We start from the raw sequence: 110,828 nt of genomic DNA, 5'->3' as shown, positions 1-110,828 counted from the left end.
CGGCGATGCGGCCGAGGATGTCGGGATACTGGACGACCACGCACGACGTGTCGTCGTCGATCTTCGCGATCAGCCGGTCGAGGTCCATTTCGGGCACCAGCCGCGGGTCGGTCGTGTCGAGCACGTCGCCGGTGAACTTGGCCATCGTGTTCGACACCGACACGTAATGCGGGTGCAGCCCCGCCGACAGGATCGCCTTGCCGCGCTTGGTGATGCGACGCGCCATCACGATCGCTTCCCAGCACGCGGTCGAGCCGTCGTACATCGACGCATTGGCGACGTCGGTGCCGAGCAGCCGCGCGACCTGCGTCTGGAACTCGAACAGCATCTGCAGCGTGCCCTGCGCAATCTCGGGCTGATACGGCGTGTAGGCGGTCAGGAACTCGCCGCGCTGGATCAGGTGATCGACGCTGGCAGGCACGTGATGCTTGTACGCGCCGCAGCCGAGGAAGAACGGCGCTTCGCCCGCGGTGAGGTTCTTCTTGGCGAGCGCCGACATGTGGCGTTCGACCGCCATTTCTGAGGCGTGCATCGGCAGGTCGCGGACGGGGCCGTCGAGGCGCGCGGCCTCGGGCACGTCGACGAACAGGTCGTCGATCGTCGCGGCACCGATGACGGCGAGCATCGCCTCGCGGTCGGGCTGGGTCAGGGGAAGGTAGCGCATGGAACTCTCCTTGCCCCTCCCCTTCAGGGGAGGGGTTGGGGGTGGGGCGTTTCCACAGGCGGCGCGTTTGGCGCACTGCCCCACCCCAACCCCTCCCCTGAAGGGGAGGGGCTTTGACGAATTAAAGCCCTTCGACGAACGCCGCGTAGGCAGCTTCGTCCATCAGGCTGTCGAGCTCGCTCGGATCGCTGAGCGTCAGCTTGAAGAACCAGCCGGCAGCTTCGGCGTCCGAATTCACCAGGCTCGAATCGTCGGCGAGCGCGGCGTTGCCCTCGATGACAATGCCCGACACCGGCGAATAGACGTCCGACGCGGCCTTGACCGATTCGACGACCGCGGCATCGGCGCCCTTGGTCAGCTGCTTGCCGGCCTCGGGAACCTCGACGAACACGACGTCGCCAAGCTGGCTCTGCGCGTACTCGCTGATGCCGACCGTGCCGACGTCACCGTCGACATCGACCCACTCATGATCCTGCGTAAAATAACGGCTCATATCACTTGGCTCCTGCGCGGACGTAGCGGTGGGGAATGAAGGGCATTGCGGTGACGGTCGCGCTGTGGACCTTGCCGCGCTGTGCGATCTCGATGCGGGTGCCCGGCGTCGCCAGCGCGAGCGGCACATAGGCCATCGCGATCGGCTTCCCGAGCGTCGGCGCGAAGCCCCCGCTGGTGAGGCGGCCGATCGTCGCGCCGGTGTCGTCGATCACCTCGGACCCTTCGCGCGCGGGCTGGCGGCCCTCGACGATCAGGCCGACGCGCTTGGTGGCGGTGCCATTCTCGCGCTGCGAGAGGATACGCTGGGCGCCGGGGAAGTCGGCGGCCTCACGGCGGCGCTTCGACAGCGCAAAGCCGAGATCGGCCATCACTGGCGTGGTTTCGGGATCGAGATCGTGGCCGTAGAGCGGCAAACCGGCTTCGAGACGCAGCGAATCGCGTGCGCCAAGGCCGATCGGCTTGATCTCGGGCAGTGCGAGCAGCGCGTCGGCGAACGCGACGGCATGCTCGGCGGGGAGCGAGATCTCGACGCCGTCCTCGCCGGTGTAGCCCGATCGGCTGATCCAGAGCGGCACGTCGTTCCAGTGGAACGCGCCCGCGGTCATGAACACGAGGCCGTCGATCCCGGGGACGATCCGCGCGACCGCGTCAACCGCCTTGGGGCCCTGCACCGCGAGCAGCGCCTGATCCTCGAGGATGTTGATCGTGACGTCGTCGGGCAGATGCTCGATCAGATAGCTGACATCGTCATATTTGGTCGCGCCGTTGACGACGACGTAGAAGCTGCCGCTCGCGGTCGGCGACGGGTGGAGCGGGTCGTACGCCTCGGGCTCGACGTCCTGCGCCGAGAAGGGCGAGGGCTGATCGTCGGGCAGGCGCGTCGCCATCAGGTCGTCGAGGATGCCGCCATCCTGCGCGAGCAGCAGCGAATAGCGCATCTTGCCCTCGCCAAGCCCAGCGATGTCGCCCGGCAGCACGGTTTCGAGCGCGCTCGCGACGCCTTCGCCCGAGAAGACGAGCTGGCCCATGTGGCTGACGTCGAACAGGCCGGCCGACTCGCGCGTCCAGGCGTGTTCGGCCATGATGCCGTCATACTGGATCGGCATCTGATAGCCGGCGAATTCGACCATCCGTGCGCCGTTCGCACGGTGCCACGCGTCGAGCGGCAATGGCAGCACCTCGGGCTCGACGTAATCGTCGGCCTCGTCGATGATGCTCGCATAGTCTCGAATGTCGGCGTCGCTCATGTCGGTCTCCGTCGAAGGGGCGCGCGGCACCCTGTGGTGCTGCGATCCGACCCCCTCTGTCACGGAACCTGAGAGCTTTCACCGCCTGATTGGCGGCTTACCCCTTCGGTGGCCCTCGGCACGGAGCCAGGACGCTTTCCAGAGTGTCGATCAGCCCCGCGCGGTCTCTGGTGCCTGAGAGATTCCGGGGTGGTTGCTCCTTCGGCGGCCCCCTGCCCCTTTCAGGGCCGATCCTAAAAGGACCAGGAAACGCTCTCCCGCGCGGTGCCATGCCGGTTGCCCGGCATCGACGCGTCAAGCTGTGCCGCGCCGCACAATCTTAGTCAATCGGGCTTGGTCGATCGGGCCCCTGCGAGACGTGAAATTCGTGACTGACGTCAAGTTGCGACCCGAAGGACGCCCGTACCCGTCGTCATCCCCGCGGAGGCGGGGACCCATATCCTATACCGTCAACGCTCCGTCATCGGCGGTCGCCAATATGGATCCCCGCCTGCGCGGGGATGACATGGAAGGTTGTCACCCCATCACCGGATGCCCGCCCCGGTTTAAGAAGGCGACTCAGCGGGTCGCGTTGTACTTCAGCTGCTCGGCGGTCAGCTGGAACCCGACCAGCGTCTCGAAGCTGGCGCGCAGCACCGCCTGCCGCACCTCGGGCGTGCTCAGCGGATCGACCGCCGCATCCTCGTCACCGGCCTTGCGCTTGCGCGTCAGCTTCTCGCGCACGTCCGCCGACAGCGTCGCCGCAGCGCGCGTGATCGTTGCCGTACCCTGCGCATTCGCCTCCGCCCGCAGCTGGCCTGCATCGAAGTGCAGCGTCACACGGCCGACGCGCTTGGCCACGACCGCGCTGCCGCCGCGCACCACGGTCACGAAATAGGGCAGCACGACGTCGCGCGCCGCATCGGCCCGCGCGCGTCGCGCCTGGACGGTGAACGTCACATTCGTCAGGATCGGGTCGTTCGCGTCGACGCAGGTCGAGCGGACATTGGTCATCAGCGCGGTGACGTCGATCGCCGACTGGTCGCGGCTGGTGACGGGGTCGAACACGGTGATGTCGCCGGTCGCGGCGGGCACCGCGACGGTCGGGCACGCTGTGCGGATCGCGGAGATGCCGCCGGTCGCGTCGATCTCTCCCTTGGAAGCGCAACCGCCCAGGGCGAGCGCGAGGATCGAAACGGCAAGGATGGGGGCTTTCACGGGGACGCGTACCTTCTCGAACGAGCGAAAGGGCCTGCGCAACCGCACCGGCCCCTGTCACCGCGCACCATAGGAACCGGCTTTCGTCCAGGCAAGCAATCGCGTAGAGCCCGACGACTATGAGCATCCCCCCAGAGCCCATCGCAACCCCCGCAACCTCGCTCGCTGAGCCGGCCGTGCGCGGCGACAAACCCGCGCTCGAACTGCTGATCGCGGCGCCGCGCGGCTTCTGCGCCGGCGTCGACCGCGCGATCCGCATTGTCGAGCTGGCGATCGAGAAGCACGGCGCGCCGGTCTATGTCCGCCACGAGATCGTCCACAACAAGTTCGTCGTCGACACGCTGAAGGCGCAGGGCGCGGTGTTCGTCGAGGATCTGAGCGAGGTGCCCGACGATGCACCGGTGGTGTTCTCCGCGCACGGCGTCCCCAAGTCGGTGCCGCTCGACGCACAGGCACGCGGGCTCGAATATCTCGATGCGACCTGCCCGCTGGTCTCGAAGGTCCATCGCCAGGCCGAGCGGCTGGTCGCGCAGGGGCGGCACATCGTGTTCATCGGCCATGCCGGCCATCCCGAGGTTATCGGCACCTTCGGCCAGGTGCCCGAGGGCGCGATGTCGCTGATCGAAACGGTCGAGGATGCGGAAGTCTTCGCGCCGGTCGACCCCGCCAATCTCGCCTTCCTGACGCAGACCACGCTGTCGGTCGACGACACCGCGGCGGTCGTCGCGACGCTGCAGCGACGCTTCCCCGAGATGCTGCCGCCGCGTGGCGAGGACATCTGCTACGCGACCTCGAACCGCCAGGCCGCGGTCAAGGCGATCGCGCATGGGTGTGACGCGATGCTGGTGATCGGCGCGCCCAATTCGTCCAATTCGGTGCGGCTGGTCGAGGTCGCGCAGCGCGAAGGCACGCCGGCGATGCTGATCCAGCGCGCCAGCGAGCTCGACTGGGATTTCCTTGCCGGAGTCGGCACGCTCGGCATCACCGCAGGCGCGTCCGCGCCCGAGCTGCTGGTCCGCGAACTCGTCACGCGCCTCGCCGAGCGGTTCGAGGTGTCCGAGCGAGAGGTCGAGACGACGCGCGAGACGATCGCCTTCAAGCTGCCCCGCGGGCTCGAAGCCGCCGCCTAGCATGGCGGTCTATACGCAGGTCTCGGCCGAGGCGCTCGGAACGTTCCTCGCGCGGTACGACCAGGGTGCGCTGGTCTCCGCCAAGGGGATCGCCGAGGGGGTGCAGAACAGCAACTACCTCGTCGAGACCACCGCGGACCGGTTCATCCTGACGCTGTACGAGGAATGGACGTCGACCGACGACCTGCCCTTCTTCCTCGCGATGCTCGATCATCTGGCGGCGGCGGGCAATCCGGTGCCGCGCGCGCTGCCCGATCGCGACGGTACCGCGATCCAGCAGCTCGCCGGGCGCTCGGCCTGTCTGATCGAGTTCCTGACCGGCGTGTCGGTGTCGCACCCGACACCCGCGCAGGCACGGGCGGCCGGCACGGCGATGGGCCAGCTCCATGCCGGGCTGGCGGACTTCGCACCGACCCGCGCCAACCCGCTGGGCGCCGACACCTGGCGCCCGCTGCTCGAGCGGTGCGGTGCGGGGATCGACACGATCGCGCCCGGGCTGTTTGCACGGATCGAGGCGGCACTGGCGCGGGTGCTGGCCCAGTGGCCGCGCGACCTGCCGGTGGCGGCGATCCATACGGACCTGTTCCCCGACAATGTCCTGATGCTCGGCGACCGCGTGACCGGGGTGATCGACTTCTATTTCGCCTGCACCGACATCCGCGCCTATGACCTGGCGGTGATGCACAGCGCCTGGGCATTCGACGCGACCGGCGAGCGTTACGATCCCGCGATCGGCGCGGCGCTGATCGCGGGCTATGAAAGCCGGTTCGCGCTGTCCGAGGCGGAGCGCGCCGCACTGCCGATCCTCGCGCAGGGCGCCTGCCTGCGCTTCCTGCTGACGCGCGCCTGGGACTGGGTCAACACGCCGGCCGATGCGCTGGTGACGCGCAAGGATCCGCTCGCCTATTGGCGGCGGCTCGAAGCCTATCTCAAGGACGACCTGTTCACATGACCGACGACGCTGCCGCGACAATGATGACCAAGGTCGAGATCTATACCGATGGTGCCTGCAAGGGGAATCCGGGACCGGGCGGCTGGGGCGCGGTGATCCGGATGGGCGCGCACGAGAAGGAATTGTCGGGCGGCGAGCCGCAGACGACCAACAACCGGATGGAGATGACTGCGGCAATCGAGGCGCTCAACATCCTTACCCGGCCCTGCGCGGTCACGCTGTACACCGACAGCAAATATGTGATGGATGGCCTGACCAAATGGGTGAAGGGCTGGCAGCGCAACGGCTGGAGGACCGCAGACAAGAAGCCGGTGAAGAATGCCGAGCTGTGGCACGCGCTGCTCGCCGCGGTCGCGCGGCACAAGATCGAGTGGCAATGGGTCAAGGGCCATGCCGGCCACCCCGAGAACGAACGCGCCGACACGCTGGCCAGCAACGCCGCGATCGCGGCGATGACGCCCGGCCGCCGCTAGGCTGACACGAAGCGGCGGGGCGAATAGCGGTGCGGATCGATCCCCGCCACCGCAGGATCAGGCGACGTCCCGAGCAGCAAAGCGGCCGCAAGACGCGCCGCCGCCGGTGCGGTCTGGATGCCGAAGCCGCCCTGCCCCGCGCACCAGAAGAAGCCGGGTTCGCTCGGGCCGAAACCATAGACTGGCAGTCGGTCGGGCGCGAAGGTCCGCAGGCCGGCCCAGCGCCGCTCGACGTGCGTGACACGCCAGTCGACCGCCTGTTCGAGCCGGTCGATCGCGATCGCGACGTCGATCTCCTCGGGCGCGGCATCGCAGGGGTCGGTCGGCGTCTCGTCATGCGGGCTCAGCCAGAGCCGCGCGCCGGGTTCGGGCTTAAAATAGAAGCCGCCCGAAATGTCGGCAACATGCGGCATGCCCGCCGCGGCTGCGGGATCGGTACGCAACTGGACCATCGTCCGCCGGTAGGGCTGAAGTCCGATTGGTGCCACGCCCGCGCATCGCGCGACGCTATCGGCCCAGGCCCCCGCCGCATTGACCAGCACGGCGGCGCGAAACGTCCCCGCGGGCGTATCGATGCTCCACTGCCCCGAGTCGCGCCGGGCGGCCTGCAGTGCGGCGCCGGTGACGAGATCCGCGCCGTCCCGCCGCGCGGTCGCCAGGTCGAGCGCGTGCAGTCCGGCGACGTCGATATAGGCGCAGCTCGGCTCGTGCACGCCGAGCGTCCAGTCGGGGCGCAGCCCGGGGAGGAACGCCGCGGGATCGACCCGGTCGAGCTGCACATCGCTGTCGGCGAACTCGGCGAGGAACCGGTCGATCGCCGGCGCGTCCTGCGTACGGCCGATATGGAGCGAACCCAGCGGCTGAAGATGCCCGCCGGCCCTGAGCACCGGGCCCGACGCGGTCGTCAGCGGCTGGATGTCGGGGCCACCATAGGTTTCCGACCAGAAGGCCGCGGACCGCCCCGTCGCGTGGTAGCCCGGCATGTCCTCCGCCTCGAGCAGCAGCACGCGCGCATGCGGCGCGAGCATCGCGGCGAGGCTGACGCCGGCCATTCCCGCGCCGACGATCGCGACGTCGTAGACTTTCATCGGCGCGGCACCGTGTCGTCGAGAAACGCGTCGAGAGCGGCGAGCGCACGGTCACGTACGGCATCCGATTCGCGCAGGATCTCATGCGCCGATTCAGGACCGAACCGCACCAGCCGCGCGTCGCGCAGCCGCTCGACGATCCGGACCGCCGCATGCGGATCGACCAGCTTGTCGGCATCCGCGAGCAGCATCAGTACCGGCGTCGCGATCGTCTCGACGCGCGGATCGCAGGCGAGCGCGGCGGACCCGGCAAATGCTTCGGACAGCCAGGTCCAGCTCGGCGGACCGAGCTGCAGGTCGGGCTGCGCCTCGTGCCACCAGCGTTCGTCGTGATAGCGGTCGGCGTCGTGGGTGAGCAGACGCTGGCGCGAAGCGACGGGGCCGGGCCGCTCGTTCTGGCGCCAGGCCGCGCGGATCGGCGCACGCCGCGCCATGTAGCGCGCGATCCGGCCGCTCAGCCGCGCGCCGAGCGGTGAACGCAGTCCCAGCATCGGTGCGACAAGGATCGCCGCCGCCGGGTCGATCGTCCCCGCCGTCAGCGCGCGCATCACCATCAGCCCCCCCATCGAATGGCCAAGGATCGCCGTCGGGATGCCGCCATCGCCTTCGCCGCGCCATTGATGCCAGAAGCCGGCGAGATCGGCATCGTAGGTCGCGAAGTCGTCGACATGGCCGACATAGGGGTCGGGGGACAGCCGCCCCGACCCGCCCTGCCCGCGCCAGTCGAGCGAGGTCACTGACCAGCCGACGCTGCGCAGATGCGCGATCGTCTCGAGATATTTCTCGAAACTGTCGCCGCGACCGGCCTGGAAGAGAAAGCGTCCGCGCGCGTTCGGTGCCGGCCAGTCGAACCGCCTCAGGCTCCAGCCGTCGGGCGCGACCCAGCGACTGACGCGGGCATCGCCGGGAATCGCGCGCCGACTCGCGGCTGGCACGATCGGTGCGACGGTGGTGCGGGCATGCGGACGGGCCGGACCGGAGGCGGGCCCGGAGGTCGGATCAGAATCAAACATCGGCGACACAGTTACTTTTTCGAAAGCCATACCCGCTAAATGTAGTGCATGGGGTCGACGTTTACTCTTCCAATTCTACTTTTTCTGCTCGCCGGGCTGCTTGTCCTCGCTGCGATCGAGGACGCACGGACGCGGGAGATCGCCAATGCGAAGACGGCCGCAATCGTGCTGCTCGCGCCTTTGTGGTGGTGGGCCAACGGCCTGTCACCCTGGCCCGACATGGCGATCCAGATCGGGATCGCCGCGACGGTCTTCGCGCTGTTCTGCATCGCGTTTCATTTCGGGCTGATGGGCGGCGGCGACGTCAAGCTGATCGTCGCGCTGTCGCTGTGGCTGCCGTTCGGCGCGTTCATGGCGATGCTGATGGTGATGTCGATCGCGGGCGGCGTGCTGACCGCGGGGATGCTGATCGCAAGGAAGCTGGCCATGCGGCGCGCCGATTCGGGCGTCGAAAACGCCGCGATCGAGGTGCCCTACGGCATCGCGATCGCCTTTGCAGGGCTCGTCGCGGTTCAAGAACCACTCCTTAACTCCCTGCGGTAGATACTTAATGTTCGATCAATCACACGGCGCCCGAAAGGCACGATGAGTCATGGATAGTCGCAAGCTCATATTGCTGGTCGGTGCGTTGATCGTGGCCGCGGCCACGGCCTTCTTCGCCCGCACGCTGATCGCGGGCAGCGCAGCCCCGCAGGCGACCGCGGTGGCGATGCAGCCCGCCGTGATCGACGGCCCGGAAGTGCTGGTCGCGACCCGCGCGCTCCCGGTCGGCACGATCCTCGACGCGACCGCATTGAAGTTCCAGCCCTGGCCCAAGGAGCTGGTCGACAACGCCTATTACCTGAAGGACAAGACCGACCTGAAGGCGCTGCAGGGCACCGTGGTGCGCAACATGATCACCGCGGGTCAGCCGGTGACGCAGGGCGCGCTGGTCAAGCCCGGCGACCGCGGCTTCCTCGCGGCCGCGCTCGGGCCCGGCATGCGCGCGGTGACCGTCCCCGTCTCGGAACAGGCGTCGGTCGCGGGCTTCGTGTTCCCGGGCGATCGGATCGATCTGGTACTGACCCAGGCGGTGGCGGGCGGCGGCGACGGCGATCCGCTGAAGGTATCGGAGACGATCATGCGCAATGTGCGCGTGCTCGCGACCGACCAGCGCACCGACAACAAGGTCGGCGACGACGGCAAGACCGTCGTCAGCACCTTCTCGACCGTCACGGTCGAGACGACGCCCAAGATGGCCGAGGAGATCGCGGTCGCGCAGACGGTGGGCACGCTGTCGCTGTCGCTGCGTTCGATCGCGGACAATGCGGGCGAGCTCGAGGACGCGATCGCGTCGGGCAGCGTGAGCGTGCCCGCGGGGTCGGATCCCAGGACGGAGCGCGCGATGCTGCTGCGTCTCGCGAGCCAGCCCTCGTCGGGAGCGAGCAGCTACGTCACCGGCGCGGACGTGTCGCGCTACCAGCGCAGCACCGTGCCGGGCAAGGCGGTCGCGTCCGGCGGTCCGGGCGGCTCGGCACAGATGATGATGCCGGCTGGCGTACCCGGCGGCGCGCCGGCGGGAGCCCCTTCGGGCGCGATCGCGTCGGGCCCGGTCGTCCGGGTCGCCCGCGGCAACAGCATGACCATCGTTCCGGTGGGGGGGAAGTAAGATGCGTACGAGCATGACAGGGATGCGGGCGTCGCTCGGCTGGTCGTTCGCCGCGGTGCTCGCCGCGGCAGGCACCGCGCCCTCCGCGCCGGCCATCGCGCAGGCGCAGGTCTCGGCCGCTCGCGCCGGGCTGGTTCAGGTCAATACCGGGCGTGGCCGGCTGGTGACGCTGTCGCGGCCGATGAGCGACCTCTTCGTCGCCGACGACACGATCGCCGACGTCCAGGTCCGCTCGCCGACCCAGCTCTACATCTTCGGCAAGAAGACCGGCGAGACGACGATCTCGGCGACGGCCAAGGGCGGCGCGATCGTCTACAGCTCGACCGTCCGAGTCGGCAACAATCTCGATTCGATCCAGCAGATGCTCGGGCTGGCGATGCCCGAGGCGCAGGTTGTCGCGACGCCGATGAACGGGCTGGTCCTGCTCACCGGCACGGTCGCCGCGCCCGAGGACGCAGCGGAGGCCGAACGGCTGGTCCAGGCCTTCGTCGGCGATGCGACCAAGGTCCTGTCGCGGCTCAAGACCGCGACGCCGCTGCAGGTCAATCTGCAGGTTCGCGTCGCCGAGGTTTCGCGCAGCTTCGTCAAGACGATCGGCGTCAACCTGACCAGCCGCGGATCGGGCAATTTCCTGTTCAACATCGCGCAGGGGCGGCAAGGCACGATCACCACGGTCCCCGGAGTCGTCGGGGTGCCCGGCACGGCGATCGACGCGAACGGCGCGCTGCCCGGCAACACGCTGTTCGGCTTCCCTGCCAAATCCACCACCGGCTCCACGATCGGGATGGCCGGGCGCCTGCTCGGGCTCGATCTGCTCGCGGCGATCGATTTGGGCGAGCAGACCGGACAGGTCTCCACGCTCGCCAACCCGAACCTCACCGCGCTGTCGGGCGAGACCGGGACGTTCCTCGCGGGCGGCGAAGTGCCGATCCCGATCGCGCAGGCGCTGGGCACGGTGTCGGTCGAGTATAAGCAATATGGCGTCAGCTTGGCCTACACCCCGACCGTGCTCTCTGACGGCCGCATCTCGCTTCGCGTCCGCCCCGAAGTGTCGCAGCTCGATTACTCCAATGCGGTCACGCTGAACGGCACGCGGGTGCCGGGGCTGACGACGCGGCGGACCGAGACGACGGTCGAGCTCGGCTCGGGCCAGAGCATGATGATCAGCGGGCTGCTGTCGAACAACCACAACAACACCTATGACAAGACGCCGGGGCTCGCGAGCCTGCCGATCATCGGTGCGCTGTTCCGGTCGAACAGCTTCCAGCGCAACGAGACCGAGCTGGTGGTGATCATCACCCCCTATCTGGTCAAGCCGGTCAACAACCCGGCGGACATCGCGCTGCCCACCGACGGCTACAAGGCACCGACCGATGCCGGTAGGGTCCTGCTCGGCGATCTCGGCGGCGGAACGACGGGCGGGCGCCGACCGGTGCCGAGCGTCGCGCCGATGGGCTATGCCAACCCCGCGATCGGCGCTGCCGCGCCGATCGGCCCGGTGCCGACCCGCGACCCGCAGCAGCCGGCCATCCAGACGGGCACCAAGCCGAAGACGAACAAGGGCGCCGCACCGATGCCCGGCTTCTCCAACTGATCCCGCGCCGCGCCATGTTTCAAGGACTTCGCACGATGACGAAACACCCGATCCTGCTGCTATCGCTCGGATCCGCGCTGCTGCTCGGCGGCTGTATGGGAACCGAGAATCGCGGTCTCGAATCGGTCCACCAGCCGGTCGTGAGCCGCGCCAATTATGCGCTCGACCTTGGCACCGCCGGCGGCACGCTGGCGCAGGGTGAGGCGCGGCGGCTGGCGGGCTGGATGACGACGATGCGGGTCGGCTATGGCGACCGCGTCGCGATCGACGATCCTGCAGGCGAAGCACCGATGGCGCGCGCCGAGATCGCCGACGTCGTCGCGGGCTATGGCCTGTTGCTGTCCCCCGACACCCCGGTCACGCAGGCGCCGGTCAGCCCCGGCGCGATCCGGATCGTCGTCACGCGGATGCGCGCCGACGTCCCCGGCTGCCCCGACTGGTCGCGCGACGCGAGCATCGACATCGCCAGCCATACGTCGTCCAACTATGGGTGCGCGATGAACCGCAACCTCGCGGCGATGGTCGCGCGGCCCGAGGATCTCGTCCGCGGCTCCGGCGACGCCGAGACCTATGACCCGGCCTCCTCGTTCAAGGCGATCGATGTGTATCGCCGCGCGGTGCCGACCGGCGCAAACAACGCGCTGCGGTCCGAAACCGCAGGGGGCAAGTGATGAACGCACCGTGGAAGCCGGCAGGCATCGCGCACCGCGAACCCTTTGCCGCCTATGTCTGCGATGAACCGACCGCCGAGGCACTGCGCCCGATCGCGGCCGAGCTCGGCTGGTCGGTCGACAAGGTCAGCAAGGGCGGCCTGCGCAACGCGATCCAGTCGCTGTCGGTGTCCGCCAGCCCTCAGATCCTGTTCGTCGACCTCGCCGAATCGGGCGATCCGCTCAACGACATCAATGCTCTGGCCGAAGTGTGCGAGCCCGGCACGGTGGTGATCGCGGCGGGTCAGGTGAACGATGTCCGGCTCTACCGCGATCTCGTCGCCAGCGGGATCCAGGACTATCTGCTCAAGCCGCTGCATCCCGACATGCTGCGCGAGGCGTTCGGTCATGCGCAGGCGATGCTCAGCGCGCCCAAGCATGTCGAACACGCCCCGGCGCGTCCGCAATGCTCGATCGCGATCATCGGCACGCGCGGCGGCGTCGGCGCATCGACGATCGCGACGTCGGTCGCCTGGCTGATCGCGGAGAAGGAACAGCGCGCGACCGCGCTGCTCGATCTCGACGTGCATTTCGGCACCGGCGCGCTGTCGCTCGATCTCGAGCCGGGCCGCGGACTGACCGATGCGATCGAGAATCCGAGCCGGATCGACGGGCTGTTCATCGAGCGCGCGATGGTCAAGGCGTCGGAAAAGCTGTCGGTGCTGAGCGCGGAGGCGCCGATCAACGCGCCGCTGATGACTGACGGCGCCGCCTTCTACCAGCTGCAGGAGGAGATGTGCGCGGCGTTCGACTGCACCATCGTCGACCTGCCGCGCGGTATGCTGGTCCAGCATCCGCATTTGATCAGCGAGGTCCACCTCGCGGTGCTCGTCACCGACCTGACGCTGGCGGCGGCGCGCGACACGATCCGCCTGCTGTCGTGGATGAAGTCCAACGCCCCGAAGACGCGGGTACTCGTGCTCGCCAACCGGATGCATGCCGGCGGCCAGCTCGAGATCAGCCGCAAGGATTTCGAGGGCTCGATCGAGCGCCGGATCGATCATGTCGTGGTGTTCGACCAGAAACTCGCGGCGCAGGCCGCCAAGCTCGGCAAGCCGATCGTCGAGGCCGGCAAGACGTCGAAGACGATCGCGCCGATCGTCGCGCTCGTCACCGAACTGATGGTCGCGGTCGATGCCACCGGTACGGAGGCTGCGAGCGCCAAGACGCCCCGCCGGTCGGGCGGCGTCTCGCTGCTCGGCAAGTTCAGCGACCTGAAGGGGCTGATGGCCAAGCGGGCGACCAAGTCGTGACGCCGCGCGGGTCGCGGATGCGCGCCGATCGGGCGCAGAGGGCCTAGGCGGCGATGGACATGCTTCCCGTCATCATGGTCGCGCTGGGCGGCTGCACCGTGCTCGGCCTGCTGGTGTTCGCCTTTGCCGGTCCCTCCACCGGGCGCGCCCAGACACGCCGGGTCGCGTCGCTGCGTCTGCGCCACGGCGATGGCGTTGCCATGCCCGAGGCGCAGATGCGGCGGATCGCGATGGCGGGCGACACGCGGATGGATCTGGCGGTCGGGCGGTTCCTGCCCAACCGTGCCGAGCTTGCCAAGCGGCTGGCGATGACCGGCAAGGACTGGACCGTCGGACAATATGGCATGGCGACCGCGGGGCTGACGCTGGTCGTCGCGTTCCTGATGCTGGTGCGTGGCATGCCGATCTTCCTCGCGCTGTTCGTCGGCCTGTTCGTCGGCATCGGCATCCCGCATCTGGTGGTCGGCAAGGTCCTCAAGCGCCGGGTGGCCAAGTTTACGCAGAAGTTTCCCGACGCGATCGAGTTGCTGGTACGCGGCTTGCGCTCCGGTCTGCCGATCAGCGAGACGATCGGCGTCGTCGGCGCCGAGGTCGATGGTCCGGTCGGCGAGGAATTCCGATCGGTCAGCGACAAGATGAAGATTGGCCGGACGATGGACGTCGCGCTCCAGGAAACCGCGGACCGGCTCGGCACGCCCGAATTCCAGTTCTTCGTCATCACCATCGCGATCCAGCGCGAGACCGGCGGCAATCTGGCCGAGACGCTCGCCAATCTCGCCCACGTATTGCGGATGCGCGCGCAGATGAAGCTGAAGATCAAGGCGATGTCGTCCGAATCCAAGGCGTCGGCCTATATCATCGGCGCGCTGCCGTTCATCGTGTTCGGGCTGATCTGGTTCATCAACGGGACGTACATGCAGAAGTTCTTCATCGACGAACGGCTGATGGTGATCGGCATGGGCGGGCTGTGCTGGATGGCGATCGGGTCGTTCATCATGTCCAAGATGATCAGCTTCGAGATTTAGGAGCAGGATGATGGGTGAGACCGCCGGACCTATGCTGCTCGGATTCGACGTCCTTTGGGTCGCGACGATCCTGTCGGGAGTCGCCGCCTTCGCGGTGATGGTGGCGATTTATGCCGCCACCACGGTCAGCGATCCGATGGCAAAGCGGGTCAAGGCGCTCAACGATCGTCGTGAACAGCTTAAAGCGGGCATCACCGCCTCGACCAAGCGCCGTGCCAAGCTCGTGCAGCGCCATGATGCCGCGGACCGTATGCGCGGCTGGCTGTCGTCGATGAAGGTCCTGCAGGACAGCCAGGTCAAGGCGGTGCAGATCAAGCTGGCACAGGCCGGGATCCGGTCGAAGGAATGGGCGCCCGCGGTGATCTTCGGCCGGCTCGTCCTGCCGATCGTGATCGGCGGCGCGATGGTCATCTGGGTCTATGGCACGGACGGCTTCGCGACATGGAGCCCGCTCAAGAAATACGGTCTCGTCGCGGTCAGCTTCATCCTCAGCTACAAGGCCCCCGACCTGTATCTCGACAACAAGATCACCAAGCGCACCGATGCGATCCGCAAGGGCCTGCCCGACGCGCTCGACCTGCTGGTGATCTGTGCGGAGGCGGGGCTGACGATCGATGCGGCGTTCCACCGCGTCGCGCGCGAACTCGGCCGCGCCTATCCCGAACTGGGCGAGGAATTCACGCTGACCGCGATCGAACTGGGCTTCCTGACCGACCGGCGCAGCGCGTTCGAGAATCTCGCCGGCCGGGTCAAGCTCGACGCGGTGAAGGGCGTCGTCACGACGATGGTCCAGACCGAGAAATACGGCACGCCGCTCGCCTCCGCGCTGCGCGTGCTGTCGAACGAATTTCGCAACGAACGGATGATGCGCGCCGAGGAAAAGGCCGCGCGGCTGCCGGCGATCATGACCGTGCCGCTGATCCTGTTCATCCTGCCCGTGCTGTTCGTCGTCATCCTCGGGCCGGCGGCCTGTTCGATCTCGGATGCGTTGCTCAAGAGCTGAGGCAACCCCAGCCGCAGCGGTTCGTTGAGCCCCCGTAACAGGAGGGTTTTCACGATGCCGTTGTTTTCCACACCGACGCAGTTCGCCGCACTGGGGCTGGTCCTGATCGCGGGCTGGCTGCTGGGCCTCGCCAGCCATCCCGGCGGCAAGAAGTGGAAGGCGCGCTATCTTGCCGAGCGCGATGCGCATGGCGCGACCCGCAAGGAGACTGACCTGCGCGCGAGTGCCGCCGAACAGCGTGCGGTCGAGGCCGAGCATGAGAATGCGCGATTGGTAAAGGCGGCAGCCGCAGCGCGAGTGGCGGCCCCCGTGGCAGCGCCCGTCGCACGGACGACGGCGGCGCCCGTCTCGCGGGACCGGGATGTGGCCTATTCGGACGGCTATGCAACGGGCCGACCGGGCTATGCGAGCGACGGCACCAAGCGCGGCTGGTTCGACTTCAACCAGCGTCGGTGAGGATTCGGGGGGCGCCGTCCCCCCAAAACTTTGTTCTCCCGCGAAGGCGGGAGCCCAGTCTGGATCCCCGCCTTCGCGGGGAAACACTCTTTTGCACTACCCTGGCGGAGGCCGGGGCCCAGATGAGAATGCTAGGTAACTGCGGACGGGTCCTAGTTACTCCGGACATTCCACCTGGGTCCCGGCCTCCGCCGGGGTGGTTATTCATTCCTTGTTGAGCGCCGCCTGCGCCGCAGCGAGCCGCGCGATCGGCACGCGGTACGGGCTTGCCGAGACGTAATCGAGCCCGACCTTCTCGCAGAACGCGATGCTGGCCGGATCACCGCCATGCTCGCCGCAGATGCCGAGCTTGATGCCCGAGCGCGTCTTGCGACCACGCTCGGCGGCGATCTCGATCAGCTCACCCACGCCCTCGACGTCGATGCTGACGAACGGGTCCTTCGCGTAGATGCCCTGCTCGACATAGGCACCGAGGAACCGGGCCGCGTCGTCGCGGCTGACGCCCAGCGTCGTCTGCGTCAGGTCGTTGGTGCCGAACGAGAAGAACTCACCGACTTCCGCGATCTCCCCTGCCCGCAGCGCGGCGCGGGGCAGCTCGATCATCGTGCCGACCAGATATTCGATCGTCCGGCCCTTGTCGGCGAACACGGCCTGCGCCGCCTTGTCGACGACCGCCTTCATCAGCTCCAGCTCGCGGCGGGTCGCCACCAGCGGGATCATGACCTCGGGGATCGGGGCCGCGCCGGACTTCTCCGCGACGTCGACCGCCGCCTCGAAGATCGCGCGCGCCTGCATCTCGTAGATCTCGGGATAGGTCACGCCGAGACGGCAGCCGCGATGGCCGAGCATCGGGTTGAACTCGTGCAACTCCGCCGCGCGACGCTTGAGCGTGTCGACGTCGATCCCCGCCGCGGTCGCAACTTCGGCGAATTCGGACTCCTCGTGCGGCAGGAATTCGTGGAGCGGCGGATCGAGCAGGCGGATCGTCACCGGCAGCCCGGCCATCACCTCGAGGATCTCGGTGAAGTCCTTGCGCTGTTCTGGAAGCAGCTTCTCGAGCGCGGCGCGGCGGCCCTTCTCGTCGCTCGCCAGGATCATCTGGCGGACGTTGGTGATGCGGCTGCTCTCGAAGAACATGTGCTCGGTGCGGCACAGCCCGACGCCTTCCGCGCCGAACTCGCGCGCGACCCGGCAATCCTCGGGCGTCTCGGCATTGGCGCGGACCTTGAGGCGACGAACCTCGTCCGCCCAGGTCATCAGCGTGCCGAAATCACCCGACAGCTCGGGCTGCACGGTCGCGACCGCGCCGATCATCACCTCGCCGGTGCTGCCGTCGATCGTGAGCAGGTCGCCCTCCTTCACCTCGCGGCCGCCGCAGCGCATGATCTTCGCCTTGGTGTCGATCGACAGCGTCCCCGCGCCCGAGACGCACGGGCGCCCCATGCCGCGTGCGACGACCGCCGCATGGCTGGTCATCCCGCCGCGTGCGGTCAGGATACCGCGCGCCGCGTGCATACCATGAATGTCGTCGGGCGAGGTTTCGGTCCGGACGAGGATCACCGCGACGCCGTCGGCGGCCTTCTTCTCCGCCGCATCCGCATCAAACACCACCGCGCCCGAGGCCGCGCCCGGCGAGGCGGGAAGCCCCTTGGTCAGCACGTCGCGCTTGGCATTGGGATCGAGCGTCGGGTGGAGCAGCTGGTCGAGCGCCATCGGCTCGACGCGCAGGATCGCCTCCTCGCGCGTGATCAGCCCCTCATTCGCCATGTCGACCGCGATCTTGAGCGCAGCCTTGGCGGTGCGCTTGCCCGCGCGCGTCTGGAGCATCCAGAGCTTGGTCTTCTCGACCGTGAACTCGATGTCCTGCATGTCGCGGTAATGGTTTTCGAGCGTGTCGAACACGCCCGCGAGCTGGCCGTACACCTCGGGCATCGCCTCTTCCATCGAGGCGGCCTTGGCGCCGGCGTCCTCGCGCGCGACCTTGGTCAGATATTGCGGGGTGCGGATGCCCGCGACGACGTCCTCGCCCTGCGCATTGATCAGGAACTCGCCGTAATAGGCGCGGTCGCCCTTCGACGGATCGCGCGTGAACGCGACGCCGGTCGCCGACGTGTCGCCCATGTTGCCGAACACCATCGCCTGGATGTTGACCGCAGTGCCCCAGCTGGCGGGAATGTCGTTGAGCCGGCGATAGACCTTCGCCCGTTCCGACTGCCACGAGCCGAACACCGCACCGACCGCGCCCCAGAGCTGGTCGTGGACGTCCTGCGGGAAGGGCTTGCCCCAGAGCTTGTCGACGAGGCCCTTATATTCGGTGACCAGCGCGCGCAGGTCGTCCGCGCTCAGCTCGGTGTCGAGCGTGAAGCCCTGATCTTCCTTGGCGATCTCGAGCGCTTCCTCGAACGCGCCGTGATCGAGCTCGAGGACGACGTCGGCGTACATCTGGATGAAGCGGCGATAGCTGTCCCACGCAAAGCGCGCGTCCTCGGCCTTGGCGGCAAGGCCCTCGACCGTCTCGTCGTTGAGCCCGAGGTTGAGGACGGTGTCCATCATCCCCGGCATCGACGCGCGGGCACCCGAGCGGACCGAAACGAGCAGCGGGTCGGCGGCGTCGCCGAACACCTTGCCGGTCACGCCCTCGATATGCGCGAGGCCGGTGGCGACCTCGTCACGCAGGCCCTGCGGGAACTGGCCGCCCTCGTCATAATAGACCGCGCAGAAATCGGTCGAGATCGTGAAGCCCGGCGGCACCGGCAGGCCGATCGACGCCATCTCGGCGAGGTTCGCGCCCTTGCCGCCGAGCAGGTTCTTGTCGCCCTTGCCGCCGTCCGAAACACCGCCGCCGAAACGGTACACATATTGGGTCATCGCAGGTCCTCTAGGTGTTGTTGCGCGCAAGGCGGCAGAGATTGTCTTTGCAAGCGGGGCGGTCAGCCCTCGATCTTCGAAAAGTCCGCGACGTTGTGCACTGCGGCGCGAATACGCTCAAGTAGCGCGAGACGGGCGGAGCGCTTGGCGGGATCAGGGTCGTTGACGATAACGCTATCAAAGAACGCATCGATCGGCGCCCGCAGCGACGCGAGCGCGGCCATCGCCGCGGCGAAGTCTTCGGCCGCGATTGCTGCAGTTGCGCGGGGTTCCGAGGAGTCGAGCGCGGACTGGAGCGCGGCCTCTGCGGGTTCGGGCGCATACTGCTCCCTCTCCCCTACGCGGAGAGGGGAAGTAGAAGGGGCTTCCTTCTTCAGAATATTGGCCGCGCGCTTGTAGCCGGCGAGCAGGTTCTTCCCATCCTCGGTCGATATAAAATTCGCGAGCGCTTTGGCCCGCGCTTCGACCCGATCAATGCGGTCGTCGCTTCCAGTGCTCCAACCGGTGGAAGCTTGGACGTAATCATAGCGGATGCCGGCTTCGCGCAGCTGAACGCCGAGGCGATCATGCAGAAAGTCGGAGAGTACTATACCGAGCGCAGCGTTCTCTTCCCCAGACCAGGCGCGAGCTGCCGCGTCGATCTTGAATTTGAGATTGGCCGTTTGAATGGTCCGCAAGACACCCAGAGCGGCCCTTCGCAAAGCGAACGGGTCTTTTGAGCCAGTTGGAAATAGCTTCACGGCAAAGAACGAGAATAGCGTATCCAGCTTGTCCGCCAGCGACACCGCTACCGTCACCGGGTCAGTCGGGACATCATCGCCCTGCCCGACCGGCTTGTAATGGTCGCGGATCGCGGCAGCGACGGCGGGGTGCTCGCCTTGGGCTGCGGCGTAGTAGCCGCCCATCAGGCCCTGCAATTCGGGAAACTCGCCGACCATGCCGGTGACGAGATCCGCCTTGGCGAGACGCGCGGCGCGCTCGGCGAGGGTAGCGAGTTCCGCCCGCGCCTCGGGCACTTCTTCTGTTCCCCGGCGGAGGCCGGGGTCCAGGTGGGAAGGCTGTTGTGACGACGCGACGGCCTCAGCCAAGGCGCCGTTCTCAACTGGGCCCCGGCCTTCGCCGGGGAACGAAGAGGTAGCGGAGGACGAACTCGTACCCCCGACGATACCCTCTTCGACCAGCCAGCGTGCGAGCTTGGCGATGCGGTCGACCTTGTCCGCCACCGTGCCGAGCTTTTCGTGGAAGACGATCTTCTCGAGCTTCCCCGCCTGCTCTTCGAGCGGCACCTTCAGGTCGGTGTCGTAGAAGAATTTCGCATCCGACAGACGCGCGGCGAGGACCTTGCGGTTGCCCTCGACGATCTTCGCGCCGCCGTCGTGCGCGGCAATGTTAGCGGTACAGACGAACGCGTTCGCCAGAGTCCCGTCGGCGCTGCGGCAGACGAAATATTTCTGGTTCACGCGCGCGGTGAGCTGGATCACCTCGGGCGGTACGTCGAGAAACGTCGGATCGAACCGGCCGAGCAGCGGGATCGGCCATTCGGTGAGCCCGGCATTCTCGGCGACGAGGCCCTCGTCCTCGATCAGTTCGAGCCCGGCCTGCATCGCAGCCTCGCGCGCATGATCGCGGATCAGCGTCGCGCGCTCGTCCTGGTCGACGATGACGTGGCACGCGCGCAGCTTCTCGACATAGTCGTGCGCGCCGCCGATCGTGATCTGGTACGGGTGGTGGAAGCGGTGGCCGAGTGTCGCAGCGCCGCTTACGATGCCGGCGATCTCGAACGGAACGATCGTCTCGCCGAGCAGCGCGACGATACCTTGCAAAGGGCGAACCCAGCGCAGCGATTCGGTGCTGGCAGAGGCATCGCCCCAGCGCATCGACTTGGGCCAGGGAAACGCGCGGACGATTGCGGGGATCGCCTCGGCAAGCACGTCCGCGGTGGCGCGGCCGGGCTTTTCGGTGACCGCGAAGAACGTGCCGCCGCGATCGACCAGTTGCTCGCGCGCGAGACCGGTCTTGCGCAGGAACCCTTCGAGCGCCTGCGCGGGCGCCGACGTCTTTGGCCCCTTCACCTCTTCGGACACCGCGGCAGTCTCGATCGGCAGATCGCGCGCGATCAACGCCAGCCGGCGCGGCGTCGCGTAGGTGACGATAGCGCTGGTGGCGATCCCGGCCTTGGCGAGTTCTGCGGTGAACAGCTTGGCAAGGTCTTCACGCGCCTTGGCCTGCATGCGGGCGGGAATTTCTTCGGAGCGGAGCTCCAGGAGGAAGTCGGTCATTCGGGCTCACCGGTCGGAGCAAAAACACTCTGCGCTCTCTGCGCCTCTGCGCGATATTCTGTTCGCGCAGAGGCGCAAAGGACGCGGAGAGAAGAAGAGATGCAGCCTGCGGCGCTGCGGGGGTGCATCACGCCGCCCATCCGTGCTTGTCCATCCAGGCGGCGCAGGCGCCTTTCGCCAAGTCGCGGACGCGGCCCATATAGGCCTGGCGTTCGGCGACCGAGATCACCCCGCGCGCCTGCAGCAGGTTGAAGATGTGGCTGGCCTTGATCGCCTGCTCATAGGCCGGGATCGGCAGCTTTGCGGCGAGCGAGTTCTCGCATTCGGCGACGTGCTTGCGGAACTGGTCGAACAGCGAGTCCGTGTCGGCGACCTCGAAGTTCCACTTCGACATCTCCTGCTCGTTCTCCAGGAACACCTCGCCATAGGTGACGCCTGCATCGTTGAACGCGAGGTCGTAGACGCTGTCCTTGTCCTGGATATACATCGCCAGCCGCTCAAGCCCGTAGGTCAACTCGCCCGCGACGGGCTTCATGTCGAAGCCGCCCATCTGCTGGAAATAGGTGAACTGAGTCACCTCCATGCCGTCGCACCAGACCTCCCAGCCGAGCCCCCAGGCACCGAGCGTCGGGCTTTCCCAATCGTCCTCGACAAAACGGATGTCGTGCTTGAGCATGTCGATGCCGATCGCAGCGAGCGAGCCGAGATAGAGTTCCTGAAGGTTCGCAGGGCTCGGCTTCAGGATCACCTGATACTGGTAATAATGCTGGAGCCGGTTCGGATTTTCGCCATAGCGGCCATCGGTGGGGCGGCGGCAGGGCTGGACGAACGCGGCGTTCCACGGTTTCGGCCCGAGCGCGCGGAGCGTCGTCGCGGTGTGGAAGGTGCCCGCACCCATTTCCATGTCATAGGGCTGCAGAATCAGGCACCCGTGATCGCTCCAATAGTCATGGAGCGTGAGGATCATGCGCTGGAAGCTAAGAGGCTTTTTCAGGGGCTGGGTCACGCGCGGGCTTTGGCGGATGGGGGTGCGCGAGGCAAGTGGTGCGTTGCGATCGCGCATCCTACATGGGGCCGACCAACGATGAGGATGCCCTCCCCTTGAAGCTGTTTTCCCGACTCGCGTCGCTCCGATCCGCCCCGCTGCGCTCGACGCTGTCCGCCATCGCGATGGCGTTCGCGCTGCCCGCCTGCGCGCAGGTCGCGCCCAAACCCGCGCAGGCCGCCAACGATGCCGATCCCGCCTTGTGGGTGGTGAAGGACAAGGACACGACGATCTACCTGTTCGGGACGATCCATGTGCTGAAACCCGGCATGACATGGTTCGACGAGGCGGTGAAGACCGCGTTCGACCGCTCGCAGCAGGTCGTGCTCGAGCTGGTGATGCCCGATCCCGCCAAGATGCAGACCCTGGTCATGGCGACCGGCGTGACGAAGGACGGGCCGACGTTGACCGAACAGCTGCCCGCGGACAAGCGCGCCGCCTATGCCAAGGCGGTGACCGATCTCGGGCTGCCGGCGAACGCGTTCGACCGGTTCCGCCCGTGGCTGGCGGCGACCAACCTGTCGATCGCACCGCTGTCAAAGCTTGGCTATGACGCCGCGAATGGACCCGAGCAGGTCATCACTGCCGCGGCCAAGGCGGCGGGCAAGCCGGTGACGGGGCTGGAGACGGCGGAGCAGCAGCTGGGCTATTTCGGCGGGCTGTCGCAACAGGCCCAGCTGCAGTTCCTCGGCAGCACGATCGACGAACTGCCCAAGCTCGAGACGACGATGGCGACGATGGTCGACGAATGGGCGAAGGGCGATCCCGAGGCGCTCGCCAAGGAGATGAACGAGAGCCTGAAGGATTCGCCCGAGGTGGCGAAGGTCCTGCTGGTCGATCGCAATGCACGCTGGGCGGACTGGGTCGCGAACCGGATGAAATCGCCGGGGACGGTGTTCGTCGCGGTCGGCGCCGGGCATCTTGCGGGGCAGGACAGCGTTCAGGCGCAACTGGCGAAGCTCGGCGTGAAGGCGGAGCGGGTGCAGTATTGAGCGACTTACCCTCCCCCCCCCCGGGGGGAGAGGGAGGGAGGAGCCGTAGGCGACGGAAGGGTGAGGGCACGCGTTTGTGGCAGACCGTGCCCTCACCCTCCCACACGCAAGTGCGTGCGGGCCCCTCCCTCTCCCCCGAAGGGAGAGGGGAAATATTGCGTTTGCGCTCTTCTTCCGCTATGCGCCCGCGCTTCCGGTCCATGGTCATCCCTGGAGGCGTGGGCGGGAAGAACAACAAACGAGTTTCGGAGAATATTGATGAGCGACCAGTTGACGCTCGCAGCCGAGACGCGTGACCGGGTTGGCAAGGGAGCCTCCCGGGCGCTGCGTCGTGATGGCCGCGTGCCTGCCGTGATCTACGGCCTGAACAAGGAACCCACCTCGGTTCACCTCGAGGAAAAGGCGCTGATGAAGGCGCTGATGACCGGCCACTTCATGAATTCGGTCGTGATGGTCAACGGCGTGCGCACGCTGCCGAAGGACGTTGCGTTCCACCCGGTCACGGATCGCCCGATCCATGTCGATTTCCTGCGCATCGGCGAGCATTCGACCGTCACGGTCGCCGTGCCGATCGTGTTCACCGACGAGGACGACGCACCGGGCATCAAGCGCGGCAAGGGCGTGCTCAACATCACGCGCCATGAGGTCGAGCTGGTCGTCGACGCATCGGACATCCCGAGCGAGATCACGATTTCGCTCGCCGGCATGGAAATCGGCGATTCGATCCACATCAGCGACGTGACGCTGCCCAAGGGCGCGACGCCCGCGATCGACGACCGCGACTTCGCGATCGCCACGATCGTGCCGCCGACCGTCCCGACCGTCGAGGACGAAGAGCTCGAGGCTGAAGTCGCCGAGGCGCAAGCTGCCGAGGCTGCTTCGGACGAAGAGCCCGTGGTCGAGCCTAACGACGATCACAATGACGACGACAAGATCACGCCGCAGAAGAAGGACTAATCTCCTTCGTCTTCGGACGATCTGGCGGGCGGGAAAGCTAGGGCTTTCCCGCCCGTTTCGTTTTGCAAGCCATTCCGCCCACCCAAAAAAGCCGTCATCCCCGCGCAGGCGGGGATCCAGACCCTCGGACCTTCCTATGGAATCGAGAGGTTTGCCACTATGGGTTTCCGCCTCCGCGGGAATGACGGTTTGGGGCGCGGGCAACGATCGTTTTTGGAGAATTACACGTGCAGATCTGGGCGGGACTCGGCAATCCGGGGGCGCAATATGCGATGCACCGGCACAATGTCGGGTTCATGGTCGCCGACGCGATCGCCGCGGTGCACGGCTTCGGCGCGGTCAAGAAGCAGTTCCAGGGCTGGACGCAGGAAGGCCGGATCGGATCGGAAAAGATCCTGCTGCTGAAACCCGCGACCTTCATGAACGAGAGCGGCCGCGCGATCGGCGAGGCGCTGCGCTTCTACAAGCTGGACGTCGACGCATTGACGGTGTTCCACGACGAGCTCGACATCGCGCCCTTCCGCGTGAAGGTGAAGACCGGCGGTGGGACCGCGGGGCATAACGGGCTGCGCTCGACCGACCAGCATCTGGGCCCCGATTTCCGCCGCGTACGGCTCGGCATCGGGCACCCGGGGCACAAGGACCGGGTCACCGGCTATGTGCTCGGCAATTACGCCAAGACCGAGATCGAGCCGCTGTCCGACATGCTCGGCGCGATCGCCGCGGAGGCGGCGTGGCTGGCGGCGGGCGACGACGTCCGCTTCATGAATGATGTCGCTGTGAGGATGCAACCATGACCACCCGCTCGCTGTTCGCCACGCGGTTCTACGAGGCCGATCTCGGCGATGACGATCTGGTCGAGGAGCTGGAGGACGCCTCGCTCGAACTGTCCAAGGCCGATCGCGCGGGCGTCGCCTGGTCGAAGGCGCATGGCTATCGCGGGTACACGTCCTACGCCTCGCTCAACGACCTGCCGCTGCGCGACCCGCGTTTCGCCGATCTGGTGCGGCTGCTCAACAAGCATGTCGCCGCGTTCGCCAGGGATTGCGCGTTCGATCTGGGCGGGCGAAAGCTGAAGCTCGACAGCCTGTGGGTGAACGTCCTGAAGCCGGGCGGCGCGCATTCTGGGCATATCCACCCGCACAGCGTCGTGTCGGGGACGATGTACGTGACGATTCCGGAAGGGGCCGGCGCGCTGAAGCTGGAGGATCCGCGGCTGCCGATGATGATGGCCGCGCCGACCCGGCTCGACGACGCGCCGGAGGACCTGCGGACGTTCGTCTATGCGGTGCCGAAGCCGGGCAGCGTGTTTCTCTGGGAGAGCTGGCTGCGGCATGAGGTCGTGCCGAATGCTGCGAAGGGCGAGCGGATCAGCATCAGTTTCAATTATCGGTGGTGAGGCAGGGGACGGGTGACCGTTTGAAACGACCGTTCCCCGGCGAAGGCCGGGGCCCAGTTAGGAAAGGTCGCTAACGAAGGACTGGCCTCATTACATCGGCCTTCCCACCTGGACCCCGGCCTTCGCCGGGGAGGTGTGTTTGAGGGGGCGGCGCGAACTCACGTGCCCCCCCTCACCCATCAGGCCGTCTTCATCGACGCCATGTCGATGACGAAGCGATACTTCACGTCGCTCTTGACCATGCGGTCATAGGCCGGCTCGATCTCGTCCATCTTGATCATCTCGATGTCCGACACCAGACCATGCTCGTTGCAGAAATCTAGCATTTCCTGAGTCTCCGCGATCCCGCCGATCAGCGAGCCTGCCAGCTGGCGACGGCGGAAGATCAGGTTGCCGACCGAGGGCGACGGATGCGGCTCGGCGGGCACGCCGACCAGAGTCATCGTGCCGTCACGCTTGAGCAGCTCGAGGAACGGGTCGAGATTGTGCGGCGCAGCAACGGTGTTGAGGATGAAGTCGAAGCTGTTCGCATGCTCCGCCATCGCATCGGCGTCCTTCGACACGATCAGGTCCTTCGCGCCGAGACGCTTGGCATCCTCGCGCTTGTTCGGCGAGGTCGAGAAGACATAGACCTCGGCGCCCATCGCGTTGGCGATCTTGACGCCCATGTGACCGAGACCGCCGAGACCGACGATGCCGACCTTCTGGCCGGGGGCGACCTTCCAGTGCTTCAGCGGCGAATAGGTCGTGATCCCGGCGCAGAGCAGCGGCGCGACCGCGGCGAGATCGGCCTCGGGATGCGAGACCTTGAGCACGAAGCCCTCGTCGACGACGATATGGTCCGAATAGCCGCCGAACGTGTGGCCGCCGAGCACGGGGTCGGGGCCGTTATACGTGCCGACGAACCCGGTCGTCTCGCAATATTGCTCCTCGCCGTCGGTGCAGGACGGGCACTGGCCGCAGCTGTCGACCATGCAGCCGACGCCGGCGATGTCGCCGACCTTGAACTCGGTGACGTCGTCACCGACTGCAGTGACGCGGCCGACGATCTCATGGCCCGGAACGCAAGGATACAACGTGCCTTCCCACTCTCCCTTGGCGGTGTGGAGGTCCGAATGGCAGACGCCGCAGAACGCGATGTCGATCGCGACGTCGGTCTTGCCCGGCGCGCGGCGTTCGAAGCTGAACGGTGCGAGCGGCGTCTCGGGCGACTGGGCGGCGTAGCCCTTGGCGGTGGTGGTCATGCTATTCCTAAATCTGACTGGCAGAGCGCGATATACGCACGGGACTCGCAATATCTACCGAGCGGTACGATAATTTTGCTGCATTGCGGCAATCGTTTAGGTCGATCAGTAGAATGTTGAAATCAGCGACCACCCCGGCGAAGGCCGGGGCCCAGTTGGAAAGGTCGCAGTAGCGGCGTGCCGACCTTCATGAGCAACGTCCCCCACCTGGGCCCCGGCCTTCGCCGGGGTGGGAGAGATAAGGGGAGTCGCGCCCGGTCGTGTGCGTAGGCGTCCTTGCTGGCGTTCCTCCTCGCCCTGCCCTAAAGCGCCCGCACAATCTTATACCAAGGGCATATCATGGGTTTTCGCTGCGGCATCGTGGGGCTGCCGAACGTCGGCAAGTCCACCCTCTTCAACGCGCTGACCGAGACGGCCGCGGCGCAGGCGGCGAACTATCCGTTCTGCACCATCGAGCCGAACGTCGGCAATGTCGGCGTGCCCGACAAGCGGCTCGACGCGCTGGCGAAGATCGCCGGCTCGCAGAAGATCATCGAGACGCAGCTCGGCTTCGTCGACATCGCCGGCCTCGTGCGCGGCGCGTCGAAGGGCGAAGGGCTCGGCAACCAGTTCCTCGGCAACATCCGTGAGGTCGACGCGATCGTCCATGTGCTGCGCTGTTTCGAGAATGGCGACGTGACTCATGTCGACAACAAAGTCGATCCGATCGCCGATGCCGAGACGGTCGAGACCGAGCTGATGCTCAGCGATCTCGAAAGCCTCGAGAAGCGCGTCCCCAACCTCGCCAAGAAGGGCATGCAGGGCGACAAGGAAGCCAAGATCGGCGCCGCCGTACTCGGCCAGGCGCTCGAGCTGCTCCGCGAAGGCAAGCCCGCGCGGCTGACGGTACCCAAGGACGAGGACGAGGCGCGCGTGTTCGCACAGGCGCAGCTGCTGACCGCCAAGCCCGTCCTGTACGTCTGTAACGTCGACGAGGGTGATGCCGCGAACGGCAATGCGCTGTCGGCGCGCGTATTCGAGAAGGCCGCGGCCGAGGGCGCCGAGGCAGTCGTCGTATCGGCAGCGATCGAGGCGGAAATCGCGACGATGCCGGTCGAGGATCGCGGCGAGTTCCTGGGCGAGCTGGGGCTGGAAGAGACCGGCCTCGCTCGCGTCATCACCGCAGGCTACAAGCTGCTCCACCTGCTGACCTTCTTCACGGTCGGCCCGAAAGAGGCACGCGCCTGGACCGTCCATGCGGGCGCGACCGCGCCGCAGGCGGCGGGCGAGATCCACGGCGATTTCGAAAAGGGCTTCATCCGCGCCGAGACGATCGCGTTCGACGACTTTATCGCGCTGGGCGGGGAATCGAAGGCGCGCGAAGCGGGCAAGCTGCGCGCCGAGGGCAAGGCCTATGTCGTCCATGACGGCGACGTGATGCACTTCCTGCACAGCTGATCCCAACAATGTTGCGCCCCCTGCGTGTGTAGTCACGCGCCGGGGGCGGGCGTAGCGAGCAGAACAGACGGCATGAGACACGCGACGTTTTCAGCTCTGGCACTCGCGCTCGGGGGTTGTGCCTATCCGGCCACGCCCCCTGCCCTGGCGCCGGTAACCCAGGCTGCCCCCGCGACCGCCACCGCCGCTCCTCAGGGCCCGCAGCCGCTGGCGGTACAGGCACCGGTGACGATCCTCGTGTCGATCGATGGCTTCCGCCCCGACTATCTCGACCGGGGCGTCACGCCGAACCTGAACCAGTTGCGCGCCGGCGGCGTCTTTGCGGCGATGCGACCCTCCTTCCCGAGCGTCACCTTCCCCAATCACTGGACCCTGGTGACCGGGCTCAGACCCGATCGCAGCGGCATCATCGGCAACACGATGGAGGATCCCGCGCGGCCCGGTGAGAAATTCACCATGGCGAGCGACGATCCCTTCTGGTGGAGCCAAAGCTCGCCGATCTGGGTCGACGCCGAGAAGGCGGGAATCCGGACCGCGACGATGTTCTGGCCGGGCGCCAATGTCGCGGTCGGCGGCACGCTGAAACCCAACAGCCACGGCGCGATCGACGGCGGTACCCGGCCGCAGGATTGGCAGCAGTTCAACCAGCAGATCAGCGCCACGCAACGCGTCAACGCGGTGCTCGACTGGATTCGGCGACCGGCCACGATCCGGCCGAAGCTGGTGACACTGTACTTCGATACCGTCGACATGGCCGCACACGACAATGGCCCCGACTCCCCCCTGACAACACAGGCAGCCGCCGAGGTGGATGACAGCATCGGCAGCCTCGTCGCCGGGCTCGCGACGCTTGGCCAGCCGGCTAATCTGGTCATCGTGTCGGATCACGGCATGGCGGCGACCAGCAGCACGCGTGTCGTCGCGATGGACCGGATCGTGGCGCCGGCCGACTATCGCCTCGTCGAGACGGGCGCCTATGCGACGCTGTTCGCGGTGCCCGGGCATGAGGACGCGCTCGAGGCCAGACTGCTTCGGAAGCACGACCACCTGCAATGCTGGCGCAAGGCGGAGATCCCGGCACGCTTCCATTATGGCCGCAATCCGCGCGTTCCGAGCTATCTGTGCCTCGCCGACGTCGGCTGGCGCGTCGATCGGACGACGCCCACCAAGGTCTCGGCCGGCGGCTCGCACGGCTATGACAATGCCGCCCCCGAAATGCGCGCGCTGTTCATCGCGAACGGTCCTGCGTTCATCGGTGGCAAGACCATCGCGAGCTTCGACAATGTCGCGGTCGAGCCACTGCTCCGCGACCTGATCGGGCTGCCCGCGGAACCGGGGCTGGACGGCAACGACGCGCCCTTCCAAAAGGTGCTGCGACGATAGGAGGAGCAGCGGGCGTGCAGTATTTCGAAGATATCGCAGTCGGGGCGACCGCGGCGTTCGGCCACTATCCGGTGACGCGCGACGAGGTGATCGCCTTTGCCGAGAAGTACGACCCGCAGCCCTTTCATCTGTCCGACGAGGCCGCGGCGAAGACGCATTTCGGTCGGCTGTCGGCAAGCGGCTGGCATAGCTGCGCGATGACGATGGCGATGCTGGTGGAGCACATCCGTGAGCACCGTCAGGCGAGTCTCGGATCGCCCGGGATCGATGAACTCAAATGGCTGAAGCCCGTCTATCCGGGGGACACGCTGCGCTGCGTGACCGAGGTGCTCGGCAAACGGGTTTCCGCCAGCCGCCCCGAAATGGGGATCGTGAAAAGCCAGATGCAGGTGTTCAATCAGGACGATGTCATGGTGATGACGTTCGTGTCGAACGCGCTGATGCAGACGCGCCCGGCCGGCGCGCCTGCCTCCTGACCCGTCACTTCGGGACGGGGACGTTCATATAGGCGCCGCCCCGGCCGCCGCCGCCGCCGCCACGACCGCGGAACCCGCCTCCATTGCCGCGCTCCTGACGATATTCACGCCGGTCCTGACGTGCCTCGCCGCGATAGCTCTGCCGCGCTTCACGTCGTTCGCCGCGATATTGCTCGCGCGTAATCTGACCGTCGCGCAGCTGGTTTCGGTCATCGCGCCGACCCTGACGGAAGTCACGGTTCGCGCCACGCCGGTCCTGGCGATAATCGCGCGCGGCGGGGCTGTTGCCACGGGCGAAATTGCCCCAGTTGCCGGCACCGCGGTAATTGCCGCGACGCCCCTGCCAGTAGCGCTGCTGCGCACCGTTCCAGCGGTGCGGACGACGGTTGCGATCATAGACGTATCCGCCGGTACCCGGATAATAATAGTCGCCATACCAGCCATAATAGGAGCCGAGCCCGACGCCGGCATAACCGGCCCCGTATCCGCCGCCATAGCCGTCATAATAGCCGTTGCCATAGCCGCCGCCATAATAGGGATCGCTCGCATAGCCGATCCCGCCGCCGCCATAGCCATACCCATCGGTGCAACCGGCCACGCCGAGGCCGACACCAATGGCGAGACTGACCAGTCCTGGTCGCTTGAAAAACATCGAAAATCTCCCGTACCTGGAGAGCGGACCCAACGCGCCGCCATTGGTCGCACAACAATACCGACCTACCGCAGGTTCCATGAACGACGGCTGACGCGCGCCGGGACTGCAGGTTGGGCATGGGTTGCATGGCCCCGGACACGGGCACGGGCAGCCAGCGGCTCGCCAAACGCGAAACGGCGGACCGGGTTGCCCCGATCCGCCGTTGTTCACGCCATGATGCCGCGATGGCCGCGGCGCGGGATCAATGCTTCACGTCGCGCCAGACGTTCTGATAGGCGCCCCAGGCAAGGCCGCAGAAGACGAGGATGAAGAGGATCGACGCGACGCCGACGGCGTGCCGCGACTCCAAGTTCGGCTCTGCCGTCCAGGTCAGGAAGGCCGAGACGTCTGCCGACATCTGTTCCTTCGTCGCCTTGGTCCCGTCCGCATAGGCCACCTGATCGTCCGCGGTGATCGGCGGTGGCATCGCGATGTTGAGGTTCGCGAAATACGGGTTGTAGTAGAGACCCTCGGGCGTCTTGATGTCCGGGAACTGCTTGAGCAACGCCGCGGGCTGATCGGTGTAGCCCGTCAGCAGCGAGTGGACATAGGCGGTGCCCTCCTCGCGCGCCTTGGTGATCAGCGAGAGATCGGGTGGCAGCGCGTTGTTGTTGGCGGCGCGGGCAGCGACCTCGTTGGCGAACGGCGACGGGAAGCGATCCGACGGGATGTTCTTGCGGGTCGCGGCTTCGCCGGTCTCCGGATTGATCGTCGGCTGCTCGATTACCCACTGATTGGCGATCGCCTTAACCTCGGGCTCCGAATAGCCGATCTTCTGGAGATCGCGGAACGACACCAGCCGCAGCGAGTGGCAGGCCGAGCAGACTTCCTTGTAGACCTGGAACCCGCGCTGGAGCTGACGGCGGTCGAACTTGCCGAAGACGCCGTTCGAGGCGAGCTCGAGCTCCTTGGGATGCTTGTGCGCGACGCTCTCGGCAGACGGCGCGACGGGGTCGGTGATGACGCCCGACACGCTGCCGAAGAGCGCGATGCCGAGCACCAGCACAAAGGCGGCGCCGACCAGGGATGCGATGAGACGAACCATATATGTATCCTCTAGTCCGTATCAGTGCGCGGGCTTGGGGGAGAGCGCGGTGTGCGCCGGGCTCGTCCCGCCACGCTTGGCCAGCACTGCCTCGGTGATCGAATTGGGCAGCGGCCGGGGCCGTTCGGACCGCGAGATCAGCGGCAGGATGATCAGGAAATGCGCGAAATAATAGGCCGCGCAGATCTGGCTGAGGATCACATAGGTCGCCGTCGCCGGTGCACCGCCGCAATAGCCCAGGATCAGGATGTCGGCGACCAGCACCCAGAACGCGATCCGCGCCTTGGGCCGGTAGTTCATCGAGCGGACCGGCGAATTATCGAGCCACGGCAGGAAGAACAGCAGCAGGATCGAGCCGAACATCGCCAGCACGCCCCACAGCTTTGCGGGCAGGATGAAGTCCGCGGTGAAGGCGCGCAGGATCGCGTAGAACGGCCAGAAATACCATTCGGGGACGATGTGCGCGGGCGTCGAGAGCGGGTTCGCCGGGATGTAATTGTCCGGATGGCCGAGATAGTTCGGGAAGAAGAACAGCAGGCCGGCGAACACCAGCAGGAAGATGCCAAGCCCGAAGCCGTCCTTCGCGGTGTAATAGGGGTGGAACGGCACGGTATCCTGCTTGCCCTTCACGTCGACGCCGGTCGGGTTGTTCGACCCCGGGATGTGCAGCGCCCAGATGTGCAGGATGATGACGCCCGCAATCACGAACGGCAGCAGATAGTGCAACGAGAAGAAGCGGTTGAGCGCGGCGTTGTCCGGCGCGAATCCGCCGAGCAGCCAGATGCGGATGGTGTCGCCGACGAGCGGGATCGCCGAGAAGAACCCGGTGATGACCTGCGCGCCCCAGAAGCTCATCTGCCCCCAGGGGAGGACATAGCCCATGAATGCGGTCGCCATCATCAGCAGGAAGATCGTCACGCCGAGCAGCCAGACCATCTCGCGCGGCGCCTTGTACGAGCCGTAATAGAGCCCGCGGAAGATGTGCGTGTAGACGACGATGAAGAACATCGACGCGCCGTTGGCGTGCGCATAGCGCAGGAACCAGCCCGCATTGACGTCGCGCATGATGTGTTCGACCGAGTCGAACGCGACCGTGCCGTTGGCGGCGTAATGCATCGCCAGCGTGATGCCGGTGATGATCTGGATCGCCAGCGCGGCACCGGCAAGGACGCCGAAATTCCAGAAATAATTGAGGTTGCGCGGGACCGGGTAACCGGCGCCGACCGCGTTGTAGACGAGCCGGGGAACGGGGAGCCGTTCATCCAGCCACCGCATCAGCGGCAGCTTCGGTTCGTATTGCTTGGCCCAGGGAAAGCTCATGGTTGTTTCCTCAGCCTACCGTTACGACGGTGTCGGAGTTGAAGGCATAGTCCGGCACCTGAAGATTGGTCGGTGCGGGGCCCTTGCGGATGCGCGCGGCGGTGTCGTAGGCCGAACCGTGGCACGGGCAGAAATAGCCGCCGAATGGCCCCTTGTTCTCCCCCTCGCCGGCGCCGAGCGGAACGCAGCCGAGATGCGTGCACACGCCCAGCGTGATCAGCCAGTTCTTCTTGCCCGCCTTGGTCCGCTCCTCGAGCGTCTGCGGGTCGCGCAACGTCGATACGTCGACCGCGTCGGCCTCGCTGATTTCCTTCGGCGTCAGGTTGCGCACGAACAGCGGCTGCTTGCGGAAGCTCGTCTTGATCGCCTGGCCCGGCAGGATCTTCGACAGGTCGATCTCGGTGGTCGACTGCGCCAGCACGTCGGCCGAAGGGTTCATCTGGTTGATCAGCGGCAGGACGATCGCGACGGCGCCGACCCCGGCGAAGGATACGGCGGCGATATTGATGAAATCGCGGCGGCGCGGGTCGTGCGCCTCTTCGTGAAACGGTTCAGGCGACTCGCCGGGTGGAACCATGTCGTCGACTATCGCCATTCATCTCGCCCTTGCAGTTTATCTTTATTCTCGTGGCCCGATGCGCATGCCGGTTCGCCGCACCGCACGCCCATCCTGCCCGACCGTCCCCACGGAGGCCCATAGGTGATAGACGGCGCAAGCCCGCTTTGCCAACAGCATTTTGACTGCGGCGCGTTCCGGATTAGAGGCAGCGGTATGCGTATCGCCCTCTACCAACCTGATATCGCCGGCAATGTCGGCGCCATTTTGCGGACCGCCGCCTGTCTCGGACTTGCGGTCGATCTGATCGAGCCGATGGGGTTCACCTGGAACGAAAAGGCGGTCGCGCGCTCGGGGATGGACTATGTCGGCGCGGTCGAGATCGTCCGGCATGTCGACTGGGCGGCGTTTCGCGACCAGGTCCGCGGGCGCATCGTCCTGCTGACGACGAAGGGCGCGGTCCGGCTCGACGCGGCGACGTTCCAGAGCGACGACGTGCTACTGATGGGCAGCGAGGGCGCGGGCGTGCCCGATGACGTCCATGCCCGCGCCGACCTGCGCGTGCTGATCCCGATGCGGCCCGGCCTGCGGTCGATGAACATCTCGGTCGCGACCGCGATCGTCGCGGCAGAGGCGTTGCGGCAGACGGACGGCTGGCCCGCCTGACCTACCAAGGGAAGTCTCGGGCGAACGCGCCCCTTCCCCGCCCCGACCAGGATTTGTAGGACGGTGCCATGACCGAGCTCGACCCCCAGCAAGCCGCCGCCCGCATTTGGTTCGAATCGCTGCGCGACCGGATCTGCGCGGAGTTCGAGACGATCGAGCGCGAAGCCGGGTCGGATGCCGTGTTCGACTATACCCCCTGGGACCGGATCGATCCGTCGGGTGAACCCGGCGGTGGCGGCGTGCGCGGCGTCATGAAGGGCAAGGTGTTCGAAAAGGTCGGCGTCAACGTCTCGACCGTGGGCGGCATTTTCGAGGGCGAGTTCGCCAAGTCGATCCACGGCGCGGGCGAGGATCCACGGTTCTTCGCGACCGGGATCAGCCTGGTCGCGCACATGGCCAACCCGCACGTCCCCGCGGTGCACATGAACTGCCGCTTCCTCAACACGACCAAGCGCTGGTTCGGCGGCGGCGGCGATCTTAACCCGCCGCTGCCGATCGCCGAGGACACCGCCGATTTCCATGCAACGATGAAGGCCGCCTGCGACGCGCACGACCCGGCCTATTACCCGCGCTTCCGCGACTGGGCGGAGGCCTATTTCCAGATTCCCCACCGCAAGGTGAACCGCGGCGTCGGCGGGATCTTCTTCGATCATCTCGACGGCGATTTCGACGCCAATTTCGCGTTCACGCGCGAGGTCGGCGAAGCGTTTCTCGACGCCTATCCGCGGATCGTCCGGCGGCGGATGGACACGCCGTTCACACCGCAGGACGAGGCCGCGATGCTCGAATGGCGCGGTCGTTATGCCGAGTTCAACCTCGTCTATGACCGCGGCACGCTGTTCGGGCTGAAGACCGGGGGCAATATCGAGGCGATCCTGATGAGCCTGCCGCCCCGCGCGACCTGGTCGTGAGCGGGGCCCGGTGGCGCTGATCCCCGTCGCGGACGACGTGCTCGCCACGATCGTGACCACGCTCGAAATGCTGCGCAGGCCGCCGCTCAGGCCGATGCCGACGTCGCGGCTGCGGCTGCTGCGCTGGGAGCGGCCGACGCTGGAGGGTTATCGCGCGCTGTTCGCCCGGGTCGGATCGCGCTGGCTGTGGTTCTCGCGGCTGGCGATGGACGATGCCGCGCTCGCCGCGATCCTTGGCGATCCGGGCATTGCCGTGCACGCGGTGATCGATCCGGCGGGGATCGAGGTGGGGATGCTCGAGCTCGACCTGCGCCGGGCGGGCGCTTGCGAGATCTCCTATTTCGGGCTGATCCCCGAACTCGCCGGCCAGGGACATGGCCGGTGGCTGATGGCGGAGACGCTTGCCCGGGCCTGGACCAGGGGTGTCGAGCGGGTCTGGCTGCACACCTGTACGCTCGACCATCCACGCGCGCTCGGCTTCTACCGCGCTCAGGGGTTCGTCGCGACGCGGCGGACGATCGAGACCTTTCCCGATCCGCGCGCCACCGGGATGCTGCCCGCCGATGTCGCGCCGCAGATCCCGTTTCTGGGCGGACGCCGCTAGACACGCACGCTTGTCACGTCGGTCCGCGACCGCCTAGCGCGCCAGCCGCCGATAAACCGACACCGCGATCAGCGCCATCGCGACCCCCGAGGCGGTGGCAGCCGCCGCCGCGCCCGCATCGACGAGCGCAATCGCCACCGGATTGCCCTGTCCACCGTCGCGCATCGCGCCATCGAGCGCCATGAAGGGCATGCCGAGCAGCCAGCCGCTCATATAGCCGAACGCGGCGAGCGACATGAGCGGCAGGCCGGCGCCGCGCGTCAGCGACAGGCTGCGCCGGATCGCGGCGAACGCGCCGATCGGTCCTTCGGCGACGAGCACCGGCCCGGTCATCATCGTCCGACCGAGAATGTAGAGACCGGGGATCGCATAGAGAAGCAGCCCCGCCCCCGCTGGCAGCGAGACCAGGATCATCGCGAGCAGATAGCGCGGCAGGAGCGTGGCACTGCGCCGCAGCGCGGTACCGATATCGACCCGGTCACGGTCGAGATACAGCGTATAGACCGCCGCCATGCCGAAGAAGCTGAGCGCATAGGCCAGGCAGTACCAGCCGCCATTCGCCCCCGCCCAGTCGGTCACCGCCTGCGCCCAGACCAGCGCCTGCGCCTCGTCGCCGCGCGTCGCCGCATCGGGCAGCGGCGGGTCGGGCACGACGAGCGCGAGCGCGAAGGCAGGCAGGAACAGGAAGGGCCCGGCGATCCGGAGCAGCAGATCGCGGTCGCGCTTGAACAGGGCCCAGGCGTCTTTCAACACGCCCGTAAAGTCGATTTTCATTCGGTGATCGGTTTCTCTCGGGTGGCAACATAGAGCTGTGCCGTGAAGACATAGGCGAGCGCCATCAGCGCCGCACTGGCAAGCGCGCCGGCGATCCCGGCAAGGAACATCGCGGTCGGGATCTGGTCTCCGCCGAGGATCAGGCGAAAGACGAGCCCGACAACGGCCTGCGCCGCGAAGGTGGCGATCGCGAACACGATCGCGAACAGCAAAAGCACGCCGATCAGCTTCCAGGTGAGCCCGCGGGTCAGCGCGATCGAGCGGCGGATCGCGCCGAGCCCGAGGCGTTCGTTGAGCACGACCGCGGTCACCAGCATCAGCCGCGCACTGGCCCAGATGGCGAGCAGGATCAGCGCAACGCTGTAGAGCACGACGAACATCGCCGTCGCGCGCGGCAGCTGCGGCATTCGCGCGGGCGCGCTGGCGGCAGCGGACGCGGCGGCAAAGTCGAAATGCGACGCGATCAGCGCGATGAACACCGGCGCCATCAGGACCAGCGCAATCAGCGCGACGACGAGCGACACGCCGAGCGCGGGCAGCAGCCGCGCCCGCGCCTGACGATAGGCCTCGGTGCGGTCGGTCGAGGGTTGCGTCGCCAGCGCGAGGATCGCGAGCGACCCCAGGATCGCGAGCAACGCGGACGCCACGCTGACGATGCCGGCGACGAGCTGCACCGCCGGCTGCGGCGGGACGAGCAGGACGAGCGCGTTGTTGACGACCGGCGGGAGGACCAGGGTCGGCAAGGCAACGGCCGCGATCTGGCCGGCACGCCCTGACAGGACCTCGGTGGTACGATCCCAGACCGTGCCGATTTTCACGCCTCTTCCCATCCGCCTGTTCCCCGTTCGCCGCCTGGCACGCATGCCCGATACCGCCGCGACGTAGCCCAAGCCCCAGGCCTTGACCACTCCCGCGACGGTTGGACCAGCCGGCGTGGCAAGCCCCCGCCCGCTTGCATCACCGGCGGCAAGTGCGCAGATGGGTCGCGTGACCGCTTCCCCCTTCCCGACCTCCGGCCGCCACGCGCCCGCCGATCCGCCGTCGCGCCTCGACGGGCTCGAATGGCGGACCGATACCGGCCTGACCCCCTATGCCACCGCGCTCGCCGAGATGGAGGCGCGCGCCGCCGCGGTGACCACCGGCGATGCGCGCGAGCTGATCTGGCTGCTCGAGCACCCGCCGGTCTATACCGCGGGGACGAGCGCGGATCCGGTCGACCTGGTCGATCCGCGCTTTCCCGTGTTCGATACCGGACGGGGCGGCAAATACACCTATCACGGGCCGGGGCAGCGGATCGGCTATCTGGTGCTCGACCTCGGACGGCGCGGGCGCGACGTCCGGCGGTTCGTCCACGCGGTCGAGGACTGGGTGATCGCGGCGCTCGGCGAGGTCGGCGTCGCCGCGTTTTCGGTCGAGGGCCGTGTCGGCATCTGGACGCGCGATCCTAATCTCGGCGGCCGCGAGGCGAAGATCGGCGCGATCGGCGTGCGCGTGAAGCGCTGGGTGACGCTGCACGGTTTTGCGGTCAACATCGATCCGGACCTGACACATTTCGGCGGAATCGTGCCGTGTGGCCTTGCCGAATACCCCGTGACCAGCCTGAAATCGCTCGGGATCGACGTCGACATGGCAACTTTTGACGCTGCCCTGACGTTGACGAGCGGCGTGTTCCTTGAAACACTTTCTTTGGCTCAAGAAAACGAGGCTTGAGGGCCAGGCCTTTACAGATTAATGTCCACTACGATTTGGGTATATACCTGGCCTCCAAGCCTACCAAATCCTCTATCTAGGGAGCTTCCAAATGCGTTCACTCATCTCCAAGGTTCTGACCGGTTCGCTGATCGCCAGCGCAGCGCTTGCCGTTTCGGCATGCGGTCCGAAGACCGAGACCACGACCGACAACACGATGGTCACCGACATGAATGCCACCGAAGGCATGGACACGATGACCGACAACATGACCGCCGTTGACGGCGCGATGAACGACGGCATGATGGCGAACGACACGATGATGTCGAACGACACCATGATGACCAACAACATGATGTAATTTTCCGGTTTCGGAAAATTGCGTGATGCGGGGGGCCGTCCGGGAAACCGGGCGGCCCCTTGTCGTTGGGGCCCTGTCGATGACGGGGCGGCGGGATATGCGATGCCACCGCTAGCCGTGTTTATTGCCCGCAGGGCGCGATCTCGTTTCGGCTGCGACGGAAATCTGCGGCCCGGACCGTACCCGAAGCCGCGATCGGCTGCTGGAGCCCTCAAAACAGTTGGGAGTTGGCAAGAAACGCTTTAGAAATCTCGGGATGGAATGCCCGGGGAGTTGGGAATGAAGATGGTGCGTACTGCGCTGGCGCTCTGCGCGGCGAGCGGCTCGATGGCGTTGGCTCAGCCCGCCTCGGCCCAGTTTTTTCTGCAATCGCGCGATTTCTCCGCGCCGGCGGTGACCGGGGACGAGGCCGATCTCGGCCAGGCGATGCCCGACGCCACCAGCGCGGAGAAGCGCGCGGCGATGGTCTGGCACATGCGCGCGGCGCTGAACGTCGCGGCGCTCCAGTGCCAGTTCGAACCGACGCTGCTGACGGTGTCGAACTACAATGCGATCCTCGCCGATCACGGTACCGAATTGCAGGGCGCCTTCGACACGCTCGGCAAATACTTCCTGCGTGTCAACAAGGCCAAGGGTGCGAAGGCCGGCCAGGCTGCGCTCGACCAGTTCGGCACGCGCACCTATTCGAACTTCGCGACGGTCGCGGCGCAATATGGCTTTTGCCAGACGACCGCATCGATCGGCCGTGACGCGCTGTTCACGCCGCGCGGGCAGTTCGGCGATCTGACGCTGCAGCGCACGCGCGAGCTGCGCAACAGCCTGATCCCCTGGGGCGAACAGCGTTTCCCGCGCTATATCGGCCGCGACCGGGTGAAGATGCCGCGGCTCGACCCGATCTGCTGGAACAAGAAGGCGGAATGGGTTGCCAAGAAGTGCGGCGCGCTCGACTGGCCCCCCGCGGCGGGCGTGGGCATCGCGAACCGCTGAACGATTACCCCCCGGCCCTTGAGCCGGGGGCTTTCCCTGCCGGAGCGGGAAGACGGCCTAGCGCAGCCCCAGCATCTTGTGCGTCTGGAGCGACAGCCGCCATTGCGGACGCTCCATCACCAGCGCGACACAGGCATCGCGATTGGCATCTGCCTGCGGGTCGTCGAGCGGCTGGAGCAGCAGGTTCGCGAAATCCCATGTCTCGATATCAGCGATGTCGGTACCGGGCTGCGGCCAGACCAGCTTCAGCTCGTCGCCATGACGCTGGACGACGACGCTGCCCGCCTTGGGGCTGATACATACCCAGTCGATGCCGGGATGGACCGGCAGGGTGCCGTTGCTCTCGATCGCGATCCGGAAGCCCGCGGCGTGAAGCGCATCGACGATCGCATCGTCGGTCTGGAGCATCGGCTCGCCCCCGGTCAGCACGACGAACCGGTCCTGTGTTCCCGCGCCCCAGAACCCTGCGACCGCGTCCGCCAGCGCACGCGCATCGGCGAACTTGCCGCCACCCAGTCCGTCGGTACCGACGAAATCGGTATCGCAGAACCGGCAGACCGCGGTCGCGCGGTCCTGTTCGCGTCCCGACCACAGATTGCATCCGGCAAAGCGCACGAACACCGCCCGGCGGCCGGCATTCACGCCCTCACCCTGCAGCGTCAGGAACATTTCCTTGACCGCGTAACTCATGTCAGACCGGCTTGACCGCGTAGACGGTGGGATCGGCGATCCCAGCCTCGTCGAAGCCGCGCGAGCGGAGCCGGCAGCTGTCACACTCGCCGCAATGCTTGCCGGCGGGCGTCGGATCATAGCACGACCAGCTGAGCCCGAGGTCGAGCCCGAGCCGCGTGCCCTCACGGACGATATCCGCCTTGGTCATGTGCTGGAGCGGCGCCTGGATGCGGAACGGATCGCCCTCGACCCCCGCCTTGGTCGCGAGTTCGGCCAGCCCCTCGAATGCGGCGATGAATTCGGGGCGGCAATCGGGATAGCCCGAATAATCGAGCGCATTGACGCCGATATAGATGTCGCGCGCGCCCGCCGCCTCGGCCCAGCCAAGCGCGAGGCTGAGGAAGATCGTGTTGCGGGCGGGAACATAGGTGACGGGGATGCCGCCCGCATCATCGGTGCCGACACCGTCCTTGGGCACGTCGATATCGGCGGTGAGCGCCGAACCGCCGAACGCGGACAGGTCCATCGGCAGGACGATATGGCGTTCGGCGCCAAGCGCGGTGGCGACGCGGCGCGCGGCGTCGAGCTCGACGCGGTGACGCTGGTTATAGTCGAATGACAGCGCGAGCAGGCGCCGGCCGGATTCCCGCAGCATGGCGGCGGAAACCATCGAGTCGAGGCCGCCCGAGACGAGGGCGACCGCTAAGGGAGCTGATGATGTCATGATGCGCGACGCGCTAGGCCAGACCGCGGCAAAAAGAAAGGGCCGCCCGAAGGCGGCCCTGAAAGGTTGGCGCTAATAGCAGCCTCAAGGGAGAAACGTGCTGAAATCTCTAAAGCACGAGGGAGGTATAGCCCGGCGCGGTAAACAGCGCATTAACGCCGCGCAATTTCCCACCGTCACGTGAATGAGAAACGCGTCATTCCTCGACCGGAACCGGAAATTTCTTTGCACAGAATGCGCAGTCGACCTGGATGAAGCCACTCTCGTCCGCCATGTCGCGGCGTTCGTCGATCGGGAATTTCGCAATCACGCCCCGGATATAATCGGGATCGCACCGGCAGCCGCGCGTGATCGGAATATCGGCAAGGATGCGGACGTCGCTGTCCTCGTTGAACAACCGCCACACCAGCGTCTCGAGCGGCAGCGCCGCATCGGTCAGCTCGTCCGCGCCCATCGTGTTGCCGAGCGTCGCGACATGCTCCCATTCGGGATGGTCGAGCTTGGTATGCAGCCGCTCGCGGCCGTCCTCGCCCTCAGGCAGATGCTGGAGGAACAGGCCGCCCGCGACGCAGCGCCCGTCGGGGCCCTTCGCCATGCCGGTACGGACCATTGTCGGGATCTGCTCGGACTGGGTAAAATAGCTCTGCGCGGCCTCAGACAGCGTATCGCCGTCGAGCGGGACGATGCCCTGATACCGCTCGTTGCTGCTCGCCATGTCGAAGGTGATCGCGAGATAGCCTTGGCCGAACAACGCGAACAGGGTCGGCTCGACGGGCGCCTGGGCAAGCTTGTCCGCATCGTATTCGATATAGCCGCGCACCTCGCCGCCGCGGTAATCGCAGACCAGCAACTGGACGACGCCATTGTCGGTCCGGGTCTGCATCGTCAGCTGGCCGCTCGCGTCCTTCAGCGTCGAGCCGATGAGCGCGGCGAGCGTCAGCGCCTCGGCGAGCAGCTTCTCGATCGCAGGCGGATAGGCGTGCGCGGCGAGCACCTCGTCGAGCGCGGTGCCGAGCCGGACGATTCGGCCACGAGCGCTGCGCGCGGGAATCGCAAACGCCAGCGCGCGGTCGAGATCGGTCATGTTGGGGTCGTTCACCATCGTTCCTTCGGCATCCCCCGTCGCGGCGTCATCCCCGCGCAGGCGGGGATGCAGAGCGACATACGCTGGTGGTCTGATCACCAGCTCGGAGTTTATGGATTCCCGCCTCCGCGGGAATGACGGAAATGGGGGCTGACCTGCGCCCGATCAACCAACCGGGCGCTTCAGCCGATCTGCCCGAAGCACCAGCGCAGCACCGATTTCTGCGCGTGGAGGCGGTTTTCGGCCTCCTGCCAGATCAGCGACTGCGGGCCGTCGATCACCTCGGGCGTGACCTCCTCACCGCGATGCGCGGGGAGGCAGTGGAGGAACTTCGCATCGGGCCGCGCGAGCGCCATCAGCGCGGCGTCGACCTGATAGGGGGCAAGGGCCTTCAGCTTGCTCTCGGCATTGGCCTGCCCCATCGAGATCCAGGTGTCGGTGACGATGATGTCCGCACCTTCGACCGCCTCGCGCGGGTCAGCGACGACGCGCGCGTGCCCCGAGGCGCGGACGATCGCCTCCTCCTCGGGCTGAAACCCCTGTGGGCAGGCGGCGACGACGTCGAATTGCATCAGCCCGGCGGCCTCGACAATCGAGGCGAGCACGTTGTTGCCATCGCCCAGCCACGCGACCTTGAGCCCGGGCAGCGCCTTGCCGCTCTCGATGATCGTCAGCAGGTCGGCCATGATCTGGCACGGATGCGACGCGTCGGTTAGCCCGTTGATGACGGGGACGCTGGCATGATGCGCCATCTCCTCGACCTTGGCATGATCGTCGGTGCGGATCATGATCGCGTCGACATAGCCCGACAGCACGCGCGCGGTGTCGGCGATCGATTCGCCGCGCCCGAGCTGCATGCTGCCGGCATCGGCGACGATCGACGTCCCGCCGAGCTGGCGGATCGCCATGTCGAAGCTGAACCGCGTGCGCGTCGAGTTTTTTTCGAACACCATCGCCAGCGTGTGGCCGGCGAGCGGCGCATCGGCGTCGGCGCGGCCCTTGGTGAAGCCGGCGCGCGCCGCCTTGCGATCGAGCGCGTCGGCAAGCATCGCGGCGATGCCGTCGGCGCCGGCGTCGGTGAGATTCAGGAAATGGCGGTTGCTCATTGTAACGACCCCGTAAGAAGTTCCGTTCGTCCTGAGTAGGGGCTGAGCGAAGCCGAAGACCCATATCGAAGGACAATGCCCCAAGCGGGCCAGTCCTTCGATACGCCACTTCGACTTCGCTCAGTGGCTACTCAGGACGAACGGGGTTTAGTGACCGCGCAAAGGCACTCAATCGTCGGCGGCGGGCACGTAGATACGCGCCGCGGTCGACAGCTTGTCGATGCATTCGGCGATATGGCTCTCGTCGATCACCAGCGGCGGCAGGATGCGGATGACGTTCTCTCCCGCGGCCACCAGCAGCAGGTTGTGATGATCGCGTGCGAACGCGACGAACGCACGGCTGTCGCTTTTCAGCTTCAACCCGAGCATCAGGCCGGTGCCACGCACGCTGTCGAACAGGTGATCGTGATTGGGGATCATCTGCTCGAGCCCCTGGCGCAACCGGTCGCCCATCGTCGCGACATGCTCCAGGAACCCGTCCTCGAGGATCACGTCGAGCACCGCCTCGCCCGCCGCCATCCCGAGCGGGTTGCCGCCATAGGTCGAGCCGTGCGTCCCCGCGACCATGCCCTTGGCCGCCTCTTCGGTCGCGAGGCACGCGCCGAGCGGGAAGCCGCCGCCGATCCCCTTGGCGACCGACATGATGTCGGGGGTAATGCCGTAGAGTTCATGCGCGAACAGCTTGCCGGTCCGGCCATAGCCGCACTGGACCTCGTCGAGCACCAGCAAGAGGCCATGCTCGTCGCAGGCCTTGCGCAGGCCCTGGAGAAATTCGGGGCTCGCCTGGCGGATACCACCCTCGCCCTGGATCGGCTCGACCAAGAAGCCTGCGGTGTTGTCGTCGATCAGCGCGAGCGCACCCTCGAGGTCGTTGAACTTGGCATAGGCGAATCCGGGCAGCAGCGGCTCGAACCCGTCGCGCATCTTGGCCTGGTTGGTCGCCGAGATCGTGCCGAGCGTGCGGCCGTGGAACGCGGTGTCGAACGTGATCAGCGTGTGACGCTCGGGATTGCCGTTCGCGAAATGATAGCGGCGCGCGGTCTTGATCGCGCACTCGACCGCTTCTGCACCCGAATTGGTGAAGAACACGGTGTCGGCGAACGTATTGTCGACGAGCCGCTGCGCGAGATGTTCGCCCTGCGGTGACCCGTACAGGTTCGACACGTGCATCAACGTCGCGGCCTGGTCGGCGATCGCCTTGGTCAGATGCGGGTGGCCATGGCCGAGCGCATTGACCGCGATGCCGCTGGCGAAGTCGAGATATTGCTGGCCGTCCTCACCGAACAGATAGGCGCCCTCGCCTCGGACCGGACGCACGCCACACCGCGGGTAGACGGGCATGAGCGGGGTGATGGTCACAGGCGCTTCCTCTTCGAAACGAGAAGGGCGGCCCGTGATGGACCGCCCCGGAGGCGCCTAATACCGGTGACGGGGGATGGGCGTCAACACCGCGGACGTCCGACGCAGCCCTGTCTGATCCGTACCAAGGCGCGGACTCCGCTTGCGGCGCCCCGGCAGCACGCGCAATCTTCCCCTTGGCTCCATCCGACGTCGCAAACGCGCCGGCGCAAGCCCAGTCGCGTCCCCATCGAGAGGAGGTTGACGTATGAAACGCTATGCGACCGGCCTGGCAGTGATGCTGGCCATGGCTCTTGCCACCACCCCCGCGCTTGCCAAGGGCGTGTTCGACGGCACCTGGAAGGGAGACGTGAAGGCGAGCAAGCCTGCAGAGAAGCCCTCGATCATCCTCCTGCAGGCGGGCACCTTCAGCTGCACGACGTGCAAGCCCGCGATGAAATTCCCCGCCGATGGCGCGTTTCACCCGATCGTCGGCAATCCCTATTATGACGAGGCATCGGTCGCGGTGGTGGATGCGACGACGGTCAAGCGGGCGTTCCGGAAGAGCGGAAAGACAGTCGCCGAGGCGACGGTGACCCTGGCCGCGGACGGGCAGAGTTCGTCCTCCGCCTTTGTCGACCGGACCGCACCGAGCGGCGTGGAGGTGTCGGGAACGACGGTCAATGCGCGCGTCGCACCCGCCCCCGCGGGTGCCCATGCGTTATCGGGTGCGTGGCGCGAAACCACGGATACGCAGGTATCCGACACGGGCCTCGTCTTCACCTTCGCACAGGACGGGAAGACCATGGCCTTCTCGACGCCGACCGGCATATCCTATGCCGCGACGATCGACGGTCCGCCGGCAACGGTGACCGGGGATCCGGGCTGGACGAAGGTCGCCCTGAAACAGACCGGACCGACGACTCTGTTCGAAACCGATTACGAGGGCGACACGCCGATTGGTACATATAGCATGTCGCTCTCGCCCGACGGCACGACGATGACCACCGCGGTCAACGACCTGAAACACGGGAAGACCTCGACGATGGTCGCGCACAGGCAGTGATCCCGGAGGCAAGCGGGGGCGTCTATCGAACGGCCCCCGCTTGCCCCAATGGTCACGCGTCGATGGCTTCCTCGTCCAGCCGTCCGGCATTTTCCTGGATGAAGGCAAAGCGGTGCGCGGGGTTGTTGCCCATCAGGCGGTCGACCAGGTCCTTCACCCCTGCCCGCTCCTCATATTCCTGCGGCAGGGTGATGCGCAGCATGCCGCGGGTGGCGGGGTCCATCGTCGTCTCGCGGAGCTGGCCGGGGTTCATCTCGCCAAGGCCCTTGAAGCGGCCGACATCAACCCTCTTGCCCTTGAACACCGTGCGTTCGAGTTCGGCGCGGTGTGCGTCGTCGCGCGCATAGACGCTCTTAGTACCGACGGTCAGGCGGTAGAGCGGCGGCTGCGCGAGATAGAGGTGCCCGCGGCGGACGATGTCGGGCATTTCCTGGAAGAAGAACGTCATCAGCAGCGTCGCGATATGCGCGCCGTCGACGTCGGCATCGGTCATGATGACGACGCGCTCGTAGCGCAGATTGTCCGCCACGCAGTCCTTCCGCGTGCCGCAGCCGAGCGCCAGCGTCAGGTCGGCGATTTCCTGGTTCGCGAAGATCTTCGCACTGGTCGCGGACGCGACGTTCAGGATTTTGCCGCGGATCGGCAGGATCGCCTGCGTCTTGCGGTCGCGCGCCTGCTTGGCCGAGCCGCCAGCCGAATCGCCCTCGACGATGAACAGCTCGGTGCCCTCGGGCGAGTTGGCGGAACAGTCGGTCAGCTTGCCGGGCAGCCGCAATTTGCGGGCGGACGTCGCGGTCTTGCGCTTGACGTCGCGTTCCTGCTTGCGGCGCAGGCGCTCGTCCATCCGCTCGAGCACATAGTTCAACAGTGCCTTGCCGCGGTCCATATTGTGGCTGAGGAAATGGTCGAAATGGTCGCGCACCGCCTTCTCGACGAGGCCCGCGGCCTCGGGGCTGGTCAGGCGGTCCTTGGTCTGGCTCTGGAACTGCGGTTCGCGGATGAACACCGACAGCATCAGCTCGCTGCCGATCATCACGTCGTCCGCGCTGATATCCTTGGTCTTCTTGTTGCCGACCAGATCGCCGAACGCGCGCAGGCCCCGCACCAGCGCCTGGCGCAGGCCCTGTTCGTGCGTGCCGCCATCGGGGGTCGGGATGGTGTTGCAATACCAGCTGTACGAGCCGTCGCTCCACAGCGGCCAGGCGATCGCCCATTCGACGCGCCCCTGCGTCTCGCCCTGCGCGCTCGGGAAATCCTGCGAGCCGGAGAAGAAGTCGGCGGTCGCGCATTCGCGGCCCGCGACCTGATCGCGCAGATGGTCGGCGAGCCCGCCGGGGAACTGGAACACCGCCTGCGCGGGCGTATCGTCGCTGATCAGTTCGGGCGCGCAGTGCCAGCGAATCTCGACGCCCGCGAATAGATAGGCCTTCGACCGGACGAGCTTGTGCAGCCGCTGCGGCTTGAAGTGCAGCTCGTTGCCGAAGATCTCGGTATCGGGGGTGAAGGCGACGCTGGTGCCGCGACGGTTGGGGGTGGTGCCGAGCCGCTCGATCGGGCCGAGCGTCTGCCCCTTGGCGAAGCGCTGGCGATAGAGCTGGCGGTCGCGCGCGACCTCGACGACAGTGTCGGACGACAGCGCGTTGACGACGCTGATGCCGACGCCGTGCAGACCGCCCGAGGTCGCATAGGCCTTGCCCGCGAACTTGCCGCCCGAATGCAGCGTCGAAAGGATCACCTCGAGCGCGGACTTGTCGGGGAATTTGGGATGCGGATCGACCGGGATCCCGCGGCCATTGTCGACGATCGTCAGCCGGTTGCCGGGCTCGAGCGTGACCTCGATCCGCGTCGCGTGACCCGCGACCGCCTCGTCCATCGCATTGTCGAGCACTTCGGCGGCGAGGTGGTGCAGCGCGCGCTCGTCGGTGCCGCCGACATACATGCCCGGGCGGCGGCGGACGGGTTCGAGCCCCTCGAGCACCTCGATCGAGGACGCGTCATAGGTCGGGGCGGTCTTGGACTGGGTCGTGAACAGGCCTTCGGGCAGGTCTTCTGGCATGACGTGGTATATGGCTTAGCCAGCGATCCGTGCAAGCGCGCAACCGCTGTTGCGGAAAAGCCACAACATGAACTTTCCGTCATGTTTTCGTCATGTTCGCGGATATATTGGCGGGACGCTCCGTTTCTTGGTTGTCTTAGATCAATCATATCCGGAGCTTACATGCGTACATCCCTCTATGCCGGCCTCGCTGGCGCGGTCATTCTCGGTCTCACGGCATCGCCGGCATTCGCGCAGGAGACCACCGAGGACGCACCGTTCAACGGTCTCTATGTCGGCGCAGCGGGCGGTTATGACGTACAGCCGAATGATGCAGGATCGTCGATCCTGTTCGATCGCAATCTCGACGGGCGGTTCGGGGATGCGGTGACGACGGCAGCCGGCGCCAACGCGTTCAGCAGCGGGTTCTGCAACGGCGCGACGACCGCCACGACGCTGACCGGTGGCCGCGGCTGCCGCAAGGACAAGGACGGCGCCGCGTATTATGGCCGCGTCGGCATGGACACGCAGCGCGGCAACATCGTCGTCGGCGTGGTCGGCGAATTCGGCAAGAGCGAGATCACCGACAGCGTCACCGCCTTCTCGACGACGCCTGCCAGCTACGTGATGACGCGCAGCGTCGACTGGGAAGCCTCGATCCGCGGCCGTGCGGGCTATGCGGTCAACACCACGCTGTTCTACGGCACGTTCGGTGCGGGCTATGCCAAGATCGACCGGGACTTCTACAGCACCAACACCGGCAACGCCTATCAGCAGAGCGGCAAGCGCCAGCAGTTCGGTATCCTCGGCGGCGGCGGTATCGAGCAGAAGGTCACGCCGAACATCTCGGTCGGCATGGAATATATGTTCCACCAGTATCAGGACGACGATTTCCGCGTCCGCGTGACGCAGGGCACGCAGCCGGCAACGAACCCGTTCGTGCTGGCGCCGAACACGACCGGCACGGACTTCCGTCGCAGCGACGACAAGTTCCGCTGGCACAGCCTGCGCGCGACGGCAGCGTTCCGGTTCTAAGCGCAGGATGGTGTGACGCCGAACGGCGTCACACCATCCAAGCTCGGCCGGCGTCGCACCAGCGACGTCCGACGACGCGGCTTCGCCGCGGCGCGGGTGAGGACACAGGGTCGCTTCCCGACACGGGAGGCGGCCCTTTTTTTGTGAATATGGTTTCCCAAGGCACCACCCCGGCGAAAGCCGGGGCCCATTTGGGAGGACGAAGCCATCCACGCGTTGCCCGCCGTTACTACGGCCTTCCCAACCGGGCCCCGGCCTTCGCCGGGGTGGTGCTGAGGTGTTGGACGGCGGGACTCGCGTATCTTGAGTTCAGCGCTTGGCGAATCAAAAAAACGGGCCGCCTCCCAGCGAGAAGCGGCCCAACGTTCTGGTCAGTGGATACCCCAAAATCCACCCCGGCGAAGGCCGGGGCCCAGTTGGGGGACGGAGGTAACTACGCGTTGCCCGCCGTTACCACGGCCTTCCCAACTGGGCCCCGGCCTCCGCCGGGGTGGTGCTGGGGATTGGCTCCGCGACAGACATACATCCGAGGCACGGAGAGCGAAAACGCCCCCCCAATCTCAGCGCGCGCGCGGGCCGCCGAAGGGGAGTGGCGGCGTCGGACGGCGGTCGCGGCGGGGCAGCTGTGCCTGATAGGCGTGACCGCAATGCGCGACGCAATAGGGGAAGCCCGGGTTCACCTTGTCACCACAAAAGTGGAAATCGGGCTCGCCGGGATGGCCGAGCGGCCATTTGCAGATGCGGTCGTTGAGCTCGAGCAGGCTCGTCTTGCCCGCCATTTCAGGCGAAGGCTTGGCGGGGACGAGACGCCGCGGCGGGGCGGGCGTGCTCGGCGGCTGCTGCTCACCGGGCGCCTGGCGGAGAAAGCCGCCGGGTCCGATCGAGCGGAGGATAGGCTGTGGTGCGCGGACCGGTGCGGCGGCGGGTTCGACCGCGTCCTCGTCCTCGTCCTCGTCCTCGTCGTCGTCCTCATCCGCGGCGACGGGTGCCGTACGCGGCGCCGGCTCGGGTGAAGCGGCGACGGGTACTGGTTCAGGCGCGGGAGCCGGCGCTGCAGCGACGGGCGCGGCGGCGACCATGGGCGGCGTGTCGACAACGGACGACTCGGCCGGCCTGGCCTCGGCCGCCTTCGCCTCCGCGACCCTCGCTTCTGCGTTCTTCGCGTCGGGGTCGTTCGGCTTCACCGGCGACGGGCGCGCCTGAAGCTCAAGGCGGTGCGCCTTGCCGATCACGGCGTTGCGGCTGACGCCACCCAGCGCTTCGGCGATCTGGCTGGCGGTCTGGCCGGCTTCCCACATCGTCTTGAGCGTCTCGATACGCTCGTCGGTCCAGGACATGTTCGTTCCTCAGTCTTCGGGTCGGCCGGTATAGTCTTCGTCAACCGGGTTGCGGGCGACAGCGGCAGCGATTACCCGCAACCCCCATGAGCAGCCAGCCCCCAATCGGTGAAATCCAGTCGGCGGTGCAATCCGCCCCCGGCGTTCCCGTCATTCGCAACGTGAACTGGGAGGGACTTCGTACCCTCTATATCAAGGAGGTGCGCCGGTTCTTCAAGGTCCAGCTGCAGACGGTGTGGGCGCCGGCGATGACGACATTGCTATTCCTGATCGTTTTCACCATCGCGACGGGCGCGAAACGCCCCGTGCTGGTCGGCGGCGAGACCGTGATGTTCGCTGACTTCATCGCCCCCGGGCTGATCATCAGCCAGGGCATGATGGGCCCGGCGTTTGCCAATGCGAGCTTCTCGCTGCTGGTCGGCAAGATGCAGGGCACGATCGTCGACTATCTTCAGCCACCACTGTCGACCGCCGAGCTGCTCGCAGCGCTGGTCGGCGGAGCGGTGACGCGCGCGGTGCTGGTCGGGTGCGTCGTCTGGGCGGCGATGGCGCTGTATCCAGGCGTCCACGTCACGCCGCATGCGCCGCTTGCAATCCTGTGGTTCGGCCTGCTCGGCGCGACCTTCCTCGCGCTGCTCGGCGTGCTGACGTCGATCTGGGCGGACAAGTTCGACCATGCCGCCGCTGTCACGAACTTCGTTGTCGCGCCGCTCTCGCTACTGTCGGGCACCTTCTATTCGGTCGACACGCTGGCGCCCGCGTTCCGCGCGTTCAGCCACGTCAATCCGTTCTTCTACATCATCTCGGGCTTTCGCTACGGCTTTCTGGGCGTTGCCGATTCGCCGGTGATCGTCGGCGGCCTCGTCATCCTGGCGATCGACGTCGCGCTCGCCACCCTGTGCTACATGCTGCTGAAAAGCGGCTGGAAACTGAAGAACTAGCCCCATGACAACCGACATTGCCATCGCCCGCAGCGTCGCGCTGCGCCCCATCGCGCGGGTCGCCGACGCGCTCGGCATCCCCGACGACGCGGTCGAGCCTTACGGCCGGTTCAAGGCCAAGATCACACTCGACTGGCTCGAGGCGCATGGCCGCCGCGAGGGGGCGCGGCGTGGCCGGCTGGTGCTGGTCACCGCGATCAACCCGACGCCCGCGGGCGAGGGCAAGACGACGACCTCCGTCGGGCTGGCCGACGCGCTGAACCTGACGGGGCGCAAGACCGTGCTGGCACTGCGTGAGCCATCGCTGGGGCCGTGCTTCGGCACCAAGGGCGGGGCGACCGGCGGCGGGCGGGCGCAGGTCGCGCCGATGGAGGACATCAACCTTCATTTCACCGGCGATTTCCACGCGATCACCGCGGCGCACAACCTGCTCGCGGCGATGATCGACAATCATATCCACTGGGGCAACGCGCTGCAGATCGACGTGCGGCGCGTGGTGTGGCGCCGCGTGCTCGACATGAACGACCGTGCGCTGCGCGACATCGTCCAGTCGATCGGCGGGGTCGCCAATGGCTATCCGCGCGAATCGGGGTTCGACATCACCGTCGCCTCCGAGGTCATGGCGATCCTGTGCCTCAGCGAGAATCTGGCCGACATGGAGCGGCGGCTGGGTGACATCGTCGTCGCCTATACGCGCGATCGCAGCCCCATCACCGCGCGCGACCTGAAGGCCGACGGCGCGATGGCGGTCCTGCTGGCCGAGGCGATCAAGCCGAACCTCGTCCAGACGCTCGAGGGCAACCCCGCCTTCCTGCACGGCGGGCCGTTCGCCAATATCGCGCACGGCTGCAACTCGGTGATCGCGACGCGCGCGGCGCTGGCGCTGGGCGACTATGTCGTGACCGAGGCGGGCTTCGGCGCGGATCTGGGCGCGGAGAAGTTCTTCGACATCAAATGCCGCCAGGCGGGGCTGTCCCCCGATGCGGTGGTGATCGTCGCGACGGTCCGCGCGCTCAAGATGAACGGCGGGGTCGCCAAGGCCGATCTCGGCGCGGAGGACGTGGAGGCGGTCCGGCGCGGTGCGGTCAATCTCGTCCGCCATATCGAGAATATCCGCCAGTTCGGTGTTCCCGCGGTCGTCGCGATCAACCATTTTTACACCGACAGCGAGGCCGAGATCGCGGTCGTGCACGAGGCGGCGAGCGCGCACGGCGCCCGTGCGATCCTGTGCCGCCACTGGGCCGAGGGCGGCGCGGGGGCAACCAAGCTCGCCGACGCGGTGGCCGAGCTGTGCGACACGCATGCCGCGAATTTCGCGCCGCTTTATGGCGACGAGCTGTCGCTGTTCGACAAGATCGACACGGTTGCCCGGCGCATCTACCGCGCCGAACATGCGGTCGCGGAACCCAGCGTGCTCGCGCAGCTCAAGCGCTGGGAGGATGCCGGCTATGGCCACCTGCCCGTCTGCCTTGCCAAGACGCAGTACAGCTTCTCGAGCGACCCTGCGCTGCTCGGCGCGCCGACCGGGCATATCGTGCCGGTGCGCGAGGTTCGGCTGGCGGCGGGCGCGGGCTTCGTCGTCGCGATCTGCGGCGAGATCATGACGATGCCCGGCCTCCCGCGCGTCCCCGCGGCGGAAGCCATCCGGCTCGATGCGGATGGGTTGATCGAAGGGCTGTTCTAACCTGATCCTCCCCCTGGCGGGGGAGGATCGCTCACTTCTTCTTCGGGCGGCGGTGGCGGAGGCGGCGGAACAGGCCGCGCTTCGCGAAGCTCTCGAACATCTCCTCGGGGCCCTCGGGATCGAGCACCTCATTGTCCGCCAGCCATTCCTCGACCGCGGTCAGGTCGGGCGCCTCATAGGCGCGCAGCGACTTGCCCTGCCCGCGCAGCCGCTCGATCGTCTCGATCAGCGACCCGGTCTCGGCGATCATCGTGGTCACCACCTCGACATCGACCGCGAGATGTTCGGCGATCAGGTCGTTGCGGATCGCGGTGATCCCCGTGCTCGTCGCCTCGTCATGCGCGCGGATCGCGAGGTCGCATTCGGTGTCGAGCCGCAGCGAACGGTTGTTCATGTTCGACGACCCGAGCCGGAAGATCTGGTCGTCCGCGATCAGGATCTTGGCATGGCAATAGATCGCCTCCCCGCCGCTGGTGTAGGGATGATACATGCGCAGCCGCTTGTGGACGTCGCGGTGCGCCAGCGCGGTCATGAGGCGCGCGCGCGCGGTGTCCATCGCGATCGGCTCGAGCCACCCCTGCGCAGTCACCGGGTTGATGATCACGATTTCAGGCCCGTCCGCCTCGTCGAGACGGCGCGCGACCGCCTCGGCGATCTTGCGCGACGCGAAATACTGGCTCTCGATATAGAGATGCCGCTTGGCCCCGGCGATCTGCGCGAGGAACAGCGCCTCGCTCTCGTGCACCGGGACCTGATCATCCATCTCGGGTTCGGTCCGCGCGATCGCGACGTCGACATCGCGGAAATGCACGCCGAGCTCGTCGGGCCAGCAGGCCGCGCCAGGGTTCGCCTCGGCGATCGGCACGCCGCCTGCCAGCACCCAGCGGTCGCGGAACAGCTGCCCCAATGCGGTCGCGACGGGGCCTGCGACCGCGCTGATCGCGTCGTGCCACGGCTTGTAGGGACGGCCCGAGGGACGCCGCCGCCGCGCATCGTCATGGCGATGCTCGCGCGTGTCCCAGCGGTCGCCGGTCATGTCGATCCCGCCGCAAAAGGCGAGGCAATCGTCGATGATGACGATCTTCTGGTGATGCGACCCCGCGGTCGGATGATGGCCGTCGAGCTTGGTATGGATGCGCGGATGCCGCATCCACTTCATCATCGTGAACAGCGTCGAGCCGCGGAACAGCGACTTGATCGCACCAGTATCCCAGCGGAGGAGGAATATCTCGAGCTCGGGCTCGCGTTCGACCAGCCACAGGATGAACGCGCCGAGCGTCGGCGGTTCGCCGGGGCGGTCGACCCCGGGTTCGAGCTGGATCCGCGCATCGAAATCCCAGCCGATCAGCATGATCCGCCGCTTGGCGTTGAGCATGGCGACGCGCGCCTGACGGAAATATTCCTCCGCATCGACGATCACGGACATCTGGTCTGCGCGTTCGATACGCCAGCATTCGGTTCCGATCCGCACGTCCAGGTCCCCTTGTCGTCGCCGCTTGCGCCCGGCCGAATTCGTTCAACGCCGTAACGACGCTCTGTTTCCGCGCATCGTCAGAACCTATCTGCGGTGCAGATGGCCGCTTCTCCTACCCCGCCGCCGGTGCAGCGCAAGATCATCCATGTCGACATGGACGCCTTCTATGCCTCGGTCGAACAGCGCGACGACCCGACATTGAAGGGACGGCCGGTCGCGGTGGGTGGTTCGCGCGCGCGCGGGGTGGTCGCCGCCGCGAGCTACGAGGCGCGCACCTTCGGGGTGCACAGCGCGATGCCATCGGTCACCGCGCTCAGGCGCTGTCCCGACCTCGTCTTCGTGCCGCCGCGCTTCGACGTGTACCGTGCAGTGTCCGACCAGATCCGCGCGATCTTCGCGCATTTCACCCCGCTCGTCGAACCGCTGTCGCTCGACGAGGCGTATCTAGACGTCACCGCCGATATCCGCGGGGTCGGATCGGCGCAGGCGATCGCCGAGGAGATCCGCGCGCGGATCAAGGCCGATACCGGGCTGACCGCGTCGGCCGGGGTCAGCTACAACAAGTTCATCGCCAAGCTTGCGTCGGACCAGAACAAGCCCGACGGAATCTGCGTCATCACGCCGAAACGCGGGGCTGCGTTCGTCGCGTCATTGCCGGTCAAGCGGTTCCACGGCGTAGGCCCGGTCACTGCCAAGCGTATGGAACAGCTCGGCATCCTGACCGGTGCTGATCTGCTCGAACGCCCGCTGGCGTTCCTCCAGGCGCATTTCGGCAGCTATGCGGACTATCTCTACGGCGCAGCACGCGGGATCGATCACCGCCCGGTGCGCGTTAACGGTGCCGCCAAGTCGGTCGGTGCGGAGCGGACGTTCGAGACCAATCTGAGCGATCCGGCGGCACTGCGCGAGGCGTTGCACCGCGTCGCCGATGCGGCGTGGGTGCGGATCGAACGGCACGACACGCGCGGAAGAACGGTAACGCTGAAACTGCGCCATGCCGATTTCCGGACGATCACGCGCGCGCGCTCTTCGAGCGCCGCGGTGGTCGACAAGGCTGCGTTCGTCGCCGCGGGACTGGACCTGCTGATGGCGCAGCTTCCGGTACCGCAGGGCGTCCGGCTGCTCGGCCTGACGCTGTCGGGGCTGGTCGGCGACGAGCCGGACGATGCACAGCCCGTCCTGCTCTGACCCGCCGCTCGCTTCGCGGGTGTGGGATCAGACGCCCGGCGACGGTGCCATGACGCGGGGCGCAGCGGCCGGATCCCCGCCCAGACCGCGTGCTTCCGCCATGGTCCGGGCGATCGCAGCAGGTACCGGGTGCGAGAAGAAGAAGCCCTGGAGATGGCTGGCCCCCGCCAGGCGCAAGGCCTGGACCTGCGCCTCGGTCTCGACGCCCTCGGCGATGACCCCGATGCCGAGCGCGCGGCCCAGACTGATGATCGAATGGACGATCGCCGCGCTTTCGCGCTCGCGGCCCATCCCCTCGATGAAGCTGCGGTCGATCTTCAGGCAGTCGAGCGCGAAGGTGCGGATGTTGTGCAGGCTCGAATAGCCCGTCCCGAAATCGTCGAGCGCGATGCGGAACCCCATGCGGCGCAACGCGCCCAGCGTCTCTGCCGCACGCTCGGCATCGTCGAAGATCGCGGTCTCGGTGATCTCGATCTGCAACCGGCTGGGATCGACCCCGGCACGGCGGACGCTCTCGCTGACATAGTCAACGAAATGGTGGCGCCGGAACTGCCGCGGGCTGAAATTGACCGAGACATACTGACCCGGCCACTGCGTCAGGACCGCGAGCGCATTGCGCAGCACCCAGTCGCCCAGGTCGTGAATGAGGTTCGATTCCTCCGCGATCGGCATGAACAGGCCCGGGCTGATCGGGCCGTAAGCCATCGTGTTCCAGCGCAGCAGCGCCTCGAACCCGACCACCTCGATCGATTCGCGCGACACGATCGGCTGGAACACCAGGCTGAGCTCGTTGTTCGCGATCGCTTCGCCAAGCCCGCTTTCGACCCGCCGGCGAAAGCGGATATCCTCGTCCATGCTCTCGTCGAACACGCGCGCCATGCGTCGACCGCTTCTTTTGGCATCGTTCAGCGCAAGGTCGGCCCGCCGCATGACGTCGACCGGGTCGCTGCCCTGCCCGCCATGCGTCACGACCAGCCCGGCCGAGGCGCCGCCCTGGACGGAACTGCCAAAGACCTGGAGGCTGACCGAACAGGCCGCGATCATCCGTTCGCAGGCGAGCAGGGCGCTGGTCTCGTCCCCAGTGCTGAACAACACGCCGAATTCGTCGCCGCCGAGCCGCGCGACCAGCGCGCCGTCGGGCGAGGACCGGCCGAGGATCGCGCAATTCTCGCGGATCAGCGCGTCGCCGGCAAGATGCCCCAGCGTGTCGTTGACCAGCTTGAACCGGTCGAGATCGATCATCACCGTCGCGAACCACCCGTCCGCGCGGGTGCGTTCGGCAAGCGCGCGGAGGAACGCCAGCCGATTGGGCGCGTCGGTCAGCGAATCATGTGTCGCCAGATGGATCGCACGGCTTTCATTGGCCGCCAGCTCGGCAGCCCGGACCTCGAGCTGCGCCACCTGCCGCACGAGCGCTGCACGCACCGCGTTGCAGTCATGGTCGAACTGCCAGCGCTGCGTCAGTGCCAGCGCGGTCTGGCGCAACTCGGCGCCGACGAACGGCTTGGCGATATGGAAGACCTTGTCGACCGGCCCGGCCACTTTGGCGATCCCGGCGAGCGAGGCACCGTCGAGCGCGGTGACGATCACGAAATTGATGTCGGGGTCCAGTTCACGGATCCGGCGCGCCGTCTCGCAGACGTCGAGCCCCGACGCCATCTGCAGATCGAGGAAGGCGACCGCGAACGGCGCGGGCTCGGCGATGGCGGATTCGACCGCGGCGATCGCGTCGATGCCGGTCCCGACGGAGGTTATCGAAAATGCGTCGGCCTGCGGGTCAGCCGCCGCTGGTTCCGTCCCGAGAATCGCACGGGCGTAGTCGTCATGAACTCCGGGTTCGTCGTCGACAATCAGAATACGCATCGGACACCGTTCCTCGCGATACCTGACCCCGCCCGTATAGGCGGTTTTCCAGGCCTTATCGCGCGGCCCGGTGGGTAGGCATCTGTAATTAATATGACATGAAGGCCGAGCTTCCCGACCCTCCGACCGAGTCACCAAGCGCTTGGCCACCAAGGATAATCGCGCCGAGCGGGCCGGCATTGCCGCCGAGTGCCGGCGGTACGACGAACGTATCGACCAGCGTCGGCTCGGGCAATGCGATATACCCCCCGAGACTGCGCGTCAGCGCGGCACGGACCCGCGGTAACAGATGGCCGGCGCCCATTACCCCGCCACCGATGACGATCCTGCGCGGAATCCCGGTGAGCACGAGCGTGTGGCACAACTGGCCAAGCGCCTCCGCGACGCCCGTCCAGACCGGATGATCGGCGGGGGCCTCATCGGCGGGATGGCCGAGCCGCGCGGCGATCGCCGGCCCCGACACGAGTCCCTCGAGGCAGGCGCCGTGAAACGGGCAACTGCCGATCCAGTCGTCGCCCGGCGTTCGGACCGGCCGGATATGCCCGAGTTCCGAATGCATCAGCCCGTCGACCGGTCGATGCCCCGCGATCAGCCCCGCGCCGACCCCGGTGCCGACGGTCACATAGGCGATGTCCGCCAGGCCCTGCGCCGCACCCCAGCGCGCCTCGGCCAGCGCCGCGCCGACGACGTCGGTATGGAAGCCGGTCGGCACCGCATAGCGACGCTGCAGGCGCCCGGCGACGTCGGTCCCCGCCCAACCGGGCTTGGGCGTCGAGGTGATCTGGCCGTAGTCACCACCGCGCCGATCGATCCCGACCGGGCCGAAGCTCGCAATTCCGATCGCTACGAACCCGCTCCAGCGGTCGAGCACGGCTTCGATCGCGGCGAGCGTCTCATCGGGGCGAGTTGTCGGAATTCGTACGATTTCCTCGATCGCATCGGGCCCTCGCGCCAGGATACAGATGCACTTGGTCCCGCCAAGTTCGATCCCGGCCACCAATGGTATTTCGCTCATCCCTGTCCCCAAACCAATGCTTTGGCTGCAGCAATTCGTCCGGCGGGGCAGATCCGTCAAGTTGCTGTAATTTACTCCATGTTAACAACATAAGTCTATCGCGCAAGTCGACTCGTTGCGCATAATGCTGGCGACTGGAGCATAGAAATGCGGGCGTATGAAGAGGCGGCACGGCTTGATGCATTGCGCCAATTGCGCCTGCTCGACACCAGCGCCAGCGAAAGCTTCGATCGCATCACCCGGATGGCGGGCCAGATCTTCGGGCTGCCAATCGCCGCAATCTCGCTGACCGATACCGACCGGCAATGGTTCAAGTCGCGCGTCGGGATCACGCACGACCACATCGCGCGGGCCAAGGCCCCGTGCGCGGAGGTCGCCGAGACGACGCAGGGTCTGGTGATACCCGACCTGGCGGCCGACGGCTTCTATGCCAACAGCCCGCTCGCGCAGTCCGGCATCCGCTTCTATGCGGGTGCGCCGCTGATCACGCGGGAGGGCCATGGGCTCGGGTCGCTCTGCGTGCTGGGCGCCGAACCCCGAACCGCCTCGCCCGAGGAGCTTGCCGCGCTGACCGACCTTGCGGCGATGGTCATGGCACAGATCGACCTCCAGCATGCGGTCGGGCGGGTCGATCCGGTCAGCGCGCTACCCAACCGCTTCCGGTTTCTGGAAGATCTCGACGATCTCGCGCGTGACACGCCCGGCGAGCAGCGCTTCGTCGTGCTGCTCGACCTCGCGCGTGCCGACCAGCTGAATGCGCTGATCCGGGTGATGGGCGCCGGCTATATCGAAACGCTGGTCAAGGAATCGGCGCGGACCTTGCGCGAGCAACTGGGATCCGCACGAACGCTCTATCACGTGGCCGCGACCCAGTTTGCCTTCCTGTCCGCGCCGGGTGCGACCATGCCCGGCTATCTCGACGTGGTGAGCGCCGGGCTCGCGGTCAGTGCCGCGGGCTCGATCGCGCGGTTCGTGACGACGATGGCGGCCGGGATCGTCCCCGTGACGCTGGGTGCGATCCGGTCGCAGGAAATCCTGCGCGCTGCCCACAGCGCCGCACAGGATGCGCAGGCCAAGGACAGCCTGATCAGCGTCTATGCGACGTCGAACGATTCCGAATACCGGCGCAATATCGTGCTGCTCAGCGCGTTCGGCACCGCGCTGGAGGACGGCGCGTCGCTCCGCCTGGTCTATCAGCCGCGGATCGACCTTGGATCCCGTCGCTGCGTCGGGGCGGAAGCGTTGCTGCGCTGGAACGACCCGACGCTGGGCGACGTATCGCCCGCCGAGTTCATCCCGATCGTCGAGCGGACCACGCTCGCCAAGCCGACCACCGCATTCGTCCTCGACACCGCCCTGCGTCAGCTGGCGGCGTGGCAGGCGTGTGGCGTCTCGCTGCCTCTGTCGATCAACATCTCGGCGACCAATCTCGACGAGGACGGACTCGTCGCGGCAATCGCCGCGGCGCTCGACACGCACAATGTCGCGCCCGACATGCTCGAGGTCGAGGTGACCGAAAGCGCGATGATGGAGAATTCGGCGCAGTCGCTTGCCAGGCTCGAGGCGCTGGCGGCGACCGGGGTCCGCGTTGCGATCGACGATTTCGGGACCGGCCACAGCAGCCTGGCCTATCTCCAGACGCTGCCCGCGAGCGTGGTCAAGATCGACAAGTCGTTCGTCGACCCGCTCGACACCGACGACGCCCGCAGCCGGACGGTGATCGCGACGATGATCTCGCTGTCGAAAAAGCTCGGCTTCCGCGTGGTGGCCGAGGGCGTGGAGTCCGTCGGCGCCGTCGACACGCTGACGCGGATGGCGTGCGACGAGGCACAGGGCTATGTCTTCGCCCGCCCGCTCGAAGCGCAGGACGTCCTGCCCTGGATCGCGCGGTTCAACGGCGACGACCAGATGCCGCCATTGCCCCACCGCGAGGCGGCCTGAGCCGCGGCGCCCTTATTCGACGGTGACCGACTTCGCCAGGTTGCGCGGCTGATCGACGTCGGTCCCCTTGAGCACCGCGACGTGATAGGCGAGCAGCTGGACCGGCACCGCATAGACCAGAGGCGCGATCAGCGGGTGGACCTTGGGCATGGTGATCGTCGCCATGCAGCCCTCGCCCGCCGCCTGGATGCCGTCATAGTCGCTGATCAGCACGACCTTGCCGCCGCGCGCCATCACTTCCTGCATGTTGCTGACGGTCTTGTCGAACAGCGGCCCCGACGGTGCGATGACGATGACCGGCACATGCTCGTCGATCAGCGCGATCGGGCCGTGCTTCATCTCGCCCGCGGCATAGCCCTCGGCGTGGATATAGCTGATTTCCTTCAGCTTCAGCGCACCCTCAAGCGCGAGCGGGTAATCCGTACCGCGCCCGAGATACAGCACGTCGCGCGCACCCGCGACGGTGTGCGCCATCGCCTCGATCGCCTCGTCATAGGCGAGCGCGCCGTTGAGCGCGGCGGGCGCCTCGGCGAGGTGGCGGACGATCTCGCGCTCCTGCTCGCGAGTCAGCAGACCCTTCGCGCGCGCCAGATTGGCTGCAAGCGCCGCGAGCACCGCAAGCTGGCAGGTGAACGCCTTGGTCGAGGCGACGCCGATCTCGGGGCCGGCATGCGTCGGCAGCAACAGGTCCGCCTCGCGCGCCATGCTGCTGGTCGGCACGTTGACGACGACCGCGATCTTCTGCCCTTCGGCCTTGGCATGGCGCAGCGCCGCCAGCGTGTCCGCGGTCTCGCCCGACTGCGAGATGAACAGCGCGAGGCCACCCTCTTCCATCACCGGCGCGCGGTAGCGGAACTCGGACGCGACATCGAGGTCGACGGGCACGCGCGCAAACTGTTCGAACCAGTATTTGGCGACCATGCCCGCATAGAAGCTCGTCCCGCACGCGACGATCGTGACGCGCTTGATGGTCGACAGGTCGAATTCGGGGATCGGCAGCGAAACCTCGCCCTCCATCCGCTTCAGATACGAGCGCAGCGTCTGCGCGACGACGATCGGCTGCTCGTAGATCTCCTTCAGCATGTAATGCTTGTGATTGCCCTTCGAGATCACCTCGCCGGTGATCCCCGACAGCGTGATCGCGCGCTCGACGGGCGCGTTGTCGCGGTCATAGACCTGCGCGCCGTCGCGCGTCAGCACGACCCAGTCGCCCTCGTCGAGATAGGCGATACGCTGAGTCAACGGCGCGAGCGCGAGAGCATCCGAGCCGAGGAACATCTCGCCCTCGCCGTGGCCGACGACCAGCGGCGAGCCGAGCCGCGCGCCGATCAGCAGGTCGGGATGCTGGCGGAAGAGGATTGCTAAGGCGAACGCGCCGTGCAGCCGCGGCAGGATCTCGCGCACCGCCGAGATCGGATCACTGCCGGCCTCGATCTTCTCGCTGATCAGGTGCGCGACGACTTCGGTGTCGGTCTCGCTGGTGAAGGTCCGGCCGCGCGCGATCAGTTCGTCGCGCAGCGGTTTGAAATTCTCGATGATGCCGTTGTGGACGACCGCGACCTCGCCGGTGGCGTGCGGATGCGCGTTGTTGGTGGTCGGTCCGCCATGCGTCGCCCAGCGCGTGTGCGCGATCCCGGTCCTGCCCGGCAGCGGATGCGCGGCGAGCTCGTTCGCCAGGTTGACCAGCTTGCCCGATGCGCGCCGGCGCTCGATCGCGCCGTCATGATCGGTCGCGATGCCAGCCGAGTCATAGCCGCGATATTCGAGCCGCTTGAGACCGTCGAGCAACCGCTCGGCAACCGCATCATTGCTCAGGATTCCCACGATGCCACACATGCTATCTATCCATTCGTCTTGTCGAGCGAGGCGTGCGACACGCTCCGCGTGATCCTGGTCCGGTTCGGGTATCGCGCGCGATCGGTCGCGCGGGAGTTCACCGTCTGGCAGCTTTGCGGGCCACCATCATTTCGCGGAACCGCGCCGCCCAGCCGGGCTTGTCGACCTGGGGCGGACGGACGAGCGCGAGTGCGTCGGCGTCGACGTCGCGCGTGAGCACCGACCCCGCCGCGACGATCGCGCCGCGGCCGACGGTCACCGGCGCGACCAGTGCTGAGTTCGAGCCGATGAACGCGTCCTCGCCGACGACGGTACGGTATTTGAAGTAACCGTCGTAGTTGCAGGTGATCGTGCCCGCGCCGATGTTCGCGCGCGCGCCGATCTCGGCATCGCCGATATAGCTCAGATGATTGACCTTCGCGCCGACGCCAATCGTCGCCTTCTTTACTTCGACGAAATTGCCGACGCGTGATCCGGCGCCGAGATCCGCGCCGGGCCGCAGGCGCGCGAACGGGCCGACGTCCGCCTTTTCGCCGATCACCGCACCCTCGACATGGCTGAAGGCATGGATGACCGCGCCATCCGCGACGCGAACGCCCGGGCCGAACACGACATTGGGCTCGATCGTCACGTCGCGGCCGAGCAGCGTATCGTGCGCGAACCAGACCGTGTCGGGCGCGATCAGCGTCGCGCCGTCCGCCATGGCGGCGGCACGGCGCGTCGCCTGCCAGGCCGCCTCGACCGCGGCGAGCTCGCCGCGGCTGTTGACGCCCGCCACCTCGGCGTCGCCCGTCTCGATCACCGCCGAGGCCCGGCCGTCGGCGGCGGCGAGCATGACGATGTCGGGCAAATAATATTCGCCCGCCGCATTGTCGTTGCCGACGCGCGCGAGCAACGCGAACAGGTCGCACGAATGGACCGCCATCAGCCCCGAATTGCACAATGTCTCGGCGCGTTCGGCGTCGGAAGCGTCCTTATATTCGACCATCCGGTCGATCCGGCCGGCGGCATCGGCGATGACGCGGCCATAGGCGCCGGGATCGGCGGGACGGAAACCGAGCACGACTGCGGCGGGCGCATCGTCGCCGTGCAACCGGTCGATCATCCGCTGCATCGTCGCGGCGGTCACGAGCGGGACGTCGCCATAGAGGATCAGCACATCGCCCTCGAACCCGGCCAGCGCATCGCGCGCCTGCGCCACGGCGTGGCCGGTGCCGAGCTGTTCGGCCTGCAGCGCGGTGGCAATCCCGAGCGGGGCGACCGCGCGCTCGACCTGCTCGCGCCCGGCACCCGTCACAACGACGGTGCGCGCCGGGTGCAGCGTCGCCGCGCTCGCGACCAGATGGTGCAGCATCGGCCGCCCCGCGATCGGGTGCAGCACCTTGTGCAGGTCGGACTTCATCCGGGTGCCCTTGCCGGCCGCCAGGATGATCACCGCGATGGACTGGTCGTGCATATGCGTCGTCATGGAAGGACCGCTGCCACGAAAGCCTTGCCAATTCCATAGCCGCGCTGGCAGGCATCACGGCGATGACGCATTTTTCATTCGATATCGTCGGGTTCGATCTCGACGGCACCCTGCTCGACACCAGCGGCGACCTGACCGCGGCGGTCAATCATGCACTCGCGCTTGCGGACCGGCCGGCGCTGAGCGTCGAACAGGTCAAGCCGATGATCGGCGGCGGCGCGCGGCACATGCTGAAACAAGGGCTGACCGCGACCGGCGGCTATGACGAGGCGATGCTCGACCGGCTGCACGCCGCGCTGCTCGCCTATTACGAGGCGCATATCTGTGTGCTGACACGGCCCTATCCCGGGGTGATCGAGGCGCTCGACGCGCTGGCGGCGCGCGGCGTGACGATCGGGATCGTCACCAACAAGATCGAACGATTCGCGCGCACCGTGCTCGACGAACTCGGCCTGACCGACCGGTTCGCCTGCATCCTCGGCGGCGACACCATGGCGGAGAGCAAGCCGTCGCCGATGCCGATCCACGAAATGGTGCGCCAGTGCGCCGTGGTGGCGGACGCGAAGCGCGCCGGGGCGCAAGGTGCCGCCCCCCGCGCGGCGTTCGTCGGCGATTCGATCTTCGATATCCAGGCGGGACAGGCGGCAGGGTTGCCGACGATCGCGTGCAGCTTCGGCTTTCTGATGCAGCCGGTCGACGAGCTTGGGGCAGAGGCGGTGATCGACGGATTCGATGCGCTGATCCCCGCGCTCGACGACCTCGCCCGGCGCACCGCAGCGTGAACGGCCGCGACCGCGACCTGACCGGGTTCTTCAAGATCGCGCTGGCGCTGGCGATCGTCTTCGCCGTGACGATGGCGCTGCTCCCCAAGCCGCCGCATCTGCCGATCGACCCGTTCGGCGACAAGTTCCAGCACATGCTGGCCTTCGCGACGCTCGCGGCGCTGGCGTCGTTCGCCTATCCGGCGGCGCGCGGACGCAAGGTGCTCGAGCGCCTGTCCTTCCTTGGCGCGATGGTCGAGGTGGCGCAGTCGATCCCGTCGCTGCACCGCGACTGCGACATTGGCGACTGGATCGTCGACACGATCGCGATCGCCGTCGTCGTCGCGATCATCGCGATGGTGCGGCGGACACGGCCGCCGCGGCTGCGCACGCTGCACTGATCCTCCGCGCGGGCGCTCAGGCCTTGCGCCACTTCGTCCACAGATGCCGCGCGAGCATCGCCGGCGGCATCCGCAGCGCGTGCGACCGGACGTAGAAGGCCAGCCGCGTGACCGGGCGGGTCGGCCGCCCCCAGCCGTCGCGCGCGGTCAGCCGCCGCACATAGAGGCGGTCGCTGCTCGACGTCCGCCCCCCGGCAAACAGGCCGTCGACGAGGCGCAGCGCGCGCGCGACGGGGAGGCGCAGACCATGCCGCGCCGCCTTCTCTGCAAGCCCCTCGGTGCCGAACTCCTCGACCAGACAGCGAATGTCCCACAAATTGCGCAGGCCGCCCGCCAGGTCGCCATCCGCGAACAGATGCGCGGCGGCATGGACGATCATGCCGTTGGGCGACAGCGTGCGCAGGCCGTTGCCGAGCGGGACGCTGTCCGCGATCAGCCGCGCGGGATCGGGCGTGACCCGCGCGGTCAGCGGCAGGATCGTGTGATGGACGTCGATCATCCGGTCGCGCTCGCGGTGGATCAGCGGCGGCAGTTCGTGCATCCAGCGCCGGTAATAGGCGTCGTCATACGGATCGGGCTTCACCCATTCCCACCCCGCGCCGAGCACCGCCGCCTCGACCCGGTCGAGCGCCGCCCGCGGCACGAGGATGTCGAGATCGCCGATCGACCGGCCTTGTCCCGCCATCAGTCCCGCTGCGGCATAGGCCGTCCCCTTGAGGAGCACGACCGGGCAGCCGAGCGGCGCAAGCGCACGCCGCGCCATCTCCGCCTCCCACAGCGCCGCGCGGCGGCCCTGTTCCGCGGCGGCACGTGCATCGCCGAGGATCGCTTCGACCGCGTGCGGCAGCGGCAGGCCGTCGAGGCGCAACGCCAGCGTCCCGATCAGCTGTTCCGCCCGGGCGATCGTCAGCAGGCTGGTCCAGCCTTCCGCGTCGAGCGCCATGACGCGTCCCGGATCGGCGAGCGCGCGGGCGAGCAGGCGTGCGTCCGCCGCCACGGTAGGCGGGAGGTCTGTCACAGCGCTGCGCATAACGCCTCGACCTGCGCGACCCCGCTGGCGCCGTCGGGATAATCGATCGCGACCGCGGGGACATCAGCGATCAGGCGGGTCATCGCGGTGAACCCCGGCTCGCCGAGCGCGACATAATTGGTCGAGGCCTGGGTCATGCGCACGAACGCCTCGGCGGGCGGCACCTGCCGGACCGCCGCCGCATCGCCGTAGCGGGGAAACAGCAGCAGGGCGGGGGCCGCCGGCTGATCCATCGCGGCGATCGCGCGGGCGTCGGGGACCATGTGGCGGATATTGCCCTTCGGAGTCGCCGCCATCAGCGGCCCCATCCGCGCGTCTGGCCAGGCGGCCTCGGCCGCAAGGATCGCGGCATTCTTCAGGCTGATCAGCCGCGGAAACGCGTGGAGCAGCCCTGTCGCGGGGTCGAGCAGCGCGAATTCGTCACCCATGAACCGCCAGCCCCGCGCTGCGAGCAACGTCGCCAGTGTTGATTTGCCCGCACCCGATACCCCGGTCATCAGCACCGCCCGGCCATCGCGTTCGACCGCAGAGGCATGGAGCAACAGGTGGCGGCGTGCGCCGAGCGCCATCTGGAGGTTCATCGCCATTTCGGCGGCCAGCAGCCCGTGCCGCAGCGGCAGCGGCGCGGCCTCGGGCAGCATGTAATCGCCGCCGATCTCGACCGACGGGCGAAGCCACCGCCGCCAGGGTCGACGTGCAAAGAGCCGGACGGTGTAATCCGCCACCCCGTCCTGCGGCGCGGGATAATCGCGGTAGAGACTGCGCAGCTGATCGATCGGCGCGCGCCAGTCCGATCCGATCCGGAACCCGATCGGACCGATCCGCAGCGCGAAGGCGTGTCTCACGACGTCGCGACAAGCCCGGCGGCGACCAGCTCGTCGAGCCGCGCGGCCAGCGCCGAAGCTGTGGCGTCGGCGAGATCATAGTCGTCCGCCAGCCGGTCGAGCAGCGCGCCCAGCGACAGCCCGGCGTCGCCGAGGATTGCCAGGATCTGCGGCGCGGGCTCGGTCAGCAGGTGAGTCATGCCCGATCGCCGGTGATAGACCGCGGTGAACGCGTCGAGCGGCACGACGACCAGCCCGCCCGGCGGGTCGGCGCGGTAGATCGGCCCCGGTGCGGCTGTGTCCACGGCCTCAGCCGCGCGGCATCTGCAACGAGGCGAAGCAGGTGAAGCCGCCCTGGCCGCGCTGCAACCGGCGGATGTAATTTACATAGGCGCGGCTGCGTTCGGAGTCGGTGCCGGGCAGCTGGCCGCCGCTGTTGAGCACGCGCCGGACCTCCTCGCCCTTGAACGGCCGACTGGCGCCCGCAAATGCGCCCTTGGTCCCCGATGGCACGATCTTGCCCTGCGCATCGATGAAGCTGCCCGCGCGGCCCGCATCGGGCACCGGAATGTCGCAATTGAGCACCGATCCCGCGGTCTGCGCCAGCGCCGGACGGATCGACACGACCGCAGCGGCACCGACCGCGCCGAGCGTCAGGACGCGGCGGCGCGACGGCGTCGTCTCGATCGGATCGGTGTCGGGGCGCGTGTCGTCGCTCATCGGGTCTCCGCTAGCATCATGCCCTTTCACAATCATGAACCTCGCGCAAGCAACCGGGCCGTGCAGGGGGCGATGGGGCCGGCGCTGTACCGCTGCGGGACGGGCTGGCGCGCGGGGCAGCGAATGGCCTAGACACGCGCGCATGTTGACCGGATTTGGACTGCGCACCTTTTGGGCGATCATCGTGGCCGGCGGCGCCGCAATCGCGGTATTCGCGATCGGCACGTCGATCCAGGCGGGGCTGGTCGCGCTGGTCGGCGGGATCGCCGCCGCGCTGGTCGCAGCCGGGACCGGGGACGAGCCGCCCGCCGCCGCGGATCCCGCGCCCGTCAATCCGGCGATCCTCGACGAGACGCTCGACCTGATCGTCGAGCCCGTGCTGCTGGTCCGCGACGGCCGCGTCGTGCTCGCCAACCGCGCCGCGCGCGCGCTGCTCGGCGAACACATCATCGGCGACGATGCGCGCGTCGCGATCCGCCACCCCGCCGCGGCCGAAGCGCTGTCGTCCCCCGCCGCGCTGGGCGAGACGCCGCCGATCGAGCTGGTCGGCCTTGGCACCCGCGACCAGCGCTGGGAAATGCGCGTCGGCGAATTGTCCGACGGGCAGCGCATCGTCCATCTTATCGACCAGACCGGCAATTACGCCGCCGAACGGATGCGCGTCGATTTCGTCGCCAATGCAAGCCACGAACTGCGCACGCCGCTCGCCTCGATCCTCGGCTTCATCGAGACGCTGAGCGAGGAAGCGGGCGAGGATCCGGCGATCCGCGCACGGTTCCTCAAGGTGATGGACGACGAGGCGAAGCGGATGCTGCGGCTGATCGAGGACCTGATCTCGCTCAGCCGGATCGAGGCGGAGAAATACCGCGTCCCCGACACGCCGATCGACCTGGCGATTCTGGTCGGCGACGTGCGGGCCGAACTGGCCGACGGCGCGGGCAACCGCGGCCTCGATCTGGTCGCAACGATCGAGCCCGCCGTCCCCCCGGTGTCGGGCGACCGCGTTCAGCTGTCGCAGATGTTGCACAATCTGGTCGGCAACGCGATGAAATATGGCCGCGCGGGGACGCCGGTGACGATCACCCTGGCACGCGACGTGACGGGCATGGTCAGGCTGGCGGTGCGCGACGAGGGCGACGGCATCGCCGCGGTGCACATCCCGCGGCTGACCGAGCGATTCTACCGCGCCGATGCCGGGCGCAGCCGTTCGCTCGGCGGCACCGGACTGGGGCTGGCGATCGTCAAGCATATCGTCGAGCGGCATCGCGGGCGCCTCGACATCGCGAGCCAGGTCGGGGTCGGCACGACGGTCGCGGTGATCCTGCCGCCGGCCGGTGCCGGCCCCGCCAATTCGTCGCGTGTCATCAAACGGTAACGCGACTGTCACACAGGATCCGGTCTAGCCGCGCTATCGGGCAGGCATGACGGGAATTGACGTGCAGCGTTTCGGGGCGATTTCAGGACTGGCGGTCACGGCACTGGCGGGCGCGACGCTGATCGGCGGATGCGTCGATCAGGCGAATGGCGGCGGCGCGGGTTCGCGTGATCAGATCACCGCGGTCGGATCGTCGACGGTCTACCCCTTTACGACGATGATCGCCGAACAACTCGTCGCCAACGATCCTGATGCCAAGGCACCGGTGATCGAATCGACCGGCACCGGCGCGGGGATGAAGCTGTTCTGCGCAGGCATCGGCGCCGGCCATCCCGATATCGAGGATGCGTCGCGGCGGATGAAGGCGAGCGAGTATAAGGACTGCGCCGCCAACGGCGCCGGCCAGATCCTGGAAATCCAGGTCGGGATCGACGGCATCGCCTTTGCCGAGGCCAAGAACGGCCCGAAGATGCAGCTTACCCCGACCGACCTGTATAAGGCGCTCGCCGCCAGTCCCGGTGGCCGGCCCAACACCGCGCGCGTGTGGCGCGACGTGAACCCCGCGCTGCCGCCGGTGCCGATCCAGGTCTATGGCCCGCCCGCGACCAGCGGCACGCGCGACGCGCTCGCCGAGCTGATCCTGACCAAGGGCTGCGAGGCCAGCGACCCCAGCGCCAAGCCGCTCGCCAAGTCCGATCCCGATGCGCACAAGGCGCTGTGCACGCGCGTCCGCGAGGACGGGATGTATGTCGATGCGGGCGAGAACGACAACCTGATCGTCCAGAAACTCCAGTCCAACCCCAATGCGATCGGCGTGTTCGGCTACAGCTATCTTGAAGAGAACAAGAACGACGTGAACGGCGTCGCGATCTCCGGTGTCGAGCCGACCTATGCGACGATCGCGGACACGCGGTATCCGGGGTCACGCCCGCTCTACATCTATGTGAAGAAGGCGCATCTCAGCGCGATTCCGGGGCTGCGGACGTTCCTGAAACTCTATGCCGCCAACTGGAGCGCGACCGGGCCGCTGGTGAAGCGCGGCCTGATCGCCGCGCCACCCGCGGTCCAGGCCCGGTCGGCGGCGATCATCGCCAACGAGACGATCCTCGACCCGGCGGTGCTGTCGTGATGCACTACTGGAACACGACCGCCACCCCGAAACCGGCGGAGGCGGCCTGATGTCGGCACTCGCCCTCTTCTTCCTCGTTCTCGGGCTCGGCCTGATCGCGTGGCTGAGCGCGCGGATGCGCGCCGCACGGTTCCGTAAAGGCAGCACCGCGCGGTTCAGTTCGCTGCCCGCGCATCACGGCTGGTATGTCGCGCTGTGGACCGCGATCCCGCCGCTGCTCTTCCTGGTCGGCTGGTCGATGGTCGCACCCGCACTCGTGACCGACACCGTGCTGGCCAGCCCCGCCGCGGTGCAGCTGCCCCCGCCCGGCTTCGACCGGGCCTCGATCCTGTCCGAGGCGCGCAGCCTGGCGGAGGGACGAAGCTTCGGCGCGTTCCACGAACTCGCGCGCGTCCTGTCGCCAGTCTATGCCGCCGCGCAGTCGCGCTACGACTGGATCGCGACCGCGCTCGCGCTGTTGCTCACCTTTGCCGGCGGCGCGTTCGCGTTCCTGCGCGTGCGGCCGGGCTTCGGCGCGCGGACGCGGGTCGAGCGGATCGTGATGATCCTGCTGCTCGGCGCGTCGCTGATCGCGATCCTGACCACGGTCGGCATCGTCGCCTCGCTGCTCTACGAATCCGCGCGCTTCTTCTCGATCGTGCCGATCACCGACTTCCTGTTCGGCACGCACTGGAGCCCGCAGGTCGTCGACGCGCGTGATCCGGGCGCGTCGCTCGGCGCGGTGCCGTTGTTCTGGGGGACGTTCTTCATTGGCGCGGTGATCGCGATGATCGTCGCGATCCCGTTCGGGCTGATGAGCGCGATCTACCTCACGCAATATGCCGCCCCGACCACGCGCAAGTGGATGAAGCCGATCCTCGAGGTGCTCGCGGGCGTGCCGACCGTCGTCTATGGCTATTTCGCCGCGCTGACGGTGGCGCCTGCGGTGCGCGATTTCGCGGTGTGGATCGGGATCAGCTGGGCCTCGTCGGAGAGCGCGCTGGCGGCCGGGCTCGTGATGGGGATCATGATCATCCCGTTCGTCTCGTCGATGGCCGATGATTCGATCGCCGCGGTCCCCTCGTCGATGCGCGACGGCAGCCTCGCGATGGGTGCAACCTCGTCCGAGACGATCCGCCGCGTACTGCTCCCCGCCGCGCTGCCCGGCGTGGTCGGCGGCGTCCTGCTCGCGGTCAGCCGCGCGATCGGCGAGACGATGATCGTGGTGATGGCCGCGAGCGGTGTCGCGACGCTGACGCTCAACCCGTTCGCCAGCACGACGACCGTGACCAAGCAGATCGTCGACCTGCTGACCGGCGAGGCCGAGTTCGACAGCGCCAAGACGCTCGCCGCCTTCGCGCTGGGGCTGACGCTGTTCGTCGTCACCCTGCTCCTCAACATCGTCGCGCTGACGGTCGTGAAACGGTACCGCGAAGCCTATGAATAGCGTCACCCCCTTCATCGGTACGCCAGACGCTACGGCCTCGGCGAAGCCCGCCACGGCGCGCGTGCCGACCGACTGGACCACCAAGGCGATGCAGAGCCGCATCCGCCGCCGCTATGCCGCAGAGCGCCGGTTCCGCCTCGCCGGGCTGGCCGCGGTCTGGCTCTCCGCGGGGTTCCTCGCCTTCCTGCTGTCGTCGATGCTGTGGCAGGGCGCGAGCGGGTTCGTCGAGACGCGCGTCGCGCTGCCGATCGATTTTGCCGCCGCCGCACTGCCGATCGAACCCGCGCGGCTGACAAGCCGCGGCGCCGATCTCGCGCTCGCCAGCGCCGGTCTCGAGGGTGCGGTCGACAGCGCGGCGACGCGCGCGTTCGGCAAGGATGGCGAAGGCCTGTTGTCGGACGGCGCGTGGGTGACGGTACGCGATGCGCTCAAGGCGGATCCCGGTCTGCTGTCACGCAAGACGGTAATCGCAGTGCCCGTCGCCAGCCCGGTCGACATGGCCGCCAAGGGCGACGGCCCGCCCGAGGCGGAGGCGGTCGTTGCCCGGCTCAAGGCGCGTGGCGTGCTGACGCGCGGGCTGAGCATGACGTTCCTCACCACCGCCGATTCGACCGATGCGACGCGGGTCGGCATCTGGGGGGCGTTCAAGGGTTCGCTGCTGACCATGATCGTCACGCTGCTGCTCGCCTTCCCGATCGGTGTCCTGTCCGCGCTGTATCTCGAGGAATATGCCCCGAAGAACCGCTGGACCGACCTGATCGAGGTGTCGATCAACAACCTTGCCGCGGTGCCCTCGATCATCTTCGGGCTGCTCGGGCTCGCGGTGTTCCTGGGTACCTTCGGGATGCCGCGATCGGCGCCGCTGGTCGGCGGGCTGACGCTCGCGCTGATGACAATGCCGGTAATCGTGATCGCCGGGCGCAATGCGATCAAGGCGGTGCCGCCCTCGATCCGCGACGCAGCGCTTGGCATCGGCGCGTCGCCAGTGCAGGTCGTGTTCCACCATGTCCTGCCGCTCGCGCTGCCCGGCATCCTGACCGGCACGATCATCGGCATGGCGCGTGCACTCGGTGAAACAGCACCGCTGCTGATGATCGGCATGCGCGCGTTCATCGCCGCGCCGCCATCGGGACTCCGCGACCCTGCGACCGTGCTGCCGGTGCAGATCTTCCTGTGGTCCGACCAGGTCAGCCGCGGCTTCATCGAGAAGACCTCGGCCGCGATCATCGTCCTGCTCGTCTTCCTGCTCGCGATGAACGGCGTCGCGATCTACCTCCGCAACAAATTCGAGACCCGCTGGTGATGACCAACCACAAGATGACCGCACGCGACGTCAGCGTCTATTACGGGCAGAAGCGCGCGATCGACAATGTGTCGATCGACGTCGACATGGACAATGTCACCGCGTTCATCGGCCCGTCGGGCTGTGGCAAGTCGACCTTCCTGCGCACGCTCAACCGCATGAACGACACCGTCGCCAGCGCGCGGGTCGAGGGGAAGATCGAGCTCGACGGCCACGACATCTATTCCCCTGACATGGACGTGGTCCAGCTGCGCGCACGCGTCGGCATGGTGTTCCAGAAGCCGAACCCCTTCCCCAAGTCGATCTACGAGAACGTCGCCTACGGCCCGCGCATCCACGGGCTCGCGGGCGCCAAGAGCGACCTCGACCAGATCGTCGAGAAGTCGCTGCGGCGTGCGGGTCTCTGGGACGAGGTGAAGGATCGCCTGACCGACAGCGGCACCGCGCTGTCGGGCGGGCAGCAGCAGCGGCTATGCATCGCGCGCGCGATCGCGGTCGATCCCGAGGTGATCCTGATGGACGAGCCGTGCAGCGCGCTCGACCCGATCGCCACCGCCAAGATCGAGGAGCTGATCCACGAGCTGCGCGGCCGCTATGCGATCGTGATCGTCACGCACAACATGCAACAGGCGGCGCGCGTCAGCCAGCGCACCGCCTTCTTCCACCTCGGCACCTTGGTCGAATATGGCGACACCTCCGCCATCTTCACCAATCCGCGCGAGGAACGCACCAAGGATTACATCACCGGCCGCTACGGCTGATGGGGACGGGATCGATGAACACGCACACCGTAAAGGTCTTCGACGACGAGATCGGCCGCCTGCGCGGCCTCATCTCGCAGATGGGCGGCCTCGCCGAGGACGCGATCGCCAATGCGATGAAGGCGCTCCAGCGTAACGACGTCGCGCTCGCACGTGAGGTGCGCGCGGCGGACAAGCAGATCGACGCGATCGAGGCGGAGGTCGAGCGGCTGGCGGTGCAGATCATCGCACTGCGCGCACCGATGGCGATCGACCTGCGCGAGGTCGTCGCCGCGCTGAAGATCGCGGGCGTCGTCGAGCGGATCGGCGATTATGCCAAGAACATCGCCAAGCGCGTGCCGATGATCGAAAGCGAGCACCGGATCGATCCGATCTCGATCCTGCCCGCGATGGGCCGGATGGCGAGCGAGATGGTGCATGACGTGCTCGACGCCTTTGCCGCGCGTGATTTCGAGGCGGCGATGCTCGTCGTCGAAAGCGACGCCGCGCTCGACGATTTCTACGACAGCATCTTTCGCACGCTGGTGACCTACATGGTCGAAAATCCAAAGACGATCAGCCAGGTCGCGCACCTGCTGTTCGTCGCGAAGAATCTCGAACGGATCGGCGACCACGCGACCAACGTCGCCGAGATGGTCTATTTTGCCGCGACCGGCACCCAGATGGCCGACCGCGACCGCGGCGGCATACAGGAGTAATCGACATGGCCCGTGCAAGGATGCTGCTGGTCGAGGACGACGCGGCGCTCGCCGAACTGCTGGTCTGGCATTTCAAGCGCGAGGATTTCGAGATCGCGCACACCCCCGATGGCGAGGAGGCGCTGCTGCTCGCGCGTGAGAAGGTGCCCGATATCGTCCTGCTCGACTGGATGGTCGAAGGCCTGTCGGGGATCGAGGTGTGTCGCCGCCTGCGTCGCGCGCCCGAGACGCAGAACGTGCCGATCATCATGCTGACCGCGCGTGGGGAAGAGGAAGACCGTGTCCGCGGGCTCGAGACCGGCGCTGATGATTACGTCACCAAGCCCTTCTCGCCGCGCGAGCTGGTCGCGCGCGTCGGCGCGGTGCTGCGCCGCGTCCGCCCCGCGCTTGCCGGCGAAGCGCTGAGCTATGCCGACATCGAGATGGACACCGTCGGCCACAAGGTCCGCCGCTCGGGCGAGGTCGTCGCACTCGGGCCAACCGAGTTCCGGCTGCTCAAGCATTTCCTCGAACATCCCGGCTGGGTCTTCTCGCGCGAACGGCTGCTCGATGCGGTGTGGGGCCATGATTCGGACATCGAATCGCGCACCGTCGACGTGCATATCCGGCGGCTGCGGAAAGCGATCAACACCGGCGAACGTCCCGACATCATCCGCACGGTGCGCTCGGCTGGCTATTCGCTTGATACTGGCGGGTGAAAGTCGGGGTGCTGCAAGCGGTCGCCGACCGCGTCATTAGTGCAGGACCAAGACAAGCCGGTTAGAATCGGACGCGAAACGAAGGACCCAAGCTGGTTTTAGTGCGTTCAACCGTGGCGCTAACGAATTTGCGCTCCAAGTATTCAGGAGATTCGCATGAAGTCCATTCTTCTCGCCGCTGCAGCGTTGCTCGCCTCGCCCGTGCTCGCGCAGACCGCGCCGCAGACGATGCCGCCAGCAGACCCGGCCGCCCAGACCGCGCCCGCCGATCCGGCAATGGCACCGCCAGCCGCAGATCCCGCCGCTCCCGCCGATCCGGCGATGGCAGCCGATCCTGCAGCCCCTGCCGATCCGGCAATGGCACCGCCACCGCCCGCAGCGCCCCAGGCTCCGATGGCTGCACCCGGTGGTGCGAACATCGTCTTCGGTCAGCCGACGGTGACGCCGCCGACCCCGGCGCCTGCCGAGTATCCAACCTGCTCGCGCACCGTCAAGGACGGCTGCAAGAACCGCGGCGGTAAGTAAGCGATCCGCAGCGGTGCGGGCCGTGGCTAACGCCGCGGCTTGCGCCGACTGCTTTACGTTCTAGGAAAGGCGCTCCACGATAAGAGAGGGGCGCCTTTTTCCATGTCCGACAGCTTTGGATCCTTCGGTTTTGCTGGCCGCGTTGCGATCGTCACCGGCGCAGGCGGCGGGCTCGGCCGCGAATATGCGCTCGAGCTGGCCCGGCGCGGTGCGAAGGTCGTCGTCAACGATCTGGGCGCCTCGCGCGACGGGACGGGGCAGTCCGATGCCGCGCTGAAGGTAGTCGAGGAGATCGAGGGCGTGGGCGGCGAGGCGATCGCCAATGGCGGCAGCGTCACCGACTATGACCAGATGGTCGAGATGGTGGCACGTGCGTCCGAAAAATGGGGCGGCGTCCATATCCTCATCAACAATGCCGGCGTGCTGCGCGACAAGAGCTTCGCCAAGATGGACCCCGCCGATTTCAACTTCGTCGTCGACGTCCATCTGAACGGCTCGGCCAACGCGACCAAGGCGGTCTGGGATGGGATGCGCGCGCAGAATTACGGCCGCATCCTGATGACCGCGTCGTCGACCGGGCTGTACGGCAATTTCGGCCAGGCCAATTACGGCGCCGCCAAGCTCGGCCTTGCCGGCCTGACCAAGACGCTCGCGATCGAAGGGGCGAAGAACAACATCCGCGTCAACACGATCGCGCCGACCGCAGGCACGCGGATGACGCAGGACATCTTTCCCGAAGAGGCGTTCAAGGCCTTCTCCCCCGACAAGGTCGCGCCCGGCGCGGTGTTTCTGGTGTCGGAGGATGCCCCGACCAACATGATCCTCGGCGCCGGCGCTGGCGTGTTCCAGGCCGCCTATGTCACGCTGACGCCGGGCGCATTGCTGTCGGGCGACGATTTGTCGGTCGAAGGGGTGGCCGCCAACTGGGCGGCGATTACCGACCGCAACGGCGAGATCGTTCCGCAATCGGGCGCCGACCAGGCGATGACGATCTTGGCGAAGCTCCAGCGCGGCTGACCACCGCGCCGGCGGGCTCAGCTTTCGACGAGCTTCATCAGCCGTCGCTCGACCGGGGCCAGGATCGGGCCAAGGTCATGGCCGCGCTTGATGACCGCCCCGCCTTCGCTGACCAGGGCCCACATGCCCTGGCGGTTGCGAAGCGCGGGGCGTTTCTCGATCCGGAATTCGGGCCGTTCGGCCGCGCGGCGGAAACAGGCGAACACCGCCGCCTCGCGGCCGAGATCGATCGCATAGTCCCGCCAATGTCCCGCCGCGACCATGCGTCCGTAGAGGTCGAGGATCCGCATCAGTTCGAGCCGATCGAAGCCGATCTGGGTGGGGGCGGTATTGCGGGTCGGAAAGGGCGTGACGTTGTTCATCAGGACGGATCAGGCCCGATCGCGCAGATCCTGTTCGACCGGGCCGCGACGGAGCCCGTCGCGATCGGTCGACAGGTCCTGATCGGCGAGCAGCGAGTCCAGACGCTTGCGCATCATCTCCAGCTCACAGCGCATGATCTCCATCTTCTGCGTCGCCGGGTCGAAGGCCTCGGTGCACGGCGTGCCATAGGGCACGAAGCGCGGGGCCTCGGGTGCGGCGCCGCCCTCTACCGTCGTCGCGCGCGCTGGGATGCCGACGACGGTCGTGCCCTCGGGCACGTCGCGCGTCACGACCGCATTAGCGCCGACTCGCGAGCGGCGGCCGAGCGTGATCGGTCCGAGAACCTGCGCGCCCGATCCGATGATTGCGCCGTCCGAAATGGTCGGGTGGCGCTTGCCCGCAACGCCATTGTCGGGGCTCGTCCCGCCCAGCGTCACGCATTGATAGATCGTCACGTCGTCGCCGATCAGCGACGTTTCGCCGATCACGACGAAGCCGTGGTCGATGAAGAAGTTGCGACCGATCGTCGCGCCGGGATGGATGTCGATCGCGGTCAGGAAGCGCGACAAATGATTGACGCACCGCGCGAGGAAGAAATTCTGCCGACTATACAGCCGGTGTGCGATGCGGTGCATCCCCAGCGCCCAGACGCCGGGGTAGAGCATGATCTCCGCGCGAGAATGCGGCGCCGGGTCACGCGCCCGGATCGAGTCGAGATAAGCCCCTAACCGGCTGAACATGCGCATTCCCCTTGGCGGTCCGCTCATTTAGGCGTTCGCAGGGGCGATTTCCAGCGGGCGGGGGCAACGCCGCGGCGGACGCCCCGCGCTGACGGCCTCATTATCGACCCGGCATGGACAAAAGGGGGTGTACGATCGATATGGGCGATCAATGGCTGCAACCTATCTCCCCACGCTCAAGCAACTGCAATATCTCGTCGCGCTGAAGGACCATGGCCATTTCGGTCGTGCTGCCGAGGCCTGTTTCGTGACCCAGTCGACGCTGTCGGCAGGCCTGCGCGAGCTCGAGACGCTGATCGGCGTGGTACTCGTCGAGCGCACGCGCCGCGTCGTCCGCTTCACCCCGCTGGGGGATCGGATCGCGGACAAGGCGCGCCGCGTGCTGCGCGAGGCGGAGGAACTTGGCGACATGGCGCGCGCCGCCGGCCGGCCGCTGTCGGGCGACATGCGGATGAGCGTGATCCCGACGATCGCGCCGTTCATGCTCCCGCGCATCCTACCGCGGCTGCGACGCGACTATCCGGACCTCAAGCTGTTCCTGCGCGAGGAGCCGAGCGGCGCGGCGTGCGAGGGGCTGCACAACGGCCGCACCGACTGTGTGCTGCTCGCGCTGCCCTATGCCTGCGGCGAAGTCGCGTTCGAGCCCCTGTTCGACGACCGGCTGTTCGTCGCCTTCCCGACCGAGGACGTGCCCGCAGACCGGACCTCGATCCCCGCCTCCGCCATTCCCGCCTCGGCGATCGACGAGACCCGGCTGTTGCTGCTCGAGGACGGGCATTGCCTGAAGGATCATGCGCTCGCCGCGTGCAACCGACCAGAGATCCGCGCCGAGGCGACGATGATGGGCACGTCACTCCACACGATCGTGCAGATGGTCGACAATGGCCTGGGCATCACGATGCTGCCTGAGATGGCGCTTAACGCCGGGATCCTCGAAAATACCGGGATCACCGCGCTGCCGCTCGATGCCGAGAACGCGTTTCGCCGGATCGCGCTGGTGTGGCGCAAGGCCTCGCCGCGCGAGAAGGATTTCCAGTTGCTCGCCAAGGCGCTTGCCGAGGCCCGCTGACCGGCCGCGCTGGCCTGCACTGCAACAAATTCCGGGCTCAACCGTAGTTGCGGTTCGCAAGCGCCCGTTTGAGGAGATAGATTTCGATGTCGAACATGCGCCCCCTGTATATTGGCCTGGGCACCACCGGTCTCGTCGCGCTCGCGCTCGCCGCCTGCAGCAGCGGCAACAGCGACCTTGGCACGCCGACCGCGCCGCCCCCCGCCAACCCCGCACTGTCGACGCCCAACGGGCCGATCGCCGTCGCCAACCCGACCGTCGGCGGCGTGCCGATGATCGCGACGCGGACGATCGTCGACAATGCCTCCGCCGCGCCCAATCTCGCGACGCTGGTCACCGCGCTGAAGGCTGCGGACCTGACCGCGACGCTGTCCGGGACCGGGCCGTTCACCGTTTTCGCACCGACCGACGCCGCTTTCGACCGGCTCGCGCCCGGCATGGTCCAGACGTTGCTCAAGCCCGAGAACAAGGCTTCGCTGGCGAAAGTGCTGACCTATCACGTCGTGCCCGGCGACATCACCGCTGCCGACCTGAAGGCACGTGTCGCGGCAGGTGGCGGCACTGCCGCACTGACGACGGTCGAAGGTGATGCAATCACGGTGACCCTCGTCGGAGATATCATTGCACTCACCGACGTCAACGGTAACAAAAGTTATATCGAGACCGCCGATGTGCGTCAGTCGAACGGCATTGTTCATGTCGTCAACGGGGTAATCGTACCCCGCTTGTCTTGAGCGAGGTGTGATAGCTTGCCAACACTTCGTCGCGTCAACGGCGCACTTGGTCCTGTTGGCGCATCCGTAACTTGGCAAACCGCTGCGTGACTCCATACGTTCTATCGCAGAATTTATTTCACGATTGTTTCAGCCAGGAGAAATCCATGATCACCAAGACCCCTCTCGTCCTTGCCGCAACGCTTTTCGCGGCTGCACCGGCAATCGCACAGACTGCGCCGAGCGGCACGACGCCCGCACAGACCGCGCCAACTGGCACGGCGCCGGCACAGACCCCGATGCAGACGCCTGCACAGGCCGGTACCGCCGCACCGATGGCCGGCGCACCTGCAGCACCCGCCGCGGCACAGCCGGCAGCGACCGCGACGATCGCGGCAGCACTGCCGACGCTTCCAAACCGCGCGACGCTCGCCAAGCTGGTGACTGCGGCCGGCCTCGGCACGACGCTTGCGGGCCCCGGCCCCTTTACCGTTTTCGCACCGAGTGATGAGGCGTTCACCCGGCTTCCCGCCGGCGCGCTTGATACGCTGATGAAGCCGGAGGCGAAGCCCACGTTGGCGACGATCCTTAAGTATCACGTCGTCGCAGGCGCCGTGACGTCGGATCAGCTGAAGGCGCAGATCACGTCGGGTGGCGGCAAGGCCGTCCTCACGACGCTGGCCGGCCAGCCGCTGACGGCATCGGTGGGTCCGAACGGCAATATCGAACTGACGGACGTTGCCGGCAGCAAGGCCTATGTCGACACGGCAGATGTCAAGGCGACCAACGGTGTCGTCCATCTCACCAATGGCATGAGCGTTCCCAAGATCGGCTAACGCCGTCTAGGAGGTCCAGCGCGCGGCGGCGTCCTTGTCGGCGTCGCGCGCTTCGACCCAGCTGGCCTGTGTGCCGCGGGTCTCGCGTTTCCAGAACGGCGCATCGGTCTTCAACCGATCGATCAGATAGGCACAGGCCTCGAGCGACGCCGCACGGTGTGCAGACGCGGCTGCCACGAAGACGATCCGTTCACCCGGATGCATCGGCCCGACCCGGTGGACGATCGTCACCGCACTCAGCCCCCAACGCTCGATGGCACCCGTCGCCACCTTGGTGAGCGCAGCCTCGGTCGCACCGGGATAATGTTCCAGTTCGAGCGTCTCGACGCCGTCATCTGCGCGCACGAGGCCGGTGAAGGTCGCCACCGCGCCCGCGCCGCGTTCGCCGGCGGTTTCGGCCAGCGCGATCTCTACCAACAGGTCGATCGGCGCCGTCTGGACGATGATCCGGATCATCCGCCCGTCACCGGGGGGAAGAGTGCGATCTCGCGCGCGCCGGCGATCGGGGTATCGATCGGCACGAATGCCTGATCGAGGGCGGCGCGCAGGCGGGCGGGATCGGCAAAGGCGGCGGCATGGCCCGGGCTGGACAGCGCCAGCCAGTCCACCAGTTCGGCGATCGTGGTCACCGATGCGGGCGGATCGACACGTTCCTCGCCCGTCCCGATCCGTTCGCGGACCCACGCAAAATACACCATCGTCACCGTCATGCGCTCAATCCATATGCTTCAGGCCGACGCGCAGGTAATCCCAGCCCGTCACCAGCGTCAGGACCGCAGCCCCCCAGAGCGCGGCGAGCCCGACGCCATGTACCCACGGCATGTCGGGCAGCGCGCCCGCGAGGATCAGTCCGCCCAGCGCGACCAGCTGCAGCGTCGTCTTCCATTTCGCAAGCTGCGAGACGGGCACGGACACCTGCACCTGCGCCAGGAATTCGCGCAGGCCCGACACCGCAATCTCGCGGAGCAGGATGACGAGCGCGGCGATCACATGGACGCCCGCAATATCGCGCGTGCCGACCAGGATCAGGATGACCGCCGCGACCATGATCTTGTCCGCGATCGGATCGAGGAAGATCCCGAGGCGTGAGACCGCACCGTTCGACCGCGCGAGATAGCCGTCGAAATAATCGGTGATGCCCATCAGGCAGTAGAGCGCGAAGGCGATGCCGTAGCCGGCCGCCCAGCCGGGCCACCACAGAAAGCCGACGAGAAGGGGTACCGCGACAATGCGCGACAGCGTCAGAAGGTTGGGCAGGGTCCACACCCCGCCTTCCCTACTCCGGTCATGCCCTTGGCGAAACCGGGTTTTACCAATCGGTGCCGACTAATGTGCGGCAAGCGCGGACGCCGGACCGTGGCGCGGGGGCTCGTCCGGAACCCGTACGCGGACACCCGGCCGACGCGGACGGCGCTAAACCATTGGCCTACCGCCCCCGCTGGGCTAAGGCCGCGGCAGTCTTATTGCCACGATCAGGGCCTTTTCTCGCATGCGCAACGCACTCGGGTTGCTGAAGCAACGACGCTTCCTGCCCCTGTTCACGACACAGTTTCTGGGCGCCTTCAACGACAATCTGTTCAAGACGTCGATGGTGTTGTTCGCGACCTATGCGATCTTCAACGATCCGCGGATGGAGGCGAATTTCAACGCACTCGCCACCGGAATTGCGATCATCCCCTTCTTTCTGCTCTCGGCACTCGCCGGGCAGCTCGCGGACAGCCATGACAAGGCGCGGATCATCCGGCTCGTGAAGAGCGCGGAGATCGGCATCATGGCGCTCGGCGCGGCGGGGCTGATGGTGGCGCGCAGCGGCCATTCGACGATCGGCCTCGGGCTGATGCTCGGGGCGGTGCTGTGCCTGGGCGTGCATTCGACGTTCTTCGGGCCGATCAAATACGCGATCCTGCCGCAGCATCTGCCGCCCTGCGACGTGCTCGGCGGCACCGGGCTGGTCGAGGCCGGTACCTATCTGGCGATCCTGATGGGGACGATCACTGCCGGGTTCATGACCGATCATATCGAGCGCGCCGCGATCGCGGTTCTGGCGATCGCGGTGATCGGCTGGTTCGCGGGTCGCCAGGTGCCGCCGGCACCGCGCGAGGGCCCGCCGCTGGTGCTCAACTACAACCCGTTCACCGCGTCGTGGCGGCTGATCAGCGCGACGATGCACATCCCGCGGCTGTTCCTGGCGATCTGCGCGATCAGCTTCTTCTGGACGATCGGCGCGGTGCTGATCGTGATCTTCCCGCCGCTGGTCAAGAACGTGCTGACCGCGGACGAGCGGGTCGCGAGCTTCGTGATCGCGGTGTTCTCGATCGGCGTCGCGATCGGTTCGGTGGTGATCAACACGATGCTCAAGGGCCGGATCTCGGCGCGCTACGCACCCGCCTCGGTGACCGCGATGGGCGTGTTCGTCCTTATCTTCTCGGTCCTGGTACGGACCTGGACGCCGGCGGCGCCGGGCCATTTCTACGACTGGGCCGGGTTCCTCGCACAGCCGCGCGCTTGGCCGGTGCTAGGCACGCTGATGATGATTGCGATCACCGGCGGGATGTTCGTCGTGCCGCTCTACGCCTTCCTGACGACGACCGTCGAAAAGGATCAGACCGCGCGGACGGTGGCGGCAAACAACGTCGTCAATTCGGGCGCGATGACGATCGGGTCGATCGCGGTCATCGGCATCACGATGGCGGGCGTGACACCCGAGGATCTGCTGTTCCTGGTCGCCGGCATGTGCCTGGTATCTGCCTGGATCGCGCAGAAGCTGCACCGCGCCTGTGACGACGATGCCGAAACCTGCCTGCCCGTGATCAGAAAATGAAGCTGTAGAAACAGGTGAAGAAGGCCGCGAAGCTCAGGACGAACAGCTTGACGTCCTGATCGTCGCGCCCGCCCGGCGCTGCGATCACGGGCGGGGGCAGCGTCCGTCGAAACGGGTGGCGCGCGGCTTCGTTGGTCAGGACTAGGCGTCGGGTCATGGCGACCGGTTAACGCGGTGTTTACCTTTTCGACCAGCGACAAAATCGTCCCGTTTTAACCCGTCCGCGAATGGGACAGAATTCAGGAGTTTCGACATGCTGCGATACGCCGTCCTCGCCACCCTGCTAAGCAGCGCCACGCTTGCCGCACAAAGCGTGCCGCCGGTGCCAGCCCCTGCCATTACGCCCGCCCCCGCTCCCGCAGATGCGTCGCCACCGGTGCCAGCGGCGACGCCGCGACCCGCGACCATCAGCGTGACGCTGACCACCGGCCTCGGCCCGATCGTGCTCGAACTCGAGAAAGAGCGCGCACCGATCACCACCGCGAATTTCCTGCGCTATGTCGACGCACGCAAGCTCGACGGCACGACCTTCTATCGCGCACTGCGGCTGGGGCCGGAGACGGGGCTGATCCAGGGCGGGATCGAGGGCGATCCCAAGCGCGCCTTCCCGCCGATCGCTCACGAGCCGACCAGCAAGACCGGCCTGCTCCACACCGACGGCACGATTTCGCTCGCACGGCTGGCGCCGGGGACCGGGCGCGCCGACGTCTTCATCACCGTCGGCGCGATCCCCTTCCTCGACGCGCATCCCGAGAAGCCGGGCGACAATACGGGCTTTGCCGCGTTCGGGCACGTCGTCCAGGGCATGGACATCGTCCGCGGCATCCTTGCCGCGCCCACCTCGCCGAACAAGGGCGAAGGCGTGATGAAGGGGCAGATGATCGCCGCACCGATCCGCATCCTGACCGCCCGGCGGACTCCGCCCGCGACACGGTAACGCCCGTCGTAAAGGGTAACGGATCGGGGTTAAGTAACGGACTTAAAACCATTTTGGGCTAGTCCGCGGTGATGCAGACGCGACATGCCGTAATCCCCCGCCCCTTGCCAGCGGTGGAAGCCGCGCCAGGCACCGGATCGATGCCCCCCGACGTCTTGCTGGCGATCGCGATGACCGCGGTCGCGGACGGCGTCGTGGTCTTCGACCCGGCGGAGCGGATCGCGCTGGTCAATCCACGCGTGGGGGCGCTGTTCCGCTTCGACCCGGACCGCGTCATGATCGGCATGGACATGGCGGACTTTCTCGGAGTCGTCGGCACCGCCGTCGGCTGGTCCGCGGCACGGATCGCGACGGTGGTCGACAATCATCGTCGCTGGCAGGCCCGGCAGGAAAGCGTCGATATCGATCATCATTTCGACGACGGGACGATCCTGCATATCAACTTCGCCCCGCTGCCCGGGCACTGCGCGGTGATCACCTACCGCGACGTCACGGTCGAGCGACGGCTGTTCGACGTCGTCGCGGCGCAAGCCGCGCAGGCGGAACGCTTCCGCAAGGAGATCGCGACCGTCGTCACCGAAACCGATGCCGCGGCGGCGGAAGGCCAGGCGATGGGCCGCGCGGGCGAAGCCGAACTCGAACTGATCGGCCGCGATTTGGGCGACGTCGTCGTCGCCGCGCAGCAATCCACCGCCGCGATGCAGGATGCCGCACAGACCTCGGCGATGATGGCCGGCATGATCGACACGGTCGTCGACCAGGTCCGCCACACCAGCAGCGCCGCCAGCGGCGCGATGGCGCATGCGCACGAGACGGTCGCGCTGTCTCAGGGGTTGTCGGACCATGCCGGATCGATCGGCTCGATCCTCGACATCATCCGCGCGGTCGCCCGGCAGACCGGTCTGGTCGCGCTCAACGCCGCGATCGAGGCGGCGCGCAGCGGAGAGGCCGGGCGCGGCTTCGCGGTGGTCGCAGCCGAGGTGAAGACGCTTGCCACGCAGACGTCCGATGCGGTCGCGCGAATCGAACCGCAGATCTCGGCGATGCAGATCGCGACGCGCGACGTCGTCGCCGCGAATCGCGCGATCGCGCACGACATCGCCGATATCCAGGCCCGCGCGGTCATCGTGACCGACACCGCACACAATCAGAACGAGCGGATCCTCGCGATCACCGCCGCGATCGACGAAACCGCGCTCACCGCACGCGCGATGACCGACAGCGTCGAGCATCTCGAAGTCCGAAACCAGCGCTTCATCAGCCTGGCCCGGCGGATCGGCCAGCAGCTCGAATCCGTCCACGCCCTGACCCATGGTCTCAGCGTCGCCACCGAGACCTTCCAGGCGACCTATTGAGACTCGTGACGGGTTGGCAGCGGTAAGACCCGCTGCGGGGTATCCATCATAAATAAGGGATCGCGACCGCGTCGCGTATCAACGAGAATGGTGGAGCCGAGGGGGATCGAACCCCTGACCTTTCGCATGCCATGCGAACGCTCTCCCAGCTGAGCTACGGCCCCATTCCCGTTGGGAGGCGGCTCACTAACCGGAGCCGCCCGGGTTGGCAAGCGGCGTAAACGCCGCCTGCCAAATTTCTTTATCTCAACGCTCGTGCTCGTCCTGCGGCGTCTCGACGCCAAGGTCGTCGTCGCCGCCCAGATCGACTTCGTCGTCCGCGGACGGCTCTTCGTCCTCGCCGGTGATCGAGGCGATATCCTCTTCCTCGTCACCCTCGAGATCCGCGTCGGGCTTCTTGGTGTCGGGCTTGGCGACCTCAAACGGCAGCGGCTGCTTCGACTTCAGGATCGGCTCGGGCTCCCACGCATACCCGCATTCGATGCAGGTGACGGGGTCGGCCTTTTCGAGGTCGTAGAAACGCGTCGCGCATTTCGGACACGAACGCTTCGTGCCCCATTCCGGCTTGATCATGCCGATAGAACCTTTCGAATGGATAGATTGTGGGGGATGCCCCCGCAAAGTGGGCGCGCCTTGCCATAGCGCAAGGCCACTGTCAAAAGCCCGGCCCCATGACACACCCCCTCCCCCAACCGCTGGACGTCGTCGCGCGCGGTCCGCTGACCGGTTCGATCGCGGTTCCCGGTGACAAGTCGATCAGCCACCGCGCGCTGATGTTCGCGAGCCTCGCGGTCGGTACCAGCCGGATCACCGGCCTGCTCGAGGGCGAGGACGTGCTTGCCACCGCGGCGGCGATGCGCGCGATGGGCGCGACGATCGAGCGGCAGGACGACGGCATCTGGGTCGTCGACGGCGTCGGCGTCGGCGGGCTGCTCCAGCCCGCGACCGCACTCGAGATGGGCAATTCGGGCACCTCGACGCGATTGCTGATGGGGCTGGTGTCGAGCCATCCGATCACCTGCACCTTCACCGGCGACGCCTCGCTGTCGGGCCGACCGATGGGCCGCGTGATCGAGCCGCTGTCGCAGATGGGCGCGGACATCACCGCGTCGCCCGGCGGCAAGCTGCCGCTGATGGTGCGCGGAATCTGCCCCGCGGTGCCGATCACCTATACGCTGCCGGTCGCGTCGGCACAGGTGAAGTCGGCGATCCTGTTGGCGGGGCTCAACACGCCCGGCATCACCACGGTGATCGAGCCGGTTGCGACGCGCGATCACAGCGAGCGGATGCTGACCGGGTTCGGCGCGCAGCTGACCGTCGAGGAAACGGACCAGGGCCGCGTGATCTCGATCACCGGCGAGGCGGAGCTGACCCCACAGGATATCGTCGTGCCGGGCGACCCGTCGTCCTCGGCCTTCTGGCTGGTCGCGGCGTCGATCGTGCCGGGGTCGGACATCGTCGTGCGCAATGTCGGGCTGAACCCGACACGGATCGGCATCGTCACGGCGCTGCGCATGATGGGCGCGGACATCACCGAGCTTGATCCGCGGACCGTCGGCGGCGAGCCCGTCGCCGATCTGCGCGTCCGCCATGCCGCGCTGACCGCGATCGAGGTGCCGGCCGATCTCGCGCCGAGCATGATCGACGAATATCCGGTGCTGTTCGTCGCCGCGGCGTTTGCGTCCGGCACGACCGTCGCCAGGGGCGCGCACGAGCTGCGGGTGAAGGAATCGGACCGCATCACGACGATGCGGATCGCGCTCGAGGCGTGCGGCGTGGTGTGCGAGGAATTCGAAGACGGCATGGCGATCACGGGTTCGGGCGGGGCGGCGATTCGCGGTGGCGCTCGGGTCGCCTCGAAACTCGATCATCGCATCGCAATGAGCATGGTGGTGGCTGGACTTGGCAGCGCCGAGCCGATCACGATCGACGACATATCGCCGGTGGCGACGAGCTATCCCGTGTTCTTCCGGTCGCTCGACGCGCTGACCGGCAAAGGGGAATAAGATGATCATCGCAGTCGACGGTCCGGCGGCATCGGGCAAGGGCACGATCGCGCGCGCCTTGGCGAAGCATTACGGCCTCCCCTATCTCGATACCGGCCTGCTCTACCGCGCGGTCGCGCTGAACGTGGCGCGGATGGGGCTGGATCCCGAGCAGGAAGCCGATGCGGTCGCCGCGTGCGATTTCGACGATGCGATGATGACCGACCCGGCGCTCCGCGACGACGATGTCGGGGCGATGGCCTCGATCGTGTCGGCACACCCGCTGGTCCGCGCGGCGCTGATGCAGCGGCAGAAGCGGTTTGCCGCGCAGGCGGGTGGCGCGATCCTCGACGGGCGCGATATCGGCACGGTCATCGCGCCGGATGCGGATGCCAAGCTGTTCGTGAAGGCGACGCCCAATATCCGCGCGCAGCGGCGCCATGCTGAATTGCAGGCACGTGGCGGGACGGCAAGCAAGGACCGCGTACTGGCGGACATTCGCGCGCGCGATGCGCGGGACAGCGGCCGCTCGATCGCACCGCTGGTGATGGCGCCGGATGCAGCGTTGCTCGATACGAGCTTCCTGTCGATCGAGGCCTCGGTGCAGCGCGCGGTGGCGCTGGTCGAGGCGCAGCGGGCGAAGAAGGCGGGGTAGGCCCCTCCCCCTCCCAGCAGAGACGACCACCCCGGCGGAGGCCGGGGCCCAGTTGGAAAGGTCGCAGTAACAAGGCGCTGCACTCAGTTAGCGACGGCCCCCAACTGGGCCCCGGCCTTCGCCGGGGTGGCGGCGGTTGGGGTGAGACATCGTCCACCAACACTGTTTCCCCGCGAAGGCGGGGACCCAGACTGGGCTCCCGCCTTCGCGGGAGAACAAGGAGGCGCCCAGACACCCCTTACAACGCCGTCGCCAGCGTGATCGCGCCCAGCACCACCCCCGGGAAGTTCGCCACCGCGATCGGCCAGTCGCGCTTCGGCTTCAGCACGCCATACGCGACCCACAGCCCGCAATTGACCATCGTCGCGAACGGCTGGACCACCGAACCCTTCTGCCCGGCCAGGTTCAGCATGATCTGGTCGATATACGACAGGTACATCACGATCGCCGTCGCCGTGGCGATCCAGCCCAGCACGAGAATGCCGCGTTCGCTCAAATCTTCGCTCCTGTTGTAAGGCGCCCCTAACGCTGCAGCGGCGAACTTGCTCCGAGACGGGGTTTCCGCTACACAGGAGCGTCCGGCGAGCGATGCTCGTGGAGGAAGGCGCGGAGACCTCTGAGTCTCACGCGCCGTTTTCGCATTCAGCGTCTACATCCTCTGCGCCTCGTGCCGTCCGGATGCCGTGCCGGCGTTCGGTCGTCGCGGCAACGAAGGCCAAGACCAGCGGATCCAACCGCTTGGCCGGAAACAGACTAGGATTACTGAATTCTATGGCAACCCAGGTAATGCCGTCGCGCGACGATTTCGCCGCGATGCTGAACGAGACGCTCGGCGACGCCGACAGCTTCGAGGGCCGCGTGGTGCATGGCACCGTGACCGGCATCGAGAACGACATGGCCGTCATCGACGTCGGTCTGAAGTCGGAAGGCCGCGTGCCGCTTCGCGAATTCGCAGCGCCGGGCCAGAAGGCTGACCTGAAGGTCGGCGACGAAGTCGAAGTCTATGTCGACCGCGTCGAGAACGTCCATGGCGAAGCGATGCTCAGCCGCGATCGTGCGCGCCGCGAAGCCGCATGGGACAAGCTGGAAACCGAATTCTCGAAGACGACCCGCGTCGAGGGCGTGATCTTCGGCCGCGTGAAGGGTGGCTTCACCGTCGACCTGAACGGCGCCGTCGCGTTCCTGCCGGGCTCGCAGGTCGACATCCGCCCCGTGCGCGACGTCACCCCGCTGATGGACATCCCCCAGCCCTTCCAGATCCTGAAGATGGACCGCAAGCGCGGCAACATCGTCGTGTCGCGTCGCGCGGTTCTTGAAGAGACGCGTGCAGAGCAGCGTTCGGGCCTGATCCTCAGCCTCGCCGAGGGCCAGATCATCGACGGCGTCGTCAAGAACATCACCGATTATGGTGCGTTCGTTGACCTCGGCGGCATCGACGGCCTGCTGCACGTTACCGATCTCAGCTACAAGCGCGTCGGTCACCCGAGCGAAGTCCTGAACATCGGCGACACCGTCAAGGTGCAGATCATCCGCATCAACAAGGACACCCAGCGCATCAGCCTCGGCATGAAGCAGCTGGAGAGCGATCCTTGGGATGGCGCGATGGTCAAGTATCCGGTCGGCGCAAAGCTCACCGGCCGCGTCACGAACATCACCGAATATGGTGCGTTCGTCGAGCTGGAAGCGGGCATCGAAGGCCTCGTCCACGTTTCGGAAATGTCCTGGACCAAGAAGAACGTCCATCCGGGCAAGATCGTGTCGACCTCGCAGGAAGTCGACGTCATGGTCCTCGAAGTCGATTCCGAGAAGCGTCGCATCTCGCTCGGCCTCAAGCAGGCTCAGGCCAATCCATGGGAGGCCTTCGCGGCCGCGCATCCGATCGGCTCGACCGTTGAGGGCGAAGTCAAGAACGCGACCGAATTCGGTCTGTTCATCGGCCTCGACAACGACGTCGACGGCATGGTCCACATGTCCGACATCGCCTGGGGCGTTTCGGGCGAGGACGCGCTCAACCTGCATCGCAAGGGTGAGACCGTCGAGGCCGTCGTGCTCGACATCGACGCCGAGAAGGAGCGTATCTCGCTCGGCATGAAGCAGCTCGAGCGTGGCGGGCCTTCGGCCGGCGGCATCGCAGCAGCAGGCGACAAGCTGAACAAGAACGCGATCGTCACGGTCACCGTTCTCGAAGTCCGCGACGCGGGCCTCGAAGTTCAGCAGGGCGACGATGGCGCGACCGGCTTCATCAAGCGCACGGATCTGGGTCGCGATCGCGACGAGCAGCGTCCGGAGCGTTTCCAGGTCGGCCAGAAGTTCGACGCGATGGTGACGGGCTTCGATCGTTCGAAGAAGCCGACCTTCTCGATCAAGGCGATGCAGATCTCCGAAGAGAAGCAGGCCGTCGCTCAGTATGGTTCGTCGGACTCCGGCGCGACCCTCGGCAACATCCTGGGCGAGGCTCTCAAGGCCCGCACGGAAGCCGAAAAGAAGTAAGCGAATTGGGACCGGGATGCTCGATGCATTTCGGTCCCTTTTGCTTTTGGCTTGAAACTCATTTGGTGCTATCGCCCCAATTACTGACCTAAATCAGTATTATCACATATGGGCGGGGGCTCGTTACCATGATCAGATCTGGGCTTGTTCAAAAACTGACCGATGCGCATCCGGACCTGGAGCCGCGCGAGGTAGAATTGATCGTCTCGTGTTTCTTCGACGAGATCTCGAAGCGGCTGGCCGCCGACGGCCGGGTCGAACTGCGCGGCTTCGGCGCATTCTCCACGCGCGCGCGCGATGCGCGGACCGGACGCAATCCCCGGACCGGCGAAGTCGTCGCGGTCGACGCCAAACGCGTCCCCTATTTCAAGCCCGGCAAGGAAATGCGCTCGCGTCTTAACGTCGATTGAGCGGCACCTGCGGGTCCAACATGGGTTGACCCTGCGCTCGACCTCGTCTTTCTGACTCCCGTGTGCGGACGTGGCGAAACCGGTAGACGCAGGAGACTTAAAATCTCCCTCCCTTGGAGTGCGGGTTCGAGTCCCGCCGTCCGCACCATCACGCTTGCCTGTGCCGCCGCGCTGCTCTTCGCACCGGCGGCCTGCAACCGGCGCCGCGACTCGGGGGCGGTCGTCGTCAGCGCGATCGGCGGGGTGCCTGCTGCCGCGGATGCCCGCCGGGGCCCGATCGACCTCCCCTCGCGCCTGTTGATCGATTCGACGGCGCAGGGGCTGGTCCGGTTCGATGCTGCCGGCCAGATCGAGCCTGGCCTCGCCGAACGCTGGATCGTCATCGATGATGGCATGAGCTATATTTTCCGCCTGCGCGAAGCCACGTGGAGCGACGGTAGCCGCATCACCGCGGACCAGATCGTCGCGATGCTCAAACGCCAGATCATGCCGGCTTCGCGCAATCCGCTCGCTCCCTTTCTCAGCGCGGTCGACGAGATCGTGGTGATGACGCCGCAGGTGATCGAGGTCCGGTTGTTGCGGCCGCGTCCCGACCTGCTCAAGCTGTTCGCACAGCCCGAACTCGCGCTGCTGCGTCTGCGCCCGCCCGGCGGCAGCGGCCCGTTCCGCATCGCCCAGCCCGGCGCCGCGCCGCTGTTGCGCCCGGTCTATGATCTCAACCGCGCCGACCCCGAAGACCAGCTTGAGATGCAGCCCGAACGTGACGTCCGCCTGATCGGCGAGCGTGCCGCGCGGGCGATCGCGCGGTTTGCGCATCGCGACTCGGACCTGGTCAGCGGCGGCAGCTTCGCCGACTGGCCGCTTCTCGCGACGGCCGATATCGCCCCCGCCGCAATCCGGGTCGATCCGGCAGTCGGATTGTTCGGGCTCGCGATCGTTTCGCGGACGGGCTTCCTTGCCGAGGCAGCGAACCGCGCGGCGATCTCACAGGCGATCGATCGCAGCGCGCTGACCGCCGCGATCGCCCCGAATTGGGAGGCTGCGGACCGCATCCTCGCCGAACCGCTCGACTCCGCCGGGCTCCCGCAGGTGCCGTCATGGACGCTGCTGAACCAGGACGAGCGCCGGGCAGGTGCCCGGTTACGGGTCGCGACGTGGCGCGAGCAGGCGCAGAGCGGGCCGATCGCGATGCGGATCGCGCTGCCCGCCGGATCCGGCGCGACCATCCTCTACGCGCATGTCGCCGCCGCCCTGCTCCGGATCGGCATCCTGCCCGAGCGCGTCGCGATCGACGCCCCCGCCGATCTGCGGCTGATCGACCTGGTGGCGCCCTACGACAGCGCGCGCTGGTACCTGGCGAACGCCTGCATCGTCTGCAGCGCCCCCGCACAGGCGGCACTCGACGCCGCGCGTGCTGCACCGACGCTCGCCGAACGCAGCCAGCGGATTGCGGCGGCCGATGCCGCGCTGAACGAGGACGTGCCCTTCATCCCACTCGCACGGCCGCTCCGCTGGTCGCTGGTCGCGACGCGGCTCCAACAATGGCAGCCGAACAGCCGGGCCTGGCACCCGTTGAACAGGCTTCGTCCCGACACCAAGTGAGTCGCATGACCAACAATGCCACTCGCATCGATCCCGCCACGCTGGCCAGCAGCTTCGCGATCGGTCAGGATCCGGCCTCGGTCCGCGCCCGGGTCGAGGCGCTGGAGCGCATTCTCGAACGCGCGTTCATCGTCCCCGGGATCAACCGCCCGATCGGGCTCGATGCGATCGTCGGTCTGATCCCTGTCGTCGGCGACCTGATCGGTGCGCTGATGGGGAGCTGGCTCGTCTGGGAGGCGCGTAACCTCGGCATGTCGAAGTTCCAGCTCGCCCGGATGATGGGCAATGTCGGGTTCGACGCGGCGCTCGGGCTGGTGCCGTTCGTCGGCGACGCCGCGGATTTCATGTTCCGATCGAACACGCGCAACCTGCGGATCATCAAGCGTCACCTCGACAAGCACCACCCCTCGACCGTCACCCTGGCCGGCTGAGTGCCAGTCAGCCCTCGCCGCGCCAGATCCTGATCGGCGTGCCCTGCGTGACCCCGCCTGCGTGCGCGGGGCAGCGTTTGTAACGGAAGGCGGTGTCGAGACAGATCCAGAGCTCGTCGAGCCAGCCCTGCTTGGTCGTCGTGACGCGCATCATGGCCGCGTTAAGGCCGGGATTGGCCTTCGCCATCGCCGTGGCGAACTGCCCGGCGGTCAGCGGGCTTCGCGACAGGGTGTCCATGTCGGGATAGCGCAGCTTGGCGTAGAGGCTGCTCGACTGGCGGAAATATCGTGCGGGCTGATAGCCCGGCATGCAGGTCCCGTGCTTGGCCCATTCATGCTGGATCAGCTGCGCCGACGGCGTCGTGCAGAGCTGGCGCTTGATCACTGCCTGCGGGACGATCGCGGTCGCGCGACAATATTGTGGCCAGGTCTTGCCTGCGCCGTCGGGCCACAGGCCGTGGAGCGTGAAGCCGAACCGGTTGCCCGCCCCGCACTGGAATCGCGCGCTCGGCTGGTCGCCTTTCTCGCGGCAATATTGCGGGGCCCAGGTGATGGCGAGCGTATAGCTGGCGATCGGCAGGATCCGCGCGGGTTCGCGCGCGGACGGCAGGTCGGGGCGGACGCGGTCGGTGCCGCCGATGGGCGCCGAACAGCTATAGGCCTGCGCCGCGGCGATACCCGGTGCCGACAGCCCCGCGACGATCATCATGCCCGCGAGCCGGTTCATCCGTGTCATGCCTCGATCTCCTCCTCGGCATCGTCGTCGATGCCGCGGTCCGCGACCTCGTCGAACCAGGCGCGCGCTCGGGGCCGGAACAGCAGGACGATCGGCAGGATCGTCAGCACGAGCTGCGCGATCGTCAGCATCCCGATCAGCCCTGTCGCAAGCACCCCCGTCGCGACCTGCAGCATCACCCCAGCGGCGCCGAGTACCGTCAGCGCGACGAGCAGCCACAGGGCAACCCGGCTACCCCTGCGCGTCGTAAGGATCAGCAGCAGCAGCGACAGTCCGACGCCGAACGCCGTCACCCCTGCCGCCAGTGCAAAGCCGCCCTGCGCAACCGCGGCATCCCAGGTCAGCACGCTGACCGCGATCAGCAGACCGATCGAGGCGAGATACAGCCATTCGGCCAATACAACGGATTTGGGACGCATTTTCACCCTGTTCACTTCGCGATCTAACGTGGCGGCACGATACCGCGTCTCTGCCCGCGCGCCAGTTAAAGCGTCGCGAAATCGAGCCCGATATCGGCGGCGGGCGCGGACTGGGTCAGCCGCCCGACCGAGACATAGGTGACCCCGCTCTCGGCGATCGCGCGGATCGTGTCGAGCGACACGCCGCCCGATGCTTCTGTCGGCACGCGGCCATCGACCAGCGCGACCGCATTGCGGAGGATCTCGGGTGGCATATTGTCGAGCAGCAGGTGCGTCGCCCCCGCCGCCAGCGCGGGCTCGATCTGGTCGACATGGTCGACCTCGACGATGATCTGCGCGATGCCCGCATCCCTCGCCCGGCGCACCGCCTCGCCGACGTCGCCGGCGACCGCGACATGATTGTCCTTGATCATCGCCGCATCCCACAGCCCCATGCGGTGGTTCTTCGCACCGCCCATGCGGGTCGCGTATTTTTCGAGCACGCGCAGCCCGGGGATCGTCTTCCGCGTGTCGAGCAGGATGGCGCCGGTGCCCTGCATCCGATCGACATAGGCCCGCGTCATCGTCGCCACACCCGACAGGTGCTGGACGGTGTTCAGCGCGGACCGCTCGGCGGTCAGCATCGCGCGCGCGCGGCCCTCGATCCGCATCAGCTCGGTACCCGCAGCGACCGCCTGCCCGTCCTTTACGAGATGCTCGATCCGGACCTCGGGATCGAGCGCGCGGAAGAAGGCATCGGCAAGGGCGAGGCCGGCGACGGTGATCGCGTCGCGGCTGTCCATCACCCCGGCAAAGCGCGCCTCGGCGGGGATCACCGCCGCAGAGGTGATGTCGCCGATCGTCCCCAGATCCTCGGCCAGCGTCGCAGCGACGAACCTATCGATGTCGAAGCCCGCCAGCGCTGCGCTCACGAACGCGTCCCGCTCGTCTGCGCCGGGCCGAGATCGCCCATCCCGACGGTGCCCGAGGCCATCGCCAGCATCGCATCGAGGCTCTTCTTCGCCTGGAGCCGCAGCCCCTCCTCGATCTCGATCCGCGGCGCCAGGTCGCGCAGCGCGACGTACAGCTTCTCCATCGTGTTGAGCGCCATGTACGGGCAGATATTGCAGTTGCAGTTGCCGTCCGCGCCGGGCGCACCGATGAACCGCTTGTTCGGCAACGCCTTTTCCATCTGGTGGATGATATGCGGCTCGGTCGCGACGATCAGCGTGTCGCCCGGCATCGCGATCGCATAGTCGAGGATGCCGCGCGTCGACCCGATATAATCGGCATGGTCGAGGATGATCGGCGGGCATTCGGGATGCGCGACGATCGGCGCGCCCGGATTGGCGGCCTTGAGCTTGAGCAGCTCGCTCTCGCTGAACGCCTCGTGGACGATGCACACGCCCGGCCACAACAGCATCTCGCGCCCGGTCTTGCGGACCAGATAGCCGCCGAGATTGCGGTCCGGCCCGAAGATGATCTTCTGGTCGGCGGGCAGCTGCGACAGGATCTTCTCCGCCGACGAGGACGTCACGATGATGTCGGACAGCGCCTTCACCTCGGTCGAGCAGTTGATGTACGTCAGCGCGATGTGATCGGGATGCTTGGCGCGGAACGCCGCGAACTGTTCGGGGGGGCAGCTGTCCTCGAGGCTGCAGCCGGCATCCATGTCAGGCAGCACGACGATCTTGTCGGGCGACAGGATCTTGGCGGTCTCCGCCATGAACCGCACGCCGCAGAACGCGATGACATCCGCCTCGGTCGCTGCCGCCTTGCGCGACAGGTCGAGGCTGTCGCCGACGAAATCGGCAATGTCCTGCAATTCGGGCTTCTGGTAATAATGCGCGAGGATGATCGCGTTCTTCTCCTTCCGGAGCCGCTCAATCTCGCCGCGAATGTCGATGCCCGCAAAATTCTGGTGGAGTTCCATTGTCGTATCCCGGTTTAGTTGCGGTTCCCTAGCACGTCCTGCAGCGAACGCGACGTATCCCATCGCTCGGTTGACGCCTGCGCCTCGTCGGCGAAGCGCACGCTGACGGTCGCATCCACCCCTGCGGCGCGCAGCGGCATCGCGAAGCTACGCTCGACCGCACGCCGCGTCGCGTCGCGCGCCAGCCGGATCATCGCGGGCTCGCGCGCCTGGCGGACCAGTTCGATCTGGCCCGCGCGCCGGTTGGCGGTGTCGAGCCGCTTCTCCGCGTCGGTCAGCGTCGCCAGCACACCCCCCGAACCATATTCGCGCAGCGCATTGAGGTCGATCTGCGGCCCCTCCACCTCGACCGGCGGCAATCGTACCGCGAGCGTCCGCGTCGCGGCATCCCAGGCGACGTCGCGCTGCGACAGCTTGCCGAGGTCGACCTCGTAGCGGACCATCCCCGGCATGATCAGCGTCTTCTCGGTGGTGAAGCCCAGTTGCGACTGGCGCGACGTCACCACCGCGACGAACCTGGCGGCAAAGGTCGACAGCCGATTCTGTTCGCGCAGCCCCTCCAGGCTGGCGCTCGCGATCGTCGTCGGGTCGGGCGCCAGCCGGCTCTGCACGTAACGCTGCACGCCCCACAGCGCGATCAGCGCGGCCAGCGCGAGCAGCACCAACACCCCCGCCGCCTTGGCCAGGAACGACCCGACCCCGCCACGCCGCGCAGTGTCCGTGCTGCGGCTGTCCTCGTTCACGCCATCCGCCATGCACCATCCCCTTCCGTCTCGCCGACCAGCCCGCGACCGCGCAGATCATACAGATGCGCCAGCACCGATCCCTCCGCCCCCGGCACCAGCCGCGGATCGAGCCCGACATACATGCGCTCGACCAGCGCCGCGACACCCCGCGGCGCCTCGCGCAGCAGACGGAGGATCTGCCCCTCACGCTGCTTGCGGTGGCCGAGCATCCCGCGCACCAGCCGCTGCGGCCGCTCGATCGCCTCGCCATGCCCTGGATAATAGACGCGGTCGTCCCGTCCCAGCAGCCGCTCGAGGCTCGCCATATAGTCGGTCATGTCGCCATCGGGCGGCACGACGACGCTAGTCGACCAGCCCATGACGTGATCGCCCGAGAACAGCGCCCCGCTCTCGCGCAGGGCGAAGGCGAGATGGTTCGACGTGTGGCCCGGCGTAGCGATCGCCTCGAGCGTCCAGCCCGCCGCGCCGACCGTCTCACCGTCCGCCAGCACGCGATCGGGTGCATAGAGCGCGTCGAACGAGCTATTGGCCGCGACACCGGGCGCGAACGCGGCGGCGCCGACGATCGCAGCGCCGGTCGCGGCCTGCAACGGGCGAGTCGCCGGACTATGGTCGCGGTGATGATGCGTGACGACGATCGCGGCGACGGGGCGGCCATCGATCACGCGCAGCAAGGCATCGAGATGCGCGGGATCGTCGGGCCCGGGATCGATAACCGCCAGCGCGGTCGTCCCGACGATATGCGTCTGTGTGCCGGTGAAGGTATAGGGCGACGCGTTCGGCGCGAGCACGCGGACGACGAGCGGCTCGAGCTGGATCGGGATGCCGGTCGGATGCTCAGCCATGCCCCCGAAATGGCGGCTGGCGGCGCGCATGGCAAGACCCGAACCCGAGACCCCGCCGCCCGACCCTGTAATACCACTCCGATCCCGTCATTCGGACGAAAGTCAGGATCCAGGGCCGCAGGCACCGCCCTACCCCGGAACCCGGCTCAATCGCGCTTGGCCATGTCCGCCTGGACCTCGGCCAGACCCTCGTCGATGCCGGCAAGCGCCTCGCGGCGTTGCGCGGCGGTCATGTCGGCGTTCTTCTCGATCGACGCCCGCGCGATTTTCAGACTGGCGAGTGCGGAGGCGTAGGCGCTCGCCTCGATCTCACGGCTGTTGATCGCGGCGGTCGCGGCGTCGGCGGCGGCCTGTTCGATGCGATTGGTGCAGATGACCATCTTGCGCACGCCGCCTTCGGTCCGGTCGATCACATAGTGCTTGCCCGGCCCGTCCTTGCCATCGACGCAGGTGCGTTCGGTCACCTCGGGTACCATCCCCGACGCGACGATCGTACTGCCCGGCTTCGCACGGATGATCCGCGTGCTGACCGTCTTGCCGTCGCGCGTGACGATCGTCGTGACCTGACGCGCGTCGTCGGGGCGTGCGGTAAGCGGCGCAGCGGGCGCGACAGGCGCCACGGGTGCGACCGGGGTCAAGACTGGCATAGGTGGCAGGGGCGGCAGGGGTGCCGCCGGGGCAACCGGCGCCACGCGGTCCTCGACACCGGCACGGATCGCCGTGGCGGCCTTGGTGCCCGAAGCGGTCAGCGCGAGCCCCGTCGCGACCAGCAGGCCGACCGAGGCCGCCCCCGTCGCGATCCGGCCGCGTGAAATCCGAGAAGTCGTCAACATGCGCAATCTCCCTTTCAGATCGGTGATGGTGTGGAGGTGACACGCGGCCGACACCGCGCCGCCATGCGCCGCCTTGACGATCGCGCAGGCATAGATGTGGCGGTCGACCGCGGACCGCCCGGCGAGCACACGTGCGTCGTTGGCAAGCTCCTGGTCCGCGCGGAACCGGCGAAACGCATGCCAGGCGACCGGGTTGAACCAGTGAAGCGCGAGCACGACCAGCGCCACCCAGTTGGCGAACAGGTCGCCACGCTGGTGATGGCCAATCTCGTGCGCGAGCGCCAATTCGCACTCGTCCGCATCGTAGCGATCCGCGAAATCCCGCGGAAACGCGACGTAGCGGCGGACGAGACCGAAGGCGAGCGGACCCGGCGCCGCCGCGGTGGCGATCACGCGCACCCCGTCGCGATCGTCGAGCCGGTCCGCGCTGTCGAGCATCCGCCGGCAGAACCGTCGATGCTGGAGCAGATGCCAGACGAGCAGCCCACGCGCCCCGACCGCCCATGCGGCCCCCAGCGCGCTGCCGAGCCCGCCTTCGAACAGTCCTGCAAGGACAGCGCCGAACGACGGTTCCACCACATCCGGTGTCGCCGCAGCCATCGTTGCCCCCGTCGTCGCGGCCGTTGCAGCGGGCGCGATCATGTAAACGCTGATCGTCTCGCCAGCCCGCGTAATGGGCGTCGCCGCCGCGTGCCAGGTCTCGGGCATCGACGGCAGGACGAGCCGCAACACGGGCAGTGCCCAGAGCGCATAGGCGACCTGCGCCCCGAAGGCGCGGCGCACCGGCGCGCGGACCAGCAGCACGACGAGCATCAGCAGCGTCGATGCGATCAGCGCGTCGCTCGCCCAGCCCGCGAGCGCCGCCGTATCGATCGACCGAAGGGCGGCGGCGGGGCCGTCTCCGATCCCCCCGGAAAGGATGGGCCCCGCGCTCATGCCTTGAGGTCCTTCAGCAACGCCTCGATCTCGGCAATGTCCTGCGCGGTCAGTTCGTCGCGTTCGGCGAGATGCGCGACCAGCGGCGTCAGCCTGCCGCCGAACAGCCGGTCCATCAGCCGCCGCGATTCGCCCGCGACATAATCACCGCGCGCGACGGTCGGACGATAGAGATAGCGCCGGCCATCCTCCTCATGCGTGATCGCCGATTTCGCGATCAGTCGCCCGAGCAACGTCTTGACCGTGTTGGCACTCCAGCCGCGCGCCGGGTCGACACGTTCGGAGACATCCTGCGCGCTCAGCGGGGATTCGTCCCACAGCACCTCCATGACGCTGTGCTCGGCATCACTGATCCGTTCGGCCACGACTCGCTCCTTACTGACTACGCTTGTAATCAGCTCGTTTACGGTCGTAGTCAATGTCAGTTTCTTACGGTCGCGCGATCGACGCCGATGACCGTCTGTGTCGGGCTTCTTTACGATCAGCGGCCGGCGCTGCGGCCGATTAACCACCGAGACCGGCGAAAGTCCGCAACTCGGGTGAACTGGCACATCGTCTGCACCGTCTGATGCGTTACCGAGCGTTCAGCGCTTATGCAGGGTGGACGGGTCGCTGTCATTCAGGTCTCGCACCGGTCCACCCTCACCCGGCACCCTGCAAGCCCCGACCGCACGGCGGCCAGATACCCCCGCGCGATCCAGAGCCTCGTCAAATACTCAGCCTGCCGCCTTCTGCACGTCCAGGACCTGCTTCAGTTCGCCGCTCTCGTACATCTCCATCATGATGTCCGATCCGCCGAGGAATTCGCCGTCGACATAGAGCTGCGGGATCGTCGGCCAGTCCGAATAGGCCTTGATGCCCTGGCGGATGCCCTGGTCCTGCAGCACGTCGACGCTCTCGAACTCGACCTCGAGATGGTTGAGGATCGCGATCGCGCGGCTCGAAAACCCGCATTGCGGGAACAGCGGGCTGCCCTTCATGAAGAGTACCACGGGGTTGGCCTTCACCAGCGCGTCGATGCGCGCGTGCGTGTCGTCAGTCATATCGTCGTCCTTATGCAATCACGGTGGTCAGTTGCAGCGCATGAAGGACGCCGCCCATGCGGCCCCCCAGCGCGTCGTAAACGCTCTTGTGCTGCTTCACCCGGCTCAGCCCGGCAAAACTCGCGCTGGTCACGCGCGCAGCATAATGATCGCCGTCCCCGGCCAGATCGGTGATCTCGACCTCGGCATCGGGAATGGCGTCGCGAATCATCGTGCGGATATCGTCGGCGGTCATCGGCATTGGATTACTGGGCCTCCATCAATTGGCGACGCGCCTCGATCATCTGCGTCGCCAGCGCACGGCGCACCGTCGCCTCGTCATGGTCGAGACCCGCGGCAGTCATGTCGCCGACCAGCTTGCGGACGACATCGTCGTCGCCCCCGCCTTCGAGATCGGCATGCACCAGGGCCGTCGCATAGGCGTCGCCCTCCTCGCGGGTCAGCCGCATCTCGGCCGCGGCCCATTGCCCCAGCAACCGATTGCGCCGCGCCGTGACACGGAATGCGAGTTCATCGTCGCGGGCAAATTTTGCCTCGAAAGATCGCTCGCGATCGTCAAAAGTCGTCATGGCGCACGTGTTCCCTCCGGCGTGTCGAGCTTAGCAGATAGGTAGCGGTCCGCGGCTCCGCAATAATTTGGTGCGGCTCTGGAACAATGCCGGCACATCCATCATCTATAAGACAGTCACGTGACACAGGGCACGGGCATGGAGAGTAGAATGACTGGCCACCATCCAAGGAGCATTTCGCCGCCGTCCGACACCGCCGTATCGCGTCACCCCGCAGCGCCGCCGATCGGTGCCAGTGGTCATGGTCGCGGTCGATTCCCTTCGATCGCGCATGGCATGGCACTCGGTGCGGCCGCATCCGCGATCCTGTGGATGGCGATCGTCATGACGATCTCGCGCATGCTCTGAACCGGCACGGCGCGAGAGACATCATCAGCCGAGTTCGACGACCAGCTTCCCGATCGCGGCGCGTGCGGCCATCTTCGCGATCGCCTTGCCACCGTCCTCCAGCGCGAACCGCTCGGTCACCCGCGGCGCGATCTTGCCGTCGCGCCACAGCTCGAACAGCGTTTCGATATGCGCCTGGTTGGCCTTCGGGTCACGGGCAGCGAACGCACCCCAGAATACGCCGCACACGTCGCAGCTCTTGAGCAACGTCAGGTTGAGCGGCAGCCGCGGGATACCGGCGGGGAAGCCGACGACCAGATACCGCCCTTCCCAGGCGATCGAGCGCAGCGCGGGCTCGGCATAGTCGCCGCCGACCGGATCGTAGATCACGTCGGCACCCGCCTTGCCGACCGCGGCCTTGAACTGCTCGGCTAGCGCCTTGGACTGGTCCTTGTCGAACGGCGCGCGGGCATAGACGATCGTCTCGTCGGCACGCGCCGCACGCGCGGCGGCGGCCTTCTCCTCGGACGAGACCGCGGCAACGACCCGCGCACCGAACGCCTTGCCAAGCTCGATCGCCGCAAGCCCGACGCCACCCGCCGCGCCCAGCACGAGCAACGTCTGCCCCGCTTTCAAATGCCCACGGTCGAGCAAGGCATGGATCGTCGTGCCATAGGTGAGGATCAGCGAAGCGCCCTCCGCAAAGTCGCGCCCCTCGGGCAGGCGGTAGAGCTTGGCCGGGTCGGCAACGACCTTTTCGGACAGTCCGCCATGACCGAGCATCGCGATCGCCCGGTCGCCGACCGCCCAGCCCTCGACCCCGTCACCGACCTCGGCGACGATCCCCGCGATTTCGCCGCCGGGCGCAAAGGGACGTTCGGGCTTGAACTGATATTTGTCCTCGATGATCAGCACGTCGGGAAAGTTGATCGCGCAGGCCTTCACGGCGATCACGACCTGCCCCGGCGCGGCGACCGGATCGGGCAGATCCGACAAGATCAGAGTTTCAGGTCCGCCCGACGCCTTCGACAGCAATGCCCGCATAACCGCTTTCCCTCTCCAGAAAGGGGCGATGTTCAGCCACCGCCTCCTCGAATTTCGAAATCGCGGTATCTCTTGCCAGTGTCAGCCCGACCTCGTCCAGCCCTTCGATCAGACATTGCCGGCGAAACGCATCGAGATCGAAGACGAAGCGGTCCTGGAACGCGGTGGTGACGGTCATCGATTCGAGGTCGATCGTCACGCTGTCGGTCCGCGCCACCTCGATCAGCCGGTCGATGGCATCCTGCGGCAGGACGACGGCGATGATGCCGTTCTTGAACGCGTTACCCGAGAAGATGTCCGAGAAGCTCGGCGCGATCACCGCGGCGACGCCCATGTCGGCGAGCGCCCAGGCGGCATGCTCACGGCTAGACCCACAGCCGAAATTGTCGCCCGCGATCAGGATCGGCGCGCCGGCATAGCGCGGATCGTCGAACACATTGTCCGACTGCGCGCGAACCGTCTCGAACGCGCCGCGCCCGAGCCCCGTCCGCGTGATCGTCTTCAGCCAGTGCGCGGGGATGATCACGTCGGTATCGACGTTCTTCGCCCCCCAGGGATAGGCGCGCCCCGAAACCGTCGAGACGGGCTTCATCGCGGGCCGGTCTCGGCCGGGGCGACACGTCCGGTGCCCGGCAGCGTCCGCGCCGCCGCCATATAGGCTGCAACGCCACTCATCACCGCGCCGGCCATCAACAGCATCATCACACGCTTCATAACTCTTGTCCCATCAGGTCGCGCACGTCGCTCAGCCGGCCCGTGACCGCGGCCGCGGCCGCCATCGCGGGCGAGACGAGATGCGTGCGCGCACCCGGCCCCTGCCGTCCGACGAAATTGCGGTTGCTCGTCGAGGCGCAACGCTCGCCCGGCGGCACCTTGTCGGGATTCATCGCCAGGCACATCGAACAGCCCGGCTCGCGCCATTCGAAGCCCGCGCCGGTGAAGATCCGGTCTAGCCCCTCGGCCTCGGCCTGACGCTTCACAAGGCCCGATCCGGGGACCACCAGCGCGCGGACCCCATCGGCGACCCGCCGACCGTTCGCGATCGCCGCGGCCGCGCGCAGATCCTCGATCCGGCTATTCGTGCAGCTGCCGATGAAGACATGCTGGATCGCGACGTCCTGCATCGCGGTACCCGGCGTCAGCCCCATATAGTCGAGCGACTTGCGCGCCGCCGCCTGCTTGGCGGGGTCGGCAAAGCTCATCGGGTCGGGGACATGACCGGTGATCGGCACGACGTCCTCGGGACTGGTGCCCCAGGTCAGGCCCGGCGCGATATCGCTCGCCTGCAACACGACCGTCTTGTCATAGGTCGCCGCCGCATCGCTCGGCAGCGTCCGCCACCAGGCCAGCGCGCGCTCCCACGCCTCGCCACTCGGCGCCATCGGCCGGCCCTTGATATAGGCGACGGTCGTCTCGTCCGGCGCGACGAGGCCGGCCCGCGCACCCGCCTCGATCGACATGTTGGCGACAGTCAGCCGCCCCTCGATCGACATCGCGCGGATCACGTCGCCGGTATATTCGATCACATGACCGGTCCCGCCCGCAGCACCGAGCCGCCCGACGATCGCCAGGATCACGTCCTTGGGGCTGACGCCGAAGCCCAGCGTGCCGTCGACGCGGACCTCCATCGTCTTCGACTGGCTCAGCAACAAAGTCTGCGTAGCGAGAACATGCTCGACCTCGCTGGTGCCGATCCCGAAGGCGAGCGCGCCGAGCGCACCATGCGCCGAGGTGTGGCTGTCGCCGCAGACCAGCGTCGATCCGGGCAGGGTGAAGCCGAGCTCTGGCCCGACGACATGAACGATCCCCTGCTGCACCGCGGTCGCATCGATATAGTCGATCCCGAACTCGGTCGTGTTGCGACGCAGCGCGTCGAGCTGCTGCGCGCTCTCAGGATCGGCGATCGGCAACGGCACACCCGCGGCGTCGACGCGTGCGGTCGTCGGCAGATTATGGTCGGGCACCGCCAGCGTCAGATCGGGCCGCCGCACCCGCCGTCCGGCGACGCGCAGGCCTTCGAATGCCTGTGGGCTGGTCACCTCGTGAACGAGGTGGCGATCGATATAGATCAAGCAGGTGCCATCGTCGCGCCGTTCGACGACGTGCGATGCCCAGATCTTTTCGTAGAGGGTCTGCGGACGGGTGGCCATGCGGCCCCGTTAACCGATAATGCCTGCCACGCAAAGGTTCGCGGCAATTTTCATGCGCCGGACCATGGCCCTATCGCGTCGATGCGTGGTCCGCGTGACGACCGGGCGCGGCGCCGGGATCCGTCGTTACGCGTCTGCCAGCATCTGCTCGGCAAGGCGTCGGCCAGAGAACCAGCCGCTCTCGATCCGCGGCGCCAGCAGCCAGTCGCCCGCCGCCCCGATCCGTTCGCCCGCATTCCACAGACAGCCGGACTCACCTGCCGCGGCGCGCGCATAGCGCCAGCGATGCCCGACACGGACGATCGGCGCGGGCAGCGCGTCGGCACACTGCGCAGCGAGCGCCGCCTGTAGCTGGTCGACCACAGTCTCCGCCGCGTCTTCCAGATGATCGCGAGACCAGTCTGGCGTCGCCTGGACGACCCACGCCTCCGGACCATCGCGTCCCGGTTTCGCGCTGTTGCGCGCGGCCCAGCCGATGATGCCGCGATCCTTCAGCACGTCGTCAAAAATAGCGAGCGGCGTCTCGAACGCGAACATCGCCGTCCAGCACGGCGCCGACCGGCTGTCCGCTGCGACGCGCCCCATCGCCGCGTCATGCGGTGCGAGCAGCCCCGCCGCCTGTTCCGCAGGGATCGCGACGACGACGCTGTCGAACAGCTCCGCTTCGCCAGGATCGAGCTGCCACCCCGTCGCCGTCTTGCACAGCGCGGTGACCTGGGTGTTCCAGCGGACGTCCGTCTGCGCCGCAAGATGCCCGACGATCGCGTTCATCCCCGGCGCCCCGACCCAGGCATCGGGCCCCGCCGCGGGCCAGCGCGCGACGACGCCCGCCGCCGCCCAGCTCTGCATCGCCGCCACGAAATCCGGGTCGCGCATCGTCAGATATTGCGCACCATGGTCGAACGCGATCATGCCGCCGGGCGTCTCGATCCGCCGCGTCGCCATCCGACCACCCGCCCCACGTCCCTTGTCGAACAGTGTCACCACGCAGCCGTCCTGCTGCAGGCGCAGCGCACAGCTCAGGCCGGTGATTCCTGCACCAATGATCGCAACCTTCATGACGTCTCCGATCGACGATCCACGGGATGGCCCGATACCGCCCCCGGACCTAACCGACCAGCCGGAAATCCCCCGACTTTACCGTCCAGACCTATTTCCGTCGTACCGGTCAGATCGTCTCGGATCGCATCGTCCGCACCGTATAGACCTCGACCCCCTGCCAGGTATCGGAGTCGAAGCGGACGCGGATTTTCGACTTGCCGCGCGTGGTCTCGGGCGGCAGCGGATAGGTCCGGATGTTGCGGGCGGCGGTGACGTCACCCGTGAGCTGCTCGCGCGCCAACGGCGTACCGTCGACCGAGATCCGGAAATCCTTGTTGCGCTGCCCGCCGCCATATTCGACCTGCAGCGTCAGCGGCCCCAGCGCGACCGCCAGGTCGAATTCGAAGAACCCGACGTTCACGTTGCGGCTGCGGTCGGCGACATGCGACACCGCCGCCGAGTTGCCGCTGTCGGCGAACGCGTGGTCGACCTCGGGTTGCTGCTCACCCAGCCGGATCACATCGACCGTCCGCGCGGCCAGCGCCGCCCGCTCCTGCGACGCACGCGCCCAGGCGAGCTGCGCGGTCGGCCACTCGGCGGTGCCGAACCGGCGGAAATAGACCGTGGTGCGGTTGTCGTGCTGCGCGAAAAACGGTCGCAGCGTCAGGTCGCCCGGCTTGCCCTGCCCGCCCAGTCGATACCGGTGCAACCCGCCTGCCGCCGCCAGCACGGGTTCCGTCCGGTCGGTGACGAGCGCGGGGTCCGGCCCGTCGGACCGACGGTCCCCCGCGCCCATATCGGCCGCAAGGACCAGCGGGCCGCTGAGGAACGCGACCAGCCTTGGATCGTCCGGCATCGCTTCGACGCGCACCGGCATGGGCAGCGACAAGGCAATCCGGTCGCCCGCCTTGAGCCCGGTCAGCAGCAGATACGCGCCGTCGCGCACGCCGGCCGTTCTGCCGTTCACCTGCAACAGCGGCGCGGTGCACCAGCCGGGCACGCGGAGCGCCAGCGTCCGTGGCGCCGTCCTGACCGCGATCCGCACCGTGTCGCCGAGCGGGAATTGCGTATCGATGTCGAGCTTCGCCTCGGGGGCATCCAGCGTGGAGGCATAATAGAGGTTGATCGCAACCGCATCGCCGCGCTTCCAGTAGATGCTCTCGCCATGCTTCGAATGGCTTTCCATGCCCGACCCGACACAGCACCAGAAATCCTCGGTCGGGCTCGAATGCACGCGCCCCATGCCCGGCGCCAGCGCGGTGAAATAAGTGAACATCCCCGTATCGGGGTGCTGCTGGCTCATGATGTGGTTGAGATGCGCGCGTTCGTAAAAGTCGAAATAGCGCGCATCACCGGTCCAGCCATAGAGATGCCGGGTCAGGCGCAGCATGTTGTAGCTGTTGCACGCCTCGCACGTCTGCTGGTCGAGCCGCTGGGCAAGCTTGCGCGGCTCGCCGAAATGCTCATGGTCCGAATTGCCGCCGATGACATAGCTGTGGTCGCGCGTCACGATCGTCCAGAATGACCGCGCGACCCTGGCATGATCGGTATCGCCGGTCAGCTCATGCAGCCGCGCCTCCCCCACGATCTTCGGGATCTGGGTGTTGGCATGATGCCCCGCGAGGTCGTCGCGCGCGTCCCTGAGCGGGTCGACGATCGCGTGATGCCGCAGCCGTTCGGCGAGTGTCAGCCAGCGGCGATTGCCGGTCCGCGTGTACAGCTCGGCATAGGATTCGGTCAGCCCGCCATGCTCGGTCCGCAGGATATCCTGGATCTGGACGTCGTTCAGTCCTTCCAGGATCGTGCCGAGATAGGTCCCAAGCCCGATCGCCACGGCCAGACCATCGGCAAGCCCGGCATGCCGGTGCGCGTCGAGCACGCCCGCCATCACCTTGTGATAGGTGTACAGCGGCACCCATCCTTCGTTCAGGCTGAACCCGGTCGACCGGATCTCCCGCTTGCGCAGTTCCTCGTATACCACCTTGCCATCGACGGTCTTGCCGTCGCGCTCGACGGTCGTCCCGCCGGCATAGCCATCCCCCTGCTTCAGCTGGATCGCCTTGAGTTCGGCGACGATATAGGCCGCGCGGTCACGGAATTGCTGGTCACCCGTCTGCGCATAGATCAGGGACAGTGCGCTGAGATAATGACCGAGCGAATGCCCGGCGATCCCGCGTGACTCCCATCCGCCATAGACTTCGCCCTTGGTCGGCAACCCTGCCCCGGCATGGAAATTGTGCAGCAGACGGTTCGCATCGAGCGACAGCAGATAGCGCTGGTTCGCCTGCACCGATGTCAGGAAGATCGACGGCAGCAACCGCACCTGCGACAGCGGAAAGGGGGTCGCCGCCGAGGGTGCACCCGCCGCCGCCAGGGCGAATGGCGGCACCGCCCCCAGCGCAATCCCTGCGCCTAGCGCACCGCGACGCGTCCAACCCATGTCACTCTCCCAGCCACGTCTTTAGACACAGGCTATCGGCTTCACTTGTCGGAGTAAATCCCGGGACTGACATGAGCTGACGGTGTGATCGTGATCATCAGTGCGCCGTGATCCAGACCCGGCCGCACCTCTATGAGCGTCTCAGTCGCGCGGCGCGCGAGCGATCACCGCCTGAGCGGCCCGGAGGCGGGCCTTCCAGATCTTCACCGACGGATGCCCGGCCGCGAGGCCGGCGAGCCGCCCCTCGATCTGGACGGCCTCGTGCTTGGCTGCGTCGAGCTCGGCGGCTGTCGGCGCAGGCTGGATATTGGCGCGCGCGTGTGCGCCGGTGCGTCCCTTGCTCTTGGTCATGGCCAACGCGATGGCCCCGGATGCCGCGCCGCGTCAATGCGGAACGGTAGCGACACGGCCCGCTGTGGCGCGCGCAACACCCGAGCAAGGTCGCGTCAGCGCTTGACGCGTTCCGCCATCGCGGCGTTGCCTTGGCCTGCCGCGACCGAACCTGCCGATCGTCCCGCCGCATCCTGGATCGTCCGGTCCGCACCCGCCGCCAGCAACAGCTCGACCTGTGCCCGGCGATTGAACAGCGATGCCATCATCAGCGCAGTCTGCCCGGCATGATTGCGCGCGTTCACGTCGCACCCCGCCTTCAGCAGCCGCGCCGCGATCGCATCCTCGCCCTTGAACGCGACACCCATCTGCGCGCTGTTGCCCTGGTCACGATCGGGGCGACAGGCGTCGGCGCCCTTGCCGATCAGCGCGTCGACCGTAGCTAGCTGTCCGTTATACGCCGCCAGGATCAGGGGCGTGAAACCGCGCTCATCATAGGCATTGATGTCGGCGCCGGCGTTGAGCAGCGGATCGATCATGTCCGTGCGGCCGAGCCGGGCCGCCTCGAACAGCAGTTGCTGGCGACGCTCGGGTGATGGCAAGGCCGCGACCGCAGGGGGCGTGCGTCGCTCGGTTGGAGCGGCCTGTGGACCGGCCGCGGCGAGCAGCGCGGCAAGATAAGTCAGCATCGTCGGTCTCGTTTCCTTGAAGTCTGCTACGGCAGGAGACGCGAGCCACGCCGCGCCTCCTGCCCCGGGATCAGCGGGCGCCCTGGCCCGGGTTGGCGGCGCGATAGTCCGCCACCGCGCGCGACACGTCGGCGATCGGCACGTTCACCGCGGTTGCCAAGCGCGTGCCGAAGTCCTTGTCCGCCTGGTAGAAATAGCTGACCATGATCGTCTTCGTCCGCGCCGACGTCACGACATTGAGATCACCCGCCAGGTTGGTCACCAGATCCGCCTTGTCCTGCGGCTTCAGCGCCCGGTAGAATTCGCCCGCCTGGGCAAAGTTGTTGGTCTTGGCGATCGGCTTCGCATCGACGGTCGCATCGATGCCATAGGGCGCGGCGCGGAAGCGGGCATCGGTCGACTTTGCCGCAGTCGCCGCCGGGAAATAATTCACGTCGGACGCCCGGTTGGCGTGGTCGAGCTGGCCGTCCTGGTAATTGTTGACGACACTCGCGAGCGGACGATTGACCGGCAACTGCATCGCATTGGCGCCGATGCGATAGCGTTGCGTGTCCGAATAGGAGAACAGCCGCCCCTGCAGCATCCGGTCCGGCGACGCCTCGATCCCCGGCACGAGGTTGGCCGGTGCGAACGCCGACTGCTCGGTGTAGTCGAAGAAGTTGGTCGGCACCTTGTTGAGCGTCATCTCGCCGATCTTGCGGAACGGCACGCCCAGCCATTCCTTGGTGTCGTCGAACGGATTATAGTCGAGCTTGGCAAACGCCGACGCCGACATCGTCTGCACCATCAGGTCCCAGACGGGGAAGTTGCCCTTGCCGATCTCGCCGTAGAGATCGTCGGTCAGGTAGTTCCATGTCGCGGTCGCCACCTGCGCGCCGTTCAGGTTGCGCACGCCCTGGCGGCTGATCCAGCGGAACTTGGCGAACACCGTTTCGCCCTTGGCATTCACCAGCTTGAAGGCATGGACGCCGTTGCCGTCCATCGTCCGGTAGGATGCCGGCGTACCGAGGTTCGAATAAACATGCGCGAGCATGTTGGTCGCCTCGGGCGTCGCCGAGAAGAAGTCGAAGAAGCGATTGGGATCCTGCTTGTTCGTCACCGGCGAGGGCTTGAGCGCGTGGATCATGTCCGGAAACTGGATCGCGTCGCGGATGAAGAAGATCGGCAGGTTGTTGCCGACCAGATCCCAATTGCCCTGATCGGTATAGAATTTGGTCGCAAAGCCGCGCGGATCCCGCATGCCCTCGGGGCTGCCCGAGGGGTGGATCACGGTCGAGAAGCGGACGAACACCGGCGTCTGCTTGCCGGGCATGAACAAGGATGCACCGGTGATGCTCGAAATGTCCGCGGTCGCGGTGAACACGCCGTGGGCACCGGTTCCGCGGGCATGGACGACGCGCTCGGGCACGCGCTCACGGTCGAAGCGTGCGAGCTTCTCGATCAGCGTCGTGTCCTCGAGCAGGACGGGGCCAAGGTCGCCCGCCGCCTTCGAGTGGCGGTTCTCGCCGATCGGCGCACCATTGTCGCGGGTCATCTGCGGCGCGGCGACACTGGCTGAATCACCCTTGGCTTCAACGGTGCCGGCAACCCCGGCCTGCGCCAGCGCGGGCTTGCCGGCGCTGGACGGGGCCGCCGCGGTCGTCATGCGGGTTTCCGCCTGCGTCTCGGCCGGCGCCACCGTCTGCGCGGCGACTGGCTGAATCATGGCACCAGCCGATGTCGCAGCCAGCAGCATCGCCGTCACGGCCTGACGGCTCTTCACGTTCTTCATCTCTATCCCTTAATCCTGCATGCCATCAGCGTGGCATCCCCGCACAGAGCGTGCGGCACCGCCGCCTCCTGATCGAGGACGCGCATCGCGCCAAACGGAGCTTCTGGATCACAGCAATCGAGCAGGACGATCGAGCCGCCATCGCGCCGCTCGCCGGACGATTGCCGAACGATCCTGACCGGGATAGACCGGCGCCGCTGACCTGTTCGATCCGAGCAGGGCGGCATGATCGCGTCGGTGCCCCGAAAGGGCTTAATAGGGAACGCGGTGAGGGTGGTTCGCCACCTGAAGCCGAGGCTGTCCCTGCAACTGTAAGCGGCGAGCGCGATGCATTTCGCTTCTTCCTGCAAAGGAAGGAGCAGCCACTGGGCCAGACGTTTCGTCATGAGGGCCTGGGAAGGCCGTGCATCGTGTGATGACCCGTGAGCCAGGAGACCTGCCGGCGTCTGGTCGCTCTTGCCTGGCCCAGGGGGTGGCCGC

General features: G+C 67.1%; 114 protein-coding genes, 2 tRNA genes and 3 riboswitches (1 of these 119 running past the window's edge). Of the genes, 55 read left to right on the top strand and 61 right to left on the bottom strand.

The features are described 5' to 3' along the window. The 4 genes from gcvPA to IFS44_RS03895 all read right to left on the bottom strand — a co-directional run. On the bottom strand, positions 1 to 664 hold the 5' end (the start) of the coding sequence (gcvPA, locus tag IFS44_RS03910; RefSeq protein ID WP_192097605.1) for an aminomethyl-transferring glycine dehydrogenase subunit GcvPA. Its footprint begins 695 nt before the window's first position; 664 of the gene's 1,359 nt are visible here — the first part of the coding sequence; its start codon is at positions 662 to 664; the stop codon falls past the left edge of the window. Positions 665 to 785: 121 nt separating this feature from the next. Continuing rightward, a complete protein-coding gene (gene gcvH, locus IFS44_RS03905) occupies positions 786 to 1,157 on the bottom strand; it encodes a glycine cleavage system protein GcvH (RefSeq protein ID WP_192097604.1) in 372 nt (123 codons plus the stop codon). Position 1,158: 1 nt separating this feature from the next. Next, positions 1,159 to 2,406, bottom strand: a complete 1,248-nt coding sequence (gcvT, locus tag IFS44_RS03900) for a glycine cleavage system aminomethyltransferase GcvT (protein ID WP_192097603.1) — start codon at positions 2,404 to 2,406, stop codon at positions 1,159 to 1,161. Positions 2,407 to 2,452: 46 nt separating this feature from the next. After that, positions 2,453 to 2,556: riboswitch (glycine riboswitch) on the bottom strand. A 1-nt stretch (position 2,557) separates the two neighbouring features. After that, positions 2,558 to 2,676: riboswitch (glycine riboswitch) on the bottom strand. Positions 2,677 to 2,964: 288 nt separating this feature from the next. Continuing rightward, on the bottom strand, positions 2,965 to 3,603 hold the full coding sequence (locus IFS44_RS03895; RefSeq protein ID WP_342366327.1) for a hypothetical protein: 639 nt from the start codon (positions 3,601 to 3,603) through the stop codon (positions 2,965 to 2,967). Positions 3,604 to 3,722: 119 nt separating this feature from the next. Between IFS44_RS03895 and ispH the strand changes: the two genes are divergently transcribed. Genes ispH through rnhA form a run of 3 tightly spaced genes read left to right on the top strand, consistent with a single transcriptional unit; the run spans position 3,723 to position 6,158 of the window. Then, positions 3,723 to 4,733 (top strand): 4-hydroxy-3-methylbut-2-enyl diphosphate reductase, encoded by a 1,011-nt coding sequence (gene ispH, locus IFS44_RS03890; protein ID WP_192097602.1) that lies wholly within the window; start codon positions 3,723 to 3,725, stop codon positions 4,731 to 4,733. A gap of 1 nt (position 4,734) precedes the next feature. Beyond that, on the top strand, positions 4,735 to 5,685 hold the full coding sequence (thrB, locus tag IFS44_RS03885; protein ID WP_192097601.1) for a homoserine kinase: 951 nt from the start codon (positions 4,735 to 4,737) through the stop codon (positions 5,683 to 5,685). Next, the gene (gene rnhA / locus IFS44_RS03880) at positions 5,682 to 6,158 is read left to right on the top strand and encodes a ribonuclease HI (protein ID WP_414711881.1); all 477 of its coding nucleotides are present in this window, start codon (positions 5,682 to 5,684) and stop codon (positions 6,156 to 6,158) included. The genes thrB and rnhA overlap by 4 nt, the downstream gene beginning before the upstream one ends. On the opposite strand, the gene IFS44_RS03875 is transcribed toward rnhA, so the two are convergent. Both IFS44_RS03875 and IFS44_RS03870 read right to left on the bottom strand, forming a co-directional pair. Next, positions 6,155 to 7,246, bottom strand: a complete 1,092-nt coding sequence (locus IFS44_RS03875) for an NAD(P)/FAD-dependent oxidoreductase (protein ID WP_192097600.1) — start codon at positions 7,244 to 7,246, stop codon at positions 6,155 to 6,157. The genes rnhA and IFS44_RS03875 overlap by 4 nt on opposite strands. After that, entirely contained in the window at positions 7,243 to 8,259 is a 1,017-nt protein-coding gene (locus IFS44_RS03870) for an alpha/beta fold hydrolase (protein ID WP_192097599.1), read from the bottom strand. The genes IFS44_RS03875 and IFS44_RS03870 overlap by 4 nt, the downstream gene beginning before the upstream one ends. Positions 8,260 to 8,307: 48 nt before the next feature. On the opposite strand from IFS44_RS03870, the gene IFS44_RS03865 reads away from it, so the two are divergent. Genes IFS44_RS03865 through IFS44_RS03830 form a run of 8 tightly spaced genes read left to right on the top strand, consistent with a single transcriptional unit; the run spans position 8,308 to position 15,948 of the window. Then, a complete protein-coding gene (locus IFS44_RS03865; RefSeq protein WP_192097598.1) occupies positions 8,308 to 8,802 on the top strand; it encodes an A24 family peptidase in 495 nt (164 codons plus the stop codon). 49 nt (positions 8,803 to 8,851) lie between these two features. Next, entirely contained in the window at positions 8,852 to 9,907 is a 1,056-nt protein-coding gene (cpaB, locus tag IFS44_RS03860) for a Flp pilus assembly protein CpaB (RefSeq protein ID WP_192097597.1), read from the top strand. A 1-nt stretch (position 9,908) separates the two neighbouring features. Continuing rightward, positions 9,909 to 11,501 (top strand): type II and III secretion system protein family protein, encoded by a 1,593-nt coding sequence (locus tag IFS44_RS03855; protein WP_244649917.1) that lies wholly within the window; start codon positions 9,909 to 9,911, stop codon positions 11,499 to 11,501. A gap of 35 nt (positions 11,502 to 11,536) precedes the next feature. Beyond that, positions 11,537 to 12,172 carry a CpaD family pilus assembly protein gene (locus IFS44_RS03850; RefSeq protein ID WP_031441590.1) on the top strand — a complete coding sequence of 212 codons (636 nt, stop codon included), beginning with the start codon at positions 11,537 to 11,539 and terminating at the stop codon, positions 12,170 to 12,172. Beyond that, positions 12,172 to 13,464 (top strand): AAA family ATPase, encoded by a 1,293-nt coding sequence (locus IFS44_RS03845; protein ID WP_107045336.1) that lies wholly within the window; start codon positions 12,172 to 12,174, stop codon positions 13,462 to 13,464. Before IFS44_RS03850 ends, IFS44_RS03845 begins: the two co-directional genes overlap by 1 nt. 53 nt (positions 13,465 to 13,517) lie before the next feature. Beyond that, positions 13,518 to 14,489, top strand: coding sequence for a type II secretion system F family protein (locus IFS44_RS03840; RefSeq protein ID WP_031441588.1), 972 nt, complete (start codon positions 13,518 to 13,520; stop codon positions 14,487 to 14,489). 7 nt (positions 14,490 to 14,496) lie between these two features. Next, positions 14,497 to 15,492 carry a type II secretion system F family protein gene (locus IFS44_RS03835; RefSeq protein ID WP_192097595.1) on the top strand — a complete coding sequence of 332 codons (996 nt, stop codon included), beginning with the start codon at positions 14,497 to 14,499 and terminating at the stop codon, positions 15,490 to 15,492. Positions 15,493 to 15,546: 54 nt separating this feature from the next. Then, complete coding sequence (locus IFS44_RS03830) at positions 15,547 to 15,948, top strand: hypothetical protein (protein WP_192097594.1); 402 nt, start codon at positions 15,547 to 15,549, stop codon at positions 15,946 to 15,948. A gap of 204 nt (positions 15,949 to 16,152) precedes the next feature. Here IFS44_RS03830 and ppdK read toward each other — a convergent pair whose 3' ends face one another. From ppdK to IFS44_RS03815, 3 genes are all read right to left on the bottom strand, one after another. Beyond that, complete coding sequence (ppdK, locus tag IFS44_RS03825) at positions 16,153 to 18,816, bottom strand: pyruvate, phosphate dikinase (RefSeq protein ID WP_192097593.1); 2,664 nt, start codon at positions 18,814 to 18,816, stop codon at positions 16,153 to 16,155. 62 nt (positions 18,817 to 18,878) lie between these two features. Next, a complete protein-coding gene (glyS, locus tag IFS44_RS03820; RefSeq protein WP_192097592.1) occupies positions 18,879 to 21,095 on the bottom strand; it encodes a glycine--tRNA ligase subunit beta in 2,217 nt (738 codons plus the stop codon). 127 nt (positions 21,096 to 21,222) lie between these two features. Next, positions 21,223 to 22,062 (bottom strand): glycine--tRNA ligase subunit alpha, encoded by an 840-nt coding sequence (locus IFS44_RS03815; RefSeq protein ID WP_183937090.1) that lies wholly within the window; start codon positions 22,060 to 22,062, stop codon positions 21,223 to 21,225. 203 nt (positions 22,063 to 22,265) lie between these two features. Here IFS44_RS03815 and IFS44_RS03810 point away from each other — a divergent pair, with 203 nt between their 5' ends. From IFS44_RS03810 to IFS44_RS03795, 4 genes are all read left to right on the top strand, one after another. After that, on the top strand, positions 22,266 to 23,132 hold the full coding sequence (locus tag IFS44_RS03810; RefSeq protein WP_192097880.1) for a TraB/GumN family protein: 867 nt from the start codon (positions 22,266 to 22,268) through the stop codon (positions 23,130 to 23,132). Between the two features lie 258 nt (positions 23,133 to 23,390). Further along, positions 23,391 to 24,089, top strand: a complete 699-nt coding sequence (locus tag IFS44_RS03805) for a 50S ribosomal protein L25/general stress protein Ctc (protein ID WP_056406071.1) — start codon at positions 23,391 to 23,393, stop codon at positions 24,087 to 24,089. A gap of 227 nt (positions 24,090 to 24,316) precedes the next feature. Further along, on the top strand, positions 24,317 to 24,886 hold the full coding sequence (gene pth / locus IFS44_RS03800) for an aminoacyl-tRNA hydrolase (RefSeq protein WP_031441582.1): 570 nt from the start codon (positions 24,317 to 24,319) through the stop codon (positions 24,884 to 24,886). Further along, entirely contained in the window at positions 24,883 to 25,488 is a 606-nt protein-coding gene (locus tag IFS44_RS03795; RefSeq protein ID WP_192097591.1) for a TIGR02466 family protein, read from the top strand. The genes pth and IFS44_RS03795 overlap by 4 nt, the downstream gene beginning before the upstream one ends. A 179-nt stretch (positions 25,489 to 25,667) precedes the next feature. Here the strand turns inward: IFS44_RS03795 and IFS44_RS03790 are convergent, their stop codons facing one another. Beyond that, positions 25,668 to 26,732 (bottom strand): NAD(P)-dependent alcohol dehydrogenase, encoded by a 1,065-nt coding sequence (locus IFS44_RS03790; RefSeq protein WP_192097590.1) that lies wholly within the window; start codon positions 26,730 to 26,732, stop codon positions 25,668 to 25,670. Positions 26,733 to 27,071: 339 nt separating this feature from the next. Between IFS44_RS03790 and ychF the strand changes: the two genes are divergently transcribed. From ychF to IFS44_RS03775, 3 genes are all read left to right on the top strand, one after another. Next, the gene (gene ychF / locus IFS44_RS03785; RefSeq protein WP_056406069.1) at positions 27,072 to 28,169 is read left to right on the top strand and encodes a redox-regulated ATPase YchF; all 1,098 of its coding nucleotides are present in this window, start codon (positions 27,072 to 27,074) and stop codon (positions 28,167 to 28,169) included. A 72-nt stretch (positions 28,170 to 28,241) separates the two neighbouring features. Next, positions 28,242 to 29,552, top strand: a complete 1,311-nt coding sequence (locus IFS44_RS03780) for an alkaline phosphatase family protein (protein ID WP_192097589.1) — start codon at positions 28,242 to 28,244, stop codon at positions 29,550 to 29,552. A 14-nt stretch (positions 29,553 to 29,566) separates the two neighbouring features. After that, the gene (locus IFS44_RS03775; protein WP_192097588.1) at positions 29,567 to 30,028 is read left to right on the top strand and encodes a MaoC/PaaZ C-terminal domain-containing protein; all 462 of its coding nucleotides are present in this window, start codon (positions 29,567 to 29,569) and stop codon (positions 30,026 to 30,028) included. Positions 30,029 to 30,032: 4 nt separating this feature from the next. On the opposite strand, the gene IFS44_RS03770 is transcribed toward IFS44_RS03775, so the two are convergent. From IFS44_RS03770 to petA, 4 genes are all read right to left on the bottom strand, one after another. Beyond that, positions 30,033 to 30,680 carry a hypothetical protein gene (locus IFS44_RS03770; protein WP_192097587.1) on the bottom strand — a complete coding sequence of 216 codons (648 nt, stop codon included), beginning with the start codon at positions 30,678 to 30,680 and terminating at the stop codon, positions 30,033 to 30,035. A 244-nt stretch (positions 30,681 to 30,924) separates the two neighbouring features. After that, positions 30,925 to 31,767: a cytochrome c1 gene (locus tag IFS44_RS03765; RefSeq protein ID WP_031441575.1), complete on the bottom strand. Its 843-nt coding sequence runs from the start codon at positions 31,765 to 31,767 to the stop codon at positions 30,925 to 30,927. Between the two features lie 21 nt (positions 31,768 to 31,788). Next, positions 31,789 to 33,087, bottom strand: a complete 1,299-nt coding sequence (locus IFS44_RS03760; protein ID WP_192097586.1) for a cytochrome b — start codon at positions 33,085 to 33,087, stop codon at positions 31,789 to 31,791. A gap of 10 nt (positions 33,088 to 33,097) precedes the next feature. Beyond that, positions 33,098 to 33,664: a ubiquinol-cytochrome c reductase iron-sulfur subunit gene (petA, locus tag IFS44_RS03755; RefSeq protein ID WP_051916295.1), complete on the bottom strand. Its 567-nt coding sequence runs from the start codon at positions 33,662 to 33,664 to the stop codon at positions 33,098 to 33,100. Between the two features lie 195 nt (positions 33,665 to 33,859). Here petA and IFS44_RS03750 point away from each other — a divergent pair, with 195 nt between their 5' ends. The 3 genes from IFS44_RS03750 (at position 33,860) to IFS44_RS03740 (ending at position 35,824) form a co-directional block, all read left to right on the top strand. Beyond that, complete coding sequence (locus IFS44_RS03750) at positions 33,860 to 34,309, top strand: tRNA (cytidine(34)-2'-O)-methyltransferase (RefSeq protein ID WP_031393567.1); 450 nt, start codon at positions 33,860 to 33,862, stop codon at positions 34,307 to 34,309. A gap of 68 nt (positions 34,310 to 34,377) precedes the next feature. Continuing rightward, entirely contained in the window at positions 34,378 to 35,220 is an 843-nt protein-coding gene (gene hemF / locus IFS44_RS03745; protein WP_192097585.1) for an oxygen-dependent coproporphyrinogen oxidase, read from the top strand. Between the two features lie 10 nt (positions 35,221 to 35,230). Then, positions 35,231 to 35,824, top strand: a complete 594-nt coding sequence (locus tag IFS44_RS03740; protein ID WP_192097584.1) for a GNAT family N-acetyltransferase — start codon at positions 35,231 to 35,233, stop codon at positions 35,822 to 35,824. A gap of 33 nt (positions 35,825 to 35,857) precedes the next feature. On the opposite strand, the gene IFS44_RS03735 is transcribed toward IFS44_RS03740, so the two are convergent. After that, entirely contained in the window at positions 35,858 to 36,598 is a 741-nt protein-coding gene (locus IFS44_RS03735) for a hypothetical protein (protein ID WP_037529614.1), read from the bottom strand. Then, positions 36,595 to 37,416 carry a hypothetical protein gene (locus IFS44_RS03730; RefSeq protein ID WP_192097583.1) on the bottom strand — a complete coding sequence of 274 codons (822 nt, stop codon included), beginning with the start codon at positions 37,414 to 37,416 and terminating at the stop codon, positions 36,595 to 36,597. The genes IFS44_RS03735 and IFS44_RS03730 overlap by 4 nt, the downstream gene beginning before the upstream one ends. Before the next feature lie 169 nt (positions 37,417 to 37,585). Between IFS44_RS03730 and lipB the strand changes: the two genes are divergently transcribed. The 3 genes from lipB to IFS44_RS03715 all read left to right on the top strand — a co-directional run bounded on the left by lipB (position 37,586) and on the right by IFS44_RS03715 (position 39,635). Further along, positions 37,586 to 38,308 (top strand): lipoyl(octanoyl) transferase LipB, encoded by a 723-nt coding sequence (lipB, locus tag IFS44_RS03725; RefSeq protein ID WP_342366325.1) that lies wholly within the window; start codon positions 37,586 to 37,588, stop codon positions 38,306 to 38,308. Positions 38,309 to 38,399: 91 nt separating this feature from the next. Beyond that, positions 38,400 to 38,648 carry a hypothetical protein gene (locus IFS44_RS03720; RefSeq protein WP_031396007.1) on the top strand — a complete coding sequence of 83 codons (249 nt, stop codon included), beginning with the start codon at positions 38,400 to 38,402 and terminating at the stop codon, positions 38,646 to 38,648. 279 nt (positions 38,649 to 38,927) lie between these two features. Beyond that, positions 38,928 to 39,635, top strand: a complete 708-nt coding sequence (locus IFS44_RS03715; protein WP_192097582.1) for a hypothetical protein — start codon at positions 38,928 to 38,930, stop codon at positions 39,633 to 39,635. Between the two features lie 57 nt (positions 39,636 to 39,692). On the opposite strand, the gene queE is transcribed toward IFS44_RS03715, so the two are convergent. The 5 genes from queE to IFS44_RS03690 all read right to left on the bottom strand — a co-directional run bounded on the left by queE (position 39,693) and on the right by IFS44_RS03690 (position 44,580). Continuing rightward, complete coding sequence (gene queE, locus IFS44_RS03710; protein ID WP_192097581.1) at positions 39,693 to 40,325, bottom strand: 7-carboxy-7-deazaguanine synthase; 633 nt, start codon at positions 40,323 to 40,325, stop codon at positions 39,693 to 39,695. Between the two features lies 1 nt (position 40,326). After that, positions 40,327 to 41,031 carry a 7-cyano-7-deazaguanine synthase QueC gene (gene queC / locus IFS44_RS03705; protein WP_037529622.1) on the bottom strand — a complete coding sequence of 235 codons (705 nt, stop codon included), beginning with the start codon at positions 41,029 to 41,031 and terminating at the stop codon, positions 40,327 to 40,329. Between the two features lie 196 nt (positions 41,032 to 41,227). Beyond that, positions 41,228 to 42,133, bottom strand: a complete 906-nt coding sequence (gene hslO, locus IFS44_RS03700; protein ID WP_166746733.1) for an Hsp33 family molecular chaperone HslO — start codon at positions 42,131 to 42,133, stop codon at positions 41,228 to 41,230. 164 nt (positions 42,134 to 42,297) lie between these two features. Further along, entirely contained in the window at positions 42,298 to 43,221 is a 924-nt protein-coding gene (gene argF, locus IFS44_RS03695; RefSeq protein ID WP_192097580.1) for an ornithine carbamoyltransferase, read from the bottom strand. A 168-nt stretch (positions 43,222 to 43,389) separates the two neighbouring features. After that, positions 43,390 to 44,580: an aspartate aminotransferase family protein gene (locus tag IFS44_RS03690; protein ID WP_056406056.1), complete on the bottom strand. Its 1,191-nt coding sequence runs from the start codon at positions 44,578 to 44,580 to the stop codon at positions 43,390 to 43,392. A 247-nt stretch (positions 44,581 to 44,827) separates the two neighbouring features. Here IFS44_RS03690 and IFS44_RS03685 point away from each other — a divergent pair, with 247 nt between their 5' ends. After that, a complete protein-coding gene (locus IFS44_RS03685; protein WP_192097579.1) occupies positions 44,828 to 45,625 on the top strand; it encodes a hypothetical protein in 798 nt (265 codons plus the stop codon). 52 nt (positions 45,626 to 45,677) lie between these two features. On the opposite strand, the gene parE is transcribed toward IFS44_RS03685, so the two are convergent. Beyond that, positions 45,678 to 47,681 carry a DNA topoisomerase IV subunit B gene (parE, locus tag IFS44_RS03680; protein ID WP_192097578.1) on the bottom strand — a complete coding sequence of 668 codons (2,004 nt, stop codon included), beginning with the start codon at positions 47,679 to 47,681 and terminating at the stop codon, positions 45,678 to 45,680. Positions 47,682 to 47,843: 162 nt separating this feature from the next. Between parE and IFS44_RS03675 the strand changes: the two genes are divergently transcribed. Beyond that, positions 47,844 to 48,695: an outer membrane protein gene (locus IFS44_RS03675; protein ID WP_031441557.1), complete on the top strand. Its 852-nt coding sequence runs from the start codon at positions 47,844 to 47,846 to the stop codon at positions 48,693 to 48,695. Between the two features lie 560 nt (positions 48,696 to 49,255). On the opposite strand, the gene IFS44_RS03670 is transcribed toward IFS44_RS03675, so the two are convergent. Further along, positions 49,256 to 50,032, bottom strand: a complete 777-nt coding sequence (locus IFS44_RS03670; RefSeq protein WP_192097577.1) for a GcrA family cell cycle regulator — start codon at positions 50,030 to 50,032, stop codon at positions 49,256 to 49,258. Positions 50,033 to 50,118: 86 nt separating this feature from the next. Here IFS44_RS03670 and IFS44_RS03665 point away from each other — a divergent pair, with 86 nt between their 5' ends. Next, a complete protein-coding gene (locus IFS44_RS03665) occupies positions 50,119 to 50,973 on the top strand; it encodes an ABC transporter permease (protein WP_056406052.1) in 855 nt (284 codons plus the stop codon). A gap of 4 nt (positions 50,974 to 50,977) precedes the next feature. Next, complete coding sequence (locus IFS44_RS03660; RefSeq protein ID WP_192097576.1) at positions 50,978 to 52,657, top strand: formate--tetrahydrofolate ligase; 1,680 nt, start codon at positions 50,978 to 50,980, stop codon at positions 52,655 to 52,657. Positions 52,658 to 52,688: 31 nt separating this feature from the next. Here IFS44_RS03660 and IFS44_RS03655 read toward each other — a convergent pair whose 3' ends face one another. Further along, a complete protein-coding gene (locus IFS44_RS03655) occupies positions 52,689 to 54,083 on the bottom strand; it encodes a phospholipase D-like domain-containing protein (protein ID WP_159512761.1) in 1,395 nt (464 codons plus the stop codon). A 147-nt stretch (positions 54,084 to 54,230) separates the two neighbouring features. Between IFS44_RS03655 and dinB the strand changes: the two genes are divergently transcribed. Next, positions 54,231 to 55,319: a DNA polymerase IV gene (gene dinB / locus IFS44_RS03650; RefSeq protein WP_192097575.1), complete on the top strand. Its 1,089-nt coding sequence runs from the start codon at positions 54,231 to 54,233 to the stop codon at positions 55,317 to 55,319. 27 nt (positions 55,320 to 55,346) lie between these two features. Here the strand turns inward: dinB and IFS44_RS03645 are convergent, their stop codons facing one another. Continuing rightward, positions 55,347 to 57,182 (bottom strand): putative bifunctional diguanylate cyclase/phosphodiesterase, encoded by a 1,836-nt coding sequence (locus tag IFS44_RS03645; RefSeq protein WP_192097574.1) that lies wholly within the window; start codon positions 57,180 to 57,182, stop codon positions 55,347 to 55,349. Between the two features lie 88 nt (positions 57,183 to 57,270). Next, a complete protein-coding gene (locus IFS44_RS03640; protein WP_192097573.1) occupies positions 57,271 to 58,197 on the bottom strand; it encodes an ROK family protein in 927 nt (308 codons plus the stop codon). A gap of 147 nt (positions 58,198 to 58,344) precedes the next feature. Here IFS44_RS03640 and IFS44_RS03635 point away from each other — a divergent pair, with 147 nt between their 5' ends. Continuing rightward, positions 58,345 to 60,138, top strand: coding sequence for a putative bifunctional diguanylate cyclase/phosphodiesterase (locus IFS44_RS03635; protein WP_192097572.1), 1,794 nt, complete (start codon positions 58,345 to 58,347; stop codon positions 60,136 to 60,138). A 12-nt stretch (positions 60,139 to 60,150) separates the two neighbouring features. Here the strand turns inward: IFS44_RS03635 and glmS are convergent, their stop codons facing one another. Beyond that, positions 60,151 to 61,974, bottom strand: a complete 1,824-nt coding sequence (glmS, locus tag IFS44_RS03630; RefSeq protein WP_031441645.1) for a glutamine--fructose-6-phosphate transaminase (isomerizing) — start codon at positions 61,972 to 61,974, stop codon at positions 60,151 to 60,153. A 97-nt stretch (positions 61,975 to 62,071) separates the two neighbouring features. After that, entirely contained in the window at positions 62,072 to 63,442 is a 1,371-nt protein-coding gene (glmU, locus tag IFS44_RS03625; protein ID WP_244649915.1) for a bifunctional UDP-N-acetylglucosamine diphosphorylase/glucosamine-1-phosphate N-acetyltransferase GlmU, read from the bottom strand. A gap of 62 nt (positions 63,443 to 63,504) precedes the next feature. Here glmU and IFS44_RS03620 point away from each other — a divergent pair, with 62 nt between their 5' ends. Further along, positions 63,505 to 64,224 (top strand): HAD hydrolase-like protein, encoded by a 720-nt coding sequence (locus tag IFS44_RS03620; RefSeq protein WP_192097571.1) that lies wholly within the window; start codon positions 63,505 to 63,507, stop codon positions 64,222 to 64,224. Next, the gene (locus IFS44_RS03615) at positions 64,221 to 64,604 is read left to right on the top strand and encodes a hypothetical protein (RefSeq protein WP_342366324.1); all 384 of its coding nucleotides are present in this window, start codon (positions 64,221 to 64,223) and stop codon (positions 64,602 to 64,604) included. Before IFS44_RS03620 ends, IFS44_RS03615 begins: the two co-directional genes overlap by 4 nt. Before the next feature lie 16 nt (positions 64,605 to 64,620). Here IFS44_RS03615 and IFS44_RS03610 read toward each other — a convergent pair whose 3' ends face one another. The 4 genes from IFS44_RS03610 to IFS44_RS03595 form a co-directional block, all read right to left on the bottom strand. Beyond that, a complete protein-coding gene (locus IFS44_RS03610; RefSeq protein ID WP_244180491.1) occupies positions 64,621 to 65,547 on the bottom strand; it encodes a nucleotidyltransferase domain-containing protein in 927 nt (308 codons plus the stop codon). A gap of 71 nt (positions 65,548 to 65,618) precedes the next feature. Beyond that, a complete protein-coding gene (locus IFS44_RS03605) occupies positions 65,619 to 66,479 on the bottom strand; it encodes an HprK-related kinase A (RefSeq protein ID WP_192097570.1) in 861 nt (286 codons plus the stop codon). Beyond that, positions 66,476 to 66,763 carry an HPr-rel-A system PqqD family peptide chaperone gene (locus IFS44_RS03600; RefSeq protein WP_342366322.1) on the bottom strand — a complete coding sequence of 96 codons (288 nt, stop codon included), beginning with the start codon at positions 66,761 to 66,763 and terminating at the stop codon, positions 66,476 to 66,478. Before IFS44_RS03600 ends, IFS44_RS03605 begins: the two co-directional genes overlap by 4 nt. 4 nt (positions 66,764 to 66,767) lie before the next feature. Beyond that, on the bottom strand, positions 66,768 to 67,178 hold the full coding sequence (locus IFS44_RS03595; RefSeq protein ID WP_031441639.1) for a hypothetical protein: 411 nt from the start codon (positions 67,176 to 67,178) through the stop codon (positions 66,768 to 66,770). A gap of 142 nt (positions 67,179 to 67,320) precedes the next feature. Between IFS44_RS03595 and IFS44_RS03590 the strand changes: the two genes are divergently transcribed. The 9 genes from IFS44_RS03590 to IFS44_RS03550 all read left to right on the top strand — a co-directional run bounded on the left by IFS44_RS03590 (position 67,321) and on the right by IFS44_RS03550 (position 76,110). Further along, positions 67,321 to 68,553 (top strand): ATP-binding protein, encoded by a 1,233-nt coding sequence (locus IFS44_RS03590; RefSeq protein WP_056406039.1) that lies wholly within the window; start codon positions 67,321 to 67,323, stop codon positions 68,551 to 68,553. Between the two features lie 46 nt (positions 68,554 to 68,599). Further along, positions 68,600 to 69,682 (top strand): substrate-binding domain-containing protein, encoded by a 1,083-nt coding sequence (locus tag IFS44_RS03585; RefSeq protein WP_192097569.1) that lies wholly within the window; start codon positions 68,600 to 68,602, stop codon positions 69,680 to 69,682. Between the two features lie 49 nt (positions 69,683 to 69,731). After that, positions 69,732 to 71,108, top strand: coding sequence for a phosphate ABC transporter permease subunit PstC (gene pstC / locus IFS44_RS03580; RefSeq protein ID WP_159511302.1), 1,377 nt, complete (start codon positions 69,732 to 69,734; stop codon positions 71,106 to 71,108). An 88-nt stretch (positions 71,109 to 71,196) separates the two neighbouring features. Further along, on the top strand, positions 71,197 to 72,411 hold the full coding sequence (gene pstA, locus IFS44_RS03575; protein ID WP_031395856.1) for a phosphate ABC transporter permease PstA: 1,215 nt from the start codon (positions 71,197 to 71,199) through the stop codon (positions 72,409 to 72,411). Next, positions 72,411 to 73,172 (top strand): phosphate ABC transporter ATP-binding protein PstB, encoded by a 762-nt coding sequence (pstB, locus tag IFS44_RS03570; RefSeq protein WP_031395855.1) that lies wholly within the window; start codon positions 72,411 to 72,413, stop codon positions 73,170 to 73,172. Before pstA ends, pstB begins: the two co-directional genes overlap by 1 nt. 14 nt (positions 73,173 to 73,186) lie before the next feature. Continuing rightward, positions 73,187 to 73,870: a phosphate signaling complex protein PhoU gene (gene phoU, locus IFS44_RS03565; protein WP_031395854.1), complete on the top strand. Its 684-nt coding sequence runs from the start codon at positions 73,187 to 73,189 to the stop codon at positions 73,868 to 73,870. Positions 73,871 to 73,875: 5 nt separating this feature from the next. Further along, positions 73,876 to 74,568: a phosphate regulon transcriptional regulator PhoB gene (gene phoB, locus IFS44_RS03560; protein ID WP_031395853.1), complete on the top strand. Its 693-nt coding sequence runs from the start codon at positions 73,876 to 73,878 to the stop codon at positions 74,566 to 74,568. Positions 74,569 to 74,724: 156 nt separating this feature from the next. Then, positions 74,725 to 75,093, top strand: a complete 369-nt coding sequence (locus IFS44_RS03555) for a hypothetical protein (protein ID WP_031395852.1) — start codon at positions 74,725 to 74,727, stop codon at positions 75,091 to 75,093. A 102-nt stretch (positions 75,094 to 75,195) separates the two neighbouring features. Next, positions 75,196 to 76,110 carry an SDR family NAD(P)-dependent oxidoreductase gene (locus IFS44_RS03550; protein ID WP_192097568.1) on the top strand — a complete coding sequence of 305 codons (915 nt, stop codon included), beginning with the start codon at positions 75,196 to 75,198 and terminating at the stop codon, positions 76,108 to 76,110. Between the two features lie 17 nt (positions 76,111 to 76,127). On the opposite strand, the gene IFS44_RS03545 is transcribed toward IFS44_RS03550, so the two are convergent. Both IFS44_RS03545 and epsC read right to left on the bottom strand, forming a co-directional pair. Continuing rightward, the gene (locus tag IFS44_RS03545; RefSeq protein WP_192097567.1) at positions 76,128 to 76,472 is read right to left on the bottom strand and encodes a DUF2794 domain-containing protein; all 345 of its coding nucleotides are present in this window, start codon (positions 76,470 to 76,472) and stop codon (positions 76,128 to 76,130) included. Between the two features lie 9 nt (positions 76,473 to 76,481). Then, positions 76,482 to 77,213 carry a serine O-acetyltransferase EpsC gene (epsC, locus tag IFS44_RS03540; RefSeq protein WP_043158123.1) on the bottom strand — a complete coding sequence of 244 codons (732 nt, stop codon included), beginning with the start codon at positions 77,211 to 77,213 and terminating at the stop codon, positions 76,482 to 76,484. A 151-nt stretch (positions 77,214 to 77,364) separates the two neighbouring features. Between epsC and IFS44_RS03535 the strand changes: the two genes are divergently transcribed. From IFS44_RS03535 to IFS44_RS03525, 3 genes are all read left to right on the top strand, one after another. Beyond that, positions 77,365 to 78,282, top strand: a complete 918-nt coding sequence (locus IFS44_RS03535; RefSeq protein ID WP_031395848.1) for a LysR substrate-binding domain-containing protein — start codon at positions 77,365 to 77,367, stop codon at positions 78,280 to 78,282. A gap of 86 nt (positions 78,283 to 78,368) precedes the next feature. Further along, complete coding sequence (locus tag IFS44_RS03530) at positions 78,369 to 79,016, top strand: fasciclin domain-containing protein (RefSeq protein WP_192097566.1); 648 nt, start codon at positions 78,369 to 78,371, stop codon at positions 79,014 to 79,016. A gap of 146 nt (positions 79,017 to 79,162) precedes the next feature. Further along, positions 79,163 to 79,831: a fasciclin domain-containing protein gene (locus IFS44_RS03525; RefSeq protein WP_192097565.1), complete on the top strand. Its 669-nt coding sequence runs from the start codon at positions 79,163 to 79,165 to the stop codon at positions 79,829 to 79,831. Positions 79,832 to 79,837: 6 nt separating this feature from the next. Here IFS44_RS03525 and IFS44_RS03520 read toward each other — a convergent pair whose 3' ends face one another. From IFS44_RS03520 to pgsA, 3 genes are read right to left on the bottom strand one after another with little or no spacing between them, the layout of a single operon-like run. Then, positions 79,838 to 80,287: a molybdenum cofactor biosynthesis protein MoaE gene (locus IFS44_RS03520; protein ID WP_192097564.1), complete on the bottom strand. Its 450-nt coding sequence runs from the start codon at positions 80,285 to 80,287 to the stop codon at positions 79,838 to 79,840. Next, positions 80,284 to 80,541, bottom strand: coding sequence for a molybdopterin converting factor subunit 1 (moaD, locus tag IFS44_RS03515; protein WP_031395844.1), 258 nt, complete (start codon positions 80,539 to 80,541; stop codon positions 80,284 to 80,286). Before moaD ends, IFS44_RS03520 begins: the two co-directional genes overlap by 4 nt. A gap of 4 nt (positions 80,542 to 80,545) precedes the next feature. Then, the gene (gene pgsA, locus IFS44_RS03510) at positions 80,546 to 81,097 is read right to left on the bottom strand and encodes a CDP-diacylglycerol--glycerol-3-phosphate 3-phosphatidyltransferase (RefSeq protein WP_031395843.1); all 552 of its coding nucleotides are present in this window, start codon (positions 81,095 to 81,097) and stop codon (positions 80,546 to 80,548) included. 223 nt (positions 81,098 to 81,320) lie between these two features. Between pgsA and IFS44_RS03505 the strand changes: the two genes are divergently transcribed. After that, entirely contained in the window at positions 81,321 to 82,652 is a 1,332-nt protein-coding gene (locus IFS44_RS03505; protein WP_192097563.1) for an MFS transporter, read from the top strand. Here the strand turns inward: IFS44_RS03505 and IFS44_RS03500 are convergent. Continuing rightward, positions 82,642 to 82,809 carry a hypothetical protein gene (locus IFS44_RS03500; RefSeq protein ID WP_168427553.1) on the bottom strand — a complete coding sequence of 56 codons (168 nt, stop codon included), beginning with the start codon at positions 82,807 to 82,809 and terminating at the stop codon, positions 82,642 to 82,644. The genes IFS44_RS03505 and IFS44_RS03500 overlap by 11 nt on opposite strands. Before the next feature lie 96 nt (positions 82,810 to 82,905). Here IFS44_RS03500 and IFS44_RS03495 point away from each other — a divergent pair, with 96 nt between their 5' ends. Both IFS44_RS03495 and IFS44_RS22580 read left to right on the top strand, forming a co-directional pair. Further along, the gene (locus tag IFS44_RS03495; RefSeq protein ID WP_192097562.1) at positions 82,906 to 83,589 is read left to right on the top strand and encodes a peptidylprolyl isomerase; all 684 of its coding nucleotides are present in this window, start codon (positions 82,906 to 82,908) and stop codon (positions 83,587 to 83,589) included. A 140-nt stretch (positions 83,590 to 83,729) separates the two neighbouring features. Beyond that, a complete protein-coding gene (locus IFS44_RS22580; protein ID WP_192097561.1) occupies positions 83,730 to 84,944 on the top strand; it encodes a methyl-accepting chemotaxis protein in 1,215 nt (404 codons plus the stop codon). A gap of 88 nt (positions 84,945 to 85,032) precedes the next feature. Here the strand turns inward: IFS44_RS22580 and IFS44_RS03485 are convergent. Both IFS44_RS03485 and IFS44_RS03480 read right to left on the bottom strand, forming a co-directional pair. Next, a tRNA-Ala gene (locus IFS44_RS03485) sits at positions 85,033 to 85,108 on the bottom strand. A gap of 82 nt (positions 85,109 to 85,190) precedes the next feature. Next, on the bottom strand, positions 85,191 to 85,517 hold the full coding sequence (locus IFS44_RS03480; protein WP_031395784.1) for a TIGR02300 family protein: 327 nt from the start codon (positions 85,515 to 85,517) through the stop codon (positions 85,191 to 85,193). Positions 85,518 to 85,615: 98 nt separating this feature from the next. On the opposite strand from IFS44_RS03480, the gene aroA reads away from it, so the two are divergent. Both aroA and cmk read left to right on the top strand, forming a co-directional pair. Then, positions 85,616 to 86,950, top strand: coding sequence for a 3-phosphoshikimate 1-carboxyvinyltransferase (aroA, locus tag IFS44_RS03475; RefSeq protein WP_192097560.1), 1,335 nt, complete (start codon positions 85,616 to 85,618; stop codon positions 86,948 to 86,950). Between the two features lies 1 nt (position 86,951). Further along, positions 86,952 to 87,584 (top strand): (d)CMP kinase, encoded by a 633-nt coding sequence (cmk, locus tag IFS44_RS03470; RefSeq protein ID WP_192097559.1) that lies wholly within the window; start codon positions 86,952 to 86,954, stop codon positions 87,582 to 87,584. Between the two features lie 238 nt (positions 87,585 to 87,822). Here cmk and IFS44_RS03465 read toward each other — a convergent pair whose 3' ends face one another. Further along, positions 87,823 to 88,080 (bottom strand): SemiSWEET family transporter, encoded by a 258-nt coding sequence (locus tag IFS44_RS03465; RefSeq protein ID WP_031441625.1) that lies wholly within the window; start codon positions 88,078 to 88,080, stop codon positions 87,823 to 87,825. 275 nt (positions 88,081 to 88,355) lie between these two features. On the opposite strand from IFS44_RS03465, the gene rpsA reads away from it, so the two are divergent. The 5 genes from rpsA to IFS44_RS03440 all read left to right on the top strand — a co-directional run bounded on the left by rpsA (position 88,356) and on the right by IFS44_RS03440 (position 92,517). Then, entirely contained in the window at positions 88,356 to 90,074 is a 1,719-nt protein-coding gene (gene rpsA, locus IFS44_RS03460) for a 30S ribosomal protein S1 (protein WP_031393081.1), read from the top strand. 128 nt (positions 90,075 to 90,202) lie between these two features. After that, complete coding sequence (locus IFS44_RS03455) at positions 90,203 to 90,484, top strand: integration host factor subunit beta (RefSeq protein WP_192097558.1); 282 nt, start codon at positions 90,203 to 90,205, stop codon at positions 90,482 to 90,484. Between the two features lie 64 nt (positions 90,485 to 90,548). Further along, a tRNA-Leu gene (locus tag IFS44_RS03450) sits at positions 90,549 to 90,632 on the top strand. A 149-nt stretch (positions 90,633 to 90,781) separates the two neighbouring features. Then, positions 90,782 to 92,086 carry an ABC transporter substrate-binding protein gene (locus IFS44_RS03445; protein ID WP_244649913.1) on the top strand — a complete coding sequence of 435 codons (1,305 nt, stop codon included), beginning with the start codon at positions 90,782 to 90,784 and terminating at the stop codon, positions 92,084 to 92,086. A gap of 5 nt (positions 92,087 to 92,091) precedes the next feature. Continuing rightward, positions 92,092 to 92,517, top strand: a complete 426-nt coding sequence (locus IFS44_RS03440; protein WP_192097557.1) for a DUF4112 domain-containing protein — start codon at positions 92,092 to 92,094, stop codon at positions 92,515 to 92,517. A 7-nt stretch (positions 92,518 to 92,524) separates the two neighbouring features. Here the strand turns inward: IFS44_RS03440 and IFS44_RS03435 are convergent, their stop codons facing one another. From IFS44_RS03435 to IFS44_RS03385, 11 genes are all read right to left on the bottom strand, one after another. Then, positions 92,525 to 93,244 (bottom strand): ribonuclease T2 family protein, encoded by a 720-nt coding sequence (locus IFS44_RS03435; protein WP_192097874.1) that lies wholly within the window; start codon positions 93,242 to 93,244, stop codon positions 92,525 to 92,527. 5 nt (positions 93,245 to 93,249) lie between these two features. Next, positions 93,250 to 93,678 (bottom strand): hypothetical protein, encoded by a 429-nt coding sequence (locus IFS44_RS03430; RefSeq protein ID WP_183937046.1) that lies wholly within the window; start codon positions 93,676 to 93,678, stop codon positions 93,250 to 93,252. Positions 93,679 to 93,737: 59 nt separating this feature from the next. Further along, the gene (gene nadC, locus IFS44_RS03425) at positions 93,738 to 94,583 is read right to left on the bottom strand and encodes a carboxylating nicotinate-nucleotide diphosphorylase (RefSeq protein ID WP_192097556.1); all 846 of its coding nucleotides are present in this window, start codon (positions 94,581 to 94,583) and stop codon (positions 93,738 to 93,740) included. Next, complete coding sequence (gene nadA, locus IFS44_RS03420; RefSeq protein ID WP_192097555.1) at positions 94,580 to 95,584, bottom strand: quinolinate synthase NadA; 1,005 nt, start codon at positions 95,582 to 95,584, stop codon at positions 94,580 to 94,582. The genes nadC and nadA overlap by 4 nt, the downstream gene beginning before the upstream one ends. Before the next feature lie 14 nt (positions 95,585 to 95,598). Further along, a complete protein-coding gene (locus tag IFS44_RS03415) occupies positions 95,599 to 96,339 on the bottom strand; it encodes a DUF4230 domain-containing protein (RefSeq protein WP_192097554.1) in 741 nt (246 codons plus the stop codon). Further along, complete coding sequence (locus tag IFS44_RS03410) at positions 96,324 to 97,175, bottom strand: MBL fold metallo-hydrolase (RefSeq protein ID WP_192097873.1); 852 nt, start codon at positions 97,173 to 97,175, stop codon at positions 96,324 to 96,326. The genes IFS44_RS03415 and IFS44_RS03410 overlap by 16 nt, the downstream gene beginning before the upstream one ends. Positions 97,176 to 97,321: 146 nt before the next feature. Further along, the gene (locus tag IFS44_RS22575) at positions 97,322 to 98,944 is read right to left on the bottom strand and encodes a M56 family metallopeptidase (protein ID WP_192097553.1); all 1,623 of its coding nucleotides are present in this window, start codon (positions 98,942 to 98,944) and stop codon (positions 97,322 to 97,324) included. Then, entirely contained in the window at positions 98,941 to 99,309 is a 369-nt protein-coding gene (locus IFS44_RS03400) for a BlaI/MecI/CopY family transcriptional regulator (RefSeq protein ID WP_192097552.1), read from the bottom strand. Before IFS44_RS03400 ends, IFS44_RS22575 begins: the two co-directional genes overlap by 4 nt. A 351-nt stretch (positions 99,310 to 99,660) precedes the next feature. Beyond that, entirely contained in the window at positions 99,661 to 99,987 is a 327-nt protein-coding gene (gene grxD / locus IFS44_RS03395) for a Grx4 family monothiol glutaredoxin (RefSeq protein WP_192097551.1), read from the bottom strand. A 10-nt stretch (positions 99,988 to 99,997) separates the two neighbouring features. Next, positions 99,998 to 100,228, bottom strand: coding sequence for a BolA family protein (locus tag IFS44_RS03390; protein ID WP_031395261.1), 231 nt, complete (start codon positions 100,226 to 100,228; stop codon positions 99,998 to 100,000). Between the two features lie 4 nt (positions 100,229 to 100,232). Next, entirely contained in the window at positions 100,233 to 100,556 is a 324-nt protein-coding gene (locus IFS44_RS03385; RefSeq protein ID WP_031395262.1) for a DUF1476 domain-containing protein, read from the bottom strand. A gap of 150 nt (positions 100,557 to 100,706) precedes the next feature. Between IFS44_RS03385 and IFS44_RS03380 the strand changes: the two genes are divergently transcribed. Next, entirely contained in the window at positions 100,707 to 100,904 is a 198-nt protein-coding gene (locus tag IFS44_RS03380) for a hypothetical protein (protein ID WP_166746183.1), read from the top strand. Between the two features lie 24 nt (positions 100,905 to 100,928). Here IFS44_RS03380 and IFS44_RS03375 read toward each other — a convergent pair whose 3' ends face one another. The 9 genes from IFS44_RS03375 to IFS44_RS03340 form a co-directional block, all read right to left on the bottom strand. Further along, positions 100,929 to 101,927 carry an NADPH:quinone oxidoreductase family protein gene (locus IFS44_RS03375; protein ID WP_192097550.1) on the bottom strand — a complete coding sequence of 333 codons (999 nt, stop codon included), beginning with the start codon at positions 101,925 to 101,927 and terminating at the stop codon, positions 100,929 to 100,931. Then, positions 101,890 to 102,519 carry a 3-isopropylmalate dehydratase small subunit gene (gene leuD, locus IFS44_RS03370; protein WP_192097549.1) on the bottom strand — a complete coding sequence of 210 codons (630 nt, stop codon included), beginning with the start codon at positions 102,517 to 102,519 and terminating at the stop codon, positions 101,890 to 101,892. The genes IFS44_RS03375 and leuD overlap by 38 nt, the downstream gene beginning before the upstream one ends. Then, on the bottom strand, positions 102,516 to 102,641 hold the full coding sequence (locus IFS44_RS22570) for a hypothetical protein (protein WP_261362615.1): 126 nt from the start codon (positions 102,639 to 102,641) through the stop codon (positions 102,516 to 102,518). Before IFS44_RS22570 ends, leuD begins: the two co-directional genes overlap by 4 nt. Then, a complete protein-coding gene (gene leuC, locus IFS44_RS03365; RefSeq protein WP_192097548.1) occupies positions 102,638 to 104,077 on the bottom strand; it encodes a 3-isopropylmalate dehydratase large subunit in 1,440 nt (479 codons plus the stop codon). Before leuC ends, IFS44_RS22570 begins: the two co-directional genes overlap by 4 nt. A gap of 126 nt (positions 104,078 to 104,203) precedes the next feature. After that, complete coding sequence (locus IFS44_RS03360; RefSeq protein ID WP_192097547.1) at positions 104,204 to 105,136, bottom strand: NAD(P)/FAD-dependent oxidoreductase; 933 nt, start codon at positions 105,134 to 105,136, stop codon at positions 104,204 to 104,206. 109 nt (positions 105,137 to 105,245) lie between these two features. After that, entirely contained in the window at positions 105,246 to 107,558 is a 2,313-nt protein-coding gene (locus IFS44_RS03355) for a glycoside hydrolase family 127 protein (protein WP_192097546.1), read from the bottom strand. A 141-nt stretch (positions 107,559 to 107,699) separates the two neighbouring features. Beyond that, positions 107,700 to 107,909: a hypothetical protein gene (locus tag IFS44_RS03350; protein WP_037527415.1), complete on the bottom strand. Its 210-nt coding sequence runs from the start codon at positions 107,907 to 107,909 to the stop codon at positions 107,700 to 107,702. A 95-nt stretch (positions 107,910 to 108,004) separates the two neighbouring features. Continuing rightward, entirely contained in the window at positions 108,005 to 108,577 is a 573-nt protein-coding gene (locus IFS44_RS03345; protein WP_192097545.1) for an ankyrin repeat domain-containing protein, read from the bottom strand. A 70-nt stretch (positions 108,578 to 108,647) separates the two neighbouring features. Further along, positions 108,648 to 110,348, bottom strand: a complete 1,701-nt coding sequence (locus IFS44_RS03340) for a catalase (RefSeq protein ID WP_043157617.1) — start codon at positions 110,346 to 110,348, stop codon at positions 108,648 to 108,650. A gap of 218 nt (positions 110,349 to 110,566) precedes the next feature. Next, positions 110,567 to 110,806, top strand: a riboswitch (cobalamin riboswitch). Positions 110,807 to 110,828: the final 22 nt, after the last annotated feature.

This window comes from Sphingomonas sp. CFBP 13706 (assembly GCF_014842355.1).
GTDB classification, from domain to species: domain Bacteria; phylum Pseudomonadota; class Alphaproteobacteria; order Sphingomonadales; family Sphingomonadaceae; genus Sphingomonas; species Sphingomonas aerolata.
Note: the sequence above shows the minus strand (reverse complement) of the source record. Positions and strands in the feature narration are given on the sequence as shown.

Bases quoted from the DNA above. Each gene is read 5' to 3' on its own strand.
- ychF (WP_056406069.1), top strand. From the start codon at position 27,072: ATGGGTTTTCGCTGCGGCATCGTGGGGCTGCCGAACGTCGGCAAGTCC.
- IFS44_RS03390 (WP_031395261.1), bottom strand. From the start codon at position 100,228: ATGCCGATGACCGCCGACGATATCCGCACGATGATTCGCGACGCCATT.
- rnhA (WP_414711881.1), top strand. From the start codon at position 5,682: ATGACCGACGACGCTGCCGCGACAATGATGACCAAGGTCGAGATCTAT.
- IFS44_RS03870 (WP_192097599.1), bottom strand. From the start codon at position 8,259: ATGTTTGATTCTGATCCGACCTCCGGGCCCGCCTCCGGTCCGGCCCGT.
- IFS44_RS03850 (WP_031441590.1), top strand. From the start codon at position 11,537: ATGACGAAACACCCGATCCTGCTGCTATCGCTCGGATCCGCGCTGCTG.
- IFS44_RS03410 (WP_192097873.1), bottom strand. From the start codon at position 97,175: ATGGCTGAGCATCCGACCGGCATCCCGATCCAGCTCGAGCCGCTCGTC.
- IFS44_RS03660 (WP_192097576.1), top strand. From the start codon at position 50,978: ATGACAACCGACATTGCCATCGCCCGCAGCGTCGCGCTGCGCCCCATC.
- IFS44_RS03770 (WP_192097587.1), bottom strand. From the start codon at position 30,680: ATGTTTTTCAAGCGACCAGGACTGGTCAGTCTCGCCATTGGTGTCGGC.
- IFS44_RS03635 (WP_192097572.1), top strand. From the start codon at position 58,345: ATGCGGGCGTATGAAGAGGCGGCACGGCTTGATGCATTGCGCCAATTG.
- IFS44_RS03520 (WP_192097564.1), bottom strand. From the start codon at position 80,287: ATGATCCGGATCATCGTCCAGACGGCGCCGATCGACCTGTTGGTAGAG.
- IFS44_RS03685 (WP_192097579.1), top strand. From the start codon at position 44,828: ATGAAACGCTATGCGACCGGCCTGGCAGTGATGCTGGCCATGGCTCTT.
- hslO (WP_166746733.1), bottom strand. From the start codon at position 42,133: ATGGTGAACGACCCCAACATGACCGATCTCGACCGCGCGCTGGCGTTT.
- gcvT (WP_192097603.1), bottom strand. From the start codon at position 2,406: ATGAGCGACGCCGACATTCGAGACTATGCGAGCATCATCGACGAGGCC.
- IFS44_RS03655 (WP_159512761.1), bottom strand. From the start codon at position 54,083: ATGTCCGTGATCGTCGATGCGGAGGAATATTTCCGTCAGGCGCGCGTC.
- IFS44_RS22580 (WP_192097561.1), top strand. From the start codon at position 83,730: ATGCCCCCCGACGTCTTGCTGGCGATCGCGATGACCGCGGTCGCGGAC.
- phoB (WP_031395853.1), top strand. From the start codon at position 73,876: ATGGCCCGTGCAAGGATGCTGCTGGTCGAGGACGACGCGGCGCTCGCC.
- IFS44_RS03435 (WP_192097874.1), bottom strand. From the start codon at position 93,244: ATGAACCGGCTCGCGGGCATGATGATCGTCGCGGGGCTGTCGGCACCG.
- gcvH (WP_192097604.1), bottom strand. From the start codon at position 1,157: ATGAGCCGTTATTTTACGCAGGATCATGAGTGGGTCGATGTCGACGGT.
- phoU (WP_031395854.1), top strand. From the start codon at position 73,187: ATGAACACGCACACCGTAAAGGTCTTCGACGACGAGATCGGCCGCCTG.
- IFS44_RS03835 (WP_192097595.1), top strand. From the start codon at position 14,497: ATGATGGGTGAGACCGCCGGACCTATGCTGCTCGGATTCGACGTCCTT.
- IFS44_RS03495 (WP_192097562.1), top strand. From the start codon at position 82,906: ATGCTGCGATACGCCGTCCTCGCCACCCTGCTAAGCAGCGCCACGCTT.
- IFS44_RS03590 (WP_056406039.1), top strand. From the start codon at position 67,321: ATGTTGACCGGATTTGGACTGCGCACCTTTTGGGCGATCATCGTGGCC.
- IFS44_RS03760 (WP_192097586.1), bottom strand. From the start codon at position 33,087: ATGAGCTTTCCCTGGGCCAAGCAATACGAACCGAAGCTGCCGCTGATG.
- IFS44_RS03865 (WP_192097598.1), top strand. From the start codon at position 8,308: ATGGGGTCGACGTTTACTCTTCCAATTCTACTTTTTCTGCTCGCCGGG.
- IFS44_RS03815 (WP_183937090.1), bottom strand. From the start codon at position 22,062: ATGATCCTCACGCTCCATGACTATTGGAGCGATCACGGGTGCCTGATT.
- argF (WP_192097580.1), bottom strand. From the start codon at position 43,221: ATGAGCAACCGCCATTTCCTGAATCTCACCGACGCCGGCGCCGACGGC.
- IFS44_RS03640 (WP_192097573.1), bottom strand. From the start codon at position 58,197: ATGAGCGAAATACCATTGGTGGCCGGGATCGAACTTGGCGGGACCAAG.
- pstA (WP_031395856.1), top strand. From the start codon at position 71,197: ATGCAGAGCCGCATCCGCCGCCGCTATGCCGCAGAGCGCCGGTTCCGC.
- IFS44_RS03360 (WP_192097547.1), bottom strand. From the start codon at position 105,136: ATGAAGGTTGCGATCATTGGTGCAGGAATCACCGGCCTGAGCTGTGCG.
- glyS (WP_192097592.1), bottom strand. From the start codon at position 21,095: ATGACCGACTTCCTCCTGGAGCTCCGCTCCGAAGAAATTCCCGCCCGC.
- IFS44_RS03845 (WP_107045336.1), top strand. From the start codon at position 12,172: ATGAACGCACCGTGGAAGCCGGCAGGCATCGCGCACCGCGAACCCTTT.
- IFS44_RS03545 (WP_192097567.1), bottom strand. From the start codon at position 76,472: ATGAACAACGTCACGCCCTTTCCGACCCGCAATACCGCCCCCACCCAG.
- leuD (WP_192097549.1), bottom strand. From the start codon at position 102,519: ATGAAGCCCGTCTCGACGGTTTCGGGGCGCGCCTATCCCTGGGGGGCG.
- IFS44_RS03790 (WP_192097590.1), bottom strand. From the start codon at position 26,732: ATGACCACCACCGCCAAGGGCTACGCCGCCCAGTCGCCCGAGACGCCG.
- ispH (WP_192097602.1), top strand. From the start codon at position 3,723: ATGAGCATCCCCCCAGAGCCCATCGCAACCCCCGCAACCTCGCTCGCT.
- IFS44_RS03765 (WP_031441575.1), bottom strand. From the start codon at position 31,767: ATGGTTCGTCTCATCGCATCCCTGGTCGGCGCCGCCTTTGTGCTGGTG.
- IFS44_RS03595 (WP_031441639.1), bottom strand. From the start codon at position 67,178: ATGAGCGACGACACGCGCCCCGACACCGATCCGATCGAGACGACGCCG.
- queE (WP_192097581.1), bottom strand. From the start codon at position 40,325: ATGAGTTACGCGGTCAAGGAAATGTTCCTGACGCTGCAGGGTGAGGGC.
- IFS44_RS03500 (WP_168427553.1), bottom strand. From the start codon at position 82,809: ATGACCCGACGCCTAGTCCTGACCAACGAAGCCGCGCGCCACCCGTTT.
- IFS44_RS03830 (WP_192097594.1), top strand. From the start codon at position 15,547: ATGCCGTTGTTTTCCACACCGACGCAGTTCGCCGCACTGGGGCTGGTC.
- IFS44_RS03875 (WP_192097600.1), bottom strand. From the start codon at position 7,246: ATGAAAGTCTACGACGTCGCGATCGTCGGCGCGGGAATGGCCGGCGTC.
- IFS44_RS03675 (WP_031441557.1), top strand. From the start codon at position 47,844: ATGCGTACATCCCTCTATGCCGGCCTCGCTGGCGCGGTCATTCTCGGT.
- IFS44_RS03350 (WP_037527415.1), bottom strand. From the start codon at position 107,909: ATGACCAAGAGCAAGGGACGCACCGGCGCACACGCGCGCGCCAATATC.
- IFS44_RS03780 (WP_192097589.1), top strand. From the start codon at position 28,242: ATGAGACACGCGACGTTTTCAGCTCTGGCACTCGCGCTCGGGGGTTGT.
- IFS44_RS03415 (WP_192097554.1), bottom strand. From the start codon at position 96,339: ATGGCGGATGGCGTGAACGAGGACAGCCGCAGCACGGACACTGCGCGG.
- aroA (WP_192097560.1), top strand. From the start codon at position 85,616: ATGACACACCCCCTCCCCCAACCGCTGGACGTCGTCGCGCGCGGTCCG.
- IFS44_RS03340 (WP_043157617.1), bottom strand. From the start codon at position 110,348: ATGAAGAACGTGAAGAGCCGTCAGGCCGTGACGGCGATGCTGCTGGCT.
- pstC (WP_159511302.1), top strand. From the start codon at position 69,732: ATGTCGGCACTCGCCCTCTTCTTCCTCGTTCTCGGGCTCGGCCTGATC.
- IFS44_RS03795 (WP_192097591.1), top strand. From the start codon at position 24,883: ATGACCACCCGCTCGCTGTTCGCCACGCGGTTCTACGAGGCCGATCTC.
- pstB (WP_031395855.1), top strand. From the start codon at position 72,411: ATGACCAACCACAAGATGACCGCACGCGACGTCAGCGTCTATTACGGG.
- IFS44_RS03505 (WP_192097563.1), top strand. From the start codon at position 81,321: ATGCGCAACGCACTCGGGTTGCTGAAGCAACGACGCTTCCTGCCCCTG.
- IFS44_RS03805 (WP_056406071.1), top strand. From the start codon at position 23,391: ATGAGCGACCAGTTGACGCTCGCAGCCGAGACGCGTGACCGGGTTGGC.
- IFS44_RS03480 (WP_031395784.1), bottom strand. From the start codon at position 85,517: ATGATCAAGCCGGAATGGGGCACGAAGCGTTCGTGTCCGAAATGCGCG.
- IFS44_RS03750 (WP_031393567.1), top strand. From the start codon at position 33,860: ATGCGTATCGCCCTCTACCAACCTGATATCGCCGGCAATGTCGGCGCC.
- grxD (WP_192097551.1), bottom strand. From the start codon at position 99,987: ATGACTGACGACACGCACGCGCGCATCGACGCGCTGGTGAAGGCCAAC.
- rpsA (WP_031393081.1), top strand. From the start codon at position 88,356: ATGGCAACCCAGGTAATGCCGTCGCGCGACGATTTCGCCGCGATGCTG.
- glmS (WP_031441645.1), bottom strand. From the start codon at position 61,974: ATGTGTGGCATCGTGGGAATCCTGAGCAATGATGCGGTTGCCGAGCGG.
- IFS44_RS03550 (WP_192097568.1), top strand. From the start codon at position 75,196: ATGTCCGACAGCTTTGGATCCTTCGGTTTTGCTGGCCGCGTTGCGATC.
- IFS44_RS03620 (WP_192097571.1), top strand. From the start codon at position 63,505: ATGACGCATTTTTCATTCGATATCGTCGGGTTCGATCTCGACGGCACC.
- cpaB (WP_192097597.1), top strand. From the start codon at position 8,852: ATGGATAGTCGCAAGCTCATATTGCTGGTCGGTGCGTTGATCGTGGCC.
- IFS44_RS03530 (WP_192097566.1), top strand. From the start codon at position 78,369: ATGTCGAACATGCGCCCCCTGTATATTGGCCTGGGCACCACCGGTCTC.
- IFS44_RS03855 (WP_244649917.1), top strand. From the start codon at position 9,909: ATGCGTACGAGCATGACAGGGATGCGGGCGTCGCTCGGCTGGTCGTTC.
- leuC (WP_192097548.1), bottom strand. From the start codon at position 104,077: ATGGCCACCCGTCCGCAGACCCTCTACGAAAAGATCTGGGCATCGCAC.
- IFS44_RS03345 (WP_192097545.1), bottom strand. From the start codon at position 108,577: ATGCTGACTTATCTTGCCGCGCTGCTCGCCGCGGCCGGTCCACAGGCC.
- IFS44_RS03355 (WP_192097546.1), bottom strand. From the start codon at position 107,558: ATGGGTTGGACGCGTCGCGGTGCGCTAGGCGCAGGGATTGCGCTGGGG.
- IFS44_RS03670 (WP_192097577.1), bottom strand. From the start codon at position 50,032: ATGTCCTGGACCGACGAGCGTATCGAGACGCTCAAGACGATGTGGGAA.
- moaD (WP_031395844.1), bottom strand. From the start codon at position 80,541: ATGACGGTGACGATGGTGTATTTTGCGTGGGTCCGCGAACGGATCGGG.
- IFS44_RS03735 (WP_037529614.1), bottom strand. From the start codon at position 36,598: ATGAAAATCGACTTTACGGGCGTGTTGAAAGACGCCTGGGCCCTGTTC.
- hemF (WP_192097585.1), top strand. From the start codon at position 34,378: ATGACCGAGCTCGACCCCCAGCAAGCCGCCGCCCGCATTTGGTTCGAA.
- epsC (WP_043158123.1), bottom strand. From the start codon at position 77,213: ATGTTCAGCCGGTTAGGGGCTTATCTCGACTCGATCCGGGCGCGTGAC.
- IFS44_RS22575 (WP_192097553.1), bottom strand. From the start codon at position 98,944: ATGAGCGCGGGGCCCATCCTTTCCGGGGGGATCGGAGACGGCCCCGCC.
- queC (WP_037529622.1), bottom strand. From the start codon at position 41,031: ATGACATCATCAGCTCCCTTAGCGGTCGCCCTCGTCTCGGGCGGCCTC.
- IFS44_RS03385 (WP_031395262.1), bottom strand. From the start codon at position 100,556: ATGACGACTTTTGACGATCGCGAGCGATCTTTCGAGGCAAAATTTGCC.
- IFS44_RS22570 (WP_261362615.1), bottom strand. From the start codon at position 102,641: ATGAAGCGTGTGATGATGCTGTTGATGGCCGGCGCGGTGATGAGTGGC.
- thrB (WP_192097601.1), top strand. From the start codon at position 4,735: ATGGCGGTCTATACGCAGGTCTCGGCCGAGGCGCTCGGAACGTTCCTC.
- glmU (WP_244649915.1), bottom strand. From the start codon at position 63,442: ATGACGACGCATATGCACGACCAGTCCATCGCGGTGATCATCCTGGCG.
- IFS44_RS03715 (WP_192097582.1), top strand. From the start codon at position 38,928: ATGAAGATGGTGCGTACTGCGCTGGCGCTCTGCGCGGCGAGCGGCTCG.
- dinB (WP_192097575.1), top strand. From the start codon at position 54,231: ATGGCCGCTTCTCCTACCCCGCCGCCGGTGCAGCGCAAGATCATCCAT.
- IFS44_RS03375 (WP_192097550.1), bottom strand. From the start codon at position 101,927: ATGCGGGCATTGCTGTCGAAGGCGTCGGGCGGACCTGAAACTCTGATC.
- IFS44_RS03665 (WP_056406052.1), top strand. From the start codon at position 50,119: ATGAGCAGCCAGCCCCCAATCGGTGAAATCCAGTCGGCGGTGCAATCC.
- IFS44_RS03645 (WP_192097574.1), bottom strand. From the start codon at position 57,182: ATGCGTATTCTGATTGTCGACGACGAACCCGGAGTTCATGACGACTAC.
- parE (WP_192097578.1), bottom strand. From the start codon at position 47,681: ATGCCAGAAGACCTGCCCGAAGGCCTGTTCACGACCCAGTCCAAGACC.
- IFS44_RS03840 (WP_031441588.1), top strand. From the start codon at position 13,518: ATGGACATGCTTCCCGTCATCATGGTCGCGCTGGGCGGCTGCACCGTG.
- IFS44_RS03610 (WP_244180491.1), bottom strand. From the start codon at position 65,547: ATGGCGCTCGACGCGGAAGGCTGGACCAGCCTGCTGACGATCGCCCGG.
- IFS44_RS03535 (WP_031395848.1), top strand. From the start codon at position 77,365: ATGGCTGCAACCTATCTCCCCACGCTCAAGCAACTGCAATATCTCGTC.
- IFS44_RS03555 (WP_031395852.1), top strand. From the start codon at position 74,725: ATGAAGTCCATTCTTCTCGCCGCTGCAGCGTTGCTCGCCTCGCCCGTG.
- IFS44_RS03380 (WP_166746183.1), top strand. From the start codon at position 100,707: ATGACTGGCCACCATCCAAGGAGCATTTCGCCGCCGTCCGACACCGCC.
- IFS44_RS03440 (WP_192097557.1), top strand. From the start codon at position 92,092: ATGACCAACAATGCCACTCGCATCGATCCCGCCACGCTGGCCAGCAGC.
- IFS44_RS03585 (WP_192097569.1), top strand. From the start codon at position 68,600: ATGACGGGAATTGACGTGCAGCGTTTCGGGGCGATTTCAGGACTGGCG.
- nadA (WP_192097555.1), bottom strand. From the start codon at position 95,584: ATGGAACTCCACCAGAATTTTGCGGGCATCGACATTCGCGGCGAGATT.
- ppdK (WP_192097593.1), bottom strand. From the start codon at position 18,816: ATGACCCAATATGTGTACCGTTTCGGCGGCGGTGTTTCGGACGGCGGC.
- IFS44_RS03525 (WP_192097565.1), top strand. From the start codon at position 79,163: ATGATCACCAAGACCCCTCTCGTCCTTGCCGCAACGCTTTTCGCGGCT.
- petA (WP_051916295.1), bottom strand. From the start codon at position 33,664: ATGGTTCCACCCGGCGAGTCGCCTGAACCGTTTCACGAAGAGGCGCAC.
- IFS44_RS03455 (WP_192097558.1), top strand. From the start codon at position 90,203: ATGATCAGATCTGGGCTTGTTCAAAAACTGACCGATGCGCATCCGGAC.
- IFS44_RS03720 (WP_031396007.1), top strand. From the start codon at position 38,400: ATGCGTTCACTCATCTCCAAGGTTCTGACCGGTTCGCTGATCGCCAGC.
- cmk (WP_192097559.1), top strand. From the start codon at position 86,952: ATGATCATCGCAGTCGACGGTCCGGCGGCATCGGGCAAGGGCACGATC.
- IFS44_RS03810 (WP_192097880.1), top strand. From the start codon at position 22,266: ATGGCGTTCGCGCTGCCCGCCTGCGCGCAGGTCGCGCCCAAACCCGCG.